The organism is Actinomycetota bacterium (assembly GCA_041658565.1).
GTDB lineage: Bacteria > Actinomycetota > AC-67 > AC-67 > AC-67 > JBAZZY01.
This window is the reverse complement of sequence record JBAZZY010000009.1, coordinates 1-88,653: the sequence shown is the minus strand read 5'-3', so window position 1 is coordinate 88,653 and position 88,653 is coordinate 1. Positions and strand designations below refer to the sequence as shown.

82 protein-coding genes and 2 tRNA genes are annotated in these 88,653 nt (G+C 64.5%); 36 read left to right on the top strand and 48 right to left on the bottom strand.

Annotated features, from left to right (window positions below):
- The coding region (locus WDA27_07100) for a hypothetical protein (protein ID MFA5890702.1) at positions 1–228 on the top strand (228 nt) is incomplete at its 5' end.
- Here WDA27_07100 and serS read toward each other — a convergent pair.
- From serS to WDA27_07085, 3 genes are read right to left on the bottom strand one after another with little or no spacing between them, the layout of a single operon-like run.
- Positions 229–1,488: a serine--tRNA ligase gene (serS, locus tag WDA27_07095; GenBank protein ID MFA5890701.1), complete on the bottom strand. Its 1,260-nt coding sequence runs from the start codon at positions 1,486–1,488 to the stop codon at positions 229–231.
- Positions 1,481–2,320, bottom strand: coding sequence for a prephenate dehydratase (gene pheA, locus WDA27_07090; GenBank protein ID MFA5890700.1), 840 nt, complete (start codon positions 2,318–2,320; stop codon positions 1,481–1,483). The genes serS and pheA overlap by 8 nt, the downstream gene beginning before the upstream one ends.
- Positions 2,317–2,772 carry a DUF4446 family protein gene (locus tag WDA27_07085; GenBank protein MFA5890699.1) on the bottom strand — a complete coding sequence of 152 codons (456 nt, stop codon included), beginning with the start codon at positions 2,770–2,772 and terminating at the stop codon, positions 2,317–2,319. The genes pheA and WDA27_07085 overlap by 4 nt, the downstream gene beginning before the upstream one ends.
- 24 nt (positions 2,773–2,796) lie before the next feature.
- Here WDA27_07085 and larB point away from each other — a divergent pair, with 24 nt between their 5' ends.
- Together larB and larC are read left to right on the top strand one after the other, a co-directional pair.
- The gene (gene larB / locus WDA27_07080) at positions 2,797–3,549 is read left to right on the top strand and encodes a nickel pincer cofactor biosynthesis protein LarB (protein MFA5890698.1); all 753 of its coding nucleotides are present in this window, start codon (positions 2,797–2,799) and stop codon (positions 3,547–3,549) included.
- On the top strand, positions 3,546–4,730 hold the full coding sequence (gene larC / locus WDA27_07075; protein MFA5890697.1) for a nickel pincer cofactor biosynthesis protein LarC: 1,185 nt from the start codon (positions 3,546–3,548) through the stop codon (positions 4,728–4,730). Before larB ends, larC begins: the two co-directional genes overlap by 4 nt.
- Before the next feature lies 1 nt (position 4,731).
- Here the strand turns inward: larC and WDA27_07070 are convergent, their stop codons facing one another.
- The 8 genes from WDA27_07070 to WDA27_07035 form a co-directional block, all read right to left on the bottom strand.
- On the bottom strand, positions 4,732–7,125 hold the full coding sequence (locus WDA27_07070; protein MFA5890696.1) for a fibronectin type III domain-containing protein: 2,394 nt from the start codon (positions 7,123–7,125) through the stop codon (positions 4,732–4,734).
- 96 nt (positions 7,126–7,221) lie between these two features.
- On the bottom strand, positions 7,222–8,277 hold the full coding sequence (locus WDA27_07065) for a zinc-binding dehydrogenase (protein ID MFA5890695.1): 1,056 nt from the start codon (positions 8,275–8,277) through the stop codon (positions 7,222–7,224).
- Positions 8,274–9,269, bottom strand: coding sequence for an LLM class flavin-dependent oxidoreductase (locus WDA27_07060; protein MFA5890694.1), 996 nt, complete (start codon positions 9,267–9,269; stop codon positions 8,274–8,276). Before WDA27_07060 ends, WDA27_07065 begins: the two co-directional genes overlap by 4 nt.
- Positions 9,270–9,419: 150 nt before the next feature.
- A complete protein-coding gene (locus WDA27_07055; GenBank protein MFA5890693.1) occupies positions 9,420–10,595 on the bottom strand; it encodes an acyl-CoA dehydrogenase family protein in 1,176 nt (391 codons plus the stop codon).
- Positions 10,596–10,678: 83 nt separating this feature from the next.
- Positions 10,679–11,530, bottom strand: a complete 852-nt coding sequence (locus WDA27_07050) for a class I SAM-dependent methyltransferase (protein MFA5890692.1) — start codon at positions 11,528–11,530, stop codon at positions 10,679–10,681.
- Positions 11,531–11,686: 156 nt separating this feature from the next.
- Positions 11,687–12,457: an alpha/beta hydrolase gene (locus tag WDA27_07045; GenBank protein ID MFA5890691.1), complete on the bottom strand. Its 771-nt coding sequence runs from the start codon at positions 12,455–12,457 to the stop codon at positions 11,687–11,689.
- Positions 12,457–13,632, bottom strand: coding sequence for an amidohydrolase family protein (locus WDA27_07040; protein ID MFA5890690.1), 1,176 nt, complete (start codon positions 13,630–13,632; stop codon positions 12,457–12,459). Before WDA27_07040 ends, WDA27_07045 begins: the two co-directional genes overlap by 1 nt.
- Positions 13,633–13,640: 8 nt before the next feature.
- Positions 13,641–13,725: transfer RNA gene (locus WDA27_07035), tRNA-Leu, on the bottom strand.
- A 134-nt stretch (positions 13,726–13,859) separates the two neighbouring features.
- Between WDA27_07035 and WDA27_07030 the strand changes: the two genes are divergently transcribed.
- The 6 genes from WDA27_07030 (at position 13,860) to pknB (ending at position 20,775) form a co-directional block, all read left to right on the top strand.
- Positions 13,860–14,576 carry a DUF3662 and FHA domain-containing protein gene (locus tag WDA27_07030; protein MFA5890689.1) on the top strand — a complete coding sequence of 239 codons (717 nt, stop codon included), beginning with the start codon at positions 13,860–13,862 and terminating at the stop codon, positions 14,574–14,576.
- Complete coding sequence (locus WDA27_07025) at positions 14,577–15,026, top strand: FHA domain-containing protein (GenBank protein ID MFA5890688.1); 450 nt, start codon at positions 14,577–14,579, stop codon at positions 15,024–15,026.
- Entirely contained in the window at positions 15,026–16,135 is a 1,110-nt protein-coding gene (locus WDA27_07020; GenBank protein MFA5890687.1) for a Stp1/IreP family PP2C-type Ser/Thr phosphatase, read from the top strand. Before WDA27_07025 ends, WDA27_07020 begins: the two co-directional genes overlap by 1 nt.
- Complete coding sequence (locus WDA27_07015) at positions 16,132–17,415, top strand: FtsW/RodA/SpoVE family cell cycle protein (GenBank protein ID MFA5890686.1); 1,284 nt, start codon at positions 16,132–16,134, stop codon at positions 17,413–17,415. Before WDA27_07020 ends, WDA27_07015 begins: the two co-directional genes overlap by 4 nt.
- Positions 17,412–18,908 carry a penicillin-binding transpeptidase domain-containing protein gene (locus WDA27_07010; GenBank protein MFA5890685.1) on the top strand — a complete coding sequence of 499 codons (1,497 nt, stop codon included), beginning with the start codon at positions 17,412–17,414 and terminating at the stop codon, positions 18,906–18,908. Before WDA27_07015 ends, WDA27_07010 begins: the two co-directional genes overlap by 4 nt.
- Before the next feature lie 103 nt (positions 18,909–19,011).
- Entirely contained in the window at positions 19,012–20,775 is a 1,764-nt protein-coding gene (gene pknB, locus WDA27_07005) for a Stk1 family PASTA domain-containing Ser/Thr kinase (protein MFA5890684.1), read from the top strand.
- Positions 20,776–20,812: 37 nt separating this feature from the next.
- Here the strand turns inward: pknB and WDA27_07000 are convergent, their stop codons facing one another.
- The 3 genes from WDA27_07000 to WDA27_06990 all read right to left on the bottom strand — a co-directional run bounded on the left by WDA27_07000 (position 20,813) and on the right by WDA27_06990 (position 23,870).
- Complete coding sequence (locus WDA27_07000; protein MFA5890683.1) at positions 20,813–21,421, bottom strand: aminodeoxychorismate/anthranilate synthase component II; 609 nt, start codon at positions 21,419–21,421, stop codon at positions 20,813–20,815.
- 16 nt (positions 21,422–21,437) lie between these two features.
- Positions 21,438–23,120: a long-chain fatty acid--CoA ligase gene (locus WDA27_06995; GenBank protein ID MFA5890682.1), complete on the bottom strand. Its 1,683-nt coding sequence runs from the start codon at positions 23,118–23,120 to the stop codon at positions 21,438–21,440.
- 63 nt (positions 23,121–23,183) lie between these two features.
- Entirely contained in the window at positions 23,184–23,870 is a 687-nt protein-coding gene (locus WDA27_06990; GenBank protein MFA5890681.1) for a DUF881 domain-containing protein, read from the bottom strand.
- Positions 23,871–23,943: 73 nt separating this feature from the next.
- Here WDA27_06990 and WDA27_06985 point away from each other — a divergent pair, with 73 nt between their 5' ends.
- The 4 genes from WDA27_06985 to WDA27_06970 all read left to right on the top strand — a co-directional run bounded on the left by WDA27_06985 (position 23,944) and on the right by WDA27_06970 (position 25,815).
- Positions 23,944–24,174, top strand: coding sequence for a cell division protein CrgA (locus WDA27_06985; protein MFA5890680.1), 231 nt, complete (start codon positions 23,944–23,946; stop codon positions 24,172–24,174).
- 51 nt (positions 24,175–24,225) lie between these two features.
- Complete coding sequence (locus tag WDA27_06980; GenBank protein ID MFA5890679.1) at positions 24,226–24,504, top strand: metal-sensitive transcriptional regulator; 279 nt, start codon at positions 24,226–24,228, stop codon at positions 24,502–24,504.
- Positions 24,505–24,552: 48 nt separating this feature from the next.
- The gene (locus WDA27_06975; protein ID MFA5890678.1) at positions 24,553–24,801 is read left to right on the top strand and encodes a zinc ribbon domain-containing protein; all 249 of its coding nucleotides are present in this window, start codon (positions 24,553–24,555) and stop codon (positions 24,799–24,801) included.
- A 162-nt stretch (positions 24,802–24,963) separates the two neighbouring features.
- Positions 24,964–25,815, top strand: a complete 852-nt coding sequence (locus WDA27_06970) for a 3-hydroxybutyryl-CoA dehydrogenase (protein MFA5890677.1) — start codon at positions 24,964–24,966, stop codon at positions 25,813–25,815.
- A gap of 56 nt (positions 25,816–25,871) precedes the next feature.
- On the opposite strand, the gene WDA27_06965 is transcribed toward WDA27_06970, so the two are convergent.
- Positions 25,872–27,068 carry a thiolase family protein gene (locus tag WDA27_06965; protein ID MFA5890676.1) on the bottom strand — a complete coding sequence of 399 codons (1,197 nt, stop codon included), beginning with the start codon at positions 27,066–27,068 and terminating at the stop codon, positions 25,872–25,874.
- A 128-nt stretch (positions 27,069–27,196) separates the two neighbouring features.
- On the bottom strand, positions 27,197–28,384 hold the full coding sequence (locus WDA27_06960; GenBank protein ID MFA5890675.1) for a nucleotide disphospho-sugar-binding domain-containing protein: 1,188 nt from the start codon (positions 28,382–28,384) through the stop codon (positions 27,197–27,199).
- A 108-nt stretch (positions 28,385–28,492) separates the two neighbouring features.
- Between WDA27_06960 and WDA27_06955 the strand changes: the two genes are divergently transcribed.
- The 9 genes from WDA27_06955 (at position 28,493) to WDA27_06915 (ending at position 36,332) form a co-directional block, all read left to right on the top strand.
- Entirely contained in the window at positions 28,493–28,888 is a 396-nt protein-coding gene (locus tag WDA27_06955) for a helix-turn-helix transcriptional regulator (protein MFA5890674.1), read from the top strand.
- Entirely contained in the window at positions 28,885–29,643 is a 759-nt protein-coding gene (modA, locus tag WDA27_06950) for a molybdate ABC transporter substrate-binding protein (GenBank protein MFA5890673.1), read from the top strand. The genes WDA27_06955 and modA overlap by 4 nt, the downstream gene beginning before the upstream one ends.
- A 25-nt stretch (positions 29,644–29,668) precedes the next feature.
- Positions 29,669–30,421: a molybdate ABC transporter permease subunit gene (gene modB, locus WDA27_06945; protein ID MFA5890672.1), complete on the top strand. Its 753-nt coding sequence runs from the start codon at positions 29,669–29,671 to the stop codon at positions 30,419–30,421.
- Complete coding sequence (locus tag WDA27_06940) at positions 30,418–31,506, top strand: ABC transporter ATP-binding protein (GenBank protein MFA5890671.1); 1,089 nt, start codon at positions 30,418–30,420, stop codon at positions 31,504–31,506. The genes modB and WDA27_06940 overlap by 4 nt, the downstream gene beginning before the upstream one ends.
- An 87-nt stretch (positions 31,507–31,593) precedes the next feature.
- Entirely contained in the window at positions 31,594–32,235 is a 642-nt protein-coding gene (locus tag WDA27_06935; GenBank protein MFA5890670.1) for an MBL fold metallo-hydrolase, read from the top strand.
- Positions 32,235–33,059 carry a carbohydrate ABC transporter permease gene (locus WDA27_06930; GenBank protein ID MFA5890669.1) on the top strand — a complete coding sequence of 275 codons (825 nt, stop codon included), beginning with the start codon at positions 32,235–32,237 and terminating at the stop codon, positions 33,057–33,059. Before WDA27_06935 ends, WDA27_06930 begins: the two co-directional genes overlap by 1 nt.
- Complete coding sequence (locus WDA27_06925) at positions 33,044–34,330, top strand: sugar ABC transporter substrate-binding protein (protein MFA5890668.1); 1,287 nt, start codon at positions 33,044–33,046, stop codon at positions 34,328–34,330. The genes WDA27_06930 and WDA27_06925 overlap by 16 nt, the downstream gene beginning before the upstream one ends.
- The gene (locus WDA27_06920; protein MFA5890667.1) at positions 34,330–35,412 is read left to right on the top strand and encodes an ABC transporter ATP-binding protein; all 1,083 of its coding nucleotides are present in this window, start codon (positions 34,330–34,332) and stop codon (positions 35,410–35,412) included. The genes WDA27_06925 and WDA27_06920 overlap by 1 nt, the downstream gene beginning before the upstream one ends.
- Positions 35,412–36,332, top strand: coding sequence for a sugar ABC transporter permease (locus WDA27_06915; protein MFA5890666.1), 921 nt, complete (start codon positions 35,412–35,414; stop codon positions 36,330–36,332). Before WDA27_06920 ends, WDA27_06915 begins: the two co-directional genes overlap by 1 nt.
- 129 nt (positions 36,333–36,461) lie before the next feature.
- Here the strand turns inward: WDA27_06915 and WDA27_06910 are convergent, their stop codons facing one another.
- The 4 genes from WDA27_06910 to WDA27_06895 form a co-directional block, all read right to left on the bottom strand.
- A complete protein-coding gene (locus tag WDA27_06910) occupies positions 36,462–37,703 on the bottom strand; it encodes an acyl-CoA dehydrogenase family protein (GenBank protein MFA5890665.1) in 1,242 nt (413 codons plus the stop codon).
- Between the two features lie 319 nt (positions 37,704–38,022).
- Entirely contained in the window at positions 38,023–38,529 is a 507-nt protein-coding gene (locus WDA27_06905) for a GNAT family N-acetyltransferase (protein MFA5890664.1), read from the bottom strand.
- Positions 38,526–38,798 (bottom strand): DUF1778 domain-containing protein, encoded by a 273-nt coding sequence (locus tag WDA27_06900; GenBank protein ID MFA5890663.1) that lies wholly within the window; start codon positions 38,796–38,798, stop codon positions 38,526–38,528. Before WDA27_06900 ends, WDA27_06905 begins: the two co-directional genes overlap by 4 nt.
- 288 nt (positions 38,799–39,086) lie before the next feature.
- Positions 39,087–39,935: a hypothetical protein gene (locus tag WDA27_06895; protein MFA5890662.1), complete on the bottom strand. Its 849-nt coding sequence runs from the start codon at positions 39,933–39,935 to the stop codon at positions 39,087–39,089.
- A gap of 621 nt (positions 39,936–40,556) precedes the next feature.
- Between WDA27_06895 and WDA27_06890 the strand changes: the two genes are divergently transcribed.
- From WDA27_06890 to WDA27_06875, 4 genes are all read left to right on the top strand, one after another.
- Positions 40,557–41,048: a sigma-70 family RNA polymerase sigma factor gene (locus WDA27_06890; protein MFA5890661.1), complete on the top strand. Its 492-nt coding sequence runs from the start codon at positions 40,557–40,559 to the stop codon at positions 41,046–41,048.
- A complete protein-coding gene (locus WDA27_06885; protein ID MFA5890660.1) occupies positions 41,035–42,240 on the top strand; it encodes a hypothetical protein in 1,206 nt (401 codons plus the stop codon). The genes WDA27_06890 and WDA27_06885 overlap by 14 nt, the downstream gene beginning before the upstream one ends.
- A gap of 398 nt (positions 42,241–42,638) precedes the next feature.
- The gene (locus WDA27_06880) at positions 42,639–42,971 is read left to right on the top strand and encodes a helix-turn-helix transcriptional regulator (protein ID MFA5890659.1); all 333 of its coding nucleotides are present in this window, start codon (positions 42,639–42,641) and stop codon (positions 42,969–42,971) included.
- Complete coding sequence (locus tag WDA27_06875) at positions 42,971–44,275, top strand: type II toxin-antitoxin system HipA family toxin (protein MFA5890658.1); 1,305 nt, start codon at positions 42,971–42,973, stop codon at positions 44,273–44,275. Before WDA27_06880 ends, WDA27_06875 begins: the two co-directional genes overlap by 1 nt.
- A 135-nt stretch (positions 44,276–44,410) precedes the next feature.
- Here the strand turns inward: WDA27_06875 and WDA27_06870 are convergent.
- The 3 genes from WDA27_06870 to WDA27_06860 all read right to left on the bottom strand — a co-directional run bounded on the left by WDA27_06870 (position 44,411) and on the right by WDA27_06860 (position 45,136).
- A tRNA-Ala gene (locus WDA27_06870) sits at positions 44,411–44,486 on the bottom strand.
- Between the two features lie 91 nt (positions 44,487–44,577).
- Positions 44,578–44,730: a hypothetical protein gene (locus WDA27_06865; protein MFA5890657.1), complete on the bottom strand. Its 153-nt coding sequence runs from the start codon at positions 44,728–44,730 to the stop codon at positions 44,578–44,580.
- Positions 44,696–45,136: a gamma-glutamyl-gamma-aminobutyrate hydrolase family protein gene (locus WDA27_06860; protein ID MFA5890656.1), complete on the bottom strand. Its 441-nt coding sequence runs from the start codon at positions 45,134–45,136 to the stop codon at positions 44,696–44,698. The genes WDA27_06865 and WDA27_06860 overlap by 35 nt, the downstream gene beginning before the upstream one ends.
- Positions 45,137–45,318: 182 nt before the next feature.
- Here WDA27_06860 and WDA27_06855 point away from each other — a divergent pair, with 182 nt between their 5' ends.
- On the top strand, positions 45,319–45,939 hold the full coding sequence (locus tag WDA27_06855; GenBank protein MFA5890655.1) for a hypothetical protein: 621 nt from the start codon (positions 45,319–45,321) through the stop codon (positions 45,937–45,939).
- A gap of 91 nt (positions 45,940–46,030) precedes the next feature.
- Entirely contained in the window at positions 46,031–47,170 is a 1,140-nt protein-coding gene (wecB, locus tag WDA27_06850) for a UDP-N-acetylglucosamine 2-epimerase (non-hydrolyzing) (GenBank protein MFA5890654.1), read from the top strand.
- Here wecB and WDA27_06845 read toward each other — a convergent pair.
- Genes WDA27_06845 through WDA27_06835 form a run of 3 tightly spaced genes read right to left on the bottom strand, consistent with a single transcriptional unit; the run spans position 47,144 to position 50,944 of the window.
- On the bottom strand, positions 47,144–47,488 hold the full coding sequence (locus WDA27_06845; protein MFA5890653.1) for a VanZ family protein: 345 nt from the start codon (positions 47,486–47,488) through the stop codon (positions 47,144–47,146). The genes wecB and WDA27_06845 overlap by 27 nt on opposite strands.
- Positions 47,489–47,544: 56 nt before the next feature.
- Entirely contained in the window at positions 47,545–49,443 is a 1,899-nt protein-coding gene (locus WDA27_06840; protein MFA5890652.1) for a DUF4012 domain-containing protein, read from the bottom strand.
- 13 nt (positions 49,444–49,456) lie between these two features.
- Positions 49,457–50,944 carry a polysaccharide biosynthesis tyrosine autokinase gene (locus tag WDA27_06835; GenBank protein ID MFA5890651.1) on the bottom strand — a complete coding sequence of 496 codons (1,488 nt, stop codon included), beginning with the start codon at positions 50,942–50,944 and terminating at the stop codon, positions 49,457–49,459.
- 376 nt (positions 50,945–51,320) lie between these two features.
- Here WDA27_06835 and WDA27_06830 point away from each other — a divergent pair, with 376 nt between their 5' ends.
- Genes WDA27_06830 through WDA27_06820 form a run of 3 tightly spaced genes read left to right on the top strand, consistent with a single transcriptional unit; the run spans position 51,321 to position 54,675 of the window.
- Positions 51,321–52,619, top strand: a complete 1,299-nt coding sequence (locus WDA27_06830; GenBank protein MFA5890650.1) for a glycosyltransferase family 4 protein — start codon at positions 51,321–51,323, stop codon at positions 52,617–52,619.
- Positions 52,616–53,617, top strand: coding sequence for a Gfo/Idh/MocA family oxidoreductase (locus tag WDA27_06825; protein MFA5890649.1), 1,002 nt, complete (start codon positions 52,616–52,618; stop codon positions 53,615–53,617). The genes WDA27_06830 and WDA27_06825 overlap by 4 nt, the downstream gene beginning before the upstream one ends.
- Positions 53,614–54,675: an NAD(P)-dependent oxidoreductase gene (locus WDA27_06820; protein ID MFA5890648.1), complete on the top strand. Its 1,062-nt coding sequence runs from the start codon at positions 53,614–53,616 to the stop codon at positions 54,673–54,675. Before WDA27_06825 ends, WDA27_06820 begins: the two co-directional genes overlap by 4 nt.
- A 90-nt stretch (positions 54,676–54,765) precedes the next feature.
- Here WDA27_06820 and WDA27_06815 read toward each other — a convergent pair whose 3' ends face one another.
- Positions 54,766–56,019, bottom strand: a complete 1,254-nt coding sequence (locus tag WDA27_06815) for a class I SAM-dependent methyltransferase (GenBank protein ID MFA5890647.1) — start codon at positions 56,017–56,019, stop codon at positions 54,766–54,768.
- A complete protein-coding gene (locus tag WDA27_06810; GenBank protein ID MFA5890646.1) occupies positions 55,992–57,089 on the bottom strand; it encodes an NAD-dependent epimerase/dehydratase family protein in 1,098 nt (365 codons plus the stop codon). The genes WDA27_06815 and WDA27_06810 overlap by 28 nt, the downstream gene beginning before the upstream one ends.
- 237 nt (positions 57,090–57,326) lie before the next feature.
- Here WDA27_06810 and WDA27_06805 point away from each other — a divergent pair, with 237 nt between their 5' ends.
- Both WDA27_06805 and WDA27_06800 read left to right on the top strand, forming a co-directional pair.
- On the top strand, positions 57,327–58,145 hold the full coding sequence (locus tag WDA27_06805; GenBank protein MFA5890645.1) for a transketolase: 819 nt from the start codon (positions 57,327–57,329) through the stop codon (positions 58,143–58,145).
- Positions 58,142–59,098, top strand: a complete 957-nt coding sequence (locus WDA27_06800) for a transketolase C-terminal domain-containing protein (GenBank protein ID MFA5890644.1) — start codon at positions 58,142–58,144, stop codon at positions 59,096–59,098. Before WDA27_06805 ends, WDA27_06800 begins: the two co-directional genes overlap by 4 nt.
- Before the next feature lie 6 nt (positions 59,099–59,104).
- Here the strand turns inward: WDA27_06800 and WDA27_06795 are convergent, their stop codons facing one another.
- From WDA27_06795 to rfbF, 4 genes are read right to left on the bottom strand one after another with little or no spacing between them, the layout of a single operon-like run.
- Positions 59,105–60,106, bottom strand: a complete 1,002-nt coding sequence (locus tag WDA27_06795) for a glycosyltransferase family 2 protein (protein MFA5890643.1) — start codon at positions 60,104–60,106, stop codon at positions 59,105–59,107.
- 51 nt (positions 60,107–60,157) lie between these two features.
- Positions 60,158–61,486 (bottom strand): lipopolysaccharide biosynthesis protein RfbH, encoded by a 1,329-nt coding sequence (gene rfbH, locus WDA27_06790; protein ID MFA5890642.1) that lies wholly within the window; start codon positions 61,484–61,486, stop codon positions 60,158–60,160.
- Positions 61,486–62,502: an NAD-dependent epimerase/dehydratase family protein gene (locus tag WDA27_06785; protein MFA5890641.1), complete on the bottom strand. Its 1,017-nt coding sequence runs from the start codon at positions 62,500–62,502 to the stop codon at positions 61,486–61,488. Before WDA27_06785 ends, rfbH begins: the two co-directional genes overlap by 1 nt.
- Positions 62,484–63,257 (bottom strand): glucose-1-phosphate cytidylyltransferase, encoded by a 774-nt coding sequence (gene rfbF / locus WDA27_06780; protein ID MFA5890640.1) that lies wholly within the window; start codon positions 63,255–63,257, stop codon positions 62,484–62,486. The genes WDA27_06785 and rfbF overlap by 19 nt, the downstream gene beginning before the upstream one ends.
- Positions 63,258–63,632: 375 nt before the next feature.
- On the opposite strand from rfbF, the gene WDA27_06775 reads away from it, so the two are divergent.
- A complete protein-coding gene (locus WDA27_06775) occupies positions 63,633–65,132 on the top strand; it encodes a glycosyltransferase family 39 protein (protein ID MFA5890639.1) in 1,500 nt (499 codons plus the stop codon).
- 45 nt (positions 65,133–65,177) lie between these two features.
- Here WDA27_06775 and WDA27_06770 read toward each other — a convergent pair whose 3' ends face one another.
- From WDA27_06770 to WDA27_06695, 16 genes are all read right to left on the bottom strand, one after another.
- The gene (locus WDA27_06770; GenBank protein MFA5890638.1) at positions 65,178–66,008 is read right to left on the bottom strand and encodes an NAD-dependent epimerase/dehydratase family protein; all 831 of its coding nucleotides are present in this window, start codon (positions 66,006–66,008) and stop codon (positions 65,178–65,180) included.
- Positions 66,001–67,089, bottom strand: coding sequence for a glycosyltransferase (locus WDA27_06765; GenBank protein MFA5890637.1), 1,089 nt, complete (start codon positions 67,087–67,089; stop codon positions 66,001–66,003). The genes WDA27_06770 and WDA27_06765 overlap by 8 nt, the downstream gene beginning before the upstream one ends.
- On the bottom strand, positions 67,086–68,225 hold the full coding sequence (locus WDA27_06760; GenBank protein MFA5890636.1) for a glycosyltransferase family 4 protein: 1,140 nt from the start codon (positions 68,223–68,225) through the stop codon (positions 67,086–67,088). The genes WDA27_06765 and WDA27_06760 overlap by 4 nt, the downstream gene beginning before the upstream one ends.
- Positions 68,194–69,291: a glycosyltransferase family 4 protein gene (locus tag WDA27_06755; protein MFA5890635.1), complete on the bottom strand. Its 1,098-nt coding sequence runs from the start codon at positions 69,289–69,291 to the stop codon at positions 68,194–68,196. Before WDA27_06755 ends, WDA27_06760 begins: the two co-directional genes overlap by 32 nt.
- Positions 69,288–70,082, bottom strand: a complete 795-nt coding sequence (locus WDA27_06750; protein ID MFA5890634.1) for a hypothetical protein — start codon at positions 70,080–70,082, stop codon at positions 69,288–69,290. Before WDA27_06750 ends, WDA27_06755 begins: the two co-directional genes overlap by 4 nt.
- On the bottom strand, positions 70,082–71,047 hold the full coding sequence (locus WDA27_06745) for a glycosyltransferase (GenBank protein ID MFA5890633.1): 966 nt from the start codon (positions 71,045–71,047) through the stop codon (positions 70,082–70,084). Before WDA27_06745 ends, WDA27_06750 begins: the two co-directional genes overlap by 1 nt.
- The gene (gene asnB, locus WDA27_06740; protein ID MFA5890632.1) at positions 71,044–72,822 is read right to left on the bottom strand and encodes an asparagine synthase (glutamine-hydrolyzing); all 1,779 of its coding nucleotides are present in this window, start codon (positions 72,820–72,822) and stop codon (positions 71,044–71,046) included. The genes WDA27_06745 and asnB overlap by 4 nt, the downstream gene beginning before the upstream one ends.
- Entirely contained in the window at positions 72,822–73,889 is a 1,068-nt protein-coding gene (locus WDA27_06735; GenBank protein ID MFA5890631.1) for a glycosyltransferase, read from the bottom strand. The genes asnB and WDA27_06735 overlap by 1 nt, the downstream gene beginning before the upstream one ends.
- A 13-nt stretch (positions 73,890–73,902) precedes the next feature.
- The gene (locus WDA27_06730) at positions 73,903–75,078 is read right to left on the bottom strand and encodes a glycosyltransferase family 1 protein (GenBank protein ID MFA5890630.1); all 1,176 of its coding nucleotides are present in this window, start codon (positions 75,076–75,078) and stop codon (positions 73,903–73,905) included.
- Complete coding sequence (locus tag WDA27_06725; GenBank protein ID MFA5890629.1) at positions 75,075–76,568, bottom strand: hypothetical protein; 1,494 nt, start codon at positions 76,566–76,568, stop codon at positions 75,075–75,077. Before WDA27_06725 ends, WDA27_06730 begins: the two co-directional genes overlap by 4 nt.
- A 212-nt stretch (positions 76,569–76,780) precedes the next feature.
- Positions 76,781–78,313 (bottom strand): oligosaccharide flippase family protein, encoded by a 1,533-nt coding sequence (locus tag WDA27_06720; protein ID MFA5890628.1) that lies wholly within the window; start codon positions 78,311–78,313, stop codon positions 76,781–76,783.
- Positions 78,314–78,320: 7 nt separating this feature from the next.
- Positions 78,321–79,040 (bottom strand): methyltransferase domain-containing protein, encoded by a 720-nt coding sequence (locus WDA27_06715; protein MFA5890627.1) that lies wholly within the window; start codon positions 79,038–79,040, stop codon positions 78,321–78,323.
- 202 nt (positions 79,041–79,242) lie between these two features.
- Complete coding sequence (locus tag WDA27_06710) at positions 79,243–80,409, bottom strand: glycosyltransferase (protein ID MFA5890626.1); 1,167 nt, start codon at positions 80,407–80,409, stop codon at positions 79,243–79,245.
- The gene (locus WDA27_06705; protein ID MFA5890625.1) at positions 80,406–81,431 is read right to left on the bottom strand and encodes a glycosyltransferase family 4 protein; all 1,026 of its coding nucleotides are present in this window, start codon (positions 81,429–81,431) and stop codon (positions 80,406–80,408) included. Before WDA27_06705 ends, WDA27_06710 begins: the two co-directional genes overlap by 4 nt.
- Positions 81,432–83,345: a nucleoside-diphosphate sugar epimerase/dehydratase gene (locus tag WDA27_06700; GenBank protein ID MFA5890624.1), complete on the bottom strand. Its 1,914-nt coding sequence runs from the start codon at positions 83,343–83,345 to the stop codon at positions 81,432–81,434.
- A gap of 262 nt (positions 83,346–83,607) precedes the next feature.
- Positions 83,608–84,561, bottom strand: coding sequence for a GDP-mannose 4,6-dehydratase (locus WDA27_06695; protein MFA5890623.1), 954 nt, complete (start codon positions 84,559–84,561; stop codon positions 83,608–83,610).
- Between the two features lie 243 nt (positions 84,562–84,804).
- On the opposite strand from WDA27_06695, the gene WDA27_06690 reads away from it, so the two are divergent.
- Both WDA27_06690 and WDA27_06685 read left to right on the top strand, forming a co-directional pair.
- Positions 84,805–86,040, top strand: a complete 1,236-nt coding sequence (locus WDA27_06690; GenBank protein MFA5890622.1) for an MFS transporter — start codon at positions 84,805–84,807, stop codon at positions 86,038–86,040.
- An 86-nt stretch (positions 86,041–86,126) separates the two neighbouring features.
- A partial coding sequence (locus WDA27_06685) for a penicillin acylase family protein (GenBank protein ID MFA5890621.1) occupies positions 86,127–88,653 on the top strand: 2,527 nt, incomplete at its 3' end.

Below are 88,653 nucleotides of genomic sequence, written 5' to 3'. Positions count from 1 at the left end.
TCGGTCGACCATGTCTACGCCTACGGCGCGATCATGCAGGGCGACTCCGGCAGCGGGATCATCTCCGAGGACGGACTCGCGGTCGGGGTCATCGTCACGCTCGGGGTCCACACACAAGGGCTCATGGATCAGGGTCCCATCGGCATTACACGTCTGGCGCCGCAACTGGCGCGCGCCAAGCATCTGCTCGGCATCAACCTGACCCTGCGAACCGCCCCGCTTCTGTAACTAGCGCGGCCGGATCTCGTCGAAGCCGCAGTACGCGCGCAGCACTTCCGGCACCACGACCGAGCCGTCGGCGCGCTGGTTGTTCTCCAGGATCGCCGCGACGGTGCGCGAACTGGTCACCACTGTGCCGTTCAGAGTGTGCGCGAACACAGGGCCGGCGTCGGTTTTCATGCGCACGTTCAAACGCCGCGCTTGGTAGTCGGTGGTATTCGAGCAAGACGTGACTTCGCGGTAGCGCCCCTGGCCGGGGAACCACACCTCTAGGTCCACGGTCTTGGCACTCGGCGCGCCCATGTCCCCGGTGCACAGCGCGACCGCCCGGTAGGGCAAGCCAAGCGCCTGCATCACCGACTCCTCGATCGCGATCAAGCGCTCGTGTTCGGCCCATGAATCCTCGGGCCGGCAGAACACGAACATCTCCACCTTCTCGAACTGGTGGTTGCGGAACGTCCCGCGCGTGTCCTTGCCGCTCGCACCGGCCTCGCGCCGAAAACACGCGGAATGCCCGACGTAACGCATCGGCAACGCGGCCGCGTCGACGATCTCGTCCATGTGCATCGCCGCGAGCGGTACCTCGCTGGTCCCGACGAGGAACAACTCGTCCGCAGGCACCTGATAGATCTGGTCGGCGCCTGCGGGGAAGAAACCTGTGCCTTCCATCGCCTCGCGGCGAACCAGCACCGGCGGCAGCACGGGCGTGTGACCTTGCGCGACCAACTGCTCCATCGCGAAGCGCGACACCGCGAGCCACAACGTCGCGGCTGCGCCTTTGAGAATGCTAAAGCGCGTGCCCGACACGCGCGCCGCGCGCTCCATGTCGATGATGCCGAGTATCTCGCCGAGTTCCAGGTGATCGCGCGCCTGGAAGTCGAACGCCGGCGGATCGCCCCACTGCCGCATGACCACGTTGTCGTCTTCGGTCGCGCCCGACGGGACCGACTCGTGCGGCAGGTTCGGGATCTCCAGCAGCAGCGCGCGCAAGCGCGCGGCCGCGTCCGACTCGGCGTTCTGCAATTCGGTGATCTCGTCGGAGAGTTCCTTCAGTCGCGTGAGCAGCGCCTGCTTGTCGTCGCCCTTCAGCCGCGCGACATCGCGCCCGGCACGGTTCTGCTCGGCCCGCAGTACGTCCAGGCGCGCCTGCGCGCGCCGGCGCTCAACGTCCACGGCCAGCACGTCGTCTATCGACGACGCGGCACCGCGGCGAACAAGCGCAGCCTTCACTGCGTCGGCGTCTTCACGGATCAACTTCAGATCAAGCATGCGTTGCCCTCGGGTAACTGCCCAGCACCTTCACTTCGAGGATCTTGGTGCGCAGCGAATCGATTGCGTAGCGTACCGGCGGCTCGTCGGCGTGGCCTTCCATATCGATGAAGAAGCAGTACTCCCCGAGCCGCTCCTTCGTCGGGCGGCTCTCCAACTTCGTCAGGTTGATCTGCCGATCGCTGAACTCGTGAAGGATCGCCAGCAGCGAGCCCGGCCGGTCCTGCCCGATGAAGCAGACCACGCTGGTCTTGTCCGAGCCTGTCGGCTCGGGGCGCGCGCGCCCGATCAGGACGAACCGCGTCGCGTTCTCAGACCTGTCCTCGATGTCGGCCTCGACCACCGCGAGCCCGTACAACTCCGCGGCGAGCGCGGTTCCGATCGCGGCCCAAGTCGCGTCGCCGCGCTCACTCACTTCGCGCGCGGCCTCGGCGGTGGAGTTGGCCGCATGGATGCGCGCGCCGGGAAGTGCGCGCGCGAGGTACTCGCGGCACTGCGCGGTTGCGTGCGGATGCGACTCGACGTCTGTGATGTCCTCTAGGCGCGCGCCGGGCAACCCAAGCAGCGCGTGACGGATCGGCCGAACGACCTCGGCGACAATCTGCGCGCGCTCGGTCGCAAACGCGAGCGAATCCAAGGTCACGCTCACCGACCCCTCGATGGAGTTCTCGATCGGGATCAGTCCTGCGTCGACATCGCCGGCCTCCACCGCGCGCACGATCTCGGGAACCGTGGACATCGCAACCAGCTCGGCCTCGGCCGACCCTCCCATCGAGAGCAAGGCCTCTTCGGTGAAGGTGCCCGGCGGACCCAGGTACGCAAGGCAGGTCATGCGCGCCCCACAGGTATGCCTCGCAGCGCGCGCCGAATAGCATCTTCTTCCTCGGTAGATAGGTTGATGCGGCTCACCCCTTGCTCGACGGGTTTCGCGTAAATCCGGGTCTCGTTTCTGCCGTTGATGGAACTCATCACCACGCCGTCGCCGTCCGCGTCGAGCAGAGCCACGGCGAACGACAGCCGGCCGCCCATGTCCTCGAAGGCGTCGAAGCGCACCAGCCCAACGCGCTGGATCGAGTGCACGATCGCTTGGCGCAGTTCGGCAAGCTCGAGCGAGTCGACCCCGCCGGCCACATCGGCCGCGGACTCGGCACGATGACGAAGGCTGTAGGAGCGCCGCACCTGGCGCAAGCGGCGCCCGAGGCCGAGCGCGACGATCAAGGCCAGCAGGGCGCACCCCGCCGAGGCGAGGGCGATGATCGCGAGTGCACTGTCACTGAGAGTCACGGCGACGGCTAGGATATCGCCTCGATGGGCCCGGAAACGCTTGCCACCTTGCTGGATGCGGTTGCCCGCGGCGATGTCTCGGTGTCTGAGGCCGCCGGACATCTCTCGCGCCTGCCGGTGTCCGACGTGGACTGCGCGCGCCTGGACACCCACCGCGCGCTGCGCACCGGCCTCCCCGAGGTGATCTACTGCCCCGGCAAGACCCCTGCACAGATCCGCACTATCGCCGCCGAGATGCTCTCGCACCCCGACGCTCCCCTGCTGGCAACCCGCGCCGACCCGGCCGCCTATGACGCGATTCGGGACCTCGACCCGAACATCCGCTACGACCCGGTCGGTCGCGTCGTGGTGCTGCGCGCGCGGACCCAAGACACGGCGGGACCGGTCGCGATCGTCAGTGCCGGAACCGCCGACCTGCCGGTGGCGCAAGAGGCCACAACCGTCGCTGAAGCCCTCGGGCTCGAGATCCGTCGCATCCCCGACATCGGGGTAGCCGGTCTGCACCGCACGCTCGCCGCACAGGAAGAACTGCGCGCAGCATCGGTGGTCATCGTCGTCGCGGGGATGGAGGGAGCGTTGCCGAGCATCGTGGCCGGACTGGTGTCGTCTCCCGTCATCGCGGTGCCCACCAGCGTCGGGTACGGCGCTGCGTTCGAAGGACTCGCCGCACTGCTGGCAATGCTGAACTCGTGCGCGCCCGGCATCGCGGTGGTCAACATCGACAACGGCTTCGGAGCCGCGGTGCTCGCGCACCGAATCCTGGGGAGTCGCCCATGACGGCGATCGCGTACTTCGACTGCTTCTCCGGCATCGCCGGCGACATGACGCTCGGCGCGCTGCTCGACGCGGGAGTTCCACCAGAGACGATAGAAGCACCGCTGGCGAAGCTGCCCCTGGAAGGATTCGAACTCGAGATCACGCGCGTCGAAAGACTTGGCATCGCAGCGACGGCGGTGAAGGTGCGCGGCGAAAACACCAGCGTGCTTCGCAACTACTTCAGCGTTCGGTCGCTGATCGAGCAAGCCGAAGTCACACCGCGCGCGCGCGCCACCGCACTCCGGATCTTCCAACGCTTGGCCGAAGCCGAAGCGACGGTGCACGGCAAGGACGTCGCTCACGTCGTGTTCCACGAACTCGGCGCCGCCGACACGATCGTCGACGTGCTCGGCACCGCAATCGGCCTGGATTACCTCGATGTCGATCGTGTCTTCGCATCGCCGGTGGCCACCGGAATGGGAATGATGCGCACCGAGCACGGCGTCTACCCGATCCCGGGTCCGGCCGTCGTCGAACTTCTAAAGAACGCTCCCGTGCACTCGCGCGGAATTCCCTACGAGCTGGTCACTCCGACCGGCGCGGCGATCCTCGCGGCTACCGTCGAGAGCTTCGGCGAGATCCCGCCGATGCGCATCGCGCGCGCCGGCTACGGCGCCGGCACTCGCGAGTTGGAGATACCCAACGTCGTCCGGCTGCTCATCGGAGAACCCGCGACCGAGCAGGACGCCTTCGGACCAGTCCCGTGCGTGCTGCTGGCCACCAACATCGACGACATGAACCCCGAGCTGTACGAGTACGTGCTGGAACGACTGTTCGCCGCAGGCGCTCAGGACGCGTGGATCACTCCAATTGTGATGAAGCACGGACGTCCGGCCGCGACGCTCAGCGTCCTCACCGGACACGGCGAGGAACACGCATGCCGCAATGTGCTCTTCCAGGAAACTACGACCCTTGGAATCCGCCGCACGCAAGCCGAGAAGTGGATGCAACCGCGCGAGATCGTGTCGGTCGAACTTGCCGAAGGAACGGTGCGGGTGAAGATCGCGCGCGGCCCCGGCGGTGTCACCAACGTCGCACCGGAGTACGCGGACTGCGCGCGCGTTGCGCGCGAGTCCGGACGGCCGCTAAAGGAGATCTACGCGGCGGCTCAGGCGCGCGCGCGCGCCACGCTGGACTCGTGACCTACGGCAGGGGGTCGGGCTCAACCGGACAGTCGGCGAGGACCTTGATGTCGTGCACCTCGGCGGTCGCGCTGGCCCAGTTCGGTGCTTCATACCCGTACGAGGTGACCAGCAGCCGGTAATTGATCCCGCGCCGGAACTGATGCTGGATCTTCCACGTGTTGGGCCCCACGATCGGCGACGGGTTGTCGGCCGCCGACACCTCGATCGTGTCTGTCGTCGACAGGTTCGTGCCGGACACGATGGCGTTGACGTAGACCAGGAGCCGCTTTACTCGATCCGGCCCCGCGGTCGTTCCCGCCGTGATCTGGAAGTCGCAGCGTGTGGCGCTCACATTCCCGCTTTCAGCCGGATCCTTGAACACCGGCAGCGGCGGTCCGAACGTTTGCGCGCACGTGGTTGCGTTCGAAACGCCCGACACTCCGTCAAGGTTCTCGGCGCGCACGCGGAAGAAGTATGCGGTGTGCGGCACGAGTCCGGTAACGAGGAAGTTCGCCGCACCTAGGCCGCTGTGTCCCGGCGCGGTTGTCAGTTTGGCGAATGGGATCCCGGTGGGATCCTGCGGGCAGGCCATGTTCCGGAACGCGATGTACTCGACGCGGAACGCGGACTCGTTGGACGCGTTGTCGGTCCACCCAAGCACGATGCTCGTGTTGGACTGCACGGTTGCGGCCAGACCCGTCGGGTCGCCGTTGGGCGGCTGCGGCGGCAAAGTCGTCGCGCAAGCCTCGTCCGATGGGTCACTCGACTCGTCGGTCCCCTTGGTCGCGCGCACGCGATAGCAGCGGCGCTGGCTCGCACCAAGCGACTCGACATCAACGTAGTGATGCGAGTTCGGGCCGAGGTTCTTTGCCAACTCGGCCCACTCGCCGCCGGGCCGGCGGAACTCAATCAAGTACCCGGTCTCGTTCGTCGCCCGGTCCACCCAGTCCAAGGTGATCTCGTGCGATCCGGTCGCGACGGCGCTCAAGTCATCGGGCTTGGCGACCCGCGCAGCGGGTGTCGTAACGACGGAGATATTCGACGGAGCACTACGACCAGAGGAGTTGTGTGCGTACACGCGGTACGAGTACGTCGCGAGGCCGACCGTTCCGGTATCGCTGAAGCTCTCGGCGTCGGGCGGCGTATCGGCGATCTGCGTCCATCCTGCCGACGAAGCAGAACAAACGCCTGCGCAGCGATCGATGTCAAAGGACTCCTCGGCGTCGGAGTTGTCGCGCCAAGACAGATCTACCTGCGCGTTGGATACCGCGACCGCGACAAGCTTCGTCGGTGCGGTGGGGATCGAGCCCAGGCAGGCGACATTCGTGAACCCGGAGAACGCGAGGCCGTTGCGGTAGCCGCGAACGCGATAGCACCGCTTGGTGTCCGGCGGAATCGAGATGTTCGTGTAGGTGACGGTGCCCTGCCCCGCAGACGCCGGTCGCGTCAGCTCCGACCGGAAGTCATTTGAAGCCGGACCGATCTCAATGCGCCAGCCGTCCTCGTCGATGTAGGGCCCGGCCGGAGAGCGATCGGTCCACGTCAACAACGCCATCGACGGCGGAACGAACTGCGCCGTCAGACCCGTTGGGTCGGTCGGCGGCGGCAGGGGCGCGGTCTCGACGACGACATGATCGGGAATGCCGTTCGAGTACGACATCTCAGTCACAACCGTCCCGTCGGCGCGCGGCAAGTTCTGGATCCGCACAGCAACGACGCGGTACGAGAAGACCTTGTTGTACTCCTGCAGGTACTCGTGGAACGCCGTGGTCGTACCGGAAAGCCTGGCGATCGGAGTAGAGCCGTAGTACGGGTTCACCGCGCCTCGGCCCCGCATGATCCAGAATTCCTGCTGGTCGCCGTTGTTCGTCCACGTCAGAGTGACGCTGTTGACATTGATGCACGCGAGTTCGCCGCCACCGTTGCACGTGAAGTCGGTCGGCGGTTCCGGGCCGAGAATAGCCGGGTCGGGCTCGGACGCCCGGCCCTCGAAGAGCACGGCGCTTCGCGGTTCCCGAGGGTCGGACACGATAAGCGGCGTCACGCGCAGATACCGCGGCGCCGGATCGGCGCGCGGAGCAAGGTTGGCGACGACGTACTTGCACACAGTCGAGCCAAGTTTGGTGTTCTGAATCTGATTCAGGTCCACGCCCCCGCATGCCGGGGCAGCGGCGACCTGCGTGTACGGTCCGGCTTCGTCGTTCGCGATCTCGATCCGGTTGGCCGTCTCAACGGGAGAGTTGTCCGTCCAAGCAACAAAGATCGTGGTCGGACCGATGCCTGTCGCCTGGACGTCGGTCGGCGTGATGAGTTGGAGAACGAGGTTCACCGGATCGGGATCCGCAAACGCGATTCCCGATCCCGCAAGCAGCGCAATGGTGAGCGCCGCTACAGCAAGACGCCTGTTCTTCATCGGCAGTCGTCGCTCCTCGGCATCGAACCCACGGATCGTGCGCAGTGATTCCCCACGAGGTATCAGTTCCCTGCGCGCGCAGATCCCTCCTGCCGGCTAGGCCGAGGACGAATCGGAGGAAATGAGTAAGACCCGCACGGGATCGTTGCGCTTTTCGGACAGAATGCGCACACCTTCCGCGGCATCTTCCAGGGCGAGTCGTTCCGAAACGGACTCGGACAAGTCCAGGCGCCCCGAAGCGACGAGCGACAGCAACGTCTCCAAGTGAAGCCGTGAGTACCCCATCACACCGAGAAGCTTCGTCCGGAAGGCAGCGAATGTGACGGATGGCCCAAGTTCCACCGGTTCACCGCCTACGCCGACGAGCACGCACCGGCCGTCGATCGCGAGCGAAGCAACCGCTTCGCGCAACACCGCGTTCGCTCCAACGAACTCGACGGCAAGATCCACGCCTCGACCGCCGGTCGCGGCGCGGATTGCCGCGCTCGGCTTTGTCGCGTTCGGATCCACAACCACATCAGCGCCGAGCCGCTTTGCGCGATCGCGCGCGCCCGGACTCGGATCAACCGCTGCGATGAAGCGCGCGCCGGCCAGTTTCGCGAGCATCAATCCGTGGGTGCCGAGTCCACCGACACCGAAAATCGCGACGCTCTCACCCGCGCGCAGCGCACCCGTTTCGAGAATCGCGTTGAACGGCGTCGCTACCGCGTCGCAAAGAACCGCCGCAATCTCCAACGGAACGCTGTCGGGAACACGCACGAGACCCGACGCCGGAACCTTCACGTACTCCGCCCACGCGCCGTCGTAGTCGATGCCCATCACGAGCGGCAGTGCGCACCGCTCAACCGAATCGCCGTCCAGGCACGAGAGACACACGCCGCAGGACTTCCCCGCGTAAATGGCGACGCGATCCCCAGGCTTCCACGCGGTCACACCGTCTCCCGCGCGCGCCACCACGCCCGCGGCTTCGTGCCCGGGCGTCACCGGCGGCGGCGTGCGTGTCGGCAACGACCCGTCGAACATGTGCAGGTCGCTCGCGCAGATTCCGCACGCTGCGACCTTCACCAGAACATCACCCGGGCCGGGTTCGGGGATGGGAACGTCCTGAACCTCGAGGGGCTTGCCGACGCCGACGAACCGGACGGCCTTCATTCCGCGATCGCCGCTTCAAGCGTTTCCTCGAACGAAGCCGTGACGCCCTCGGGAACAGCGAACGCTCCAACTGCGGGAAGATCCACTCCGGCTGCGCGGTACTCGGCGATCTTGGCGCGCACGACCTCGGGAGAACCGATGCCGGCGAAGTGCTCGAGGAGATCGTCGCTGATTGCCGCGCACGCTCCGGCGACGTCACCCGTGGAGAGCGCCGCGTCGAAGTCCCCGATGTCGTGGGCGAACCCGGCCTTCGCGATCACCTTTCGATAGAACGGGAGCGTCATGTACGTGAGGAAGTCCTTGCGGAACGCGTCGCGCGCGCCTTGGATGTTCTCGGATACCGCGCACGGCACCGCAGCAACGATCTTGCACGATCCGGGCGCGCGGCCCACAGCGAGTTCCCCTGCACGAACTTCCTTCACCACGACTTCGCGAATGTACTTCGGCATGCAGGCCCACAAGATGATTCCGTCGGCCGCCTCGCCGGCGAAGCGCAACGTCTTGGGCGACAGTCCCGAAAGGTAGATCGGCAACCCGGCGCGCGCCGCGTATCCCATGAAGCCGAAGTTCACCTTGTAGTAATCGCCCGAGAACTCCGCGCGCCCCGTCGTCAGCACGGATCGCAACACCGTCACGTATTCCTTGAGTTGCGTGAGCGGGCGACTCATGTCCGCGCCGTACCAGTTCTCCATCACAATGCGATGCGACGTTCCGATTCCCACGATCAACCGGCCGCCGATGATCTCATCCAGCGTCGCCGCCTCGTACGCCAACGCGACCGGATGCCGAGGAAACGCCGGGATGACCGCCGTACCGAGCGCGATTCGCTCCGTCGCCGCGCCGTACGCGGCAAGCGACATCAATCCGTCTCGCTGCGCAATGTGCGTAGTGAAGACCGCTTCGTACCCCAGTTGCTCGGCCAGGCTGGCGCGCTCAACGGCGACGGCCAGCGACTGCCCCGGGGTGATGAATGCCGCAAGTAAGGTTGTCATACGCGCCAGTCAACCTTGTCATGCGCGCGCGGAGCAAGTCTGCCTCAAAGGACCTGGGGCACATGCGTGCGCCGGGTCGAAAGCCGATCATCGATCTTCGACCCGAATCGCGAACGCCGAATCGCTCCGACCCGCCGTACCTGCCCGGGGTTACAAACCCAGCGTCTTGGCTACGTTGGTGCGAAGGATCTCGCTGGTGCCCTCGTAGAGGCGCTGGGCGCGGACCTCGCGCCAGTAGCGCTCGATCCCGACCTCGGTCATGAAGCCGTTGCCGCCGAAGACCTGGATGGCGCGGTCGGCGACACGGCCGACCATCTCGGTCGCCACCAGCTTCGCGGCCGCCCCCTCCTGACGACCGTCGGCACCATCGTCGATGCGTCCGGCCATCTCGTAAACGAAAGCCCTCGCCGACTCCAGTTCGCACCAGGAGTCGACCACGTATCCCTGGATGTACTGGTTCTTGCCGATCGGCTGCCCGAAGGTCACCCGGGTCTTGGCGTAGTCGAGCATCTTGTCGAACAGGTGCTGCGCGATCCCGAGCGCACCGGACGCAATGTGCAGCCGCCCACCGTTGATCCACTGCATCGCCGCGTAGAAGCCCTGCCCGACCTCTCCGAGCACGTTCTCGGGCGGCACCACGCAGTCGGTGAAAGTCAGCTCGGCAGGCCGGTCGACCGTGGAAGCCGTGCGCTGGATCCGCGTCACTTCGTAACCCGGGGTCTCCCGATCGATGATGAAGGCCGTGATGCCGCCGCGCGCGCGCTTCTCCGAGTCGGTCACCGCGAACACGACCGCAAAGTCCGCCTCGGCGCCGTGCGTGATGAAGTGCTTGCGCCCGTTAACGACCCAGGAGCCGTCATGAAGCTCTGCCCGCGTTCGGATCTGAGTCGCGTCCGAGCCTGCCTCCGGCTCCGTCAGCGCGAAGCACATCTCACGCTCGGCGGCCATGAGCGGCTCGAGGTATCGCTTCTTGACGTCGTCGCTGGCGACCTTGAACATCGGCGTCGGCCCTTCGACCGAGGCGAGCACGCTTCCACGCGTCGCAAGGAACACTCCCGAACGATTGACCTCTTCGTCCACGAGCACCTGACCGAGATACGACAGCCCGCCGCCGCCCAGCTCCTCGGGCATGTGCAACTGATAGAACCCGATCTCGGCCGACTTGCGGCGAATCTTGCGGCGCTCTTCTTCACCGTTCTCGATGAAGCCGGTTTCGTTCAGCTCATGCAAGTACTTGGCTTCGACAGGGCGAATCTCTCGCTCTACGAAGTCGCGAATCGACTGCCGCAACTCCAGCAGCTCGGACGGGATGACGATCGCGCTCACGGTGCCTCCCTCAGATGCAGTCTTAGATGCCGAATGGTAGCCCCGCGATCCCCCAAGGAAAAACTGAGGGGGGCCGCCCGAACTCAGCCGGCGCGCAGAGGGAATCGCGCAAGGGCGATCGTGCAGCCGCTTGCCTCGGCAGGCTCGGCGGCATGGAAATCGGCCGCGCGAATCTCGGCGCGCGCAGCCTCGGCTTCGGGCATCGGCCACGCAGGCACGCCGGCCGCACGCAGCAGCGCGCGACGCAGGCGCACGCGCAGCGGACCCGGGAGCCTGCGCACGATGCGCTCGACGCGTTCGACCCGTCCGACAACCTTCCACTCCTCGCGCGCGCCCGCCAGCAACCGCTGTGTGCGCGCCAGCGACTCGTCGAGCATCTGGCCGAGCAACACGACCTCGCCGAAATGCTGCTCTAACTCCACGCGGAGTTCTGTCGGAGTGAAGTCGCGAAGGTGATGCGGGTTGAACTCCTTGGACGCGGTTCGTGGAAGCTGCGCGATGTTCGGCGTAGTGAGGTAGGCGACACCCTCGGGACTCAGCACGCGTGCGATTTCTTCCAGAAACCCGCGCGTGTCGGCGACGTGCTCGACTACCTGCAGCGCCGCGACGGCGTCAAAGCACCCGTCGGCAAACGGCAGGAGAAAAGCGTCGGCCGCCACAAACCTCGCCGCGCGATAGCGCCGCGCGGAAGCCGCCAACAGATGCGGGTCCAGGTCCATGCCGACGCAGGATCCGGCGCGCGCCGCGAGCACCGCCGATCCGTACCCGTCGCCGCACGCGAGGTCCAGCACGCGCGCGCCCTCCGGCAGGCGCTCTGTGAGATCCTGGTAGCCGAACAGATGGCACTGGAACATGAAGGAGTCGTCGGGATAGACGCGGTCGGCTCCCCACGTATCCGCCGCGCCCGTCACCGGGTCCACCTCAGCGTCGCTCACGAACCGAGCATACGCGCCGTGGTCCGCGCCCCGGTGGACCCCAGAGGTATCACCTCGAGTACTCGCGCTCAGCGCAAATCGTTTGCGCAGGGCGCGAGTACTCGCAACCACACACAAGGGTTGGACGACTTCCGTCCGCAACGGACGGACGCGCCGTCACGCGACGGTCGAACGCAGGAACTCCTCGATGTGGTCGGCGAGTTCCTCGTACGCGCGCAATGGCACCTCGCGCGGAGCGTCGAACACCTCGAGCGTCCCATTCGGAAGGCTTTCGGCGAGCCAACGGGCGGCTTCAAAGGGAACGACGTGGTCACCGCGAAGGTGCAGCACGAGAACCGGCGGCGTGACCCGCGGCAGAAACGAGCGCAAATCCTCATCGCGCGTGCGCTGCAACATGTCCGTAGCAGCTTCACGGCCGCACGCCTCCCAATCCTCACGCATCGCGATCGACGCCCCGGCGGGTTCGCGCTCGGCGCGCTCCAACTCGCCGAACGCGGCGTCCCACGCCGCGTCGGACAGACCGTACGGCCACTCGGGTCCGGAGCGCAGCCGCGGCGTCCCGCCGATGCAGATGACGGCGCGGACACGTTCAGGATGATGCCCCGCGTAGTGCAAGGCGAGCTGGCTACCGCGAACGCCGTGACCAAGCACGACAATGCCCTTCAAATCAAGGGAGTTTCCCATCGCTACGAGGTCGTGGCAGTCACGATCGTGCGAGTAGGGCGGCCCGGGCTTGTCCGACTTGCCGGTCCCGCGACGGTCGTAGAGCAACACGCGATGACGCTCGGCCAGGCGCCGGACGAGCGCGCTCGGCCGCATCGAGCGCGACGACAAGAACCAATGCGGGATCACCAGAAAAGTCGGATCACCCGAACCGATGAACTCGTAGGCGATATCGACTTGGTCCCCCCGAACCTTGCCCACCATTACCTCCGATCCAGCACGAGCCGCCCGGACTGCACGACTGCCGCAACCTTACTGTAGGCGGCCACGTTCTCGACCGGATCATCCTCCAGCAGCACGCAATCGGCGATGTTGCCCGCCTCCAGCGTACCGATCTCTCCCAGTCCCAGCAGTTGTGCCGCCTCGCGCGTCGCGGACTGCAACGCGCGCTCGAGCGGCAATCCGGCGTCGTGCATCAATCGCAACTCCGCGGCGAGTCCCCCGTGGAAGTTGTACGGCGTGCCGGCATCAGTCCCGGCCGCGATGCGCACTCCGGCGGCCACCGCGCGAGCAAACGAACCTCGGTGCACGACGAGCACCTCGGCCGACTTCGCGCGCGCGTACTCGGGAACGCCCGACCCGCCGTGGCTGATGCGATCCGGCGCCGACAGCGTCGGCACAAGCCAGGTTGGAGTCGCGATCATGTTCGCGATCGCCTCGTCCGACAAGAAGCAGCCGTGCTCGATCGAGTCGACGCCGGCGCGCGCCGCGGCCTCGATCCCCTCGGCCCCGATCGCGTGCGCAGCAACCCGCATCCCCCGAGCGCGCGCCTCGGTCACCGCCGCCGCCAACTGCTCGGGCGAAAACGCGGACTGCTGCGCCCCGATCCCCTCGGTCAGCACTCCCCCGGTCGCCATGAGTTTGACGATGCGCGCGCCGGCATTGTGCAGCGACCGAATCGCCCCAAGGATCTCGTCGGTCGATGAAACTTCATGACCGATGTAGTAGGCGTGCCCCCCAGGGACCGTCAGAACCTCGCCGGCGGTGACGATGCGCGCGCCATCGATCGCACCCCGCCGTTGGGCCTCGGCTGCGTCCAGAACGGACGTGCCGACCCCGCCGAGATCCCGCACCGTGGTGATTCCGGCCTCGAGCGCGCGCAAGGCATTCGACCGGCACAGGTCCGCCGCCACAGCGGGAGTCAGCCCCCGCGCGAACCCCTCGAAATCCGGCGACCCGTCGAAGCACAGGTGAACGTGGCAATCGATGAGCCCTGGGATAAGAAACCGGCCGGCCGCATCGATCACAGTAGAGCCGGCGGGCGCGGCCACGTGCGCGGCGGGACCCGCGTACAGGACCCGTTCGCCGTCGGCGATAAATAAGGCATCCTCGATGAGTCCGCCGCCCGACCCCACGTGCAGCCGGACGTTTCGGATCACCAACATCGTGGGGGACCGGGGATTTGAACCCCGATGAGCGTTAGCTCACACGGACCTGAACCGTGCGCGTCTGCCAAGTTCCGCCAGTCCCCCTGGCACTGCACGCGGCGCACGCGGCGCACGCGGGAAGCGAGTGTATCAGCCCCTACCGGGTCGGTTCCTGTCGGCACGATGACCGTCCAGCCACTGAGCAGGGCGTTCAGCCCAGGTTAGAATCGATCCGGCCCGTGAGCATCCTGCGGCAGTTCGAGAAGCGCCTCGAAGGCATCGTCGAGGGGTTCTTCGCGCGGGCCCTCCCCGGCGGAGGCGTCCAGCCGATCGAGCTGGGCAAGCGCATGGTGCGGGCCATGGAGGAGGGCAAGACCACCGCCGCAAGCGGCGCGGTCTTCGTCCCAAACGAGTTCACGTTCCGCCTTGCCGCCAAGGACTTCGAGCGTCTGATGCAGATCCGAGGCACGCTAAAGAAAGAGTTGATCGCCGTTGCCCGGCGCGCGGCCGCAGCCGAGAACTGGAAGACGGTCGGGCCGCCCGAGATCTCCCTTCTCCAAGAGCCCCGGCAGGCAGCCGGCACGTTCGGGATCAACGCCGAGTTCCTCGAATCCGCCCAGCCCGAGCCCGAGGCAGGCCCGCAGACGCAACTCATTCAGATGTCTCTGGATGCAGACGCCGAACTCGTGCAGATCGGGAAGGACACCCGCGTCTGGCCGCTGTCGAAGGAGACGGTCGTGATCGGACGCGGCGACTGGTGCGACGTGATGATTCCCGACCCCGGCGTGTCACGCCGTCATGCCGAAATCCGGCGTGAAGGCGACGAGTGGGTCGTGCTGGACCTGGGCTCGACAAACGGAACCGAGATCAACGGCAAGCGGGTCAACAGGCATCGTCTGGCCGTGGGAGATCGCCTGGTGATCGGAGAGACAACTTTGGAATTCCGGAGGCCGTAGTTGCCACCCATCGTTCTTACGATTCTGAAGTTCCTGTTCCTCGCGCTGCTGTACCTGTTCATCGCGCGCGCCGTGCGAATCGTCTACCTCGACCTGGTCGGCTCGCGCGCGCCCAAGGCCGGCGGCACACAGGCCAAGTCGTCCGGCAAGCGCCGAGGGCACCCGCGGCAGATCGCAGTGAACGAGCCCGAGAAGCCCGAACGCCAACTCCCGCTCGACGACGCCGACGTCACATTCGGCCGTACCGAAGCCTGCACCGTCCCCCTTGACGACACCTATGTCTCGACCTTGCACGCCCGCCTGTTCTCCAAGGACGGAACCTGGTTCGTCGAGGACCTCGGGTCCACCAACGGCACCTACCTCAATCGGATCAAGGTCACATCCCCCTCCCCGCTGGCGGTCGGCGACGAGGTCCGCGTCGGCAAGACCGTCGTGGAGATCCGTCGCTGATGAGTTCGTTTGAACTGCGGTCGGGGTCTCGCACCGACGTCGGGCGCGCGCGTGAGCAGAACGAGGACGCAATGTTCGCCGGCCTACACACGTTCGCGGTTGCCGACGGACTCGGCGGACACCGCGCAGGCGAGGTTGCCAGCAACCTCGCCCTTGAGTCGATCCAGGCCCTGGACACGCTAAGTCCCACGCGCGCGGCCGCGGGACTGGGCGACGCCGTGCGCAAGGCAAACAGAGCAGTACACGATCAGTCTCAACGCGACCCCGAACTCAAAGGCATGGGAACCACCATGACCGCAGTCGTCGTCGAGAGCGGCGATGCGCATCTGGCGCATGTCGGAGACTCGCGGGCGTACCTGCTCCGCGGCGGACGGATTCAGCGCATCTCGCGCGACCACACGCTCGTCGCGCGCATGGTGGACGAAGGCAAGATTTCAGCCGAAGAAGCGGCGAATCACCCGCAACGATCGATCTTGACGCGCGCGCTCGGCGCCGAGCGCGATGTCGACGTGGACGCCGCCCAAATCCCCCTGGCATCGGGCGATCGTCTGGTGTTGTGCTCCGACGGACTAACCGGCGTGCTGGACGACGACGAGATTTGCGCGTTCGCCGGCGACGGCGACGACCTCGACGAGATCTGCTCGCGCATGGTGAACGAGGCGAACACGCGCGGCGGACCGGACAACATCACGGTGGTCGTGGTGGAAGTGACGGGCTCCGGCGGTACGTCGGCGCCGCGCTCACGGCAGCACGCTCGCCGCAATCCAAGACTCCCAGTGCGCGCGCTCATCTGGATGGCGCTCATCGCGGCCGCCGCCTTCGGCGCCATCTTCGTCGCCCGCACGGTAACGAACAACAACTTCTACGTCGGAGTAACCGGCGACGAGGTGGCGATCTTCCGCGGGTTTCCTCCAGAAGAGATCCCCCGGATACCACTTCGCCTCGTAGAGAAGACGGGAATCAAAGTCTCGGAACTCCCGGATTGGCTGGGAGTCAAGGTTCGGAAGGGAGCTCCGTACAAGTCCCTATCCGAGGCGAGGGCCTACGTAGACGACCTGCGGCAATCCAAGCCCAAACCTTCCGCGTCTCCCACTGGGGAAGAACCGTGAGGCCACGAAACGCCGAGTTGGGGCTCTTGGTGCTCGCGATCATCATCGCGTTCGGCACGAGCGCTCTGGTTGACGTCGCAGGTTCCCCCGGCGTCTCGGCCGAAGCGATCCGTTTCACAGTGGTCCTCGCCGTCCTCGCGGTGGGCGCGCACATCGCAGTTCGCAAGCTTGCACCGTCGGCCGATCCGACGCTGCTCGGCATCGCGATCCTGCTGTCGGGATTCGGCTTCGGTGTCATCCGCCGTATCGATCCCAGGCTGGCCGATGCGCAGCTTGCCTGGATCGCCGTCGGAGTGGGCGCCTTCGCGCTGACTCTGCTGCTGGTCCGCGATTATCGGATCCTGGAGAACTTCCGGTACTCACTAATGCTCGTCGGAATCGTCCTGCTCCTACTGCCGGTAACACCGATCGGGACCGACCTCAGTCGCTCTGCGCGGCTGTGGGTGCAGCTCGGGCCGCTGACGTTCCAGCCGTCGGAGATAGCCAAGGTCGTTCTGGCAACCTTCGTAGCCGGCTACCTCGCCGTCAAGCACGAAGTGATGACCATCTCCTCGTTCCGGATCGGCCCACTCGGGATCCCCGCCCCACGCCACTTCGGTCCGCTCCTGATGGCGTGGGGCCTTTCGCTAGCGGTCATGTTCTACGAGAAAGACCTCGGGTCCTCGATGTTGTTCTTCGCGCTGTACGTGGTGACCTTGTACGCGGCCACCTCTCGCGGGGCTTATGCGCTTGCCGGCCTCGGGTTGTTCGCCGTCGGCATCAACATCGCCTATCACCGCTTCGCCCACGTCGCCGCGCGCGTGCAGGACTGGCTCAACCCGTGGCCGAACTTCCAGGGCAGCGGCCGCCAGATCGTGCAATCGGCTTTCGCGCTGGGCACCGGCGGCTTCACCGGCGTCGGCCTGGGACGAGGCCACCCCGAGCTGATCGATCCCGGTCTGCGCTCGGGCACCCTGCCGACCGACTTCATCTTTGCGGCCGTCGGAGAGGAACTCGGTCTGCTCGGAACCGTCGCACTGCTGCTGCTGTTCGGACTGATCGTCGCGCGAGGGTTTCACATCGCCCTGCGTTCGCGCGATCACTTCGGCACGCTGCTTGCGACCGGGCTCACGATCATCATCGGCCTGCAGTCGCTGCTCATCATGGGAGGGGTTTCCCGCCTGCTCCCCCTCACCGGCATCACCTTGCCGTTCGTTAGTTACGGAGGGTCGAGTTTGCTGGCAAACTTCATTCTCATCGCGTTGTTGATGCGCGTATCCGACGCCGAGGCGGTGCGATGAACCGCACGATCCGTCGCGTCGCGCTCGCGCTCGGAATGGCCTTCCTCGCGCTGTTCGTCCAACTAAACTACGTGCAACTCGTGCGCTCCCGCGCGCTCACCGAAGACCCTCGCAACCGTCGCCGAATCATTCAGGAATACGGCACGCGCCGCGGAGAAATCCTGGCCGGCGGCCTGGAGATCGCGCGTTCGATCCCCTCGGGTGATTCGCAGTACCGATACGGACGCGAGTACCCGCTGAAGGCCTTGTTCGGCCCCATCACGGGCTACTACTCCTTCATCTACGGCGCAACCGGACTCGAGCGCACATACAACGACGTCATGCTCGGACGCGAACCGGCGGCGCCGCAGGACTGGGTGGACAGCCTGCTCGGACGCACCCGGGAAGGCAACATCCTCGAGCTGACGATGAACCCTGCCCTGCAGCGAATCGCGCGCGCGAAGTTCGGCAAACAACTCGGCGCGGCGGCGGTCGTGGACACCGAAACCGGTGCGGTGCTCGGCTTGTATGCGAACCCGATGTACGACCCCAACGGGCTGTCGGAGCCGCCGTCGCGCCAGGCGCAATCCCGCAAGGTTTGGGATGTGCTCAACACCAACCCGCTGAGGCCGCTTACCTTCCGCGCGACACAAGAGCGCTACCCGCCGGGGTCCACGTTCAAGATCATCACCGCCGCCGCCGGGCTCGAGAACGGGATGAAGACGACGACGACCTTCCCCAACCCGCGGCGACTGAACTTGCCCGACACCGACAAAGCGCTACGCAACTTCAGCGGTGGCGCGTGCGCCGGCGGCGGCCGCATCAGCATGGCTCGGGGCTTTCGAGTCTCGTGCAACACGACCTTCGCCCAGATCGCAATGAAGATTGGGCCGACCAAGCTCGAGGCGATGGCCACGAAATTCGGGCTGAACGGTGACCCGGTCTTCGACATCCCGCTGGTCCCAAGCTGCGTGCGTGCGTTCCCCGGGGCCGGCTGCGACATCGCGCAGGACTTGTCGCGCCCGGCCACCGCCTACAGCGGCATAGGCCAGCAGGACGTCCGCATCACACCACTTCAAATGGCGTTGGTTGCGGCGACCGTAGAGAACAGCGGGAAGGTCGCACGGCCGTACCTCGTCTCTCGGATTCGCGATGCGTCCGGCAAGGTGATCTACCACACGGTTCCGCGCGTATCGAAGCCGATCTACTCCAAAGCCACTGCGAAGGGGATGCGCGCGATGATGGCCGACGTCGCGTGCAGAGGAACCGGCCGGGTAGTAGGTCTGCGCAACTCGTGCAGCGGCAAGGTCGGAGGGAAGACCGGCACCGCCCAGACCGGCGTGAAAGGTGAGGCTCCTCACGTATGGTTCGTCGCGTGGGGCGACGGAGTGGCCGTCGCGGTTGTAGTCGAGAACGGCGGCGACCTCGGTGCAGACGCGACCGGCGGTCGCGTAGCGGGACCGATCGCAAAGGCATTGCTCGAACGGGCCCTGAAAGATCGGAGCAAGAAATGACGATGCCGTCTCGGGACGCGACGCCCCCGCGAAGGGTGCTACCGTTTGCGCTACCGCATGAGCACAAACCAGCCGACCTCATGACGCGAAAGGACCTTCTGCCGTGACGCGACGCCGGAGCGGTGCTGCGCTCTCCGACCGCTACGAGTTGGACTACCAACTCGGCGCCGGCGGGATGGCCGAGGTGTACCTGGGCCGCGATCGCGTGCTCGGACGCACCGTCGCGGTCAAGACACTGCTCGGCCAATACGCCGGCGATCAGCACTTCATCGAGCGCTTCCGGCGTGAGGCCCAGTCTGCTGCATCACTGAACCACCCGAACATCGTCGGGGTGTACGACACCGGATCCGACGCGGGAACGCACTACATCGTGATGGAGTACATCGAGGGCCAAACCCTGCGCGAGGTGATTCGCGAGGAAGGGCCGTTGCTCCCCGAGCGCGCCGCCGAGATCGCCGCGGACGTCTGCGCAGGCCTCGGCTTCGCGCACGCGCACGGCATCGTGCACCGCGACATCAAGCCGGCCAACATCATGATCACGCCCTCGGGTGCGGTGAAGGTCACCGACTTCGGCATCGCGCGCGCCGCGACCGGCGAGACCGTAACGCAGACCGCCATGGTGTTGGGAACCGCGCAGTACTTCTCCCCCGAGCAAGCGCACTCGGCCCCGGTGGACGCGCGCAGCGACCTCTACTCCCTCGGCGTGGTTCTCTACGAAATGCTCACGCGCCAGCCGCCCTTCACAGGTTCGTCGCCGGTCGCGATCGCCTACAAGCACGTCAAGGAAACTCCGATCCAGCCCAGCCGCCTGAACCCCGACGTGCCGGCCTCACTCGAATCGATCGTGCTCAAGGCGATGGCGAAGAACCCCGACAACCGCTACCAATCCGCGCAGGAAATGCGCGAGGACTTGCTGCGCGCGCTTCACGGCCAGCCGGTCGAAGCGACCCCGGTGCTGGGCGACGCAACCGGAGTCATTCCGGCGCTGTCCGACGAGACGATCATCATCGAGCGCTCCGGCGGCGGATACGCCTCGGTACGTCGGCCTCCAACGGCAGAGCAACGGCGGCGGCGCACGGGAATCATCCTGCTGACGCTGATCGTGCTCGCGATCCTGGGCGTCGGCGCCTGGGCATTCATGGGGATCTTGGGCGGCGCCTCGCCGGCCACGGTGCCCGACGTGCGCGGTGAATCGATCAGCACGGCAACCGATCGCCTGGAGAAAGCCGGCTTCAAGTTCGAGATCCTGGATCCCGTCTACTCGGACAAGTACCCGGGCGGAACGGTCGCAACACAGAACCCCGCCCCCGGCGAGCGCGTTGACAAGCGCACGGTGAGCGTGAAGATCGCAGTGTCGCGCGGCCTGGACTTCATTCAGGCCCCCGATGTGGTCGGCAAGACCGAGACGCAGGCTCGACGGCTGATCGAGGACGCCGGACTCAAGGTCGGCGACGTCACCCGAGAGCCGAGCGCCACCGTCGGTTTCGGACGCGTGATTCGCCAGGACCCCACCGCGCGCGGCTCCGTTCAGCGCGGAGATCCGGTAGACCTCACCATCTCGAGCGGACGCACGACGGCGATCGTGCCCGACGTGCGCAACTTCCTCTCGGACGACGCCTGCAACCGCATCGAGGGCGAAGGCTTCAATTGCCAGATTGTGAAGCAACCGCAAAGCGCCGAATGCTCGGTGGAAGTCGGGCGGGTCTGCCGTCAGGATCCCGAACCAAACAGGCGCATCGCGACAGGATCGACGGTAACGATCTACGTCGCGGAGGAACCGGCTCCCGAACCGACACCGTCGCCCACTCCGTCGCCGACACCGTCCACCCCGGTCCCAACGGACTCGTCACCACCACCGTCGCCGTAGCCGGATACGCCGACCACCCGTCGGCCGAAGCGGCCGGCTACGCGCGCGCGCCGGAGGGAACGCACCGCGCAAGGAAGTTGCGCAGCAAGCGCATTCCCTCCGCGGTCAGCACGCTCTCGGGATGAAACTGCACGCCTTCGATAGGCAGATCTCGGTGCCGAAGAGCCATCACGAGTTCGTCGTCGGTTTCTGCGATGACCTTCAGGTCGTGCGGCAACGACGAGCGTTCGACGACCAGCGAGTGGTAACGGGTTGCTTCAAATGGAATCGGAAGACCGTCCAGCAAGCCCTCACCCCGGTGGTATATCTGCGAGGTCTTGCCGTGCACCAGTTGCGGCGCGCGCACGATCCTGCCGCCGAACACGTAGGCAATGCACTGATGGCCCAGGCATACGCCCAGCAGCGGAACGGTCGAGCCGAACTCACGGATGACGTCGTTTGAGATCCCGATGTCGCGCGGGTTCTCGGGCGAGCCGGGTCCCGGCGAGATGACGATTCCGTCGGCGTCGAACGCGGCCACATCCGCAAGAGACCACGCATCGTTGCGCACCACCGTTGGGTCGGCGCCGAGTTCCGCCAACTCCTGCACCAGGTTGTAGGTGAAGGAGTCGTAGTTGTCGACGACCAGAATCCGCGGCGCGCTCATTGCCTTTTCGCTCGCGTCACTCGCCTCCGGCCATCTTCTGCTTCTCTTCCTCAACGAGCGCGCGCCGCAGAACCTTGCCGACCAACGTCTTGGGCAACTCGACGCGGAACTCGTACTGCTTGGGAACCTTGTACGCAGTCAGGCGCTCGCGACAGAACGCATCAATCTCCTCGGTCGTCGCCGACTCGCCGGGCTTCAGCACGATGTACGCCTTCACCGTTTCGCCGGAGGTCTTGTGTGGCAATCCCGCAACGGCCGCCTCCAGGACCTTTGGGTTCTGGTACAGCACTTCCTCGACGTCACGCGGGTAGACGTTGAAGCCGCCCACCAAGATCATGTCCTTCTTGCGGTCCACGATCTTGAAATAGCCCTCTTCATCCACTTCGGCCACGTCGCCGGTGTGCAGCCAACCATCCCGCAGAACCTCCGCGGTTTCCTCAGGCTTGTTCCAGTAGCCGCGCATGACCTGGGGGCCGCGCAGACACAGTTCGCCGGGACCCGGCGCGGGAACTTCCTTCGAGGGATCTTCCACGTCCACGAGTTTGCAGTCGGTCCCGGGAACCGGAAGGCCGATGGTGCCGATCTTGCGCTTTCCGTAAACGGGGTTGGCGTGCGTCAGCGGCGAGGTCTCCGACAAACCGTACCCCTCGACGAGTCGGCCGCCGGTTACCTTCTCCCACTGCTCCTGGACCTCGACCGGCAACGGCGCTGCGCCCGACAAGCAAATACGCACCGACTTTACGTCGTGATTGGCAAGGTCAGGATGCGCGAGCAAGTTCGCGTACAGCGTCGGCACGCCGGGGAACAGCGTCGGCTTCGACCGGGTGATCGTCTTCAACACGTCGTTCAGATCGCGGGGGTTCGGGACCAGCACGATGAGTGCCGCAAGGCGGATGCCGACGCTCATGCAGATCGTCTGCCCGTAAGCGTGGAACATCGGCAGCGCGCACAACAAAGTCTCCTTACCCGGCTGCGCGTCGGTGAACCACACCTTGGCCTGCGTGCAGTTCGCCACCAGGTTGTAGTGGGTCAGCATGACGCCCTTGGAGACACCGGTCGTGCCGCCCGTGTACTGCAACAGCGCGAGGTCCTCTTTGGCATTCACCGGAGTCTGCGCGACGCCGCCTTTGGCGGTGCGCATAAGTTCCTTCCAGAACTTAACCGGGTCACCCACGGGAACCGGTGCAAGCAATTCCTTCTTGAGCTTCGGACCGAGCAGGGCCTTGATCCCATGCAGGCCGTCGAAGACCGTCGTGACGATGACTTCCCGCAGCGCGGGCAACTCCGTCCGAATAGCACGGACTTTCGCGTACATCTGGTCCAGCGTCACAAGAACCTCGACGCCGGCGTCGGCGAGCTGATGCTGCAATTCACGCTCGGTGTACAAAGGGTTGTTCTCGACAACAACGGCGGCAAGACGCAGCGCCGCGAAATACGCGATCACGTTCTGAGGAACGTTCGGCAGAATGATCCCGACGCGCGTTCCCTTCTTAACACCGAGGTCGCGCAGGATGCCGGCGAACTTGTCGACCTCCTCTGCGAGCTTGACGTAGGTCAACCGCTGCCCCTGGAAGTCCAAGGCGGGATTGTTGGGGAAGTCGCGAACCGCATCGTCCAGAAGACTCGTCAGCGGCGCCTCCGGGAAATCGATCTCCTCCGGGACTCCCGTCGGATAGCTCTTCACCCAAATGCGGTCCATGCACATCCCCCTTCGTTGCCGTCCGCCCGATTCTCGCCCACTCGGACCCCCCTCGACAAACTTCTAGGACAGTTTGGCAAGATCCGTCGAGACAACGCCGGTGTACGCCGGCACCGAAACACGACTCTGGGCGCGCACATCGAACCCGAGTCGGTAGTCCTCAACAAAGATGCGAAAGCGACGCACGAGCGAATCCGCGTCGAGCCCGGCGATGAGGCTTGGGGGATCCCCGATCGCCGAAATGCGATACGGCGGCGAGTAGACCGACCCGTGCAGCAGCAGAGTGTTGCCGACGCAGCGCACCGCGCTGACCGACGTAAGACGCTCGCCGTTGATCGATATGGCCTCGGCGCCGGCGCTCCACAAGGCGTTGACCACCGCTTGAAGGTCCTGCTCGTGGATCACTAGGTCGTTGAGGTCCCCGGACGGGGAGGTTCGCAGCGTCGAGTCGCGCATCTCGATCAACACTCCGGTCCCGTCCGCGGCGGACAAGCCGACGACCCGGCCGAGCATCTCGATCTGCCGCTCGATGACGGTCAGACGCTCCTCGCGCGCGCCCATGTGGACCTGCAGCGTCTCCCAATCACGCTGAAGCGCCTCCAGTTGATCGCGCAAACGGTGGGAGCGGGCGTCCTCGCGCGCGATCAGATCGACCAGCGTTGACAGGCGGGCGACGCGGGGGCCGGGCGGCGCGCTGCGCACGGCAAGCACAATCGTGAAGCCCAGCAGGGCAAGGGCTAGATGGGGCACGAATCGGAGACCAGGGAAGGATCGTTGCCGCACGGTTCTGTCCGCCGGTTGAGGTGCGGGTACTATAGCGCGCATGCCTGTTTCCAAATCCAAGCGCGTGCGCTACAAGGCGCCGCCAAAACCCAAGCCCAAGCCGTCTCCGGTATGGGTCCCATGGCTCATGCTCGGGCTCCTCGGCGTCGGAGTGCTCGATCTCGTGCTGTACTACCTCGGCCTGCTGCCGGGAGGCTCGCCGCTGTGGGGGCTGCTGTCCGGGTTCACCTTCATCGCCGGCGGCTTCTTCACCGGCGTGTTCTGGCGATAAGCGCGGCATCCCGAGTGTCGGAGTCATACCCCCACGGGGTATAATCAAGCCGTGGTTTACTTGTACGGAGAGAGCAAAGAGCAGCTCCTGTCGCGCCTGCGCAAGATCGAGGGGCAGATTCGCGGCGTGGCACGCATGGTCGAAGAAGACAACTACTGCGTCGACATCCTGACTCAGATCAACGCAGCCACGGGCGCCTTGGAGAAGGTTGGTCTGCACCTGTTGTCCGACCACATCCGCGGCTGCGTGCGAGACGCGGTGGACACCCCGGAGGAGGACGCCAAGGTCGCCGAGTTGGTCGGGGTCGTGGAACGGTTTCTCAAGACGTAATTACAACGCTGTAGTCTTTCCCCAGTCTGTGGACAGAGGTGTGGAGAAGTGCCGATCTACGAATTCAAGTGCACCGGCTGCGACGAACACGAGGAGCACACGCTGGCCTTCAGCGACCCGCACCCCGAGTCGTGCAGCGCTTGCGGGGCCCCGCTCAAGCGGGTTTGGAGCGGGCGAGTTCACATCTCGCTCGTGGGGTGGGGGTTCTCCAAGACCGACGGCCTGCTGCCGGACAACGGCCCTCGCCGGGACTTCAAGGCCCTGAAAGAGCGCGCTCAGCGAATCGTCGACGAGTAGCGCCGTCGGCTTACCGGCTCTCTTCTCCTCGGATCATCTCTTCGCCGCGGTGCCGCAGGGGCGATTCCGTTCTCACGCGCGCGGGTTTGGTGTCGGCCGCGCGCGCCGCCTAGATTCTGTCGAGAAGATACGCCACAAGCGTCTCCAGGAGGCGAGGAAGCCATGGAACGAATCGGTGTCGTCGGGTGTGGGCTAATGGGGTCCGGGATCGCCGAGGTACTGGCGCGCGCCGGACTCAACGTCGCAGTCAAAGAAATCAGCGAGTCGGCGCTGGAGGCCGGGCGCGGCAGAATCGAGCACAGCCTGGCGCGCGCGGTCTCCCGAGGAAAGATGACCGACGACGAGCACGCCGCGGTCCGCGGTCGCATCGCCTACACGTCGGGCTGGGATGGATTCGACTCCGTCGAGTTGGTGATCGAGGCCGTCGTAGAGGACGAGGAGCTGAAGAAGAAGCTCTTCGAGAGCCTGGACTCCGTCACCCCGCGCGATGCGATTCTGGCGACGAACACTTCCTCGGTTCCGATCATGAAACTGGCGTCGGCGACTTCGCGCGCCGGCCAAGTGCTCGGCTTGCACTTCTTCAACCCGGTCCCTGTGATGCCGCTCGTCGAGATCGTCCCGGCGCTCACGACTGCCGACAAGACTCTGCAGATCGCACGCGAGTTCGTCGAGAACGACCTCGGCAAAAAGACCGTAATGGCGCGCGACCGCGCCGGGTTTGTGGTCAACCGTTTGCTCATCCCCTACTTGCTCGACGCGGTGCGGATGCTTGAAAGCGGCTTCGCGACGCTCGAAGACATCGACCAGGGAATGGTCCTGGGCTGCAACCACCCGATGGGGCCCTTGGCGCTGTCGGATCTGATCGGCCTGGACACACTGCACGCCGTCGCGCGCAGTTTGTTCGAAGAATTCAAGGAGCCGCTGTACGCGCCGCCGCCGCTGCTGTCGCGGATGGTCGAGGCCGGCCTGCTCGGCCGCAAGTCCGGCCGCGGCTTCCACGACTACGGCCGGTAAGCCGGCAGAATACGCGACGGCCGCCGGATATCCGGCGGCCGTCGGAGTTTGGTGCGTTAGCTCAGGCGCTCGATGATCGTAGCGTTGGCCATGCCGCCGCCCTCACACATCGTCTGCAGGCCGTAGCGCGCGCCGCGGCGCTCGAGTTCGTACAGCATCGTCGTCATCAGGCGCGCGCCCGATGCTCCCAGCGGGTGTCCCAGCGCGATCGCGCCGCCGTTGGGGTTAACGTTCTTGTCGAACCAGGCGTCGTCGGCGCCCACGTCCTTCTTCCACGCAACCAGCACTGTGGCGAAGGCCTCGTTGATCTCGACGACGTCGATGTCTCCGAGGTTCAAGCCGGCGCGCGCCAGAACCTTCTGCGTCGCCGGGATCGGGGCCGTCAGCATCAGCACCGGGTCGGCGGCTGTAACCGCGAACGAGTGGAACCGCGCGCGCGGCTTCAGACCGAGTTCCTTAGCCTTCTCGGGCGTCATGATCAACAGCGCGGCAGAACCGTCGGTGATCTGCGACGAGTTCGCAGCCGTGGTGATCCACTTGAGTTCCGGGAACTTCGCCGCGGCATCCTCGGTGTAGAACGCCGGCTTCAACGACGCAAGCTTCTCGGCCGAGGTCTCACGCAGACCCTCGTCGGTGTCGAAGACGCGCGCGTCGCCGTCGGCGCCGACCTTGATCGGAAGGATCTCGCGAGTGAAACGACCTTCCTTCGTCGCCTGCTGCGCGAGCAACTGCGAGCGCAGCCCAATGGCGTCGACTTCCTCGCGGGTGATGCCCCAGCGAGCCGCGATCAACTCCGAGCTGATTCCCTGCGGAACCAGGTTGCCGTCGTAGCGCTCGTTCATCGATGCGGTGAAGGGAAACCCGCCGGCCAGCGAAGCGCCCATGCCGACGCGCGTCATGCTCTCGACGCCGCACGCGACGACGATGTCGTTCGCGCCGGACATGACCGCCTGCGCCGCGAAATGCGCCGCCTGCTGCGACGAACCACACTGACGGTCGACGGTCGTGGCCGGGACGTGCTCGGGCAAGCCGGCCGCGAGCCAAGCGTTGCGAGTGATGTTGAACGCTTGGTCGCCGACCTGCGACACGCAGCCGCCGATGACGTCGTCGACGAGGCCGGCGTCGATGCCGGTGCGATCGATCAGCTCGTTCAGCGTCATCCCGAGCAGATCCACCGGGTGGATGTCCTTCAGCGCCCCACCGCGGCGTCCGAGCGGCGTTCTCACCGCTTCAACAATGACAGCTTCACGCATGGTTCCCCCTTGTGGATTGTCGGGCCGCAGGCCCCGGTCGAAAGTTACGTTACCCGCCGGTAACTGTACGTCCGAGCGTCGCGAACCGTCAACGCCGGTCGAGAGTCGACCGGGGGGTCTTCCAGGTGTTACGCGGGCGCGGCGGTGCGCGCGAAGAGTTCCTCCAGCAGATCCGCCGCGCGCGCGGGGCCGTCGTACTCGGCGGCCTCGACCTGCAAGCGGCGCGCGGCGGTGCGGAACCGCGGTTCGCGCAGTATCCGGTCGAGCGCGCGAGCGATCTTGCGCGAGCTATGACCCATCACGCGCAGCCCGGCACCGGCGCGCTCGACGCGGTAGCCGTTCTCCCGCTGGTCGCCGTGACCGGGCACCACCAGCACCGGCACCCCAAGCGACAAGCTGCGGGCAACGATCCCGTGGCCGCCGTTGCACAGGACTGCGTCGCACTGCGGAATGACCTCGTCGTGCGAGGCGAACTCGACGGCGACGATGTGCGACGGTAAGTTGGCGGGAATCTGCGCGCGCCCGGTCGTGATGATGGCGCGCACGCCGAGCTTTCGCACCGCCTCGACGGCCGCGTGCAAAGCTTTGCCTTCGTCGTGCGCGGTCGATGTGGCGACCAGCACCAGCGGTCCCTCGCCGGGCGGCGGCATAACCGGCTCGCCGGGAGCGTCCCACAGACACGGCCCGACAACCACTGCGTTCTCCGGCCAGTCGGCGCGTGGAATCTCCAGGGAAGGAAGCGTCGCGACGAGCACGAGGTCGGCGGCGGTGTGCGCGACGATGCGGTCGGTCGGCGCCAGGCCGAGCTTCACGCGCACCTCGTTGAAGGAGGCGCGCGCGCGCTCGAGGTCGCGGATGTTCAGGCGCTTGAGCCACTCGTCACGGCGGCGACGAATCGGATCGCGCGACGGTGGATACCCCCAGCCGAAAGGCGGCAGTTCTCGCGAAGGAACCGCCAGGCTGTGAATAGACAGCGTTGCATACGGGATGCCGCACATCTCGGCCGCGACGCCGGGTCCCAGGGTCAGCAAGTCGTTCACCACCAGATCGGGCTTTAGGCGACGCAGCAGCGGCTCGAACACCACGGCCATGGCGTGTGCGTCGGCGAAAGGCTGAAGGGCAGTCTGCGGGCTGCCGGCGGATTCGGGCATCTGGACGAACGCGCACCCGGCGCGCGCCGCGTCACCCTCGTGGCTGCTCGACGAAGAAAACGTTACTTCGTGGCCGCGCGCCGCAAGCGCGCGCGCAACGGCGAGCATCGGGTGCGCGTGCCCGGGTCCCCAAATCGAAGCGCAGACAACCTTCACGCGCGCCACGTTACCCCTCACAGTGGGAAGCCGCGAACCGGTCGCGCGCAACGGTTTCGAAAGCGATTCGCCAGGTTTTCCTAGCGACATCGGGGGACAACTCTCTATACTGGATTCATGGCCGACGGCTACCGCATCGGAGAAGCAGCAGCATTGCTCGGCGTGCGCGCCGAGACCATCCGCAGGTGGGAGCGCGCAGGCAAGATCCGCACGCTGCGTACGACCGGCGGACAGCGCCTGATCCCGGCGCCCGAAGTCGCACGTCTGCTTGCGAAATCGCGCACCCGCGCGCCGCGCGCCACCGCGGCAGGCAGCGCGCGCAACCGCTTCGCCGGCGTCATAACCGCGATCAAGCGCGACAAGATCGTCGCCACGGTCGAGATCATGGCCGGGCCTCACCGCGTCCTCGCGCTCACGACACGCGAAGCGGTGGACGAAATGCGACTGCGCCCGGGCATGGAGGCCGTTGCGACAATCAAGGCGACCAACGTGGTCGTGGAGTTGCCGGTATGAGGCGCGCGCTCGCTGCAACCTTCTTTGCCGCAGTGCTCCTGACCGCATGCTCCTCGATACCCGGCGCGCGCCGCGAGATCGTTGTTCTGGCTGCCTCATCGCTGGCTTCCGTCCTGCCGCAGGCCGGAGCCGTGTTCGAACAGACGCATCCGGGCACCGCGATCCGGTTCAGTTTCGGGCCGTCGAGCGGCCTCGCCACGCAAATCCAAAACGGGGCCCCGGTCGACGTGTTCGCTTCGGCAAGCGAGCGATGGATGGATGCCGTGGCAAGCAAACCCGGAATCGAAGACCGCACGATCTTCGCTCGCAATCGCCTGATCGTGATCGTTCCGGTCCAAAACGCGCTCGGCCTGGCGAAGTTCGAAGACATCGCTTGGGACAACGTGCGTCTGGTGCTCGCGTCCGAGGGAGTTCCCTCCGGCGACTACGCACGATCCGCCCTTCGCCGGGCGGGCATCTACGACGCGGCCATCGCAAACTTGGTTTCAAACGAGTTCGATGATCAAGCCGTCGTCCAAAAGGTCGCTGCGCGCGCAGCCGACGCCGGCATCGTCTACGCGACCGACACGAGTCTGTCCGACGTCCCGCCGGTGAAGGCCATCCCGATCCCCGACCGCGTCAACCTCGTCACGCCGTACAGCGTCGCGATCGTGTCAGGATCCTCGCAGTCGGCGCTCGCGCGCGAGTTCATCGCGTACCTGCTCGGACCCGGACGTTCGATCCTGACGAAGGCCGGGTTCCTTGCGCCGGAATGACGGTTCCGGGCGAGCAACGGCAGCCTTGGCGGTCCCCGGCCTCGCGTTCGTGCTGATTCCCCTGGTGGCGCTCGCCGTGCGCGCGCCCTGGAGCGATGCAGCCTCTGAACTCACCGGCCCCGCAGCGCGCGCGGCCCTTTTGGTCTCGGCCGAGGTGAGCATGGGCGCGACCGCGCTTTCGCTTCTCGCCGGTCTCCCGATTGCGTGGATGCTCGCGCGCACTCCTTTGCGCGCGCGCGCCGCCGTGCGCGCGATCGTGATGCTGCCGATGGTGCTGCCCCCGATCGTGGCCGGCGTCGGACTGCTCGAAGCCCTCGGGCGTTTCGGTTTGCTCGGCGGATTGCTGGCGCGCGCCGGAATCACACTCCCCTTCACAACGGCCGGGGCCACCGTCGCCGCCGCCTTCGTAGCGATGCCGTTTCTCGTGCTCTCACTGGAGTCCGGACTGCGCGCGCTGAACCCTCGCTTGGAGTCGGCCGCGCACACTCTCGGGGCCTCTCGCCTTTACGCCCTTCAACACGTAACGCTGCCGCTGCTGCGCCCGCATCTGTTCGCAGGGATCGCGCTCGCGTGGGCGCGCGCACTCGGGGAGTTCGGTGCCACCATCACCTTCGCGGGCAACTTGCAAGGGCGCACGCAGACGCTCCCGCTCGCGGTGTTCGAGACGCTGCAGACCGATCCCGGCGGCGCGGTTTTGCTGTCGGTCGTGATGTTGGTCGTCGCCGCGATCGTGCTCGGGTTAACCGGCGGACGACTGATCGCGGAGAGCGCGCGGTGAACGGTCTCGACGCACGCGTACAAACCGTTCGCGGTTCCCTCACGATCGATGTGGAACTCGCAGTCGAGCCCGGCCGCACCGTCGCGCTGCTCGGGCCGAACGGAGCCGGGAAGTCCACCGTCGTTGCCGCGCTCGCGGGCCTGCTGCCGCTCAAGGCCGGCTGGATTCGTCTCGACGGAACAACCTTGGAGGACCCCGCAATCGGCGCGTCGGCTTCCCCGTCGCAACGACCGATCGGCACCGTATTCCAAGACCTGCTCTTGTTTCCCCACCTGAGCGCGCTCGACAACGTCGCGTTTCCGCTGCGCGCGCGCGGCATCGCACGCACCCAGGCGCGCGCGCGCGCCGGTGAACTCCTGGAGCACATGGGAATCGCGCACCGGGCGCGCGCCAAGCCGTGGCAGCTTTCCGGCGGCGAAGCGCAACGCGTCGCGCTGGCGCGCGCCGTCGTTCACAAACCTCGCTTGCTGCTGCTCGACGAACCGTTGTCGGCGTTGGACGTGCGCGCGCGCGGCGAGATCCTGCATCTGGTTCGATCTACGCTGGCCTCCTTCGAGGGCGTCCGCGTGGTCGTCACCCACGATCCTCTCGAAGCCATGACGCTCGCAGACGAATTGGTGTTGATCGAGGACGGCCGCGTGACCCAGCGCGGGACCCCTGAGGACATCCGCCGTGCCCCCACGACTTCCTATGCCGCCGAACTCGTCGGGGTGAACCTATTCCGCGGACGACTAGTTCCAGCCGACGCCGGGGTCGGCAGGCTCGACACCGCAGACGGCATCTTGTTCGTCGCGCTGCCCGAGCCCGAGACGCTGGACGACGTACTCGCGCTGGTGCGCCCCACCGACGTTTCGCTGTTCCGCGCGCGCCCGGAAGGCTCCGCGCGCAACGTGTTGGAGGGACCGATCGAGTCGATCACCGTCTCGGCAGACCGCGCGCGCGTGCGCATCGGCTCCCACCCCGGCGTCGTCGCAGAGATCACACCGGGGTCGGTGACGCGCCTCGGACTCACCGAGGGCGTCCACGTCTGGGCCTCATTCAAAGCCGTCGAGGTGACCCTGGTCGCCGCCGGGAGTTCCGACTAGGACGCGCGCGCCGGTAGACTTTGTGCGTCGATACGCTGGAACGGCAGTGCCCTGCCGCGCGACGCGGCTCGGAAGGAGGGATCTCCCGTGCTCGACGCATTCACGTGGTTCAAGCAGTCATCGCTGTTGTGGCGTGGCAGCCCGACCGTCTACATCGACCCCTGGGGGATTACCGACGGCCAGCCCCCGGCCGACCTGATCCTGCTCACGCACGCGCACTTCGACCACCTGTCCGAAGTCGATCTCGCGAAGATCACAACAGACGGGACCGTCGTCGTCGCCCCACACGACATCGCCGCGCAACTGACGCGTGGAGACGTGCGCGCCGTCAGGCCGGGCGAGAAACTCGAGGCAGCCGGGCTTCAGATTGAGACGGTTGCCGCTTACAACGTCAAACCCGATCGCCTCGACTTCCACCCACGCGACAACAACTGGGTCGGGTACCTTGTGCCGCTCGGCGCGCACCGCTACTACTTCGCCGGAGACACCGACCACACCCCGGAGTTGGACGAGGTCAGAGCCGACGTTGCGTTCGTGCCGATCGGTGGAACGTACACAATGGACGTCGACGAGGCTGCCGGCGCAATCAAACAGATCCGCCCCAAGCTCGCAGTGCCGTACCACTTCGGGTTCGTCGTCGGCACCGGCGGTGACGGTGAACGCCTCGTAAAAGCAATTGCGCCGATCGAAGGCGCAGTCCTTTCGCCGATGCACCCCTTCGAGCTGTAGTGAGCCGGCTGCGCAGGCTCGCGTGGCCGGCAACGGCGCTGGCGGTCTCCGTGGCATTTCTGCTCCCGCTGGCAGTCGCTATCGCAGGTTCATTCCGCGGCGAGGGGCTCCCTCCACCGCGCGGGATTGAGATTCTTCCGGCCACCGCATCGCTCGACGGCTATCGCTCGGCGTTCTCGCTCGTCCCTTTGGCGCGCGCGCTGGCGAACTCCCTGGCAATCGCCGCGATCGCGGTCCCGCTCGCCGTCGGCATCGCAGCCCTGGCCGGGTACGCAATCGCGCGCGCCGGACGACGGGCCCGCGGACTCGGCCTCGGTGTGCAACTGGGCCTGTTGCTCGTCCCTGTAAGCGCACTGTGGCTTGGGCGGTTCGCGATCTTCAGCGGCCTCGGCGTCACCGACACTTGGATCCCACTCATCGCCCCGGCGCTCATGGGCGGCAGCCCGCTCTTCGTTCTGCTGTTCTGGTTGGCCTTCCGCCGGATTCCGTCCGACATCTTCGACGCGGCGCTTCTGGAGGGCGCGTCGCACGCCCGAGTATGGAGGCGAGTGGCAATGCCGATGGTTCGCTCGACAACGGCGGCGGTGGGGTTGCTCGCATTCTCGCTGTCGTGGGGCAACTTCATCGACCCACTTCTGTACCTGAACTCCGAGCACCTCTACACTGCGCCGCTGATGCTGCGCTCGCTGGAACAACTCGGCCCGACTAACTGGCCGGTCGTGCTGGCCGGCGCAACCCTGGTGACGCTGCCCGCTCTGGCCGCCCTCTCGCTTGCGTTGCGCGCGATCGCTCCACGCCGAGGAGGATCATGGATCGGAAGCTAGCCCGCCATGTCGCGGTACTCGCGCTGGCGGCGATCCTCGCCGCATGTTCGTCGACCCGGACCGAATCGGTTCGGCTGCAAATATTCGGCGATCCCCAAGAAGCCGAGGCTTACCGCACGCTGATTTCAGCCTTCGAGAAGGACCACGCCGGCACCCGAGTGCAACTCGTCGTTGTCGGTAGCCAGAAGGACCACATGGCAAAACTGGCAACAGGCTTCACCGCCGGCAACCCGCCGGATCTTTTCCTTCTGAACTACCGCCGGTTCGGCCAATTCGCCGCCAAGGGAGTCCTCGAGCCGCTGGGCGACTTGCTGACCAAGCAGATGCGACCGGGTCTCGCCGAGTTCTACCCCCCGGCCGTAGACGCGTTCCGCTTCTCGGGGCGCGTCGTGTGCCTGCCGCAGAACATCTCGACGCCGGTCGTGTACTACAACACCGCGCTATTCGCGCGAGAGGGGATTGCGCCGCCTTCACCGGGGTGGGACTGGGACGAAATGCGCGAGAAAGCGCAAGTTCTCACGGCCGACACCAACAACGACGGCCGCGTGGACGAGCACGGGCTCGGGTTCGAACCGAACCTGAACCGCGTCGCACCATTCGTCTGGCAAGCCGGCGGCGAGATCGTGGACGACCTCGAACATCCGACGCAGATGAGTCTGCTCGATCCCCCGGCGCTGGAAGCGCTGAAGTTCCTTGCCAACCTTCAGCACGGCGACCGCGTGATGCCGACGCTCGCCGAGGTCGAGTCCGAAGACATCGAGTCGCGCTTCGCCAACGGCAAGCTCGCGATGATGATCGACAGCCGGCGCGCAACGACGGCTCTGCGTCAAGTGAAAGGACTGGAGTGGGATGTCGCTCCCCTCCCTGTGCATCCCAAGGTTCGGCGCGCGGCGGTGATGCTGCACTCCGACGCGTATTGCATGGCTCGTGCATCCGACCACCAGGACGCCGCCTTCGCGTTCGTGCGCTTCGCGCTCGGCATTCAAGGCGCAACAATCATGGCACGGACGGGACGGACTGTTCCGTCGCTGCGTGCCGTCGCCGAGAGCGAGGCGTTCCTCGACCCGTCGCAGCCTCCGGCCTCCGCGCGAGCTTTCCTCGACCAGATCCCCGTCATGCGGCGGTCCCCCAACATCGCGGTGTGGCACGAGATCGAATCCAAGGCCGACCCCGTCATCGAGGAGTGGTTCTACGCGACCGAACCTCCGGAGTTCCTCGGGCTCGAGATCGACGTCGCCACCCTGGATCTTCTGCAACCCAAGCCGGACTAATGGCAACGCTCTCGCTTCGCCAAGTCGCCAAGTCCTACGGCGTGACGCCGGTCGTCGGTGATCTCACCCTTGAGATCCCCGACGGCGAGCTGTTCGTCCTCGTCGGACCTTCCGGGAGCGGCAAGTCGACCATCCTGCGACTGATTGCCGGCTTGGAGCGGCCGAACGCCGGCGAGATCCAAATCGGCGACCGCGACGTTACACGCCTGGACGCGCGCGCGCGCAACGTCGGGATGGTGTTTCAAAGCTACGCGCTGTTCCCCCACATGGACGTTCGCGAGAACATCGCGTTCGGGCTGCGCGCGCGCCGCATCCCCGACGCCGATATCGCGCGCGCCGTCGCGTCGGTCGCCGAAGCCTTGGACATAGCCGCACTGCTCGACCGAGTGCCGGCGAATCTCTCGGGCGGGGAACGTCAGCGCGTGGCGCTCGCGCGCGCCCTGGCACGCAACCCCGATGTGTTGCTGATGGACGAACCCTTGTCGAACCTCGACACGCCGCTGCGCGCGCAAACGCGCGCCGAAATCGTGCGACTGCAATCGCGCTTCGGCACCACGACCGTGTACGTCACGCACGACCAGATCGAAGCGCTCGGCATGGGGCATCGCATCGGCGTGCTTCACGACGGATCGCTCGAACAGGTCGGCTCACCGCAAGAGATCTACGAGCGCCCGGCGACGCTGTTCGTTGCCCGCTTCATCGGAAGCCCTGCGATGAACGTGCTGCGCGCGCGCGCGTCCGGCTCCACGCTGCTGGCAGAACCGGTGCGAGCCGCCCTCGCTCGCGCCGTCGCCCCGACAGACGTACTCGCAGGGATTCGCCCCGAGCACGTACACGTCGAAGGGTCGCGATGGTCGGGACGCCCGGACGGCGCGCAGACCTTCCAGGCCTGCGTCGATCTCGTTGAATCCGCCGGCGATCAAGTGTTCCTGACGCTGTCGGCCGGAGAACACACCCTGGTTGCGCGAGTGGAGCCGTCGTTTCGTCCGGCGCCGGGCAGCAACGTGCAGGCCTGGCTCGACCCGAACCGCGTGCACCTTTTCGATCCGGACACCGAGCGCGCGCTGACCCCAAAGAGCTGATGGGGCGCACATCGCGATCGGCCGGCCTCGCGTGGTTCATCGCACCGGCGCTCGCAGGTGCCGGCGCGCTCGTCGTCGTTCCAGCCTTGTTTACCCTCGTGCTGGCCTTCACTCACTACGACGGGCTTTCGATGCCGCGCGCGGCCGGCTTCGAGAACTTCCGGCGCATGTCGCACGACGTGTTGTTTTGGACTTCACTTCGCAACTCGCTGATCTTCGCCGGGCTGGCAGTCCCGGCGCGTCTGGCCGTCGCGCTTGGAGTGGGGTTACTCGTCGCCCCCCGTCGCGCGGGAGTCGGCGCCGCGCGCACCGCGGTCGTCGCCCCGACCTTCGTCCCCGACGTCGCCTACGCCCTGCTGTGGATGTGGGTGTTCAATCCGCTGTACGGACCGCTCGCCGCGGGACTGCGATCGATCGGGTTGCCGGGAACCGAGTGGCTACTCGGCCCGTGGGGCGCGCGCACGTCGGTCGTCATCATCAGCCTGTTCCAGGTCGCCGAGGCGATCGTCGTTGTCGCCGCGGTGCGCAACCAAATCCCGCGCGAACTGTACGAGGCGGCCCTCGTCGAAGGGTCCTCGGCATGGCACACGTTCCGACGTCTAACGCTGCCGCTGCTGACACCCGTCCTGGTGCTGCTGGCGGCCCGCGACGTCGTGTTCGGCCTGCAATCCACGTTCGTGCCGGCACTCGTTCTTACCGAAGGGGGCCCGAACTACGCAACGACGTTTCTGCCGCTGTACACGTACCAAAACGCGTTCGAGTTCCTTCGCTTCGGTTATGCGGCGGCGATGACGATCGTGATGTTCGCGGTAACTGCCGCGATGATCGCCGTGATGCTGTACGGCGCGCGCCTGCGGCGCGCGCCGCGTGCTCGACGATCGCACAAGACACAAACGCAGGAGGCAGGCCATGTCCGCTGACTCAACCACGCGGGGGCAACGACGCCGATTCGGGACCCCGTGGGTAGGACACCACAACCACCGGCACCCCGCGTTGCGCGCGGTGCACGACGAACGAACCCTCCTCCTCGGGCCGGACGACAAAGCGCCCTACTCGTAGACCTTCTCGTCGGCAGCGTCGGCGTTGACAGCATCGGCTTCGTAGTCGCGCAACGCCGGAGCCGCGCCCGACTCGCGATACCACTCGTGGCCGATGATCGTGGACATGATCTCGTTCGTGCCGGTCCAGATCGAGGCCAGCCGCATGTCGCGATACATCCGCTCCAGCGGGAACACGTTCGTGTAGCCGATCCCGCCGACCACTTGCATCGCGGTGTGCACGACCTTTTGCGCGGTCTCGGTTGCGAACTTCTTCGTCTCGCTCGCCATGCGGCGCGCGCGCGCCGGATCCTGGCCCGAATCGACTGCGCGCGCCGTCGTGTAGACAAGCGCGCGCGCAGCATCCAAGAGCATGACTGCCTCGGCGATTTGGAAGCTGACGCCTTGGAACTGACTGATCGGGCGTCCGAAGGCCTTGCGCCGAGTCGTGTATGCCGTCGCGATGTCCAGCGCCGGGCGCGCGGCACCCAGCGTCATTGCCGCCGTCGCCAGACGCTCGGGAATCATGATGCTCTCGTACACCGCGTATGCCCCGCCGGGCTCACCCAGGACGTTCTCCTTCGGGACCTTCACGTCCCGAAACACCAGACGACCGGTTCCGCCACCGCGACACCCGAGTAGTCCGTACAGGTATTGCACATCGACGCCGGGACCGCGTTCCACCATCAGCGTCGTAAGTCGCTTGTGCGCGTGAGTGTCGGGACGGTTGTCGGTGCGCGCATAGACCAAGAAGTGATCGGCCCCCTCGGCGCCCACGATGAAGCGCTTCTGACCGTTGAGCACGTAGTGGTCGCCGCGATCCTCAGCGGTCGTCGTCGCGCCGAACAGATCCGACCCACCGCGCGGCTCGGTCAGACACTCCGCGCCGACCTTGGTGCCTGCGATCATGGGCGCCAGATACTTGTCGCGCTGCGCGTCGGTGCCGTGGCGAAAGAGCCCTTCTCCGACAACTTCCGAGCCGACGCCGAACAAGCACCCAAAGATCAGCCCGAGCGTGCCGACTTCCTCCGCGGCCATGCACGTGGTCACCCAGTCGGTGTCGCGGCCGCCCCAGCGCTTGGGGTATCGGCTCCCGAGCAGCCCCCGGCGACCGGCCTCCTGCAAGAACTCCACGGGGAACAGGACCTTCTCCTGGTCCATGTCCAAGATCAGGTCGCGCGGCACCCATGCGACGAAGTCGCGCACCTCATCCCGCAGCGATTGCTGCGAATCCGTCAACAGAAAGTCGAACATCGCCTGTCCCTCCCCGCGCCTGGCGCCCGTCTCGAGCGTCGCCAGCCTACGACACCGGCGAAGAACCCGGCAGGGTCGCGCGGCACCATCGGGGGGTGCACATGTCATGGGGCAGCAGACTGGACGGCGATCCTCCAGTGCGCTCGGGAGGCGGATCGCAGAGGCGCGACGCGCCGGCGGGTTATCCCAGGCCGCCCCAACACGAGCGATCTCACTCGATCATCTTGGAGCCCCACACGACACAATCTGGTGGAGGTGGCGGGACGATGTGCGAACCGGATTCCCCTGCGCAGGGGCCTGCGCCCGGGTGGGTCCGCCGTCACGGCCATGGGCTGCCGAGAGCCTTCGCGACCGTACTCAGCTTCATGAACAGCCGAGACGGCTCGAGTGACGATCGCTCGAAATCGTGATGTTCGTAAAACCTCACTGCCCTCTCATCGATGGCATCAACCACGACGAGCTTGCCACCCGCAATCCGGGCCGCCTCCAAGATGGTTTCGAGAGCCCTCACGAGCAGTTCGCTCCCCAGTCCATGTCCCTGCAACCGACGGTCGAGCGCCAACTTGGCAAGCAAGATGGCCGGGACATGCCTCGGAGCACCGCCGCCGAGGCCGCGAGGAACGTCCTCCCGGGCGACAAGATGCGGGGCGATCGCGAAGTATCCCGCCACGGTCGCCGCTGCCTGGTCGATGAGGACGTATGTGCGCGTGCCCTGCCCCTTGGCAAGGCGGGCATGAGTCTTGAGCCAATCCGTCAGAGACGCGTTCCCGCACTCGAAACCCGCGGGATCATGATCGTCGCGCAGCGCCTCGACGCGGTAGGTCACCGGATGCGTCCATGTTGCCGTGCCTTCTTCGCGGCTACCGTCAGGCGCGGTGCATCCTCAGCGCGGTCGATGGCGGCGAGGAGCCGATCGAAGTAGTCGGCTGGAAGCATGGTGGTGGTCTGGGCCGAGATCACTTGCTCGGCCCTCTCGGTCGCTGCTGCCACCATGAAGGAAGACAACGACTGACCCTCGAACGCGGCCGCTCGTTCAATCAGCTTTCGTTCCTGCGAAGATAGACGCGCTTCTACCCGCTCGGTCTTGGTCGCCATCGGCGCCTCCTCCGTACAAAGTCCCGTACCGGCACATTGTACGGAGCGATGACGCGCGGCGCAAGGCGCTACGAAGGAAGGTGGAAGCGGAAACTACAACGATGTGCTTCTCGTGGTCCTGAGTGGACGACTCTCGAACCACGGATTTCGAAGGGAGTTGCAGTCGGTTTACCAGGGAAGATGAGGCGGGAGGTCCGTTCCGATCGCTCCATGAACCTTGGCTCGGGTCGTCACTTCATGCGCCGCGGAATCATCGCTCGCCATGCAGCATCGGAGCGGGACACTCAGTCACTCCCCGCGTGAAACGATCTCAGCGCAGCGCGCCCCGACTGCAAGATGCAAGATCCTCCCGAGGCTCTTGTCGCGCTCGAATTCCGGGAAGTACGTACCGCGCACCCTCTTGGGTTCGAGCAGTTCCAAGAACGCGCGCTTTGCCTTGCTCTCGTCCTCCTGAGACAGAACTCCGAAGGCATGGCCTGGCGGATCGATAAGCGAGATGCAAGGGACATCCGTGAGGCCGTCCCCCGTGTAGAACATGTTTGCAAAAGGAACTCGGCGCGCATCTTTCTTCACGTCTTTGTTCACCAAGTAAGGATTCTTTGCAGACTGCTCGGGCGCGATTCCCTTGTTGATCTCGAAAACGTATCGCGTCTTTTCCGTGAAAGTGACCGCCCGCTTGATATGCCGAAGTACCCCAGCCTCTTCGTCCAGTTCGCAGGCGTATACGTGGCGAAAATGCTCTTGAACAAATGGAACCCCATCGATCAACGCCCGCAACCCGCCGGAAATGACGTAGAACTCAACTCGAGCATTCGGCAGGATTCCCGACGCAGTTCCATGGATTTCGTCAAAGAAGGCGGGCAGCCCCGAATACGCGCGATCATTCAATCCTGCCCCGAACGCAGTCAGATCCGCGTTTGTAAGCAGACCTAGGGGTCGCCCTTCACCAACGAGAGCGAGAAAACACTTCAGCCATGCAAGGGTGGCGTCATAACCCTGTGCGACGAGCGGCGCGACGTGTTCAGTCCAGAACGCATCAGCGTCGATACCGCGGCTTTTCAAGAACAGCGTCGTTGTGTCGGGGACAAGAGTGTCGTCAAAGTCGAATATCAGCGCTAAGACTGGATCGCCCGCCATACCGCGAACTCAGCGCCGATCAGCGGTTCGCGCCGCCCTTGCAAGCTTCGAGTCGCCCTTCGCATCTGATGGGGACGGGACCCCTCTGGAAAGCTCCACCAACTTGGAAATCACCGCATCCGCCGTGGGTCTAATCTCGTTCTTTCCCGTAACGCCCGGCCCGCGCCCCTTTTCCGCCATCTCGAGTCCCCTTCCTCGTCACCGCTGGACTCTACACGGTGGGTACGACAGGGCCACGGTCGCGGGGAGGAACTCGTTGCGCGGTTCGAACGTCGTCACCCTGTTGATCGCGTCCTACCCGGCAAATGTGTCTGGAAGATCGGGCTGTGGTCCTGAGTGGACGACTCTCGAACCACGAGTTTCGGGGGGAACTAGTCGTCGTCCACCAGGGAGGACGAGCGGTTGAGACCGTTCCGATCGCTCGACTCAAGCACGCATCAACGGCTTGCTAAGGCCGGCCGGCGTTCGGTTCAGTCCCGCCGGCCCTCGGCCAAAGGACGTGGACGCGAGCGGCACATGCCCGGTGCCTCATTCATCTGCGGCCCTCTTGGGCCTCAGAACGCGAGCAAGGGTGTAAACACCGGAGGTGTCCACCGGGTGTTACAGGGCTGGGAGGTGAACGTGCGCGACGGCGTACCCGCCGATCTGTCCCTCGTGTTCTTGTCCGAATATCCCCGGCTCGTTGGAACGCTGTATCTGATGGTTGGCGACTTTGCCTCCGCCGAGGATCTCGCGCAGGAAACGTTCCTCCGCGCGCTTCGGCACTGGAGCAAGGTGGCCTCCTATGACCAGCCTGCTCTGTGGATTCGACGAGTTGGCTTCAACCTCGCGCTGAATGCGAAACGCGACCGACGCCGGATCCGCGAGGTCATGCCCGAGGAGCAAGGAGTTCAACCCCAGTTCAATGACCCAGAAATCGCACACGCATTGAGGGCGTTGCCGGCACAACAGCGCGCAGCAGCGATCCTTTGTCTGGTCGAGGACAGACCCGTCGCGGAGGTGGCAGGAATCCTGGCCTGCGCGGAGTCGACGGTTCGGGTCCATCTGCACCGGGCCCGCAAGCGATTGTGCAGGATCCTCGGCGAACCGGAGGCCAGCGATGTCTCTAGATGAGAGACTCCGTGACCTGCGAAGGACCGGCGGAACTCCCGACGCGGCGGCGGCCCTTCTTCGCTTTCGTGAGCGCGCGCGCAAGTCACGGATGCACCGCATGCTCGGAACGTCCCTGCTGGTTCTCGGCCTCATCGCGGGAGGGATCGGCGCAGGGACATATCTCACCAGGATTACCAAGCCGAGCTTCGTCCGCCCTTCGGTGGGAGAACCTGGGCCGCTTTCGAGCGGATGGCGGACCTACGTAGACCCTGAGCGCGGCTGGAGCATCGAGTATCCGGACGGCTGGCATGTCCAAAAGGATTATGGGGACGACTTCGAAGACGCGCACCGCGGCGTGCTTATCTCGAACCTGGACCGCGATCTTCAGCATCCGGATCTCGGTCCAAACTCACGCACCAGCGCATGGGACTTCAGAGGAACGCCGACGGACGTGGTAGTGGTGAACTTCGGTTACGACGGCACAGGACCGAGGTCAACGAACGAACCGGACACGCGCCTTCCGTTGTCGTTTGACGATCTCAAGGAAACCCCCGTCCCCACGGACTCGAGCTACGGCGCTCCCACCCCTTTGTTCAAGCGCGTCATTCACAACGCGGATTCGAAGTACTCCGTGCGCGTGTGGATCGGCGACGAAGCCACCGATGCTCAGCGCGAGGCGGCGAAGCGGATGGTCGAGTCGATCGCGTACCGCGACTCGGCTCCGGGAAACTACTACGACACCGAGTTCCGCTGGAGCTTGCGGTATCCGACGAACTGGCACGCGCAACCCTTCAACATGCTGAGCAGGATCTGGGTGCGAGGTGTTGTCCTCAGCAACGTAGACCATGAGTTCACGCACCCGGGCGGCGCAACAGCCGGGACTACGGCCTGGGATTTCACGGACGCGCCAGACAACTTGGTTGCCGTTCAGTTTCAGCATTCCGCGGGAGGTCCGGCACCCCGGGCGACGCCCCCGCCGGATACCGACTTCCCCCTCACGATCGACGGAACCGCGCCTTCTGCACCCACGCGTGGCGCAGGCACTTATGCCGCCCCACCGGCAATCGTCATCCCCGTGACCGCGCATGGCGAGAGTGGGTTCAGCGTCCTCGTGTGGTTTGGACCCAAAGCGTCAGAAGAGGACAAGCGACTCGCGAGCGAGATTGTCGCGTCGATCAGATTCGATTCGATCGCAGACCCGGTCAGCCCTTGATCGACATCGACGGGTCCGAACGGCGTCACCCAGTAGCGCGTCCTGCAACGCCGGACCGAGCCGCGAGCCGCGGTGCGGTGGAGGTGAGCGGACACTATTCAAAACATTTCGAGGCGCTGAAAGCGCTGGTAGATGGCGGTGCTGCGTGATCACAGCGATGTTGGGGCGTCCGATTTGTCCACGACGACGGGTACGCGCCAAGCCCCGACAGAGGGGGCCGCGCCGCGTCTTCTGGAAGCGACTGGTCTCTTACGCAGTAGAATCTTACGCGTTAGACCATCAGAAGCATTCTACTCACAGATGTCTAGGGATTCCACGGTAATACTTGTTCCTCCGTCTAATCAGTAGTATTCTGAGAGTTGTTGAGAGTACAACAACTATCCTGGAGGAACATAGAAGTGAACCGCAGCTACGTGACGATCGGTGAGTTGGAGGTGATCCTCGGCGAGCAGCTCCGGGCAGCACGGATAGCCGCAGATCTCGACCAGGCGCGGCTCGCGGGGCTGGCGGACGTGTCTATCGGAGCGCTCTCCAACATCGAACGAGGCAAGGGTTCCTCCCTCAAGACGCTGGTCGCTGTGGTCCGGGCCCTTGGACGCACGGATTGGATCGAGACTCTGGCACCGGCGGTGACTGTCTCCCCGATGCAGATGCTGCGGGCCAAGCAGAAGACGCCTCGCAAGCGCGTGCGGGTACGGGCAAGCGACCTCCGTTCGAGTCCAGCGCCCTGATGGCGTACGAGCCGGTCGGGCTTGTCGAGGTTCGCTGCTGGGGCTCACGGGTTGGCGCGCTAGCGCTCGACGACCGGTCCGGGTTCTACGCGTTTGAGTATGCGCCTGCGTGGCTCGGTTCAGGCGTTGAACTTGCGCCCACCACGATGCCGGCAGCGCGAGCCAAGGGGCCATTCATCTTCCCGACCTTGCCGCCCGACACGTACCACCGGCTGCCCTCGATGGTTGCCGACTCCTTGCCGGACGACTTCGGGAACGCTCTCACCACGGCGTACCTCGCGAACGAGGGTGTGCAGCCTGCTCAGATCACACCTCTAGACCGTCTGGCATACCTCGGAACACGCGGGATCGGCGCCCTCGAGTTCCATCCGATCCGCGGACCGCGGACCCGCAAGGCGACGGCGATCGACTTGTCGGAACTCGTCGTGGCGGCGCGCAGCGCGCTCAGCGGACACATCCGATCCGAGGAAGGCATGGCCGATGCGATCTCGCATCTGATCGCTGTCGGCACGTCCGCAGGCGGAGCCAGGGCGAAGGCAGTCGTCGCACTGAATCCTGAGACAGGCGAACTGCGATCCGGGCAGGTGGCCGCCGATCCCGGTTTCGAACACTGGATCTTGAAGCTTGATGGGATGGGCGCCGACTTCGACCTCGGCGCGTCTGGAAACTTCGGTCGGATCGAGTACGGCTACCACCTTATGGCCACGGTCGCCGGCATCGAGATGAGCGAGTGCCGCTTGCTCGAGGAGGGCGGACGCGCCCACTTCATGACGCGCCGCTTCGACCGCACCCCCGAGGGCGACAAGGTGCACGCGCAAACCCTGTGTGCCCTTGGCCAACTCGACTTTCGACGGATCGGCGCTCACGATTACGCGCAGCTCTTCCTTCAGATCGAGCAACTGGGATTGGGTCCGGACACTCGCGCGGAGGCGTTTCGGCGGATGGTGTTCAACATCGCGGCGGCCAATTGTGACGATCACACGAAGAACTTCACCTTCTTGCTACCACGCGATGGTGAGTGGGCCTTGTCCCCGGCGTACGACGTCACGCATGCGCACGCCCCTTCGAGTAAGTGGACCCGCCAGCACCTGATGTCCGTCAACGGACGTTCTACCGGAATCACGAAAGCGGACGTGGCCGAGGTCGGCGATCGATTCAGCGTTCCCTATGCGACGGACATCGTGGGGCAGGTGCTCGAAGCCGTCGGCAAGTGGCCCACCTACGCAGGCGAGTCCGGCGTGCCCCAGGCCACGGCAGACCAGGTCGCGCGCGACATAGAGACGTGGTCGGCACCCCTTCGCTGATGACACCGCGGCCACGCTCTCAGCTTTCGAAGTGCTCGAGACTCGGACTCGCGCGCGAAGCGATGAAGCACGGCAGACCATCTAAGGATGGGTGAGCGGCGAGGTGTTTCGGATAAGAGGACGTGGACGCGAATCTGGTGGAGACGATGGGACTCGAACCCACGACCCCCGGCTTGCAAAGCCGATGCTCTACCAACTGAGCTACGTCCCCGGTCGCTTGAATTGTACGCGGTGCGCGCCGACCGCTTATACCACGAAGCGCGCGGTGCGACCCGCGCGCTTCGGAAGCCTGATTCGCGTCCTTAGGAAATCGGCTTCGCCTCTTCCCAACCGGACTCTTCCTCCGCGGCCTTGCGCCTCTTGAGGATCACCGTCGCGGCACCTGCCGCGGCCAGCAACATCGCGAAGCACTTCTTCTTCTTACCCTTCTTCTTTGGGACTTCTTCTTCGCCCATGACCCCTCCCTTTGTTGGGACCGGCACCTCGATCATACGGGGCGCGAGTGCGCGGGCTCAACCGGCCGTCGAGCACAGCGCAGCGAAGCGCCCGAGGATCGCGTCGCGCGCCGGCGGCGGCCGCCAGCAATTGCGCACCCAGACACACACCCAGAATCGGGACCTCGGCGCGAAGACATTCAGCAATCAGACTCAATTCGGCCGCGCGTGTGGGGAAGTTCTCGTCGGAATACGCCGAGGCCGGACCGCCCATCACGACGAGACCCGCGAGGTCGCGCGCGCGCGGCAGCGGTCCCGACTCCCAATCGGCCCTATGTAACATCCAGCGCACGCTGGCCGCTCTAAGTGCATGCGCAATCGAATGAGGCCCCTCAGGATCGAGGTGTTGGATCACCAACACGGACATATCGGGCCGCCGACTCGAGTGCATTTGTGCTCACAATATGGCTTTTCAGCGCGAAACACTGGATCAATCAACGGAAAGAGTGTATACGAAGTGTGGAAAAGTTTCGGAATCCCTCGGTCCGGCGCAAGGCGACGGTCGAGGCGACCTCAATCCGAAGCCCACGAACGAGAGGGAGGGTCGGTATGAGAAAGTTGTTCCGCGTTCTGCCGGTAGCCGCACTATCGATGGCGCTGGTGGGGTTAACCCCAATGAGCGCGCATGCGCTCAGCTTTGGGCTCTCCGACTCGACGCCTTCCGCGGGTCAAGTTCTCCTCGTCACCGGCGGCGGCTGCACACCGAACGGTGACGTGGTCGTGGGCATCGGATCCATTCTGCTCCGCCAAACGACGACGGACGAGTCCGGCGACTTCCGAACCACTGTGCGCATTCCCGTCTTCGCATCGGCCGCTCGGCACACCTTCATCGTTGCGTGCGACAACACCTACCCGCCCGGAAGCACCGCATCCGTCGAGTCCGACATTTACGTGCACCACGCCCTTCGCATCTTCGGTCGGGCGGTGCGTGGGCACTTCATCTACATGCGCGGTACAGGCTGCGTGCCCAACTCCTCAGTACGCCTTCGCATCGACGGTAGGGTTCTGCTCACCAAGCAGACGCTGTCGACGGGATCGTTCTCGCAGCGCATGGCCATCCCGCGGGCTACGAGTCTGGGAGTACACAAGTTCTATGCGCTGTGCGCGCAGAAGGACTTGCCGCAAGCAACTCTCCTTCTCGGGGTACGCGCGCGCGTTTACGCCTCCTAGCCACCCAGCCAAGCACGGGGCAGGCATCGCGCCTGCCCCGTTTGCTTTCCCCGGTTCACCTCACTGCCGCCGCGCTGGTAGCCTGCGACGGATGCCGAAGATCCTTGTTTCCTACGGAACGCGGCCAGAGGGCATCAAGCTGGCGCCCGTCATCCACGAGTTGCGCGCGCGCGCCGGCGTCGATGTTGTGACACTCAACGTCGGCCAGCACGGCGCAATGCTGGACGAAACCATGGATGCCTTCTCAATCGCTTCGAAGCACCGACTCGAGGTGATCTCGCCCGGCCAAACTCTGGACGATCTGACGGCGCGCGCCCTTCCCCCGATCGGACGAACGATTTCCGGCGAGCAACCCGACATGGTGATCGGGCAAGGCGACACGACCACCGTGTTCGTAACGGCGCTCGCCGCCTTCTACCACCGCGTTCCATTCGCCCACGTTGAAGCAGGGCTGCGAACCCACATTCCAGACCTGCCATTCCCCGAGGAGATGAACCGGCGGCTCGCCACCGCTTTGTCGTCGCTTCACTTCGCGCCGACGACCGAGAGCCGCGCCAACTTGCTGCGAGAGGGCGTCGCCGACGAGTTGATCTCTGTCACCGGCAACACGGTGATCGACGCGCTCTTGTGGATGCTCGAGCAAGGGCCGGGGCCAGGCGCTGCTCTTGCACCGATCCTCGCGGACTCCCGGCGGCTCGTCGTCATCACCGCCCACCGGCGCGAGTCTTGGGGTGTCCCTATGGAAGAGATCGGGGCCGCAGTCACCGAACTCGCCGAAACAAGCCCGGACGTCCTTTTCGTCTTCCCGATCCACCCGAACCCTCGCGTTCGTGAGGCCTTCGGTCCGGCAATGCGCAGTCTGGGAAATGTGCAAATCATCGAGCCCGTGCCGTACACCTCATTCGTGCACCTGATGAAGCGGGCCGACCTTCTGCTGACCGACTCCGGCGGAATCCAAGAAGAGGCCGCCGCGCTGCAAAAGCCTGTGCTGGTCATGCGAGATGTCACTGAGCGTGGCGAGGGATTGGCGACCGGAACGTCCACGCTCGTCGGGCGAGATCGCTCCACCATCACCGGTGCCGTGCGGAGCATCCTTTCCGATCCGGTTGAGTATCAACGCCACGTGTCGCTGGAGAACCCTTACGGAGACGGACGCGCGGCACTACGGATCGCCGACCGGATCATTGCCTTCCTGGACGACCGGTCACGGGCGAACGGCGAGCTTTCCTAAGGCGCGACGCGACACCCGTTGGGCGATGAACACGGCCAACAACGCCCCGATCGCATCCGGGATTAGGTCGATCGGACTGGGCGTGCGGCCGGGAGTGAACATCTGGTGGATCTCGTCGGACGCCGCATACGCCACGGTCAACACAAATGCCGGCACGGCAACGTGGCGCGCGCCGGACTTCAATAGCGCGCGCCGAACCAGCGCGCACAGCAGCGCGTACTCGATGACGTGAACCGTTTTCGCCAGGACCACTTCGGCAGCGCCCCCGGCCGGACCCTGCCAATTGCGCGACGATCCAAAGAAGATCGCGCCCGCCATGACTGCCACCGGCCCCCACGCCGATAGAACCCTCCAGATTGCAGGCCGCCGTGCGCTCAGAAACGCCACCACGACTTCGCCTGCGATGCGTGGAACTCCAGCGGCCCATCCAGCAAGCCCGCCCATTTGCAAGCACCCACGGCGGGCAAGGAGCCGACGCATTTGAGATTGCCTGCGGTGGCGTCGGTGAACTCCACCGAGAGCCGGTCGGGGGCAACCGTGGGCTGCCGCATCACGGTCAGCGAAATGGAATCGGCCGTGCGCGGCTCAGTCCACCACACGTCCGCAATCCGGGACGACCGAGGTGGAATATCTACGAACGCCGAGATCACCGTAGCGCCGGGCACGTGCTCGACCGTGTAGTCGACGGGCTTTCCCGCGAAGACAAACCTGCGAACGCGCGCGGTCGGGGAAACATAGACGCTGACGTAGGCGTGGTTTTGTCCCGGCGGAGCGCCCGGGCTAGTGGCCATGTCGGGACCCAGAATCACGTTCGGCAACCCGCCGGACGGCGCGTGGTTCGTCAGTTTGATCCGCGCGCGCCACGACACCTCCGCCGCGCGCACCTGGGCGCGCACAGAGAATGCCCGCCGCAGGTAGTACTCGATCTTGCTGGCAGAGGCGTTCTGCGTGACGACGCCGATAGACGATCCCGGTGCACGAAACGACCCGGCGATGTCCAGGCGCTCCGCGTCACGTTCGGCGCTCGCGTCCGCAAGCCACACCATCAGATGCCTGCGCGGTGCGGTGTCCGCCAAAGCGCGGAACAAAGCGGCAGCATCCCGATGCTCCAGGGCGGCCTTCCACACATCGACCGCCAGTCGCTCAAACACCTGCTTCCGGTCGCCGTTCGTCCCTCCAGATGGGTACTTCACGTACGCGCCGTTCATGAAGAAACTTGCGAAGGTGTCCCCATCGAGTCGAACGCCGTCGGAACCTGCGATCGGTCCGGTTGCGCGCAGCAGGTCCTGCAGAGCGATCGGGTCCACCGAGATGACCCCGTCCACCGCCCGGCCATGTTGTCGCTCAAAGAGCCCGGCCAGAACCTTCCCCGTCACGCGGAAGTCCGGCTCCATCGTGGAGTTGGACCAGTACGCGCGCGAAGCGAACTTGTCGTAGCGCTTCCGATACCACTTGGGCATCGGAATGGAATCCTTGATCGGCAGCGGCGGGATCTGCACGTTCGAGGCAACCGTCTTCAGGTGGATCTCGCCGCCGCGGGCTTCCAATAGCGCGTACCCGCCGACCAGACCACCCGTAGCGCGGGCCTCCGCCAGGTTCTGCACAACGAGCAGAAACGCTCTGGGACGCCCTGAGGCAAACACGTGAGCACCCAGGCGCGCGCCGGCCGCCGCGTCCGAGGTCGCCTCGTTCAACCGCCGAAGATCGCGAATGGCCTTTGAGCGCGCGCGCGCTACGGGACCGAACACCCCCGAGCCCGGCGCGTTCTCCGCCTGTCGCAGCGCCAGGGTCAGTCGCCGCTCGGCATCCGTCAAGCCGGCGCGCGCCGGTTCCCAGCCCTTGGGATCGAAGTGATCGAGCGAAATGCCCTCACTGCCGGAGATCAAACCCCGCAAGGCCCGGGTGCCTACCAGGGCGGCATCGGCCCCCATTACGGCGCTCTCCCCCACCATACGTGCCGCGCGAACCGTCCGACCGAGCACCGGGATCACCTCAAGCGGTCGCAGCCAGACCGAACGCAGACTCGCTTGAGCATTGCCGACCGCGGCGCGCGCCGCCGTCAGCTCTCGCTCCAGGGCCTCCTGATCTCCGCGCTCGGCGGCCTGCGTGGCCGGGCCCAGCCGGGCGGTTGCGTCCGCGTACGCCGCGCGCGCGGCGGTCGCGCTGGTCGCGACACCGACGATCCAGCCGACGGTGACCACGCCGACACCCAGACGCAATAACTTCGCCTTCGTAGGCGGCCACCCGATGATGCGGCGCGCGCGCGGCCCCACGCTACTCGAGCACCTACGTGGTCGGCCGATCCCAATCCGCTACAACAGGCTGCTGCTCGGCCGCGGGCAGGTCCACCGACACCGACGCGCTGTGTCCGTTACCCGCCGCTTCAACCGCGATCGGTTCGGTAACCTCCGGCACGTCCGCGCTCTTGTAAGCGCCGTAGCCGTAGTAGTCCCCGTAGTAGCCGCCTCGACCTGAACCCTCGCCCCCGCTGGCGTTCAACACGATGCCCAGGACGCGGATGCCGACCCGCTCAAACGCCTGGACCGCGTCGCGCGCGTGGTCGCGCGTAACACGACCGGCGCGCAAGACCACGATGACGCCGTCCATTCGCGAAGCCAGCGCGGCGGCGTCGGTCACCGGCAACGCGGGCGGCGTGTCGAACACGATCACGTCGGTGCCCGACGCCAGGCCGTCCAGAACCGAGACCATGCGGCTCCCCGCGAGCAACTCCGCAGGGTTCGGCGGCAACGGTCCCGACGGCATCACGCCGAGGTACGGCGAGATCCTCGCGATGGCCTGACTCGGCGACGCCGTCCCCATCAGCACGTCCGTCAGACCGGGCTTGTCCTTCAGATCGAAGTACTGATCAATCGTCGGGCGGCGCAAGTCCGCGTCCACCAAAAGCGTCTTGAGCGCGCCGGCCGCCATGGCCGCCGCGAGGTTCGCCGCAACCGTGCTCTTGCCGTCGCCGGTGTAGGGGCTGGTAACCAAGACGCGGTAGACGGGCTTGTCCACCGAGAGGAACTGCACGTTGGTACGCAGTTTCCGGAACGCCTCCGCTTGTCGCGAACGCGGATCCTTCGACAGGAACAGAACCCTGCCCGCTTGGTCGGCAGGCACGACGGGGATTTCCGCAAGTACCGGCAAGGGCGCGAGCGCGCGCTCCACGTCCTCGCGACTGCGCACGCGTGTGTCCAACTGGAAGCGGATGAACGCGATTGCCACGCCCAGAAGTCCGCCGAGAATGCCGCCCAGAATGCCGTCGCGCCGAGGCCGCGGACTGAGCGGAATCGTCGGCTCCAACGCCTTCTCGAACACGGTCGCGTTGGTTGCCGCGCGGCCCCCGAACTCCTGCTGCATCTCGACGAACGTCTCAGCAACAGTGTTCGCAAGGACGGCAGCCCTGCGGCCGCTACTGTCGGTTACCGAGACCTCAATGATCCGAGTGTCGGGAACAACCCGGGTTTGAATCCGATCCGCCAGTCCACTCCCAGACGAATCCAGATGTTCCTTCGCAACGACCCGCTCCGCCAGTGTCCGGCTTCGGAGCAGCACGGCGTAGGAGGATATGAACTCCCGGGAGAAATTCAGTTCTTCAATCGCGGTCGATAGGTCTGTTTGCTCGACGGCCCTCGGGCCGATAAACAGACGAGACGTGGCCTGATAACTCGGATCCGCCGTGTGGGCCCGCCAGAAGAAGAGTCCGGCAGCAACCACCGTACAAGCGAGGATCAGCCAGCGCGCGCGCCAGACGATCCTGAAGTAGTCCCGCAACTCAAGAGCTTCCAGAAGATCCTCCTTGCGAATCTTCGACTGGCTCGACGAAGGGTCCCGAATGTCAGACGAAAAACGAAGTATAGGCTACTCCTGCGTCCGGGCGCGTGTCCGATCACCCAGCCGTGGGACACCGTACGCCGGTCCGCTAACCGGTCCGTCCGACAACCTGCGCCAACTCGCAACCAAATGCGTGTCCGACAAAACGCTATAGTCCAATTGTGCATGCGAACAGTGATGAGCGCTTCCTCTCGTGCGGAATCACGCGCTCGTCGGCCTCTGCTCGGAAGCCAAGCCGTGCCCCAGACTGCAGCCAGGGCAATGTCGCCGTCTCAATTGGGCGGTTCGAAACCTTCCCTTATTTGGTTGCCGCCATATGACTCCACCACGCCGCCATCGCGTTCTAACAGTTCTGCTCGACGTTCCCGTTCCGCCGGTAACGGGCCTCCATCTTCGACAGGTCGCCAACCTGCGTCTCATCCGCGCTCTCGGATGCGAGAGCCATGCCTTCGTGTTCTCCACAGCCGATCGGTCAGACATCCAATCGCTTGCCAGCCTCTGCGACGGCGTTGTTGACGCAGGACCAAGGCACGAATACGAGAACATCCCAGTTACTCAACGTATCGCGCTGCGTGCCGGGATGGCCCTCGGCGCGCTCTGCGGACGCCCCTCGGCGGTCTACCCCTTCTCGATTCCCTACGACCTGGCCGGCGCGCGTGCGAAGCTCGTTGAGGCCGTTGGAGAAACGCGAATCGACGTTGTCGTGCTCCCCACGTCGCTCCTCCACCTCGCTCCCGCTATTGCGCAGCAAGGGGTTTCCGTAATCGGTGATGCGGTAGACGTCCTGTCGCAACTCACGCGGAAGTTGCTCTCATACGGTCGGGGATCACCCGCCCGAATTCCCGGCCTGCTCGTCAACCATGCGGCAAGCAGGACTCAAGAGCGGCTGTTTCTGCCCGCGTGCGACGAAATATGGGCGACAACTTCCACAGAGGCCCTTGAGTTTCGGCGACTCCTCCCATCCGCTCGCGTGTTCGTCACCGGAAACACCATTGACGAACACGAAGTGGAACCCCTCAACACCCGGGTTGTAGGTCCCGTTGGTTTCATCGGAACCTACTCCTCCCGACCGAACCTGGACGCTGCAACCTATCTCGTAGACAGGGTGTTTCCCCCGTTGCGCGCCGCCCGGCCACAGACTCGCCTGGCGCTGGCGGGCGCCGGGTTGCCCACCGACCTGGCGAAACGCTTCAGGTCCATTCCCGGAGTTGAAGTCCTCGGTCCAGTTCCAGACTCAGCGGCCTTCCTTCGCTCGTGCTCTGTGCTTGCGTTTCCAATTCATGTGCGAGGCGGCCTGCCGTTGAAACTCGTTGAGGGCTTCGCCTGCGGTCGCCCGGTCGTCGGAACATCCAGGCTCATTGACGGCCTTCCCGTCCGTCCCGGCGAAGACCTTCTGGTCGCGGACGAACCCGAGGCATTCGCCGATCACGTCAGACGGATTCTCGAGGACCACCATCTTGCCGTACGCCTGGGACACAACGGCCGGCGAGTGTTCGAGACCGAGTTTTCTTTTGGGGCATCCCTCAAGCGGGCGCGCTCGGAAAGCTTGCTCGGCAGAGATCCGTCTCCTGAACCTGGCGAGCAGCCTAGACCTTATTCAGGCGGCGGATCATGACTCGCCTCCGTGGCGCGAAGTACTCAGTCGGCATTGTGGGCGTCGGCGCAATTGTGCTCGATATCCATCTTCCAGTGCTGTTGAACCGCAAAGATGTGCGCGTGCTGTGGGTCGCAGACATTGCGCGTCCCTGCGTTGACAAAGCCAGGAGCCGCTTCCGGGTGGATGCGATTCTCATCGAATCTGGCAATCTCGTCGACCTTCCCGACGTCGATGCCATTCTGTTAGCAGCGCCCGTAGGTGCACGTGAGTCCTACCACCGAGAACTGACCCAAAGGCGCAGCCGCATCTTCCTAGAGAAACCATTTGCTCGAACACGCGACGAAGCGCGCTCGATCGTGTCCGCGTACGCCGGCCACACGTTGATCTGCGGTTTCCAGCGCCGCCATCATCCTGCCTTCCGCAAGCTGCGGGTGCTGACGAACTCTGGGGAATTCGGAGCCGTGAAGCGGATTGTGGTGCGAGAGGGCTCGCGGACAATGGCCACAGGCAGATCATCAGATTTCCGTGACAATGCGGCCATCGCTGGCGGTGGGATTCTCATGGATCTCGGCTGCCACGGCATCGACTTGGCCTTCCAACTCACGGAATCAACTTCGGCCGAAATCCTGGAACAGCGAGTCCTGTTCGACGGCGGAATCGACCGCGACGTCTCGCTCCGCGCGCGCATGGTTGGTGGCCCCTCAGAGGTTGAACTCCGCGTGGAACTCAGCTGGCTGCGAGAATTGGGCCGGGAGTTCCGCGTCGAGTTCGAGAGGGGAGCACTCCACGTCGGCACGCAACCGCAAGACCGTCTCATCGTCACGCGCGCGCAAAGTGAAGTGAACCCAGAGGACCTCGTCCTCTCGCCCGGTCCGGCAACAACGTGGGAGGCGATATCCGCGATGTGGTCGATCCTTCTCCCCGAGCATGGACAACCTGCGGCCTGTCCGAATCCGACGGGCTACCTACCTACCGTCGATCTCATCGAGGCCATCTACACAAACGCAAGACGATGACCGGGCGCGTGGCGATCGTTGGGGCCAACGGGAGGATCGGGGGCGAGCTTGCCCTGCGCCTGAGCGGTCGCGAGAACCTCGATGTCGTTGGGATCTGCAGGAACCCCTCAGGTTCGGCATTCCTGCGCCTATGCGGCGTGACCTGTCGCCACGCCGATGTCGCAGACCCGGCTCAAGCGAAGGCTGCTCTGGCCGACTGTGACGTCGTCTTCCAGCTTGCGTACCGTGCGCCGCGCAGCAGGTCGGAGGCTCTCGCGAACCGAGCCGTCGTGCGCAACTGCGTGGTTTCCGCCCCGGCGGGGGCCCACGTCATTACCGCAAGCACAATCATGGTCTATGCCCCCGAGATCGCCCTGCGGGTACCGGACGCCTACGGTTGGGAAAAGCTGAGCCTCGAGCGCGTCGCTCGCCGCGGCGCTATCGGCACCAGTAGGCTTCTAACAATCCTGCGAATCGGCCACGCGCTCGGCCCGCTCCAACCCCAGTCTGTCGAGATCATGACCGCACTGCGGCACGGTAGCGTGATGCTCCCAGACTGCGGTGCGCGCCCGTCGAACACTGTGTTTGTTGCGACACTGGCGGACGCGGTTGCTCGCGCGGCGGTTGGGGCACTTTCCACCGGCACTTTCGACGCAGTCACTTCCCCTCAGTGGACTTGGGCGAACGTCTTTCGCCATCACGCCGAGGAGGGCCACTATGTCAGCCAACTCGTCGGAGGGGACACATCCTCTTCGCTCAGAGACTTGGTTCGCTCCCGGGCGCGCATCATCCTGGCGCTCGCTCCTGACGCGCTGGCCGAGCGCGCGTACGGACTGCACCTCCGGAGAAGAGCCTCTTACCAACCGACGACGCGAGCCCGGCGCATCGAAGACCGACCCCATGTGACGCCGGCCACCGGATGGCGAGCAGTGGGCAGTCAAGCGCTTCCCGGAATCCTGGATCCCCGCGAGGCACTGCTACGCTATCCGCTATCCGACCTGTCCTGGGCAGACATCGTCCCAAGGGCTGGCTGGTCCCTTCGGACCCATGGCTCACGAGGTGATGGCGAACGCGAGTAACCCGCGTCGTAGAGCCGGCACAGCCATCGTGGACGCAACTCTGCCCGGCAGTCCCCACCGACCGCCGGTGCCAAGCGCTAAACGTCTACCTCAAATGAACTTCGGCTCCGCTGAGATCGACACGAACCGTCCTCCATCACGGGCGAATGCCTGCTGCTCGCGGACAATCTCCTCCTCGAATGAGGTGGCGAAGAGCACGAGGGCGTCGGGGGGCGACTCCGACAGTCTCGCAGGACCGTAAATCGGGATCCGCGCACCAGGAACAACAAAACCATGCAGGTACGGATTCCTGTCCACGAGAAACGCGACGTCGTCCGAGCCAAGTCCAGCCAAGCTGCAGGTAACAACTGTTCGGTGCGCAGCGCCGTACCCCGCTAGAACTACTTTCCGCCGACGCTCATTGCGCACGAAGCTCCCAACGCTATCGAAATACCGGCGTGAAGCCCCGGCGAACTCCTCGCAATCCGCAAAGGTCACCTGCCGGTCTGGAACAACTGCGGCATCGGTGTGGGCGCCTGACGCCTCACACACAACCAGAAGTGAACCCCCATGAATCGGGACCCGCTTCCATATCCTCGGCACAAACCCATGCTGGGCGAGGAGAGCCGAAAGGCTATCGCGCGAGAAGTAAGACAGGTGCTCATGATAGAAGTTCGAGTAAAGCCGGTTCCCTAGGATGGCGCCCATGTCGGGAACCTCAATAACCACCAGCGATCCCGGTCCTCGCAAGATGCTCCGCACCGCGCCAAGAAACGCATGAACGTCGTCAATATGTTCGAGGACGTGGCGAAAGATGACCGCGTCCACCGGCGCAAGGGGACACAGCCCGATCGTCGTTGGGCCAAACAGTTCGGCAGCGACGTCGATGCCCTGTCTTTCGCAGGATTGAGCTAGGTCTACAGCAGGTTCGTAGCCGAATACCTTGTTGCGACCCCTCTCCTTGAGCATCCTCAACAAATAGCCATCGTTGCACCCGATCTCGACTATGCGCTTACGGTCAAGTCCCCACTCGTCCACGAGAGCGTCAGCTACCTGTTCGACGTGGGTTCTGTACGACGATGATCCCGACCCGGTGAACCGGTATGACGAATAGAACTCGGCAGGAATGACCTCACCTAGCTGAACCAGCCCACAAGAGCGACAGAATCCCACCGTCAACGGGAACAGCGGTTCGGGTTCTATATCATTGGCCGACAGATACATCCCGGCCACAGGAAGAGACTCATGCCGGATGAACGGGGACACCTCCGCGGACCCGCAAATCCGGCAGTCCGCTCTCGTACGGGCCCCGGCCTTCCGCAGAGCATCTACGTCGCTCACGGTACCGACCGGTCCGACGCGCATTCTCTATACCACGCAAGAGTTCTAACTAGTCCATCCTGAAGGCCGACCTTTGGGGAATAGCCCAGGAGCCGGCGTGCTTTTCCGACGTCAGGGCATACCCACGAAGGCGATTCGCGGAGATGCGAGGCCGTGTCTCGGCCCTCGCGAACCACCGGCACCGCAGGCTCTTCGAGCCGTGCGATCATCTCCGCCAGATCCCTCATCGCGATCGGTTCCCGGTCATCACCGACGTTCAACGCCTCACCTCGCACACTGCCGAGCAACGCGGCGAACATGGCGGTCGTCGCGTCCGAGATATAGCAGAATGCCCTCACACCCGAACCGTCGCTCAGCAACCGGATCGGCGTTCCGGCGGCACGACTCTCGAGGAACTCCGCCACGACGCGTCCATCCCCGGCAGCCATACCCGGTCCGTACACGTGAAACGGCCTGACAATCGAAACCGGAACCCCAAAACGGCGCCAGTAGACCATGCAGAGCGTTTCCCCAAGCCTCTTTGACTCCGTGTAACAAGCTCTCTCTCCGGTGCAGTCGATCCGACCAGGAACAGATTCCGCGATAGGGATCTGCGTGCCGACAAGGTTCCCATAGATCTCGCCACTCGACAAGAACAAGAACTTCTCGGACTCTCGCTCGCGGGCCAGTTCTAGAAGATGCCTCGTGCCCGAGACATTCGCATCGATCGTGGCCAGTGGATCTTCGAGGTATTTGCGAGGCGACGCCCTCGACGCCGCGTGCACGACGAAGTTAACGTTTCCCTGAATCTGGGTAGGACTCGACACATCCTGAGTGATGAAACAAATGTCTTCCCTGCCTAGCAAGTGGCCAAGACGCCCTCCGTCCACGACGGGAGTGCGCACCATCGCCACAAGCGTGCAAGGCTCATCCAACACGTTGTCGTTGAGCCAAGCAATGGTGTCGGCCATATACGCAGCGAGGAAGCCGCTTGCGCCTGTCAGCAAAAGCCTCCGGCCCGCCAGTCCGGCGGCCGCCACGCCGATGCCATTCGCGATGCGTTCCACATCCTCGCGAATCACCGAGTATCCCGCAGGCAGGGCGTCCAACATCATCGCGGCATCTCGGTTCGATCGCCGATCACAACTCCGCTTGCCTCCTATCGGCCTGCGAGTAGAACCTCGGCACGCGACCGCTGAATAGAGCATACCAACCGACATCATCCGACTGCATCACTGCCACCCTAACAACACGGCGGTTCGACCCAGCCCGGAGACGCCCCCGGCCGACGACGGGCACCCGAGGAAGCCTTTGCTCCCCCGGGTGCAGCAGTTGTTGGTATCCTCCGCCCCATGCATGAGGCCGTGGAGCAGTTGGCTCGTCGCATACGTTGCCATGCCCTCCAGATGACCCATGCGGCCAACTCGTCGCACATCGGCACGTGCTTGTCGATGGCGGATCTGCTCGCCGTTCTCTACGGATCAATCTTGCGAGTCGATCCCGACCGCCCAGACTGGCCCGATCGCGACAGATTCGTGCTCAGCAAGGGCCACGGTGCAGCAGCCGTCTACGCCGTCCTCGCAGAACTAGGCTTCTTTCCCGTGGAACGCCTGCGCACTTACTGCCAGGACGGTTCAACACTCGCTGGGCATGTGGTGAGCAGGGGAGTCCCCGGAGTTGAAGTCTCAACCGGCGCGCTCGGCCATGGGCTCCCCATCGGATGCGGATTGGCCCTGGCCGCCAAGCGAAACGAATCGCAGCATCGGGTATTCGTAATGCTAAGCGACGGCGAGTGCGATGAGGGCTCCACCTGGGAGGCAGCACTCTTCGCGCCGCACCATCAATTGGACAACCTTATCGCGATCATCGACTACAACAAGCTCCAGAGTTTCGGTTCGGTTCATGACGTTCTCAACCTAGAACCGCTTGCTGAGAAGTGGAGCGCCTTTGGGTGGGCGGTGCGGGAAGTCGGAGGCCACGTACACCAGGACCTCCTCGACACCTTGGCCGACGTTCCGTTCAAGCCGGGAAAGCCGAGCGTCCTTATCGCGCACACCATCAAGGGCAAGGGTGTCAGCTTTATGGAGGGACTCATAGAGTGGCACTACAAGTCGCCCAACACGACCCAACTCGCCGAGGCTCTTGCGCAACTCGGGGGGGCAAACCGTTGAGGTCAGCATTCATCAAGACCCTGGTTGAACTCGCCGAGCGCGACGAGACCATTTGGCTGCTGACTGGAGATCTCGGCTATTCCGTCCTCGAGGTCTTCGCGGCCCGGTTCCCACATCGCTATGTCAACGTCGGCGTTGCCGAGCAGAACATGACGGGGATCGCAGCAGGTCTCGCAATGTCGGGACTGACCGTGTTCACCTACTCAATCGCTAACTTCTCGACCATTCGGTGCCTCGAACAGATTCGCAACGACGTCTGCTACCACAACCTCAACGTCAACATAGTCGCCGTGGGGGGGGGTGTCGCGTACGGATCGGCCGGGTACACACACCATGCACTCGAGGATCTCGCCGTCATGCGGGCGATGCCCAACCTGTCGGTAGTGGCGCCCGGCGATCCCATCGAGGTCCGACTTGCGACCCGCACCCTGGCAGAATCCTCGGGTCCATCCTATTTGCGTCTTGGACGGGGGGGCGAGGCGGTCGTGCATCAGGGTGAGCCCGACTTCCGCCTCGGCACCGCTATCGCGCTACGCGAGGGTGGTGACGTCACGCTCATCAGCACCGGAGGGATGCTGCGCACCGTCGTCGCGGTCGCCGATATCTTGTCCGACGAAGGTATAGCAGCACGAGTACTGAGCATGCATACGGTCAAGCCGCTCGACACCGCAGCAGTGAGAGCTGCTGCCACGAATACCGGCCTTCTTGCAGTCGTTGAGGATCACTCCGATGTCGGAGGACTCTATTCTGCGATCACTTCGGCCCTTGGGGCCCACCCCACCCCTTGCCTGTCATTCGCGTTCAGTCGGAGCACCGAGGGGCGGATCGGATCACAGGAGCATCTGACGAAACTCGCGGGCTTGACTCCCCCGGATATCGCGGCCGCCGTAGCGGGCCGCCTCCGGTCCGAACCCTGTCCATCGGCGCAGAGGTCCGGCTCCCAAGAACCCTAGCCCTGCTCAAATGGACAAGCGCGGCGGCCCGCCACGAGTCGCCGGCGACGCGTCATTCCATTCGCCAATGTTGACTACCTCCTCGATCAGATAAAGGGGACGCCTCTTCGTTTCGGCGTACGTACGTCCGAGGTATTCCCCGAGCACTCCCACTCCGAGACTATTGAGACCGATTGCGAAGAGCAGCAGAATGATGACCGTCGTGATGCCTGCCGGCGGGTGACCCGCGAAGAACAACCCCACGTAGACAGGAATGGCGCCTACGCTTAGGCCCAGCAGCACGAACCCGGCAGCAGTAAACACTCGAAGAGGCTTAAGAGAGAAGCTCGTCACAGCATTGAACGTGAAAGACACCAGATCCCAGAAAGGCGCATTGCTCTTTCCAGCGAGTCTGGGACGGCGTTCGTACTCGACACCCGCCTGCCGAAAGCCAAGCCAGGAAATCAGTCCCCGCATGTATCTGTTGTACTCGCCGCATTCATTGAGCGCATCGCGCACGCGGCGAGAGATCAGCCTGAAATCTCCCGCGTTTCTCGGGATTGGAGGATCCGACAGACGCCGGATAGTCCTGTAGACCTTGTCAACGAGGAAGTTTCGCCATCTGGCATCGCCGGGTCGAACCGTTCGGACTCCGTAGACAACGTCGAAACCTTCCTCCCATTTGGCAAGGAGTCGCGTCACCGCCTCCGGAGGATCCTGCAAGTCGGAGTAGAGCACTACCATCGCATCGCCTTGCGCCAGACGGTACCCCGCGGTCATCGACGCCTCGACGGTGAAGTCTCGGCTGAATCGCACATACCGCCAACGATCGTCGCGGGCGCACAGATCCAGCGCCAAAGCGCGCGTTCGATCAGTACTCGCGTTGTCGACGATGATGAACTCGAAGTCGTAATCAAGACCCGCGAGCGCTGAGGTGACTTCCTTCTCGACTCGAGGGATGTTCTCCTCTTCATTCCGAGCCGGAATGATGATCGACACGAGCTTACGCTTCGGAGAACCTATGGCCATGCTGCAAGCCTCCCACAGTTCGTAACAAGTCGGTGACGCGGAAACCAGCGGTCACCGCGCCCCAACGGCCTCCCGAAGAGTCTTCGCCGTGTGCATCAACATCTTCTCCGTCAAGCCAGGATAGAGCCCCACCCAAAAAGCGTGATCCATCACGGCGTCGGTGTTCTCGAGCGATCCTGCGACTCGGTAGGGCACCCCTTCGTAGGCCGGCTGGCGGGTGAGATTGCCGGCGAAGATCATCCGGGTCTTGACGTTCGAGGCCTCGAGATACGCGACGACCTTCTCGCGCGACAGACCAGCGCGCGTTCGAATGGCGACCGGAAACCCGAACCAGCTTGGTTCTGCGCCCGGTGTTGCTGTGGGGAGAATGATCGCGTCCTCGAGGCCTACCAGCTCTGAATGCAGAAACTCGAAATTGGCCCGCCGGTCGGCAGTGAACTGCGACAGCTTCTCCAGCTGGGCGACCCCAACGGCCGCTTGCATGTCTGTAAGCTTCAAGTTGTACCCGACGTGCGAAAACGTGTACTTGTGATCGAATCCCTTCGGCAGACTGCTAAGTCCCCACCCGAACCGCTTCTTACAGGTGTTCTCCGCACCGGGCTCACACCAGCAGTCGCGCCCCCAGTCGCGGAAGGACTCGACCAGGGTCTTGAGCAGCGGGCGATCCGTCACAACGCAGCCGCCCTCACCCATGGTGATGTGGTGCGCCGGATAAAAGCTGGATGTGGCAAGGTCTCCAAACGTACCAGTCAGGTGTCCTCCGAACTCCGAACCAAGGGCGTCGCAGTTGTCCTCCACGAACCAGAGCTCGTTCGCCTCGGCGAAACCCAGCACATCGTTGACGCGAAATGGATTACCCAATGTGTGCGCAACCATGATGGCGCGAGTTCGAGAAGACACGGCAGCCTCAAGCGCGCGCACATCAATGTTGTATGTCCCCCGCTCCAGCGGTTCAACATCCACAAACACAGGTACAAGTCCGTTCTGAACGACCGGATTGACCGTCGTCGGGAACCCCGCCGCCACAGTGATTACCTCATCCCCGGGACGAAGACGACGCTCCCCGAGCTTGGGGGAAGTGAGCGCCGACAGAGCCAGGAGATTCGCCGATGAACCCGAATTGCACAGGATGGCATGGCGGCGCCCCAAAAGGCCGGCGAACGCCGCCTCGAACTGCGCAGCAAACCGCCCCGTCGTGAGCCAGAAATCCAGCGCAGCATCGACAAGCGTCACAACCTCGGAGCGATCGAACACGCGTCCAGAAACAGGTACTGCAGATTCCCCCGGGATGAACTCCGACTGTTCGAACTGCGCTGAAGCGAACCGCGCAACCAAAGCCAGAATCTCCGCACGCATCTCGGAGGGGGACTCCCCCGACATCAAGTCTTCCCTTCTGCCGAGAAGAACTCGCGGTACCAGGCAACGGTGGCCATAAGTCCCTCCTGAAGCGAGAAGCGAGGCTTCCATCCGAGGAGAGAGCGAGCCTTCTCCGAGGACAGATACTGATGCTGGATCTCTCCACTTGCCGTTCCGAGCACAGAAGGCGTCACATCTTGACCGACCACCGCGCAGATCTCTCTGTAGATCTCCATCACGGTCAACGGCGACTCCGCGCTGAAATTGAACGCATGTCCGTGGATGCTCCGATCCGCGAGGGCCGCCCCGAGGGTCAGGTACGCCGAAACGGCATCATCCACAAACAGGTAGTCGCGAAGGCACGTTCCGTCACTCCGTATGATGGGACGAGAGGAATTGAGTAGAGATCTAATTGTGCCGGGAACGATTCGGCTCCAATTCAGATCACCGCCCCCATAGATGTTGCCGCAGCGGGCGATTCCAACTGGAAGCCCGTAGGCCCTGTGGTAGCTCTGCGCGATGAGGTCTGCACAAGACTTGGACACTTCGTACGGGTGAACGCCAGCGAGTGGGGTGTCTTCGGTGTACGGCAGGCTCGTCTGAGGGCCATACGCCTTGTCGCTGGAAGCAACGACTACCCTTTGCACCAAGCCATCTAGGCGCCGACACGCCTCAAGCACATTCCACGTCCCCCGAATGTTCGACTCGAACGTCGGCGCTGGCGAACGCTGGGCTGTCGATACGATTGTCTGGGCGCCTAAATGGAAGACGCTGTCCACCTCGTGCTCGTTGACTGCCCGCTCTACAGTTTCTTCGTGCTCCAAACAGCCGCTCACGATGCTCAAGTTCAGCACGCGTCCGCTCCGGAACAACTCGGACTGAGGATCGTCGTCCCGCACCAACGCGACCACGTGTGCCGCGGAATCGAGCAGGGCTCCAACCAGCCAGGAACCGACGATGCCGGTCGCCCCGGTGACGAGGACACGCTTGCCGCCCCAGAAGGAGGTCCCCAAGACCCCAGTCACGACCACACCTTCCATGGCGCAGCCCCGGTCTCCCAGATCCCGGCAAGCATCTGTAGCTCGCGGAATGTGTCCATCGGATGCCAGAACCCGTGGTGCCGATACGCCGCAACCTGACCATCCTTTGAAAGGCGCTCAAACGGTTCCTTTTCGAGCACGCAGTCATCGTCCAGGTACTCGAAGACGCCTCGCTCGAATACGAAGAAGCCGGCACTCACCCAATCCTCGCTCACCGGCTTCTCTCGGAAACTGAGCACACGGTCGCTGGGGTCCAAGTCGGCAATCCCGAAGCGCGTTATCGGACGAACAACGCTGACGGTCGCCAATTTGCCGTGCGACTCGTGGTGCAAGACGGTCGCCGAAATATCGACGTCCCCGACCCCGTCGCCGTACGTAACAAGGAACCGGTCTCCATTAATGAAGGGCTCAATCCGCTTGACGCGTCCACCGGTATTGGTGTCCGGACCCGTATCGACGAGCGTGACGCTCCAATCACCTTCGTTGTGTGCACCGTGAAAGTGGATTCTGTCTTTTCGACCCAGGCGCACCGTGAAGTCGTTGCTTGTCGTCTCGTAGTTGAGGAAGTAGTCCTTGATCATCGATCCCTTGTAGCCCAAGCACAGCACGAACTCCGTGATCCCATGGTGGGCGTAGGTCTTCATGATGTGCCACAGGATCGGCCTGCCGCCGATCTCCACCATGGGCTTGGGTCGGAATTCCGTTTCCTCGCGCATTCGCGTCCCCAGCCCGCCGCACAGAATCACCGCCTGCATGTTCCACACCTCACGATTTCAAGGACACTCACGGTGCGCGCGCACTGCCCCGTTTCCGTCCACCAGACGGCGCAGGCGAAGGATCTTATCAAACCGTCCCATGCCGCCCAGGAGACCGCAAAAAGCCCAGCGAGCAACCTCGCGAACGACACCGCGCGAGACGCGCGTCCTTTTCGTTGCCCAGCCTCATCGGCTCCGCCGGAGGTGTTATCCTCACGCCTTCGACCCACTGCACTTGAAAGCGCAGTTTGGCCACAAGGGGGATACAGTGCCCGATAGCGCGAGGCGTCCGCGGTGGCTCCAGCCTTTGCATCCACGCGCTCACCGCGAATCGTTCGCACGAGTGCCACGCGCCGTCATGCTTCCTTCCAGTCGATGCGGACGATAACCCGGCCCAAGCCAGCCGAGCGAGCAGTTGGTATCGCCCCGATCCTTTTGGTGGCGGCGTACTTCATTGCGAAACTGCCTGCGCTCGGGGTAGCCGACTTCTGGGACGCACAAACTTGGTCAAACACTTCCGCGGATATCCTCAGGAACAACTTCTACCCGATACCGCTGACGTACCGCAGCTACCCCCACCCTCCCCTCCCGTTCGAAGCTGTAGCACTCGTTTGGCGAGCCTTGGGCGCACACCAATGGGCCGCACATCTGCTGACAGTCGCCATCTCGTGCGTGACGCTCGTGCTGACCTGGCGATGCGCCGCGCGGCTTTACGGCCGAGGCGTCGGACTGTCGGCCGCCATCATGCTCGCCGCCTCTCCGCTGTTCTTCAGCCTGTCGGGCCAGACTTACCCAGAGGTGTTCCAGACCGTCTTCGCCGTCGCAGCGGTGGACTGCCTCTTCGCTGGTCGTCGGAAGACCGCCATCTTGCTTTCACTGGGAATGGTCCTTTCAAAGGAGTCCGGGGCGGTCCTGCTCATCTGCATGGCCGGATATGCGTACTGGACAAGTCCGGCCACGGGCAGAATGCGACGCGCCCTGAGTGCATCTGCATTCGCACTTCCCATTCTTGGATTGGCCGCTTGGCTCGCGTTCGACAGCATTCGCCATAGCGCCCCGGACCGCGTCGCGGAGTTCGGGTCTATCTTGTTGACATCCCAGTTCGGGGCTGGGGGCGTCATCCGACACCTTGTCGCTGCGGTCGCGATTAGCTTCTACCAGATGTTCGTGGCAAATGGACAGGTCGTCGTCCTGGCCGGAGTTCTTGCCGCGCTCGCCGTGATCTTTCGTCGCGAGTGCACGAAGAGGAATCGCCGCGTCCCGCAGTTCAGCCCCGAGGAGATCTTCATCGCCGGAGCCGTCGCAGTCCTCGTTCCCTTTCACTCCCTCTTTGGCAATCTGCCCCGGTACAACCTCCTGCTCTACCCTCTTCTGTTTGTGCTTGCGGCAGGCCTCGCCGACCGCGCGCTGAAGAAGCCCAAGCACCTCCCCTTGCTCGCTGGCGGGGTCGCGCTGTTGATGGCAACGCAATGGTTCGCAACTCCCGGCCGCTGGATGCCTCTCGACTCGAACATGTCTTTCACGCGCCTCGTCGCGGCCGAACGCGAAGCGGCGGCATACCTGGAAAACCGTCACAGAGACAGCGTCATCCTTGCGCCATGGCCTGTGACCGAACGCCTCGCCTACCCTGTCCTTGATCACGTGGACCGCCCGCTTCACGTCTTTGGGCCTTACCCACCGGAGGAATGCATCCAGGAGTGCTCGTACTATGCGGGGCGCGTCGACTGGGAGCGCGAGTACTTCGACATAGCCTTCTATACGCCTTTCGGGTTGCGACCGGATCTCGTTCTTGCGTCGGCGCGCGCGCGCGGCATGAAGGAACTCCGGAGGTTCGGCAAGGCTCCGTACCAGGTCATCCTTTTCGGGCGCGCCTAACGAGCCCGAGGCGAAGTCTCCGAGACCCGCGAATTGCAGAGCGGACTATCGTCTACTTAGTGCCTCCGCCACTGCCTGCTCAAGACGATGCGGCAGGGGCGCAGGGAACCAAGCCAGACTCGCGCGTGCCGCGGAATCGTCCGCGGTCTTGTCCTCAACCAGCCGGAGAACTTGATCGGGTCGAAGCCCCGCAACGCGTGCCGCGCGTGCTGCAAAGCGCAGCGCGGACAGCGGAACTCGAATCTGGGCACCCCGGACGCCGAGAATCTCACACAGGGTCGCCAACAACTCGCACACAGGTGTCGGACAACCCCCGCCAATCTCGTACAAGTCCGGCCTGCCCGTCCGGCCCGACAGATTCACTATGAGATCGGCAACGTCATCAACGTGCACCGGGTCGATCCTCTGCGTCCCGTCCCCGACAAGGATCGGTATGCGCCACCGCCTGAGGAAACGAATCGTTCGCGTCAGATTACGGTCTGTCCCGCGCCCAAAGATCATCGTGGGGCGCAGCACAATTCCGCCGCGTCCAAGCACTCGCTGTTCGCGGGCGCGAGCGAGACTGGTTCCCGGCGCAGGGACAGTCGACGCAACTTGCGCCGAAGAGAAAACGACCCAGCGCGGGCCGTCAACTCGGTCGATCACCCAGTCCACGTCGTCGCGCGTGAGTTGAGGAAGATGCACTACTTGCGAAAAGCGGTCGGAAGCAAGCGCTCGATCGAGTGAGGACTGGGAGTCGAGAAGGATCCGCTCCCCGAGGTCCTGCGCGTCACTCCTGACAGCAGCCACCGCGTCAACGCCCGCAGAACGCAGCCGCGCGAGTACGGCTCGTCCAACGTATCCGCTCGCACCGACGATCAACGACGCCTCACCCACGGCCGACCGCCTCTCCGTAGACCTGATGGAGCGCCTTCACATGGCGAACAAACGAGAACGTCTCCGCTGCGCGCGCCATCCCAGCTTCTCCCAAACGCCTTCTCGTCTCGGGTTCGGACTCAAGTCTTCGCAACGCGTCGGCGAGCGCGTGCGCGTCCCCGGGAGCGACCACGTAGCCGGTGACTCCATCGCGATTCACCCAATCGGTTCCGGTACCAAGAGCAGTGCTTACTACCGGGAGCCCATTGGCCATTGCCTCGGTCGCGGCAAGCCCGAACGCCTCCGCCCGCGAAACGGACGGAAGCACGAGTACGTCATGGGTTGCGTAGGCCTGCCCGAGATCTGCGTCGGACAGCCGCCCGGCTAGAGTGACTCTGCCTCCAAGCACGCGCGCTCGCCGCTCGACATCATCCCGACTTGGCCCCTCTCCGACGACTGTCAGCCGCACGTCCGGAAGCTGTTCAAGCGCGTCGAACAGGATGTCGAGCCCTTTGTAATACACGAGCCGGCCCACGAACAACGCCCGTAGCGCAGAGTCATCGCGCGACGGGTTCCGGCGCGCAATGAGCCCCGGGGAAACGCCGTACGGCAGGATCTTTGTCTTTTCGGCAAAGCCGGCCAGCTCCGGGACCTTCATCATTGGCTCGCTGGCCACCAAGACAGTCGACGCACGCCGCAGCAGCGCGGATCGAAGGGGCCGGTACGCGCCCTCCAGCACCTGCTGACGCCCCAATTGCGCGTGCAAACTTGCGACGACGGCTGTTCCGGGCCGCCGCAGAACAACGCCCAACTCGCCGATCGGATTCGGCATGTGCACATGCAGAACGTCGGCGCTAGCGGCGCGCACTTCGCTGACAAGGCGTGGCGACAGCGGCATCGAGAGCGCCCGCGCCCACTCGCCGCATCGAAGGATCACCGTACCATCCGCCATCACATCCCGGCGCGTTCGCTTCACTCCCGCGACGATGATCTCCACCTCGTGTCCCTGCGCGACGCTTGCTGCCGCAACGTCGTGCACGTACCGCGTGATCCCGGCAATCAGCGGTGGATAGGCGTCTTTGAAAACGTGCGCGATCTTCATCGGAGCAGCACCCTTCGATAGAACCGCATCATGGCTTGCGCATGCTCCGCAGGATCAAAGCGTCGCGAACTCACGCGCGCTGCATTTGTGAGCCGAGCGGATAACGCCGTGTTCCGCAGAAGCGAACGCAACGCATCCGCAATCTGGTCCGGCCGACTCGGCTCGACCAGCAGACCCGTTTCATCGTGGGCGACGACTTCGAGCATTCCCCCGAGTCGCGACGCCACCACCGGTACACCCGCGCGCTGAGCCTCAATGGCCGCGCGCCCGAGTCCCTCCGGATGCAAGACAGGGTGAAGCAGTACGTCGGCGGCAGCGTAGATGCCTGCAACATCGTCGACGGCGCCGAGCAACCGCACGTCTTCGCCCAGATCCCACGCGGTGATTCGCTCTCGCAATTCACCTTCGTACGCCTCTGAATCCGGATAGAGCGCCCCCCCAGCACATATCAAGAAAGGTCGCTCTGCTTGCGGAAACCTGCGAAGGGCGTCGAGTGCGACATGGTGTCCCTTAGACGCGTGTAGATGAGCAACGATGGCAACAACCCGCCGCCCGGGAGGCACAGCGAGTCTGGAACGGGCCTCCTCCCGTGACGGCAGCAGCATCTCCTCGACCGGGTTGTAGACCACCTCGACCACGGGGCACGCACCACGCACTTGCGCTGCGGTGAACAGAGAGTTCGCCGCAATTCCCGACACGCTGCGGGCGGCCGCCCGCAGGACCCGCCGCTGAACGGCACGAGGGGCGACGTCACGCAGCGACCACACTTGCCGGGACCGAACAAGGGGTGATGTTACGTGGGCCCGAAACCCGTTCGTGTGCACTAGGTCCGGGCGCTCACGGGCGACGAGAGCGCGAAGCCGACGGACGGTTCCCGCCAGCGCAGGCAGGGAACGCGCCGACCCCACAGCAAAAGCCAGCGCCGTACCATGCCTCCGCACCCCGGTGAGAGACTCGCCTGAGATCACCTCGACGCGCGCGCCCGCCTCGGCGAACAAATGCTTCGCGGCACCTTCGGCAAGCAGGGCGACGCTCACATCGTGTCCATGCTGCACCAGGCCGCGCACCAATAGCCCGAGACTGCGCTCGGCGCCACCGTACGGACTACCCCCGGGATTCACGAACAGGATTCGCATCAGCGATTGCCTCGTAGAACGCGCGCGAAGTAGCGCGCGGGTCCAATTCCCTTGCCCATTCGAACGCGCTCATCGCCATACGCAGCCGCGCGTCTTCGTCGCGAGCCAACCGGTCGATTTCGTGTACCCACGCCCTCACGTCATAGGGGTCTAACAACACCGACCACGCGGGGTCACTCGCGTCGGGAGTCCCACCGGCATCGCCGACGAGCACCGGCAGACCCGCGAACGCCATCTCCTGAACCACGAGACCGAAGCCCTCTGCCCCGCGCTCGGCACTCGAATCCCGACTCGGGAACAGGCCCAGATCCGCCTCTGTGATGCACTCTGCGAGTTCATCGTCCGTAACCTGCCCCGTGAACCGCACGATGTCTCGAATCCCGAGATCGTCCGCGAATCTCTCCAAGGTCGGGCGCAAAGCACCGTCACCAACGATCGTGTATCTGTCGACGAGGCCCGTGTCGCGCAAAACGGCGACTGCGCGCAGGCCCAGCGTTAGGTTCTTGTACCCCTCCGTGAGCCGCGTCACCGAAACTAGTCGGAGTCCCCGGTCGAGAGGTCGTCGAATCGGCGGCATCCCAATGCCCCAGGGGGGAACTATTACGGGATTGACCACCCTGACTCGATCCGAGCATACGCCGCAGTCGCGGGCCAAGTCCGCCGTGTAGTCACTGATCGCAACAACGCGCCCAGCACGCGGGAGAAGTCGCCGCACAACAGCATGTCGCCCTCCCGGCGCCATCACCTCTCTGCCATAGAGAAGCGCACTAACCCGCAGTCCGCGCGCGCCGCGCGCCGCAAGCGCGAGGGGCAATAGGAACACGTGCGCACACACGATCTGTGCTTCCCCTCCTCGTCGAAGCCATCGAACGTGCCCGGGAAGACGAAGGGCCATGTCGCGGAGAGTCGTGACCCGAAAGACACGGTCGTCGGACAGCCCCGGAGTGAGTGTCAGCACTCGGTAATCGATCCCCGAGGGCAATTCCGCCGCAAGGGACTCGAGCAGGCGAGCAATCCCGCCACCCGCCGGACTCCAGTCCATCGCGAGGAAGAGCCAACGACTCATGTCGCTTCTCCGACGTACGAAAGCAGTTCAACCGCCGGGGCTTCGGTGACAGGTGCGAACAACCATCGGCCCGCCGCGCGCGCGCGCGCCCACAGTTCCGGCAGAACGCTTTCTCTCACATGCGACAGCGACCCTGCGCGGTCGATACGCCACCGGCCCTTTGTGACATCCGGCGCGTACACCCAGGTGCCAGCCACCAATCCCTCTCGCAATGCACCGTCCGAGTTCCCCGGTCCCGCGACTGGATCACCGTGTCGAGTGCTCTCTGCCAGTTCCCGCTGCACGTCTCGCAACGAGAACAGCTTGGGTCCGTCGAAGACCTCCGAAGCGTGCGACGCGCCAGACGCTCCGGTGGCTATGGAAACCGAATGTCCCGGCTTCAACATGCGAGCCGGACCGCCGCCGCAGGCCTCGACAACGCAACGCAACGTGCCGGCAGCAACGCCGGACACCCACACAGGGACGATCCCATTCGGCGCGCGCGCGACGACTGCGGCACGCCCGTCGAACGCGACAACGGGGCCGGCGGCCATGTGCAGCGCCGCGAGTCCATACCGCGACAGATCGCGACTCAGGGAATCGCGACCCCCGACATCTGACGGATTCCCCCACGGGTCCGCAGCCGACCTTCCCACCGCAAGCCACCCGTCGCATTCATCGACGTCGCCCAAGGTAGTCAACACGGCCCCGCTCTCGTGCTCCTGAACCCGAAGCGACCACGTTGAAACGACGTATGGCATTGCGCGCGCCAGCAACTCCGTCGGCAAAACCCCAGCAACCGCCAACAGCATCAGGCTATTGCCTCCAGCAGCTCCGCGATCTCGGCCGCTCGCACGTCGTAGGTCTCCCCAATGACGGCCTCCTGTCCTTCACGCGCGATCGCAGAAACGCGGGCGGGATCGGCAAGTGCCTTCTCCGCTAGCGCCCGCAGTTCTTCGGGGCTGCGGAACCAAAAGCACGATTCGGTATCTCTCAACGGCGTCCCGTCGGTCCCCGGGTCTGTAAGTTCCAGTGCCCCACAGGCCGCGACTTCGCGCGTCCGCATGTTGTGCGCTCCAGTGTTCTGGGGATGCAGGAGATTGATGCCCACGGCAGCCGTTGCCAACAAACGACCGGCTTCTTGCTCGCGAACGGGGCCGGTCGCACCGTCGATTCCCCGGCTCAACCATCCGGTTCCACCAACCCGCAACGGAAGTCCGGCGAGAGCAGACAAGAACCTCTCCCGCCGCAGTGACCAGGTTCCAAGGAATACGATCCCTGATCGCTCAGCGTCCGGCGCCGCCGGGCGAAACCACCGGTGGTCATACCCGAACGGAACCACGGTGACGGCGCGGACCGTGGGCTCAAGGGCGCGCGCCAACCGGTGCGACCAGATCAAGACAAGATCGGCCGCCGCGAGCCGATCAAGGGCGCCTCCCGAGTCCCCTGATCGCCACAAGGGGTTGTCTGGATAGTAGATGGCCACCCGCGAACCCATCTTGCGCGCGCGTGCAATTCCGTCCGCACTCAGCCCTCGCCCTTTCGTCACAAGCACTACGTCGGGCTGATGGTCCCGCACCGCCTCTATAAGCCGCGTATCGTGTCTGCTTACCCCGGTGCGGTTTGCGACCCGCTCTGCGACGCCGGTCACGCTGCGGACAGGCGCCCGATTCTCCAAGGACACCGTCACGACTTCACACACCCCTGAAAGCCCCGGCAACAGTGACCGCAGTAGCGTTCCTTCGGAATCCTCCCCGGCCAGCAACAACCGCGTCACAATGCGCCCCTCTTTTCCTGGATCCACAAGGCGAGCACCACGAGTGCCCATGCCCGAAGCGGCTCCATTCCCCCGGGCAACATCGGGCGCTGAAGGATCTCGCGGGCCTTCTCGCCATCAATTACTCCACCCCAGGGATCCGCCTGACCAAAGAGTATGTCCGAGTAGGCGCTCACAACAGCCGGCAACCATGTCCTCCAGGGCATGGCGAATGTCCTCTTCGGTTCAGCGGCAACAGTGGCCAAGTATGGATCGTCAAGAGCGCGCGCAAATTCATCCTTCGACGGCGCATGCCCCGCCCCTAGCGTCGCCGCAACGAACCTGTTGTCGAGGTACGGGACTCGCACCTCGACGCCGTTCGCCATCGACATCACGTCGCTGTCGCGCAGAAGAGTGGGACGCAGGTAGAGATCAAAATCCAATGCAGCGTATTGGCGGCGTTCCTCTAGTGCAGGATTCGGACTCCAACGCGGAGACGACCGCTCCGGAATGAATCCGACAAGCTGATGCACTTCCGTCTCTGAGAACAGCCCCCGGAACGCCAGAAAGCGTTCTTGCGGCGTCCGAGCCGAGAGAACGGCCGTCATCCGTTCGGCCGCCACCCCCGCCCGGCGCCGGATGACATTCCCAGCCACAGGTCGCACCAGCGGCGGCATCCCCTGCCAAACGCGCGAAGCGAACGCGCGCGCGCGCGGAGTGTGGTGATACGAATAGCCGCCCAGCACTTCGTCGCCCCCAAGGCCGCTAAGTGCCACCGGGATTCCACGCGCTCGCGCTGCCGCCGACACCAGATACGTGTTGACTCCGTCGATAGAAGGTTGATCCATCGCGGCCACCAGCTTGGACATGCTCGCGACCACTTCGGAGGCGGACACGGCAATGACTTCGTGGGAGGCCCCGTAGTGCGTCGCGGTTCTGCCAGCGCGCGCCACGTCCTCAGCGTTCTCTTCATGAGCAATGGTTAGCGCCAGCGGCATCCGCGGGCCACCGCGGCAAGCCGACATCAGCGTTGTCGAGTCGAAACCCCCACTGAGAAACACCGCCACAGGACGATCCGAGGCGAGGTGCATTGTCACTGCCTCGGCGAACGCAGCGACGGCGCCCGCGGGTTCAGGTGTGTCCACGGCATCGGGCAATCCAGCAAACCGCGCTGTCGTGATTCGCGCACCTCGCCAGACCATGACGGTTCCGGGTTCGAGTTCGAACACGCCTCTGGTGATAGCGGCGGTAATGGAGGATCCAAGTTGGAGATACTCGGCGACGGCAGAAGGGCTAACCTCCAGAGGCGCATCCCCGAGCAGGGCCCGGCATTCTGAGGCCACGGCGATCCCTCCACTTTGCGGGCGCCAGTACAGTGGCTTGATCCCAAAGCGGTCCCGTGCGAGCCACAGCTCTTCGGTTTCCACGTCCCAACATGCCAAGGCGAACATCCCTCGGAAGCGGGGCAGCGCTGCGACCCCCCATCTCTCCAACGCACACAAGACCACCTCGGTGTCACCCGTCGTTTCGAACCGAACGCCTTGCGACTCCATCTCCGAACGCAGCTCGCGGAAGTTGTACAACTCCCCGTTGTAGACCAGGCGTTTGCTTCCCCGGCCCATCGGCTGATTCGCACGCGAAGTCGGATCAAGGATCGCGAGCCGCGTCATAGCAAGCGTACATCGCCCAAAGACCTGGATCCCCTCAGCGTCGGGACCGCGATGGCGAAGGGACTCCATCATTGCGCGTGCTCGATCTGCGCCGTTCGGCGCCACGAGAGCAACGATGCCGCACACTAGTTGGCCAGCGACCGCACAAGTGCGGCCGCCTCCTCCGCCACGCGTTCGTAGTCGAACTGCTGTGCGAGACCACGAAGATCCGCGCCGCGCGTCAAGCGCTCAGGGCCCCTGATCAGACCCGCAAAACGTTCCGCGAGCTTGGCTGGGTACGCGTGATCCCATCGGCCTTCATAATCGATCAGCATTTCCTCCGGGAGGATTTCGGCCGCAGTACCGACTCGCGAAGCCAAGATGTAGCGGCCGCACGCCAGATAGCCGGGGAGCTTCCCTGTTGTGCGAACCCAACTCGACGGATCATTCGTCTGAGTCAGAAGGCACACGTCGCATGCATTCAAGTAGAGCGCCAGGTCTTGGTAGGAAACGCGACCCACCACGGTCACCCGATCACCCACGCCAAGGTCCTCCGCGAGGACGCGCAGGTGCGACAGCCCTGGACCCGATCCAATGAGAAGCGCGTGGATCGGCAGATCCTTGCGCAACGCTATGGCGTGAACGAGTTCCCAGCCCAACCCGCCTCCGAGTGCCGGGTACCAAGTGAAGTGTCCCTGGATCCCAACGGTGAACTTCCGCTCGAGTCCCATCTTCGCACGCAATCCCGTCGCGTCCGCCGGTCCGAACAGCTTCAGATCCACCCCATCGGGAATCACCCTGGCATCCAGCCCTCGCGCCCTGAGCTGCTCCGCGTGGTAAGGGCCTCGGACCACGATGCAATCGGCCGACCCGTATCCGACGCGCTCCAGGACGCGGGCTATCGCAATAAGCGCGCGTCCGGCTTGCACCTGCTCAAGAAAGGCCGCAGGCGAGTCCCCTGTGTCCACGACGAACTTCGTTCCGCGCGATCGCGTCAAAGCTGCGACAACCGGCGCCACAGCAAGGTCCATCGCCCAGATCACGCGGGGACGCGCCCGGCGCGACGCCTTCGCCATTCCCGCCACAGCGCGTCGCCGAGACCCGTCCCTGTAGACGATCTCGGCATCTCCCGGCCCCACCGCGCGCGCAATACGCTCAGCGCGCGCGCCCGCAGCCGATCCCTCGGCCCCGTTGACAAGGAACTGCGCGATCATGCGCGAACCGCCACTACCTGATCCATCGGTGCGCACCTCTCGCGGCGCGACCGGCCGCAGCAGTCCAAGACCGAGCACCGGCTGCCTGGGCCTCCAGCAGGACAGCTTCCGTCTGCTCCGCGGTGCGATCCCAACTGAACTCGCGCGCGCGCCTGCATCCCGCCGTAGCCCATTCCTCACGAGATCTCGGAGAGCCCAGGAGTTCGCGGATAACCTTGGCAGCCGCCGCGTCGTCCCCCGCTGGGAACATCTGTCCTCCCTCTCCGACCACTTCTGGAAGAGATCCAGCTTTGGCAACGACGACGGGAGTCCCCGACGCCATCGCCTCGATGACGGGCAGTCCGAAACCCTCAGCGACCGCTGGGAAGACGAAGCAGGTGCCGCTTCTGTAGAACGCGGGCAAATCCCGTTCTTCGATGAACCCCGGGAACCGCACCCTGTCCCCGATTCCTCCCGAACGCGCGAGACGCGCGAGAGCCTCCGTCTCCGACGACATCTTCCCCGCCAGAATCAGAGCTCCCGCTAAGCTCGGCTCAATGCGCGCGAATGCGCGCACCAGCGTGGCAACATCCTTCTTGCGGTCGAATCCCCCAACGTAGAGCACGCTGCCGGGGGGAATGCCGTAGCGCCGTCGCACCTGGTCGATCGTCGGCTCGGTGCATTGCTCCCCGAACCGATCCTGCGCGGCCTCGTAGACCACTCGCACCCGATTGGAGCCGATTCCAAGCCGTCTGCGTATGCCGTCGGCCGAGTGCCGCGACACGGTGATGATCCGGGTTGCGGCGGCCAGCGTCGTCACATTCGAGTACGCGAAGCGCAGCGCGCTCTTCACAGGACGAGGCGGGACCAGACTGCGATCCCACTCAACAACATCGTGCACGGTCGCGACCGACGGGCAAGGGGAGATGGCCGGAAGCCCCCGGTTCGAAGGGCACAGCAAGACGTCCGCCCTCAGTTTGCCGAGCAGGTGAGGAAGCTTCACTTGCTCGCGAATAATCTCTCGGCCCCCGGCGTAACGAAACACAGGAATCGCCACGCCAGGGTCATCGCGTGAGTCGGTGACACCGAAAACATCAAGGCCGCCGCGCCGCGCCAACGCCGACACCACTTCACGCGTATACCGTGAGAACCCTCGAATCTCTCCTCCGGCGAGACAACGCACGTCCACGGCAACGCGACACGCCCTCACAGAGTCTCCCTGCGGACCTCATGCCGACGCGACGGGAGTCCCGCAGCAACGCGCGGAATCCAAGAACCGGCGACGCGAAACAGCGCGAGTGCGATGACGACTCGAGTTGCGAGAAGAATCGTGTCGCTCTCCATCGTTGCGATGGTGTTCACCATCACCACGTAGAACGCAAGGGCCAGAGGATTATCTCGGTGGCTATCGAACCACTGCCGGCCGGCCCGACATGTGACTCCGAAGCACAGCATTCCCAACATCACCGCAATCACGCCGCCTTGGATATACCAATCCCCGATGAGTCCTGGCTTCTGGTTTGACTGATTGTCAGGTCGCGCACCCCAATACGCCTGTTTGAAGTAGTCGCTGATGTTCGGCATGGGTTTGTTGGTCCAGAACACTCGCGGCACGAAGGTCTGAGCAAGAGTCAGAACCCTCTCCCTCCAGATATACGGTCTTGGATCGGGGGTCTGCGCCACAATTGTTATCAGCGTGTCAGTCCCGTAGAGCCGGTAAATGACATTCCGTGCGGTCTCGCCCAGGTAGCCCCCAAATCCAGGTGCCCGTTCCGACGCGGCAAACACCTGACTCCCCGTTGCGAGCCGGTCCGGAACGCTGAGCATGTTCTCGATCCTCCCGGACTGCGAGGCCGTCTGATCTTCAATTCGCAGCGCCGCAACAAACGGAAAAGCAACGAACAGCGTGAAGATCAAAACGACGACGGTGGCGCGCACGCGCAGCGGTCGCACTCCGTAGTGGAACGCGGTCATGAAGGCCACCGCTACCCACACCCCTTGCGCGCGGAACCCGATCACCGCGAACCCAACCGCGACCAGACACGCATAGAAGACCACCCCGAAGCTGCGGGGCCGGCTTGCGCGGGCGACGTGCATCAGAATCAGCGCCATCCCTGCCCAGCCGAAGATCTGCAGGTTGTCAATGACCGTGTCTAATCCCAGAATCAATCCTCGGCCGGTCACGAGGCGATACGCGGATGCCGAACTCCCCACTACGCCAAGCCCCAGCATGGCGAATCCCCGTCTTCGCCACACCGCGTCTTCCGCCGGCGGCATACCCTCGATAGTCGGCATCAGCCACCTGAGGCCGCGTGACACCGGAAGTGAGAATCCAATCACAAACGCCGCCAAAGCCACCCCTGCGACCGCGATTGACGGGACGAGGAATTCCCCCTGAAACTGCCGCACTAGATGATTGATCTCCAAAGCGTTTCGGCGGGTGGATGCCAGCAGCGCCAGCCCGCGAATCCCGTAGTACACCGCGATTTGAACCGAAACCAGCACAACAGGATGGAAGAAGTCGCGTCGCCCTGAACGCAGGTGCGGCAGCGCGACCAGCACGCAGGCAGCCACTAGCAGCACGCACGACATTGTCGCGAGCGAGCCGGCATTAACGATTTCGGCCACGACAAGTCCCGCCCCAACAACTGCGGTCGATGCCGCCACGATGGGCCCGAACTCGGATGCCCTCCGCTTCACCCCGCCACCCACATCCGAAGGATGCATCTACATCCCCCGCCTGGCATGTTCGACCCGTCGCGAACTCGAAGGCCGGGTTGCCACCCCGAGAGGCGCAAACGACCGCATCCCGCAGCGTGGCATCCAGCGGATCGCCTCAGCCCGCATGTCTACACTCCCCCATGAGCGACCGAACAACCGGGACCCGTGCGTGACGCCAACTCGAAAGACCATCATCCGGCCCCCAGGCCGACCAGCCCGCGGGCGCGACGAACAATTGCCATCCGCTCTTGGGTCGACATTCCCAGCAGGCAGAAGCTCCCCACGTACACAACCAGGGTCGATGAGACCTGGAAGATCAGGGCGGGCCACGAGGGAATTCGAAACCACCCCGAAATCAACGTCGCCCAGGCTGCGGAAGCGCCGACCGCCTGAGCCACCGGCCAGTGGCAGTTCCGGGTGAACTCCAACAACGTCGTGCTCAAGGAGCGGAGGATGGACCGCAGGAACACGCTCTCGAGCACAACGATGGTCAAGGAGATTGCGCCTGCCGCACCCAACAACCCACCGTACGCCGTCATTGGGACTCCCAAGGCGATCACGACAATCGGGTAGGCGATCATCACCTTCCTGAGTGTACGAATCTGGTTCGTCCCCGCCAGAATCATTTGCGCGACCAGGTTCTGGCTCTGGTAGAAGTGCCCAAAAAGCAGAATGACCATAACCCGGTACGAGATCGCGAATGAAGGCCCCATCCACAGCCGAATAAAGTCTCCTCCGAACGCGACAAGACAAACAAGCACCGCCGCGGAACTGGCCATCAGGTACTTCGTAACCTGCAAATAGACAACTCGGATCGTGTCGCGGTCCTTGCGCGCCTCTAGAGCAGCCGCTACCGGCAAGATTGTGCCGATCCAGCTGTGGGTGACGCGCCGCGAGTAATTGCTTAAGCGCCCACCAACTTCATAGGAAGTAACCGCGGAGACTGGGCGGAATACCCCGACGAGCACCCTGTCCGCCTGGTCAAGGACGTAGCCCGCGATCGACGAAACAAACATCACTCCGCTAAAACTCACTATATCTCTGAGCTTTGTCCGGTCGAACCACTTCGCTCGAATCTGCAATGTCGGAAGACGGCGGTAGATCCACCACCGACTCACCGCCCATCCGAATGCAGACAGCCCGAACCCCATCCACACAAGGCTCAACAGCCCGCCGCCGTTCCTGAGCAAGACGACGGTAAGCGCACCCCGCAACAGGTTCGATACAACACTCAGCGCGCTCAGCACGTGATAATCCTCTAGGCCGCATACAAGTGCATTCCAGATCGACATTGGGAATCCAATGGCCGTTTGCAGGCCAACAATCAAGAGCACCGCGCGAAACATCCCGACGTCCCCCGCCGGAATCGTGAACAGACGGTCGGCGACGACCCCCAACAACACGATGGCCAGGCCGAGCATGAGGCCGAGCGCCATGTACAAAACTGTGACGGTGCTCACGACTCGGTTGATCTCGGCGGGTGCGCGTGGGTCGGCAGAGCCCACAAGCTCGGCCGATTTCTTCGTGAGGGTGGGACTCAGACCAACGTCGAGCAAACCCAGATACCCGACCACACCGTTCGCGAGTACCCAAATCCCGAATGCAACCGCCCCCAGGCTACGCACCACGTACGGCATCAACACGAATCCAACGCCCAAGCTTACGACGGTGGCCACGACGGTGGTTGCGACGTTGCGAGAAAGACGATGCCACACGGAAGTCATACGGCCGTCACCGCTGCCGCGCCGGCCCCGGCACGCGAGGCGCGGTGACTCGGCGTGATACCACCAGCACCCCACGCGCATAGTCCGCCTGAAGCACGCCACGGGTAACGACGCGCGCAACCTGAAAGCGGATCCGCTCCTTCAGGCGATCGTTCGGCGAACGCCACGCCACGCGCCTGATCATGCTCTCGAAGCCGTGGCAGTGAAGAAAGGCCGCCAGATCTGCAGCACGATATGCGTGCACGTGGGTCATGTCGGAGGCCCAGATGGTCGAGAGATACTCGGCGTTTGGCGTGCTGATGATAAGTTTGCCGTCCGGCTTCAGCAGCGCGACCACGCGCTCGACAAAGCCGAAGAAGTCAGCAAGCGGGATGTGCTCAATCACTTCAAGCATCATCACCGCATCAAATACACCCGTCGGAACCTCGTCAAGACTGCCGTAGTCGTGAGCAAACTCGGTCGTCGGGTCGAGGGTTTCGTACTGCCCCGCGAAACCACCACCCCGCATCTTCCTCTTGGCCGTGAGGTCTCCCGCACCGAGATCCAGCACACGGTCGCAGCCCTGAATGGCCCCCAGGATCGCCCGGTCGGTGTCGTTGAGTGCCTGCGGGTCGCTCCACCACCGAATCGCAGGCTGGGGCGCCCCCGCATAGGCATCTCGCACGCGAAGGAACGTCCAGTAGTTCTTCTCGAAGAACTCGCGGCCCCGGAGTGTGTCTGCCTTCACGATTGAACCTCTACCAGTTCCGGAGCCAGGATACCCTTGTGCCCCAGGATATCCTTCAGTCCCTCTCGTAGGGATCTCATTTGAACGCTGGGTGACAATCGGCAAATGGACGCGACATCCGCCCGCAGATCCGGCCGATCTAGAGCCGCGGGGAGGCCCGAGAATCCGGCATCCCCAGTCGCAAGCACAGCCTGCCGGTCGCTCACTTCCGCACCCTCCCGGCCTCATAGGCCGCCAGCAGTCGATCAACAGCAGGCGACGGACTGTACTCGCTGGCGATAAGTCGGCGCGCGCGCGCAGCGGTGTCGCGTCGCCTGGCCGCGTCTTCAAGCAGCGCAACCGTAAGGTCGATCAGTTCGGCGTCCGTCTCGCCGCGCGCGTAAACGCCATCCTTCTCGAACGGTTCCAGGCCTTCGAGCCCTTCCCCGTTAGAGACAACCGGAACGCCGTACGCCATTGCTTCTAGTACCTTCACCTTCATGCCGCTACCGCGCGCCGGCGGATACAGCAGTACCCCGATCCGAGAGAAGAACTCTCTCGGGTGAGCCACCTCTCCTAGCAGCTCGGCTCCAGGAACGGGGAAGTGGTTCCCGAGATACTTCTCCGCGTTCCACCCCGCAACCAGGAGACGTGCGGCGGGAACTCGCTCGCGGATCTGCGGCCATAGCGTAGTGAGCACCCGCTCGGCGGCGCTTCTCGACGGATACCAATGCATCGAGCCTATAACTCCAACTACCGGCTCATGCACCACCGGAAAGACCTCGTACATTCGTGGATCGATTGCCATCGGAACGACTTGGACGGACCGGAGACCACTGTTGATCGCACGAACTGCTGTGGCCAGCCGTGGAGTCATCGCCAGGGCCACTTCGGTTCGCGACAGAAGGCGTCTCGTAGCCCGCCCCATCTGCCAGGACGTGACGCGATCGCGAAGACTCATGCCCCTCCGCAACTCCCAATCGATCGTGCCTAGGTAGTGGACATATGGGAAAGCCTCCGTATCATCCTCGAAAGCCCACATCGGATACAGGTGCTCAACATGCACGATGTCAGCACCTGCTCGCTCCTCCGCGATCGCTGCCGCGAGCCCCGACACCCGGGCGAACTCCGAGAATGGCCGACGAAGACTGCGGGCCTTTCGCGCAAGCACCCGCTCGTTGAGCACGAGCGGCACGTGTCGAAATCGAAACCCGTGATCAGCACTGAGCTTCTCAGCCTCGGACACGAGTTCGGACCTCTCCTCTGTGCAGGAAAGACACCCCACATCGATTCCGCGGCGAGAGAGCTCGCTGCAGACGACCCACAACCAGCGCGCATCAGCTGTTCCAAACGGCAACGGGAGACTCGGAGAGAAGATGAACACGTTCATTTAGGGAAGGCCTCTTCTTCCCGGACCCTCAGACCTGCGCAATGATCGACCTTCGAACCCCTCGCAAGACGAGGCAGGCCGGCATACGCAAGCAAGAAGAGGGCAGCGCTCCCAATGGCACATCCGCGCACCACGAGCGATCCCTCAGACGCAATCCGCCCGAGCGCCGCAAGGATGCTCATGAGTCCGCACGCAAGCAGCGTGGTGCGCGGATGGCCCCACCGTGCGGCCAGTCGCTGATAGACATGGGACCTGTGCGGGAGATGAACCGGTTCCCCTCGCAACAGCCGGCTCACGATTGCAAGCGCGCCGTCGAACACGAACAGCACGAACGGAGCCAGAACCGCCGGCGCGCCGAGGCCGCGGGCCACGAGAACCACGGAGCCTGTAGCCAGCCACGCCGCGATACCGTAGCTGCCCGCGTCGCCCATGAAGACCCGGGCGCGTGGGAAGTTCGACGGAAGGAACCCGATCGCGCTGGCCGCGGTGATCGCGCCCAATGTCCGTGCCACATCATCACCGCGGGCCATGCCGAGCAGAATCCAAGCACCGCCCGCCACGATCGTCTGGCCTGCCGCAATACCGTCGATGCCGTCCATGAAATTGAAGATGTTGACGAACCCCACCAGCCACACGGCCGCAAACGCCCCAAACACAATGCCGGTTCCGAGAACATTGGCGACCACTGCCCCGAGTGCGCCCGCGAACACCACTTGCACTGCCAACCGGCGACGCACAGGTACGCCCGCCAGATCCTCTGCGAGTCCTAGTAGGCCGAAAGCAACTGCCGCGGCAACCAAAGTCGCTCGGACACCTGAATCAACCGACGTCGCGAGCGCGGCCCCAGCCACCAACCCGAGCGCCAAGACAACACCCCCGCCGCGCGGAGTTGGGACATCGTGGGAGCTGCGGACTGTCGGGATGTCGAGTACTTCAGCTCTCCGCAACAAGACGGTCGCAATTGGGGTGCAGATCAGCACTGCGATCATGGCGACGGCCGGCACGACGACCTCTTGACCCACCTAGGAAATACCCGCGGGTTCATCCAGGACAACAGCACGCCCGGCCGGGGGCCTGGCTGCGTCCACAAGTTCGAACAAGAGTTGTCTGACGACAGCCTCGTCCGGGAACTCCCGCGCGCACCTCTCCAAGTCCAGAACACGCTCGCGAAAATCCTCGCGAGCCATCGCCGCGCCGGGATGGGTGACCCGATAGATCCGCTCATGTTCGGACGGAACGATGTCGTCGGCAGCGTGCCACAACTCCTCATGCAATTTCTCGCCAGGTCGCAGACCCACGAAGGCGATCTCCGGCACGGGACGGGACCGATCGGCCAGCAGGCTGCGCATCCGTTCAGCCAAGTCAAGGATGCGTACCGGCTCTCCCATGTCGAGGACAAAGGCCTCGCGATCCCGAGCCAGCGCGCCTGCTTGGATGATGAGCGCTCCAGCCTCCTCGATAGTCATGAAGTATCGGCTCGCTTCGGGATGCGTGACGGTGATCGGCCCGCCGCGCCGAATCTGTGCATCAAAGATCGGCACAGCACTCCCCCGACTGCCCAGGACGTTCCCAAACCGAACCGACGCAAACACCGTCGAGGACTCAGCGCTGAGATGTGCGATTGCGAGTTCCGCCACCCGCTTCGTCGCCCCCATTACACTACTCGGCTTCACTGCCTTATCTGTGGACACCAGCACGAACCGTTCAGCGCCATGCATTGCCGCAGCCTCGGCAACGTAACGAGTGCCCGCAACGTTCACCGACACCGCCTCCGACAGATAACGCTCCATCACCGACACATGCTTGCGCGCAGCCGCATGAAACACGACTTGCGGTGAGTGCGCCGCGAATACTCGGTCTAGACCCGGCCGATCGCGGATATCCCCGACCACCAAGTCGATTCGGTCCGGGCCGCCCTCCAGCGCCGAGGCAAGTTCGTCTGCCAAGCAATAGACCCCACTCTCGTCGGAATCGAACAGCACGAGGCGAGATGGCTTGAAGCGAACTGCTTGGCGCGCCAGTTCACTTCCGATGGAACCAGCGGCGCCGGTAACAAGTACGCACCGACCCTCGAGATAGCCGGCGATTTCAGCCGTGTTGATCGCCACCGGTTGTCGCCCAATGAGGTCTGCGACATCAACCTCGCGGATGTCGGCAGCCGTGACGCGACCGCCGACCAGTTCCCTCAGTCCTGGGAGAATCCTCGCCTTGATGCCTGCATCCGCAACACGAAGGAGCACGTCGCGCACGACATGTGGCGACGCCCCCGGCATGGCCACCAACACCGAGTCGGCGCGAGTCCTCACCAGTGCAGATTCCAATTCACGGATGGGTCCCACGACCGTCACGCCGTGGATACGGCGACCCTTCTTGTTTCGATCGTCATCCACGAACCCGACCGGCGTCCAGCAAGCGGTCGGATCACGGAGCATATCCCGCGCAAGCATCTCTCCTGCATTGCCGGCGCCGACGATGAGCACCCGACTGGCGTTTGCCGCAGCCGCCCGACCTGAGCGCAAATACGAAGCCAGCCGATGCGACAGACGCACGGATCCAAGGGCGAGCAAGATGATCGGCCCCGCGATAACAAACACCGACAACGGCACGATATGCCCGTCGGGTTGAGCAAACCGCGCAACGACCAAAAGCCCCGCGCTACCGATCGTCACGGCTTCCGCGAGAAGGAGCAGCTCGCCAACACTAGCGTACTCAGGCAACCCCCTGTAAACGCCACGCAGGAGCCCCGCCGAAACCAACAACAAGACGACGGCAGGTGACATCACTACCAACCCGTGCACGAACCTCGTCGGAACCCGCCCATCAAAACGAAGAACAAGCGCAATCCACACGCTCGCCAACGACAGCATCGAGTCTCTAACAACAAGGGATGCGATCCGACCGGAGTTTGGTCCAACGCGGTTGCGAACGCGACGCATGTTCAAGCTGCCTTCCGATCGCCCGCGGGGTTGCCAGCAGGTGCAGGACTGAGCATGCGTCACCGCCGGGCAACCTGACGCCCACCCTGCCCCAATCAGGACCGATTCAACCGTAGCGACAAGGCGCCTAACTCGCATGTAAGGAAGAAACCGACCCTCTGCGAGCCTAACAACGCACGAGCGCGCAGGTCAAGGGGGTCAGGGGGTCTCGCGTCGGTCGTGCTCTGGGAAGACCTCGCCGTCCGCAGGGAAGAACTGCTCCTCAGACGCGCGCGCGCCAGTAGTCAAGCGTGTCCCTTAACGTCGTCTCGAACGGAATAACGGGCTTCCATCCGGTCGCCTCCGTGAAGCGCGTCACGTCTGCATGCAACACCGGAACATCCGACGGCCGCATACGCTCCGGATCCTGCTTCACCTCGACTTTCGCCGAGGAGAACCCGAGCAGCGCGTCGAGGACGTCACCGATGCGCCAAGCCTTGCCCGATCCGATGTTGTACACCTCACCCGGAATGCACTTCTCGAGCGCGAGCCAATACGCCTTCACAACGTCACGCACATCGGTGTAGTCGCGGTACGCGTCTAGATTGCCGACGTAGATCACCGGCTCTCTCTTGTCGGCCTCGACCTCTGCAATCTGCTTTGCGAAGTTCGAGGTGACGAACACCTCGCCCCGGCGTGGCCCCTCGTGGTTGAATGCGCGCGTCCGAACGATGTGTGTGCCGTAGGACTGGTGGTACTGATACCCCATCATGTCCTGCGCCACCTTGCTGACCGCGTAAGGGGAAAGCGGCCGCAGCGGATTGGTCTCCTTAATCGGCAACTCATCCGGGAAGACCATTCCATACTCCTCGGATGATCCCGCCAGTTGGATGCGGCAGTCCTCAAGACCAACCTGCCGGATCGCCTCGAGCAGGTTGACCTGGCACAGGACGTTCGTCGAAAGCGTCTCGGCGGGAGACGACCATGAAGTCGCGACATAGGACTGTGCAGCCAGGTGGAAGATCCGGTCCGGGCGAAAGTCCGCAATCGCCTTCCGGGCTGCGGTGCCGTCACGAAGATCGGCATCGAACAGATGCACGCGCCCCTTGACGATCTGCAGGTTCTCGTCACGAGAACGCCACCGGTGCGTACCCGCCACCTCGTGACCCAAGTCCAGGCAATACTCGGCCAGGTGACTCCCGACGAACCCCGTCACACCCGTGATGAGAACACGCATACCTATCTCCTCACAAAACTGCCGACGACCGACCGGAGGACCCTATCACCGTCACCAGCTGAACCTCCGCCTGAGGACCTCCGTGCGTCAGCGCGCGCTCTGCACTGCCCGGGCAGGCAATCACGTCTTCAGCGCGCCGGTGATTTCAGCGACTTCCCGGGACGTGCTCCGTTCGGTATCGATAACCACGTCGGAAATCCGGAGAACTCGCCGCGATCTTGCCGCGCGCGTTATCCTGCGCGCGTGGGAATCGCTAGGGAGCCGGCGAGTCGCCCACGCCCGGGGTCCTGGGGCGTGCTTGTTGCGTACGTCATGCTTGTGGCCGCGAGTCACGTGCTTTGGGTTTCGTTCGCGTCGGTCACGCTCGACGCCGCGCACATCTTCAACACGACCGAGATCTCGATCGGCCTGCTCATCTCTATCGGACCGCTGTGTTCGGCATTGCTGTCCATCCCCGCCGGGGCGCTTACCGATCGGTACGGGTACCGCACGCCTCTGCTTTGGGCCGGTGCGGCGACGGCGGTGTTCGGGTTCGCGCGCGCATTCTCGCCCAGCTTTCCGATCCTGCTTGTGCTGACCGTGGGGCTGCTTGTTCCGCAGCCGTTCTTGATCAACGCGGTTGCGGATCTGGTCAACCGCCACTTCCCCGAGGATATGGCGGCTACCGTCACCGGCGTCGGCACGATGTCGATCTTCCTTGGGATCACGATCGGACTCACGGTCACGCCGCCGTTGGTCTCCTCGATGGGGGTACGCGGGTCGCAGTTCGTGTACGCGGGACTTGCGTTAGCCGCGCTGGCCGTGTTCGTCGTTATGGCGCCTGCGCGCGCGCCGGAGCGACTCGTAGACCCGGAGGAACTCCCGATCCGCGAGGCGCTCGGACGCGTATTGCGCTCGCGGACGCTGTGGTATCTGTCGGCGATTCTTCTTTGCGGGTTCGGCTTCTACATCGGCATCACCGCATGGCTCGAAGAGATGTTGCGCCCGCGCGGGATCTCGGCGGCGCGCGCGGGCCTGGTCGCCGGCCTAATCACGATCGCCGGCATCCTCGGGTCGATCACGCTCGGCGCGCTGAGCGACCAGATAAAGAGGCGCAAGCCGTTCCTGATAATGGCGGGGATCGTCGCCGCACCGGCGCTTTGGCTCCTTGGCCACCTCGAGTCGTTCAACATGCTGCTGGTGACCGCGTTCTTCATGGGCTTCTTCCTTCTGGCCGCGCTGCCGGTCGCGATCGCGATCGTGTCCGAGGACGAGAGCCTTGGGCCTCAGGTCGCCGGCACCGCCGTCGGAGTGATCCTGATGGCCGGCAACCTCGGCGGCGTCATCGTCGTCACCATCATGGGCGCGCTCAAACAAGCCAAGGGGAACTTCTCCAGCGGGATCTCGTTCGTCGTGGTCCTCGCGCTCGTGGCGCTTGCAATCGGGCTTGTCACTCCCGAACCCACACGGCGCGCGGCCCCCAGCCCGGCAGACGCATAACGGCGCAACGCGAGATCGCAGCAGGAATCTCGCGAAGCATGTCGAAATACGGGAAACCGGACATCCGGGACCCTCAGGAGGTCGTCATGGTCGCTTCTCGTGTCAAGCGCGCGCTGCTCACCCTCGCCGCGGTCGCGGCGGTGCTCGGCGGCATGCTCCCCGTCGCCGCCGGCGGCGGCCGGGAGATCACGATCGTGCGCGACCGTTTCGGCGTTCCCAATATCTACGCGGCGACCGCCGAGGACGTCTCATACGGTGCCGGCTATGCGCTTGCGCAAGACCGCTTGTGGCAGATGCACGTCTTCAGCCTGGTATCGCACGGGCGGCTTTCGCATCTGTTCGGCTCGCTGGTAGTCGACGGCGACAAGGAACTGCGATTCTGGACCTACACCGCCGAGGAGCGCGCGCGCCGCTTCGCGACCTATCCCGCCGACATCCAGGCGGAAGTGCTCGCCTTTGTCGAGGGCGTGAACGCGTGGATCGCCGAGGTTCGCGCCGACCCGGCCCACAAGCTTCCGCTGGAGTACGCCGAGTACGCAGAGCCGCTCGAGGACTGGACGCTTGATGACTCCATCGCGATGGCCGACTACTTGATCTACACGTTCGGCTCCGGCGGCGGGGCCGAGATCCGCAACCTCGCTCTGCTGCAGGAACTCACCGCGAAGTTCGGGGCCACCGAAGGGCAGGCTGCCTTCAACGATCTGGTCTGGACCAACGACCCCGACGCTCCGCTGTCGATCCCTTCCGACTTCAACTGGCATGAGAACCAGAGTCATGCGCGCGCCGAGGCCGACGCCAAGACGCTCGAATCCGACGCGCGCATCAGCCTGCCCGACAACCAGAAGATCGCCGGACCGGCCCTCGGTGTGCGACCTCTGCGGGGGCTGCGCGACGCGATCAAGACGCCGGTGAGCCCGGCCGTGCTCAAGCAACTCGACGCTCTGCAGAAGGGCCGGGATCAACTCGGAAAGCTCTTCGTCAAGTTCGGCTCGAACGCACAAATCGTCGGCCCGAAGAATTCCGAGACGGGCAATGCGCTTGGCTCGGCTGGTCCACAAGTTGGGCTGTTCGTGCCGCAGGCGCTGTCGGACTTCGGGCTGCATTCCGAGGACGGCAAACTCGATGCGGTCGGGATGACGTTTGCCGGCGCGGGTCCGGCGGTCCTGATCGGCCGGGGACACGGCTTCGAGTGGACGACCACAACCGGCGCGAGCGACATCACCGACACGTTCGTCGAGCAACTCAACCCGGCGAACCCGCACCAGTATCTGTTCAACCCGACGCCGGCGAACCCCGCGACCGCGCGGTGGGAGAACATGGAGTGCCGCACGGAGGCGTACGAGCAAAAGGGCGCTCCCTTCGACTCGCAGGAGATCTGCCGTACTCGCCACGGGCCGATCCTCGCCTTCGACACGGCAAACAACATCGCGTACTCGGTCCGCTACGCGTGGTTCAACCGCGAGGGCGGAACCATGGAGGGCTTCTTCAACGTCAACTCCACGCGCTCCATCGAGGACTTCGCGACCAGCGTCAACCTGCTCGCGTCGAACCACAACATGTTCTACGCGGACGACCAAGGCAACATCGGCTACTGGCACCCGGGCAACTTCCCCGTGAGACCCGCCGGCGACCTGCGTCTGCCCTTCGTGGGAACCGGCGGGCAGGAATGGCTCGGCCTGATGAAGGCGCAAGAGGTTCCGCACGCGGTCCACATCGAGGGAAGCACCGATCCGAACGACTTCCAACGTGAGTGGCTTGCGAACTGGAACAACAAGCCCGCGGCGGACTGGGATCGCGAGAACGGATGGGGAGCAGTGCACGGCGTTCAGGCGCTCCTTGACAACCTCGACCCGAACCACGCTCCCATGCAAGACCCCTGGGGCGGAACCATCAACGGCGATCGCAAAGTCTCCTGGCAGGACCTGAACGCGAACCTTCGCTACGCGGCGTTCCGCGACTTCAACGCGGACTTCTTCCAGCCGTTCCTGCCGTCCGCAGGAACCGACGCGGTGGGAACCGCCGCGCTGGACGTCTGCGGGAACTACAACGGCTTCATCTACGACGACAACGGCGACGGCTACGTCGACTCCGCCTGCTACACCGTCCTGGGACGCTACGTGGGCGACCTTCGGAACGCGGTCTTCGCCGACGACATCCCGAGCCAACTCGGAGCGGTGAACTCAAGCACGACCTGGCACGCGATCAATCCGGCCGCGCGCCTCGCACCCGAGTTCGACTGGCTCAACGACGAGAGCGCGGGGGCCGTGCGCGCGCGCGCCTTCGCAACGACGGTGGCCGCGCTGCGCGAGCAGTTCGGAAACGACGACCCGCGGACGTGGAAGTCGGAGCAACCAACGCAGCACTACACGCGAACGAACACCGGGCTCGCTCCGGACATCGCGCTGGGAATGGCGGGCGTCAAGGGCGGCCAGGTCGGCTACCCGGGCGACACGCCCGACCAGATCCGAATGAACCGCGGTACCTACAACCACCTCGTCGCGTACCTGGACCCGCCGAGCGGCAGCGGGATTCTCGGCGAGAGCCGCGCGGAGTCCGGCAGCGTGATCGCCCCCGGCCAGTCCGACTTCATCAGCCTGACCGGCGAGGAATCAC

What these genes read in the sequence shown, in the direction of transcription:
- rfbF (MFA5890640.1), bottom strand. Translation starts at nt 63,257, where the DNA reads ATGCAGGCGGTGATTCTGTGCGGCGGGCTGGGGACGCGAATGCGCGAG.
- WDA27_06695 (MFA5890623.1), bottom strand. Translation starts at nt 84,561, where the DNA reads ATGCGTGTTCTCATCACGGGTGTGACGGGGTTCGTCGGGAGTCACCTG.
- WDA27_06720 (MFA5890628.1), bottom strand. Translation starts at nt 78,313, where the DNA reads ATGACTTCCGTGTGGCATCGTCTTTCTCGCAACGTCGCAACCACCGTC.
- WDA27_07045 (MFA5890691.1), bottom strand. Translation starts at nt 12,457, where the DNA reads ATGGTGGGCAAGGTTCGGGGGGACCAAGTCGATATCGCCTACGAGTTC.
- WDA27_06985 (MFA5890680.1), top strand. Translation starts at nt 23,944, where the DNA reads ATGCCTGTTTCCAAATCCAAGCGCGTGCGCTACAAGGCGCCGCCAAAA.
- larC (MFA5890697.1), top strand. Translation starts at nt 3,546, where the DNA reads ATGACGGCGATCGCGTACTTCGACTGCTTCTCCGGCATCGCCGGCGAC.
- WDA27_06875 (MFA5890658.1), top strand. Translation starts at nt 42,971, where the DNA reads ATGGCGTACGAGCCGGTCGGGCTTGTCGAGGTTCGCTGCTGGGGCTCA.
- WDA27_07060 (MFA5890694.1), bottom strand. Translation starts at nt 9,269, where the DNA reads ATGACAACCTTACTTGCGGCATTCATCACCCCGGGGCAGTCGCTGGCC.
- WDA27_06845 (MFA5890653.1), bottom strand. Translation starts at nt 47,488, where the DNA reads ATGGCGGGCGCGATCTTCTTTGGATCGTCGCGCAATTGGCAGGGTCCG.
- WDA27_07010 (MFA5890685.1), top strand. Translation starts at nt 17,412, where the DNA reads ATGAACCGCACGATCCGTCGCGTCGCGCTCGCGCTCGGAATGGCCTTC.
- WDA27_06735 (MFA5890631.1), bottom strand. Translation starts at nt 73,889, where the DNA reads ATGATCGCGCAGTTCCTTGTCAACGGGGCCGAGGGATCGGCTGCGGGC.
- WDA27_06970 (MFA5890677.1), top strand. Translation starts at nt 24,964, where the DNA reads ATGGAACGAATCGGTGTCGTCGGGTGTGGGCTAATGGGGTCCGGGATC.
- WDA27_06750 (MFA5890634.1), bottom strand. Translation starts at nt 70,082, where the DNA reads ATGCTGTTGGCGGTTGCTGGGGTTTTGCCGACGGAGTTGCTGGCGCGC.
- WDA27_06925 (MFA5890668.1), top strand. Translation starts at nt 33,044, where the DNA reads ATGGATCGGAAGCTAGCCCGCCATGTCGCGGTACTCGCGCTGGCGGCG.
- WDA27_06900 (MFA5890663.1), bottom strand. Translation starts at nt 38,798, where the DNA reads ATGGCGACCAAGACCGAGCGGGTAGAAGCGCGTCTATCTTCGCAGGAA.
- WDA27_06805 (MFA5890645.1), top strand. Translation starts at nt 57,327, where the DNA reads ATGCATGAGGCCGTGGAGCAGTTGGCTCGTCGCATACGTTGCCATGCC.
- WDA27_06965 (MFA5890676.1), bottom strand. Translation starts at nt 27,068, where the DNA reads ATGCGTGAAGCTGTCATTGTTGAAGCGGTGAGAACGCCGCTCGGACGC.
- WDA27_06920 (MFA5890667.1), top strand. Translation starts at nt 34,330, where the DNA reads ATGGCAACGCTCTCGCTTCGCCAAGTCGCCAAGTCCTACGGCGTGACG.
- WDA27_06865 (MFA5890657.1), bottom strand. Translation starts at nt 44,730, where the DNA reads ATGGGCGAAGAAGAAGTCCCAAAGAAGAAGGGTAAGAAGAAGAAGTGC.
- WDA27_06815 (MFA5890647.1), bottom strand. Translation starts at nt 56,019, where the DNA reads ATGCGCGTCGGACCGGTCGGTACCGTGAGCGACGTAGATGCTCTGCGG.
- rfbH (MFA5890642.1), bottom strand. Translation starts at nt 61,486, where the DNA reads ATGTCGGGGGAGTCCCCCTCCGAGATGCGTGCGGAGATTCTGGCTTTG.
- WDA27_06765 (MFA5890637.1), bottom strand. Translation starts at nt 67,089, where the DNA reads ATGAAGATCGCGCACGTTTTCAAAGACGCCTATCCACCGCTGATTGCC.
- larB (MFA5890698.1), top strand. Translation starts at nt 2,797, where the DNA reads ATGGGCCCGGAAACGCTTGCCACCTTGCTGGATGCGGTTGCCCGCGGC.
- WDA27_06810 (MFA5890646.1), bottom strand. Translation starts at nt 57,089, where the DNA reads ATGATGTTGGACGCCCTGCCTGCGGGATACTCGGTGATTCGCGAGGAT.
- WDA27_07070 (MFA5890696.1), bottom strand. Translation starts at nt 7,125, where the DNA reads ATGAAGAACAGGCGTCTTGCTGTAGCGGCGCTCACCATTGCGCTGCTT.
- WDA27_06860 (MFA5890656.1), bottom strand. Translation starts at nt 45,136, where the DNA reads ATGTCCGTGTTGGTGATCCAACACCTCGATCCTGAGGGGCCTCATTCG.
- WDA27_06885 (MFA5890660.1), top strand. Translation starts at nt 41,035, where the DNA reads ATGTCTCTAGATGAGAGACTCCGTGACCTGCGAAGGACCGGCGGAACT.
- serS (MFA5890701.1), bottom strand. Translation starts at nt 1,488, where the DNA reads ATGCTTGATCTGAAGTTGATCCGTGAAGACGCCGACGCAGTGAAGGCT.
- WDA27_06910 (MFA5890665.1), bottom strand. Translation starts at nt 37,703, where the DNA reads ATGTTCGACTTTCTGTTGACGGATTCGCAGCAATCGCTGCGGGATGAG.
- pheA (MFA5890700.1), bottom strand. Translation starts at nt 2,320, where the DNA reads ATGACCTGCCTTGCGTACCTGGGTCCGCCGGGCACCTTCACCGAAGAG.
- WDA27_06855 (MFA5890655.1), top strand. Translation starts at nt 45,319, where the DNA reads ATGAGAAAGTTGTTCCGCGTTCTGCCGGTAGCCGCACTATCGATGGCG.
- WDA27_06895 (MFA5890662.1), bottom strand. Translation starts at nt 39,935, where the DNA reads ATGGCGGGCGATCCAGTCTTAGCGCTGATATTCGACTTTGACGACACT.
- WDA27_06700 (MFA5890624.1), bottom strand. Translation starts at nt 83,345, where the DNA reads ATGCGTCGCGTTCGCAACCGCGTTGGACCAAACTCCGGTCGGATCGCA.
- WDA27_06915 (MFA5890666.1), top strand. Translation starts at nt 35,412, where the DNA reads ATGGGGCGCACATCGCGATCGGCCGGCCTCGCGTGGTTCATCGCACCG.
- WDA27_06775 (MFA5890639.1), top strand. Translation starts at nt 63,633, where the DNA reads ATGCGGACGATAACCCGGCCCAAGCCAGCCGAGCGAGCAGTTGGTATC.
- WDA27_06760 (MFA5890636.1), bottom strand. Translation starts at nt 68,225, where the DNA reads ATGCGAATCCTGTTCGTGAATCCCGGGGGTAGTCCGTACGGTGGCGCC.
- WDA27_06825 (MFA5890649.1), top strand. Translation starts at nt 52,616, where the DNA reads ATGACTCGCCTCCGTGGCGCGAAGTACTCAGTCGGCATTGTGGGCGTC.
- WDA27_07065 (MFA5890695.1), bottom strand. Translation starts at nt 8,277, where the DNA reads ATGAAGGCCGTCCGGTTCGTCGGCGTCGGCAAGCCCCTCGAGGTTCAG.
- WDA27_06820 (MFA5890648.1), top strand. Translation starts at nt 53,614, where the DNA reads ATGACCGGGCGCGTGGCGATCGTTGGGGCCAACGGGAGGATCGGGGGC.
- WDA27_06795 (MFA5890643.1), bottom strand. Translation starts at nt 60,106, where the DNA reads ATGGCCATAGGTTCTCCGAAGCGTAAGCTCGTGTCGATCATCATTCCG.
- WDA27_06995 (MFA5890682.1), bottom strand. Translation starts at nt 23,120, where the DNA reads ATGGACCGCATTTGGGTGAAGAGCTATCCGACGGGAGTCCCGGAGGAG.
- WDA27_06830 (MFA5890650.1), top strand. Translation starts at nt 51,321, where the DNA reads ATGACTCCACCACGCCGCCATCGCGTTCTAACAGTTCTGCTCGACGTT.
- WDA27_06785 (MFA5890641.1), bottom strand. Translation starts at nt 62,502, where the DNA reads ATGGAAGGTGTGGTCGTGACTGGGGTCTTGGGGACCTCCTTCTGGGGC.
- wecB (MFA5890654.1), top strand. Translation starts at nt 46,031, where the DNA reads ATGCCGAAGATCCTTGTTTCCTACGGAACGCGGCCAGAGGGCATCAAG.
- WDA27_06755 (MFA5890635.1), bottom strand. Translation starts at nt 69,291, where the DNA reads ATGAGTCGTTGGCTCTTCCTCGCGATGGACTGGAGTCCGGCGGGTGGC.
- WDA27_07000 (MFA5890683.1), bottom strand. Translation starts at nt 21,421, where the DNA reads ATGAGCGCGCCGCGGATTCTGGTCGTCGACAACTACGACTCCTTCACC.
- WDA27_06710 (MFA5890626.1), bottom strand. Translation starts at nt 80,409, where the DNA reads ATGAACGTGTTCATCTTCTCTCCGAGTCTCCCGTTGCCGTTTGGAACA.
- modA (MFA5890673.1), top strand. Translation starts at nt 28,885, where the DNA reads ATGAGGCGCGCGCTCGCTGCAACCTTCTTTGCCGCAGTGCTCCTGACC.
- WDA27_06955 (MFA5890674.1), top strand. Translation starts at nt 28,493, where the DNA reads ATGGCCGACGGCTACCGCATCGGAGAAGCAGCAGCATTGCTCGGCGTG.
- WDA27_07020 (MFA5890687.1), top strand. Translation starts at nt 15,026, where the DNA reads ATGAGTTCGTTTGAACTGCGGTCGGGGTCTCGCACCGACGTCGGGCGC.